Here is a 115343-nt window from a genome sequence, read left to right on the forward strand (position 1 = left end):
CATTCCGAACAGAGAAGTTAAGCCTCGTCACGCCGATGGTACTGCGTAACAGTGGAAGAGTAGGTAGCCGCCGTCTTAGGTGAAAGGAGTCAGTCGAAAGATTGGCTCCTTTTTTTTATATACACCATCCGTTGTAGAGATGTGGCGTGGCCGCATCTAATCCTTTCGAAATGTGCCGGATTTTGGTTAATCCAGCACTAATTTTACGATAGCCCCGTAAGAGGGTACGTTCTTAAAAGCGTCTTGCAAAGGATATTCGCCAGCGTAGACCCGGGCACAAGTCAATACCCCGCCATGCGCGAACAGGCATACCTTTTGCAGCCCGCTTTTGCGAAGCTCATTCAAGAAGTCGCTAACCCGGTCGTATTGATCTTGTAGGGATTCACCATTTGGAGTCGGGTTATTAACCCAATCCTTAAACCAAGCCTCTGAGCGGGGATCGGAGGATAGCTCATTCCATGACTTCATTTCCCACTCCCCGAAATTCACCTCCTTGATACGGTCTTCTCTCTCCGCCTCCGGAAAGCCGCAATAATTAGCTAAGCGCACGCAGCGGGTAAGGGGACTTGTCCAAACCTTATCGAACGTATGATCGCTCAAGCCTTTTTTTACCTCTTCCGCCTCTTCCTCGAAGGTCGGTTTCAATGGAACATCGGTTTGCCCGTAGGCGTAGCCGGCGGGAACATCGACAGAGGTATGTCTGATTAAATAAATCTCCATAATTATATAGTTTGATAGATGATCACGAAACCCATATAGAAGCTTAACTCACAAAGAAGAAAAGTCGCTCCACAGCAGTCTCCCGTATATCCTTGTATCTTTCTCTTCATGAAAGAGGTGAGGAAGTACCAAGTGATAACCGAGAATATACCCGCTAGTAAGTAAACAGGTTGGGGAAGCCATAATAACGGTAAGAAAGCACAAATGATGCTAAATACATATTCTCGAGAGGTCATTCGGCTATATACGGTCTTGTTCTTGGCTTCCTCCTCTTTCCTTGCGTAAGGCAGGCGATTGATGATCATGCTGGAGACACCTTTGCAAAAAGGATCTCCAGCCAGTATGGCACATCCCGCTAGCTCGATCGGGAGACTGCTTACTAGTAGGTAGAACAGTCCGAAGTAGAAAATCAGTCCGATTACCCCATAGCTACCTATATGCGAGTCTTTCATGATCGCCAATATGCGTTCCCGGCTCGTGCCGCCGCCGAAACCGTCGAAGAAATCCGCCAGCCCGTCCTCATGCAGGCAGCCGGTTATCAGCAATCGGGTAATCATGGCGCATAAGATCGCCACGGATGGCGGAAGAATCAAGGAGGTAGCGTACAAGACCAATACCGACAAACCAGCCGTCAGCCAACCGACCAACGCCCAATGGCTCACGATATTCTTGAAACAGGCCGCCGGAACCTCCGCCAACCGCCAGAACGGTAACCGAGTAAAGAATATAAACGCAGCGAGTATCCGCAACATATCAGAAATATTTAGTGATTGCCGCTTGCTTGAAACTATGCATCTCGTTGATCATGCGAACGGCGGAGTCGAGTATCGGGTAAGCGCATACCGAGCCGGAGCCTTCTCCCAGCCGTAGCCCTAGATCGAGCAATGCTTTCGCCCCCAAGAAATCCAGTACCCGTTTATGCCCGGCCTCGTCGCCGCAATGCCCGAATACGCAATACGATTGCATTTCCGGATATAAGCGGGAAGCCACCAATACGCAATTCGTCATGATAAAACCATCCACGAGGATAATCATCTTCAGTTCGGCGGCACGCAACATGCCTCCTACAGCCATAACCATCTCATACCCTCCGAAGTAGCGCATAACATCCAAGGCGCTTCCATCCCCTTTGTAATTCTCCAACGAGCGTTTCAGTACATTGTATTTATGCCGTACGCCTTCGCTGTCCAGTCCGCTACCGGCCCCCACACAGTCGATCAATGGGATTTGTGTGAGGCAAGTCATCCACATGCTGGAAGCCGCCGTATTCCCGATACCCATCTCTCCGAAACTGATCACGTTACAGCCTTCGTTGTAACAATCCGTCACGATATCGGCTCCGTATTGAAGGGCTTTCTCCATTTCCTCCACGGTCATGGCCGCCTCGTGAAGAAAGTTACGGGTTCCTCCCTTGCGCACCTTGCGGTCGATGAGTTGGGGAATAACGGGGAAATCGAAATCCACGCCGCCATCCACGATCTTCAACTCAAAACCATGCTGGCGGGCAAGGTAGCAAACTCCCGCTCCTCCGTTCAAGAAATTATGGATCACTTGGCGAGTTACCTCCTTGGGAGATTTGCTTACACCCTCGTCGGCGATGCCGTGATCCGATGCATAGATTACGTTCACGGGATGACGCAAGACAGGCGATAAGGTTTGCTGGATCAATCCCACTTGCAGGGCGAGCGCCTCGAGCGTTCCCAATGAGCCTTTCGGCTTTGTCAGATTATCGATCTTGTCTTGTAAAGCGGCCTCCAGCCCTTTGTCCGGGGCCTCGATGTGAAATTGTATCATGATAGTAGTATTTTATATAAGTCGTTGTTCCTATTCCTTGATCTTGACGGGGATTCCGCTGACCATCAAGACAACCTCGTCCGCTTTAGAGGCGATATATTGGTTGAGCCAGCCTTGCATATCGGTAAATTTACGTTGCACCTCGTCTATCGGCACGCCTCCCATACCCAGCTCGTTCGTCACGAAGATCAGGTAGGCATCTTGCCGGGAGAGTTTATCGAACTCCGCTTTGAGGAGGGAGAGGGATAATTCCACGTCGCTTTGATTGTCGAAGAAGAAATTTGTCCCCCAAAGGGTTACGCAATCGATCACCACGACACGATCGGTAAGATCGTGGCGGCTCAAGTATTTCTCCTCCTCTATATTGGTCCACTCGGGTCCACGGTCTCGCTGGTGGCGTTCCACCCGCTTCCGGAACTCCTCGTCCCAGATGCGGGAGGTAGCTAGGTAAACCGGGTTGGGCGACAGCGATAAGGCGAGCCTCTGTGCGTATCCGCTCTTGCCGGACCGCTGTCCTCCGGTTACTAAGATCACTTTCTTACTCATCGCCTCCGTGATTCCTGTTTTTCCGGTGGGCGGCACGTTTCGCCTTGTTGATCGGGTTGTTCTTGCTTGTCTTCCGAAGGGCGGCCGATTTCGGGTTGGCGGCGATCCGCTGCGCCACCGCCGATTTGCTCAGTGCCTTTCCGAACTTGGGGCGTAAGGCATCCCGCAATAACTTCTCCTCGTCGGTAAGCTTGGCGGTCTTGGATTTCCAGCCTCCCTCTTTCTGCGCCTTACGGGCGGCAGCGTATTTATTGAACTTTCCGAACTTCTCCATTTTAGCGCCTTCATGGCCTCCCTTGTTCTCGGGTTTCGCTTTCCGGAGCGTGCCGAGTAATTCTTTTTCTTGCTGCATCTCCTTTTTCTCCTCCTCTTGCAGGCGGATATATTTCTCTACGTTCAAGCGTTCACCGTCCACCAATACGACATCCTCCGCCGTGACCTTCTGGCCTACGTGCGGTTGCTTGCCGTTTACGGTTACCCGTTCCATCTCGATGAAATTGTCTGCTTCCCGGCGTGAGCAAACACCGGCTTCGCTTATCAGTTTGTTTAATCTAATTTCCATATTATTAATATTATATTATTAGTAAAATAAGGGTGACGATCACACCCATCAACAGTTCCGTATTACTATTCACTTGAATGGCGATACGCATATCCTCGGTCGTGAAAGGCCTCGCGTTCGTTCCGATATAAGGCTTCTCCACCGGTTTGCCGAAATAATCGTGCGTCCCCCCGAACTGGCAGTCCAAGACCGCCGCCAAGGCCGCTTCTGGATAACCGGAATTAGGGCTTGCGTGTTCAGGGCCGAAACGCCGTACGAAATCCCTTTTCCCCCAATTATTGGAGACCAGCAACATCAAATAGGCCGTGAGGCGGGCCGGGATGTAATTGGCGATATCGTCGATTTGCGCCGCTATCCGTCCGAACTCAAGGTAACGTTCATTCTTATAACCGATCATCGAGTCCAGTGTATTCACCATCTTGTAAGCCATCATCCCCGGCAACCCCAGCAGGGCAAACCAAAACATCGGGGCGATCACGCCGTCGCTTAAGTTCTCGGACAAGGTCTCCAACGCCGCCGCCCGTATCTCTTGCGGCGACAAGTTCGAGGTATCCCTCCCCACGATCCGTGCCACTTGCCGCCGTCCTTCTTCCGTGCTACGGTCCACGGCCTCGAACACCGCCTTCACTTCCTTGATAAGCGTCTTTCCGGATAGGCAATAAAATACGCCGACAGCCGTCAGCAACCCACTGAACTGCGGATGTATGATCCAAGCCCACGACAATATCCACTCGCAGATTAAATACACGCCAAGGATAAGCACGACTGCCAGTATGCCGCCTTTTAGGACCCGCTCGGAGCCTTTATTCAACGCTTTCTCTCCGGCGCTGATCGCTTTGCCAAACCATACGATAGGATGGGGCCAACCTTCCGGGTCTCCCAGCAACCGGTCGGATAACCAACCACCCAAAAAGGGCACGATCTTGAGTAAATTGATAGAATGATGTAACCAATACATATTGAATGTCATTGAAGGAACAAACTTAGACAAAAAAAAGAACATAAGGAAGCGGTAAGCGATTCTTCATCACACATTAGGCGAAAGAAACCTACATTTAAAGGATTTCGAGCGTAGACTTTCATATTCTATCAGCCGTTAAATGATCATCCACCATCTGTTGCATGATCTTCTAACAGTTGGTGGATGATCATACAACGGATGGTAGAAGATGAATAGGTACGGAAAAAACGGCTAAAGAATGCCTTTAGAAGCCTTAAATCTTCGGGAAGGGAGGACTTGATATACAGTGGATTCCTTTCAATTTTGTGTTTATTAACAAAAAAACGTTCTTACGGCCGGTTATTATTACTTTATTTGCTCCCACCGTATCGTGAAAGGAGTTAATCGAGATGACAGATGAAAAATCCATTTTAGAACAATTTGCCGTTGGAAATCATACCGCTTTCCGGGAATTGTTCATGCGTTACCATCTGAAAGTCTATTATTTCGTGCTGGGACTCGTGAAGTCCGAGAGTGATGCCGAGGACTTGACCCAAGAGATTTTCCTAAAGCTTTGGACGCATCGGAGTCGTTTCACGGAAGTGAGGACGTTCGGTTCCTACCTCTATGTGCTGGCGAAGCATACGGCGTTCAATTATATCGAATCCCGCCGGGTGAATCTCGTGAGCTTGGAGAGTGCTTCGGAGGAAGACGAGGAGCGAAGTACGCCTTATGAGGATTTAGTCGCTAAGGATTTGCGATTGTTGGTGGATATGATTGTAGAGACCATGCCGCCACAGCGGAGGATGATCTACCGGATGAGCCGTAATGAGGGATTGTCGAACACAGAGATCGCCGAGAATTTACAACTCTCAAAAAAGACCGTGGAAAAACATTTGAATCTAGCGTTAAGGGAATTGCGGAACGTAGTATTGACTTTCCTTCTTGTTATGATATGTTAATGAATTGAGGGTGAAGTGAGAAAAGTAGGTCCTATAAACAAGATAAAATAGAAAAGCAGGAATGAGTCCTATAAAAAAGATATTAAAATACTTTTTCCATCATTCGTTCTCCGGGGAGATGGTGGATCGGGTACATCAACGATTGGCGGAGCCGGGAGACGAACGGGAAAAGGAAGAGGTTTTACGGGAGATCTGGAATGAGATCGGTTTTCCGGAGGCGGATAAACGAAGCGAGATGGCTTTCGCCCGGTTGGAGAATACATTGGACGTGAGGCCCCGTCCCTGTCTGCGTATCCCGGCATGGGTGCGTATCGCCGCTATCTGGCTGATCCCTTTGTTGTCGTTGGGTGTTTCTTATTATCTATATAGAGACGCACGGGATGTCAGGCAGCTCGCTTTTATGGAGCGGTTCGTACCTTCCGGCAAGCGGGAGCGGATCACCTTGCCCGATGGTAGCGAGGTCTGGTTGAATTCCGGTACCTTGCTGCTTTATCCATCCGACTTTATCGGGGATAAGCGAGAGATCTATCTGGTGGGAGAGGGATATTTCAAGGTGCGAAAACGTCCTGAGCAACCTTTCATTGTGCGGACGAAAGCGATGCGGGTACAAGTGTTGGGTACCGAGTTTAATTTATCCGCTTACTCGGACCAAGAGAAGATAACGACAACCTTGGAGGAAGGTTCCTTGAAGATCCTTCCTGATGATCCCTCGGTGGCTCCATGTATATTGAGTCCTAACGAGCAGCTTGTCTATATCCCTTCCCGGGGAAAGGTGGACGTGCGGCAGGTGGTGGGCTCGGATTACTCGGCATGGAAAGAGGGAGGCTTGTTGTTTAACAACGATTCTTTCGAGGATATTTTAAAAACCTTGGAACGTGTCTATAATGTGAAGGTGCATTTGCGTACCTCCGCTTATCATTCCAACCGGCTTACGATCCATTTCAATAAGAATGAGTCATTGGTGAACATCATGATGCTGCTCAAGGAGATAGTACCTGGTTTAGAGTATCAGATCAAAGAGGATGGAGTCTATATTGATTAAAATGTATATTTCTTAGTCTTCTTTTAAAAGTGAAAGTATATATAGAAACGAGTGTGTTTACCAATTAGAAGTAAAAACTTTATCTCACTGTTTGTTTGTCGAGCTGAACAATAGATACGAGCTTTCGATAAACAGTTTGGTGTTTGTGTCCATTTGAAATTTCTATTACTCAATGTTCTGCGTTTTACATTTGTTAACTTTGTTCTGTTAGGTGTATCCTTCGTATTCCTTGTCCTAATAACGAGTACGTACTATAGAAGGAAATATAAATGTTTAACTAAAAAATCTAATATCGCATGAACAGGAATAAATCTATATGTATCACTATTCTTTGTTTGAGTCTTGCTATGGTTCGGAGTTTGCCTATTGATGCGCAAAAAGTGACATTTCATGACGGTTTTATCTCTTTAAAACAAGCATTTGAGAAACTAGAGTCAGTCTCGACTTATAAGATAGCCTATAATGATAGTCAATTGGATGTGTCGAGAAAGGTCTTGATGGATCAAAAAGAAATGGAAGTCTTGTTGGCCTTATCGCAATTGTTAAAGAATACGGGGTACACATATAAGACAAATGGAAATTACATACTTATTGTACCGGAGAAAGCGGATGATACCACGAAAGACAGAAAAAGAGTATCGGGTGTGATTGTCGATAACCAAGGTATCCCTGTGATTGGTGCAAATGTTGTGGAGAAGGGGACTGCAAACGGAACTATCACTGATATTGATGGAAAATTCACGTTAGAGGTAAGCGGTAATGCTACTCTTCAAGTCTCATATATCGGCTATAATACGCAAGAATTATCGGTCTTAGGAAAGACCGATTTCTCCATTAAACTTGGCGAGGATACGCAAGCTTTAGACGAGGTGGTCGTTGTTGGATATGGAACACAAAAGAAGGTAAATCTGACGGGAGCGGTGCAAAGTATTTCTAGTCAGGATTTAACGAAGCGAAACCTTTCCAGTTCATCTCAAGCCTTACAAGGCTTGATACCGGGTATGGTTGTTACCCAAAGTTCCGGAGCTCCGGGAGCGACGGCCTCCATCCAAATCCGAGGAACGGGATCGATCAATTCGAATAGTGAGCCTTTGGTATTGATAGATGGGGTTGAGGGGGATATGAACTCTGTCGATATGAATGCGATAGAGTCTGTCTCTGTATTGAAAGATGCTGCATCAGCGTCGATCTATGGATCTCGTGCCTCTAATGGTGTCATTTTGGTGACAACCAAAAGGGCTAAAGAAAATAAATTATCGGTCTCTTATAATGGTTATGTAGGATTTCGTACGCCTACCTCGACTCCTAATCCCGTAGATGCGGTCACTTATATGGAGGCTATCAATCAAGCGTGCGTTAATAATAATCAAGCCCCTCAATATTCGGAAGAGGTAATTAATGCCTATAAGACTTCTGGGGCAGATAATATTCATAGGTATGATACGAATTGGAAAGATCTAGTATTTGATGAAATCACGTTAACACACAATCATTCACTTAGTGTTAGTGGTGGTAGTGATGTGTTAAAGACATTTGTCAATGCTTCCTATAATTATGAGGATGGTTTAATACCAAATAATTCGTTCAAACGTACTGCTATTCGTTCAAACACGGACGTTAAGCTAACAGAGTGGCTTAGGGCGGGTTTAAACCTGAATATCCGTAGAAGCATTCAAAAAGACCCGACGAGTGGAACAAATAATATTATAAATAGTACGTTGCGTTTTACACCTCTTTTTGGGGCTGTTAATAATGATGGAACTTGGGGAAATGGCCAAAATGGTATCAATCCGTTAGCGCAAGCGATTGATGGTGGGGTTAAGGTTGTAGATAATAATGATATAGATGTAAAAGGAACTCTCGCTTTGACACCAATCAAAGGTATGGAGATCTTGGCCAGTTATGCCAGCAGGCGGTATGAGAATAAACAAGATAAGTTTCAGAATACCTATGATACTTATGAAGGTGGTAATTTTATCATGACTTATCCTACGACTAAATCTAGGTACGAGGAGTGGTATCAGTTAATTAAGAACCAGTTTAACGCTCAGGTGACTTATGAAAATACTTTCAATGAAAGGCATTATTTTAAGGGCTTTTTGGGATTTCAAACCGATGAGTTCAAAAATAAGTCGTTTGGTGGTTCACGTAATAATTATTACTATGATGGCTACGAGGAAATGAATCATGGGGATGCCTCTTCCTCTATGGTTAATGGTAATAGTTCTAAATTGACTATGATGTCATATTTCGCTCGCTTTAATTATACTTTTGCGGACAAATATTTAATCGAACTTACCGGACGTTACGATGGCTCATCAAGGTTCACTGCTAAAAATCGCTGGGGATTTTTTCCTTCAGTGTCTATTGGATGGCGAATATCAGAGGAACATTTCTTCGATCCATTAAAAGATGCGATTGATAATTTGAAGATCCGTGCTTCGTATGGTTCTTTAGGAAACCAAGACCTCAAGGACTATTATCCATATGCGTCTGTATTAGCCTTGGATGCCTCGTATTGGTTTGGAGATAGTAAAAATTATACTACAGGAATTTATTCCAATGCGTTGTCTAATCCTGAAATCTCTTGGGAGAAATCACAGCAGTTTGATTTTGGATTGGATATTACCGCTTTTAATACCCGTTTGGATGTGACGTTTGATTATTACATCCGTGAAATTAGCGATATGTTGCAACAATTTCCCGTGACTTATGCGGTTGGTTTGACTTCTCCATGGGAGAATGCGGGCAATATGAGAAATAACGGTTGGGATTTAAGCATGATGTGGCATGATCGGATAGGAAAAGTGAAATATAACATTAGGGCTATGTTATCCGATGTAAAAAATGAGGTGACGGATCTGTATGGAAATAAGTATATTAATGATAATAATACGACACAAGAGGGATTCCCTATAAGTTCTTGGTATGGATATGTGGCTGATGGATATTTCCAGTCTAAAGAGGAGATTAATAACTATCCAGTTTATGGGAATAATAAAGATAATGTAAAGCCCGGATATATAAAATATAAGGATATTAGTGGCCCTGAAGGGGTACCTGATGGCCAGATAACAGATGCGGATCGTACGATTATCGGTGATCCACAACCACGTTATTCTTTTAGTCTGAATCTAGGTGCGGAATGGAATAACTTTGACTTTAATGTGTTTTTACAAGGAGTGGGTAAACGGGATATATTCTTTAACGGAGCAGGAGCAAGGCCGTTTTGGATGGGAGGTACTGTTTACGAACATCAGTTGGATTCTTGGTCTGAAGAGAATCGAAATGCAGAATATCCTCTATTATTGATTGATGGTTCAGGCGGAGGAAACATGAATAATATTCCTTCTTCTTTTTGGGTAAAGAGTGGGGCTTATATGCGTTTAAAGAACGTGAGTGTAGGTTATTCATTGCCTAAGAATATATTAGGTAAATCAGGGCTTAGTAATGTGCGATTTTATCTAAGCGGCCAAAATCTACTCACAATAGCAAAAGGATATAAAGGATATGATCCTGAAGGTGATGTATCATCTTATTATCCGGTTACTCAGGTTTATACATTTGGTGTCGATATAAAATTTTAAAGGAAAGGTTATGAAAAGATACAGATTCATTTATACGATTTGCGTGTTACTTGTTTTTATTAATATATCATGCAGTGATTTTTTGGATGTGGAAGATACGAATCCGTCTTACACAAACGAGGGATTTTATACAAATGAGAACGCAATCAGAGAAGGGGCAACTGGTGTATATTCGAACATATATATGCAGGTTGTAGGAGAACTCGCCCATACGACAATCTTTGATTTTTATACAGGGCTAGCTCTGGAAAGAAATGAGAATACGACGATTGGTGCGGGAGGTGGTTTAAATGCGGATAACAGCGATATACTTAAATTCTGGTCCCAACTTTATACGAACGTAGCGAGAGCAAACGCATTTTTAACAGGTGTGAAGCCGAATATGGATGATCTTAGTAAGAAGTCTTTACAGTATGTATCAGAGGTTCGTGTGTTAAGAGCGTATTATTATTATCTGTTAATCGCTTTATGGGGGGATGTGCCTTTTTATACAGAACCTCCCACTTCCGATCAGTATGAGGTGGAAAAAACATCAAGGGTTAAAATATTGGATTTTATTATAAACGAATGTAATGAAGCTACCGAATATCTAGATTGGATCGCAATGGATAGAGGACGTGTTGATAAATCATTTGCGTATGGTCTTATCAATCGTATGGCTTTATTAGGGGGGAGTTTAGATTTCGGAGGAAAAAGTACTGAATATTTTAAAATAGCCGCTGAAGCAGCCTCAAAAGTGATCGGGAAACGTTTGCTAGCATTGAACTACGAGGATTTGTTTGTCGTGGAAGGACAGGCGAAAGCAGATGTCCGAAACGAGATGATTTTGGAGATGATCTATAATGTTGATGGTACGAATGTTCACAGGAATTGGACTGGATTTGGTTTTGTCTCTCGTATGCAAGGACAAACGTCTCGACATCCGAGTATGCTGTTGGCAGATACTTATGAATGTATAGATGGGAAACGTATTGATGAATCTCCACTATATGATGTACATCACCCACAAAAGAACAGGGATCCTCGTTTCAAGGCTACTTTATGGATGCATGGAGATACAGCTACTTGTAATAATGGTTCTTTGAATACCGTTATTATCAATGCCTATGATGACGAGACACAACAATATAATTATACGACCGGTGAATGGGAGGTTAGAAATAATGATGATATAAATAGCGCTGCGGCTTGGGCTAGTTTTACCAATGCCGGGTGTGGTTATATTATAGCTAAATATAGTAAAGAAACATCCCAAAATATTAGCTATACAAGTCAAAATGTACCAATCATGCGGTATGCGGAAATCTTACTTGGTTATGCGGAAGCGAAGATTGAACTAGGGGAGTTGGATCAGAGTGTTTATGACGCTATCAATCAAGTACGGAATCGTGTAGGGATGCCCAATGTATCGGCTGATAGAATCGGAAATATAGAGAAAATGCGTCAATTAGTAAGAAGAGAGCGTAAAGTAGAATTCGCTATTGAAGGATTGCATCTGATCGATATGAGAAGATGGGGTATTGGGGATTTAGAAAATGAGAAACCGATGTATGGCCGTCCTATCGAGGAAATTCGTTATAAAGGTTTGTCCGAGACCGATATTCCTAATTTTAAGAAATCGGATCGTCATGATTTAAATGATATTCCTGATTATGAGTCTTATAAAGAGAAATTGAAAGTAAGGGACGCAAATCGTTATTGGGATTCTAAATTTGAGTTATGGCCTATTCCTCAACAAGAATTGGATCGTAATCCTAAATTAGTTCAAAATAAAGGGTATTAAAATATGAAACGACGAGATTTTTTGACTTATAGTTTATTGACAGGAGGAAGCTCGCTTTTGCTTCCTCTTGTGACAGCTTGCCAAAAAGGGAATAAGATTTCCTCTTCCATGCCGATTGAAGGAGGAGCGAAAGTAGAGGAAATGAAAGCTGATATTGTGGTTGTTGGAGGAGGAATGGGCGGTTGTGCGACTGCGTTAGCCGCTTGTAGAAATGGTATGAATGTAATTCTTACGGAAGAAACGGATTGGATTGGTGGACAGGTTTCCCAGCAAGGTGTACCGCCAGACGAACATAAATGGATTGAGTCTGGTGGAGCTACCGCATCTTATCGAATGTATAGAAATAAAATACGTGATTTTTATCGGTATCATTATCATTTAACAGAGGCGGCTCGTAATAATCCATATCTAAATCCGGGTAATGGTGGTGTATCTAAAATATGCCATGAACCGATGGTTTCTGTGGAGGTCTTGATGGAAATGCTAATGCCTTATGTTAGTGCGGGAAAATTACAAATTTTGTTAAATCATAAGGCTCAAAGTTCCGATGTGCAGGGAGATGAAGTGTTAGCTGTTACTGTACGAGATAGACAAAATGGAGAACTTGTAACCTTGACCGCTCCCTATTTTGTGGATGCGACAGAGTGTGGTGATTTACTACCACTGACGAAGACTGAATATGTAACAGGTTCGGAGTCGCAAGAAGATACAAAAGAGCTGCATGCTGCTAAGCAGTCAAATCCTTTGAATAATCAGGCTTTTACTGTTTGTTTTGCGATGGAATACATACCGGGAGAAGATTGGACAATCGATAAGCCAGATAATTATACGTTTTGGGCTAACTATATACCAAATTTAACTCCTGCATGGCCGGGTAAATTGTTGAGTATGACCTATCCGACACCATCTACATTAAAACCTAATCATGCCGTCTGTATTCCTGATGGAACACCAACGGATGCTTTTAACTTTTGGATGTATCGTAGAATTATAGATCAGCATAATTTTCTTCCAGGTACTTACCAAGGGAGCACGACTCTTGTTAATTGGCCTCAGAATGATTATATGTTAGGGAATATTATAGATGTGCCCGAGAATGAATTTCAGAAGCATGTGGATGCCGCAAAAGCTTTGAATCTTTCATTGTTATATTGGCTACAGACTGAAGCCCCACGACCAGATGGTGGTGTTGGTTGGAAGGGATTAAGGCTCCGTAAAAATTTGCTTGGTACGAAAGATGGAATGGCTAAATATCCTTATATAAGGGAGTCACGCCGCATTAAAGCGGAATTTAGAATTTTAGAGGAGCATGTGGGCGAAGAGAATAGGAAGTTGATATCAGGAGAAACAACTGCTGCTGCATTTTATGATAGTGTTGGTATTGGTTATTATCATATAGATTTGCATCCTTCTTGTGGAGGAGACAATTATATAGATTTCAACTCTCTTCGTTTTCAAATACCGTTAGGTGCTTTATTACCACAGCGGGTAAATAATTTGTTCCCTGCATGTAAAAATATAGGGACGACTCACATAACAAATGGGTGTTATCGTACCCATCCAGTAGAGTGGGGAATAGGAGAAGCTGTAGGTTTATTAATTACCTATGCCAGTAAAAAGCAAATATCCGCTCGTATTATTCGCAGCGATAAGAATATGCTAACGGATTTCCAGCAATGGATTCAAAAAGAAGGAGTCGAGATTGCATGGAAAAAAGAACTTGTGTAAATATTGTGTGTTGGTAAAAATTAGGATTGGAGAACCGTATTAATGGAATCAAGAAATGAATTCTTGTTTTGTTGATACGGTTCTTTTCTTTTTATGTCAAGAAAATGTTTTTACCTTTAGACGGGCAAAAAGAATCCCGAATGAGTGGGTGTGGATTTTTTTTGTATTAAAATAGGTTAAGCGAAAGTTTTTTCTTTTTAATAATATGTATTTGTTTGTCAGTTACGAAATAATCACTACCTTTGCACCGCAAAATTTTTTATTAATCAATATTAAACAGCGTTTTATGAACAATTACGAAACCGTTTTCATTTTGACTCCCGTTTTGTCTGACGCTCAGATGAAGGAAGCGGTAGAGAAATTCACGAACCTTCTGAAAGCTCAAGGAGCTGAGATCGTGAATGAAGAGAACTGGGGCTTGCGCAAGTTAGCTTATCCTATCGACAAGAAGACAACAGGCTTCTACCAGTTGGTTGAATTCAAGGCAGATCCTAGTGTTATCGCTACGTTGGAGTTGAACTTCCGTCGTGACGAGCGTGTGATCCGCTTCTTGACTTTCCGTCAAGACAAGTATGCCGCAGAATATGCAGCTAAGAGAAGAAATCTGAAATCATCTAAAGAAACAGTAAAGGAGAATAATTAATTATGGCAGCAACTCAATCAGAAATCAGATATTTAACTCCGCCTTCAGTAGACGTTAAGAAGAAAAAATATTGCCGTTTCAAAAAGAACGGTATCAAGTATATCGATTATAAGGATCCTGAATTCTTGAAGAAATTCTTGAACGAGCAAGGTAAGATCCTTCCGCGTCGTATCACTGGTACTTCCTTGAAGTTCCAACGTCGTGTAGCTCAGGCTGTAAAGCGTGCTCGTCACTTGGCTTTGCTTCCTTACGTAACCGATTTGATGAAATAATTAATTAAGAGGAGACAGAATATGCAAGTTATTTTGAAAGAAGATGTAGTGAATTTAGGCTACAAAGACGATATCGTAACAGTAAAAGACGGTTACGGACGTAACTTTCTAATCCCCACGGGTAAGGCAGTGATCGCTTCAGAGTCTGCTAAGAAAGTATTGGCTGAGAACTTGAAGCAACGTGCCCACAAATTGGCTAAGATCAAGGAAGACGCTCAGACTTTGGCCGCTAAGTTAGAGGGTGTAGCTTTGACGATTGGCGCTAAGACTAGCTCTACAGGTACGATCTTCGGTTCTGTAACGAATATCCAAGTTGCTGAGGCTTTGGCTAAGGCTGGTTTCGAGAATATCGATCGTAAGATTATCTATATCAAGGAGTCTGTTAAGGAAGTAGGTAGCTATAAGGCTGTTTTGAAACTTCACAAAGAGGTTTCCGTTGAGGTTCCTTTCGAGGTTGTTTCTGAATAATAGATACTTTAATATATCATGAAAGAGGGTAGTTTCGAAACTGCCCTCTTTTTTTGTTTTAATTATAAAAAAAGACATCTGTCAATCAGCAAAAAAGCGCTACATTTGTTCCCGAATTTGCAATAATTTTAGAAAGTGAGCAAAAAGTCTTTTCTATATATTAACTTGCTATTTGCGTTGTTTTTTTTCTTGCCCGGACTTCAGGCGAGAGAGAAGACTTTTACGGTCGTGATCGATGCTGGGCATGGCGGGAAGGATCCGGGCGCTAGAGGGGCGAATATTAATGAGAAGGAGATAAATCTCGCTGTCGCCTTAAAATTGGGTCGATTGATAGAGAATAATGCGGAGGATGTGCGTGTGATCTATACTCGTAAGACGGATCGTTTTATCGAGTTGGACGAACGTGCGAATATAGCGAACCGGAATAAGGCGGATCTTTTCGTGTCTATCCATACGAATGCCGTAAAGCGTGGAAGTACCGTGCAAGGTACGGAGACGTATACGCTGGGTTTGGCCCGTAGCGAAGAGAACTTAGAGGTGGCTATGAGCGAGAACTCAGCGATCTTGTTGGAGGATAATTATCAACAACGGTATGAGGGATTTGACCCGAACTCTTCGGAGTCATATATCATTTTCGAGTTTATGCAGAATAAGCATATGGAGCAAAGTATTAGTCTGGCTTCCGAGATACAGAAATCGTTCGGGGCTTGTAAGCGGGTAGACCGTGGCGTAAGACAGGCTGGTTTTTTGGTGCTTCGCAAAACGAGCATGCCCAGTGTTCTGGTCGAGTTGGGGTATATCTCGAATCGTCAAGAAGAGCAGTTCATGAGAACCGCCGCCGGACAAAATAAATTGGCGGAAGCGTTGTACGATGCTTTTTGCAAATATAAGAAGAATTACGATCGTCGTAAAGGAAATATTTCCGGAGTTGTCGCTGCTCCCGTAGCGAATGAGGAAACTCCGCCTCCGGGGAGCGAGGCTGATATCTTAAATAAAAAACAGCAAGCCACAAGACAGAAAACCTCAGTTTCTTCTACCACTTCCGTGAACAGGAACACGAAAGGAAAGGTTATATATAAGATACAATTCTTGACTTCCAATAAGAAGCTTCCTGCGAACTCCCGGTTATTTAAGGGGTACAAGAACGTGGATTTCTATGTGGAGAAAGGTATCTATAAATACACGTATGGCGAGACTTCGGATTTTAACTCGATCCGGAAGATGCGCCGAACGATCGCTAAGGATTTTAAAGATGCCTTCATCATCGCTTTTAAGGATGGGAAGAAGGTGAAATATTAATGATATAGGAATAAATTATACATTATAAATAAAGGAAATGAAAAGTGTATTCACTAAAGAGGCGAAGATCGGACTTGTGACGATCGTAAGTCTGGCGTTATTGTATTTAGGCATTAATTATCTGAAGGGTATTAACCTGTTTCAACCGGTGAACCATTACTACGTATCATTCAGCAACGTAAAGGGGGTGACGATTTCCAGCCCTGTATTTGTGGATGGTTTTAAGGTGGGATTGGTTCGTGATATTATTTATGACTATGATACGACCGGTAAGATCATCGTTGAGGTTAGTTTGGAAGATAAGATGAGGCTGAATAAGGGAAGTTATATAGCGGTTGTCAATACTTTCTTAAGCGGAGCTGAGTTGCATATTCATTTGAACACTTACGTGGATGACTTTTTGAAGCCGGGTTCTACGCTCGAGGGACGAATGGAAGAGGATATGATGCAATCCGTACAGGAGAAGATCTTGCCAAGCGTTGAGAACCTTTTGCCGAAGATCGACACGATTTTGGGTAGCTTGCAAACCTTGATCGCTCATCCGGCCTTGGCTCAATCCTTGAATCATATCGAAAAAACGACTAGCAACCTAGAGGTGTCTACCCGTCAGTTGAATCAGATGTTGAGTAAGGATGTACCGGGTATCGTGAATAACTTGAAGACGATGACGGATAATTTCTCGGAGGTGAGCGCCAACTTGAAAGAATTGGATTTGGCTACAACGGTCAATTCCATCAATGCGACCTTGGCGAACTTGAAGTTGACTACGGATAAATTGAACTCGACGGATAATAGCATCGGCTTATTGTTGAACGACAAAGGATTGTATGATAATCTGAACAGCACGATGGACAACGCCTCCAAGCTATTGCTAGATTTGAGGGAGAATCCGAAAAGATACGTCCATTTCTCTGTTTTTTGATTATGTTAAAAAATCATAGTATAAAAGACGTTATTTAGAATCATTCTAATTAGACAAAAAGTTAGGGGACTCCTGCTGATTATACGCATAAGGCCTTTAGGTAAAGTGAGATAGATACTTCCTGAGGCCTTATTCCGTCACCGGACGTCAGCGTTTACGCTTTTGTAGAGGTCTCTAAAATAAAGGGTTTTTGAACGTTGGTCGATCTAAATAGCAGTAAATCAGATAGGTATTAGTAACTATCTGAATCTAAAAGGGATATTGAAAATTCATATTTACCAAACAAAATAGCACTTTTTTTTTCGGAATTAATTTCTAAACTTTGTAGTCCGAATGTAAAAAGTATTAGTGGGAGAGAAAGAAAACATGCAGACTGATTATCAAACATTGTGGAATAAGTGCCTTGCGGTCATAAAGGATATTGTGCCTAAGGCAGCTTTTGACACATGGTTCGTACCTATCGTTCCGTTATCATACGAAGACAAGAAGTTTACCATACAGGTGCCTAGTCAATTCTTCTATGAGTATCTGGAAGAGAAGTATGTTAATGTTTTGAAAGTTACATTGTATCGTGTAATCGGTCAAGGAACCATTCTTAACTACCGTATCATGGTGGATAAGACAACTGGTGGTACGGTTGATTATCCGGCGGAGAATGCTTCCACCGCTGTAAAGAAAGTCACTCCCAAGGACGCTAACAAGGCTCCGAATCCATTTATGACGACTGCTCCGCAGGATTTGGACCCTCAGTTGAACCCGAAGTATAATTTTGATAATTATTTCGAGGGTACGAGCAATAAGCTGGTTCGTACGGCGGGTGAGGCTGTTGCCCAGAATCCGGGAAAGACTACGTTTAACCCGTTGTTTATTTTTGGTCCGTCAGGAGTGGGTAAAACTCACTTATGCCATGCGATCGGAACCCGTATCCGGGAGTTGCATCCGGAAAAGAAAGTGTTATATGTATCTTCGCATTTGTTCCGGGTACAGTTTACAGATGCTATCCGTAAGAATACGACTAATGACTTCTTGAATTTCTATCAAAATATCGATGTGCTGCTGTTGGATGATATACAGGAGTTGATCGGTATGGATAAGACTCAAAATACATTCTTCCATATTTTCAACCACCTGCACCAGTTAGGTAAGCAGCTTATCTTGACTTCTGATAAACCTCCTGTGGATTTGCAAGGGATGGAAGAGCGCTTGATCACCCGTTTAAAATGGGGATTGACGGCTGAGTTGAGCCGTCCGGATCTGGATCTACGTAAAAAGATACTGAAGAATAAGATCAACCATGACGGAATCATGATTCCGGATGAGGTCTTTAACTTTATCGCTAATAATGTGACGGAGAATGTCCGTGACTTAGAAGGTATTCTCGTCTCTTTAATGGCTAATGCGGTTATCAATAATCGTGAGATCGATCTGCCGTTGACGAAACGTGTGGTTAGCCAAGCGGTTCGGTTGGAGAAGAAACAGATCTCCGTACAGATGATTCAGGAGATCGTTTGCAAGTATTTCAACTTGGAGCAATCGGTTATCCAGACTAATTCCCGTAAACGTGAGATCGTGCAAGCCCGTCAGATCACGATGTATTTGGCGAAAAAATATACGGACTCCTCTTTTTCCCATATTGGAAAGATCGTAGGAAAGAAAGACCATGCGACGGTCTTGCATGCTTGTAAGACGATCAAAGACCAGATTGAGACTAGTAAGTCTTTCCGGTCTTCCGTAGAGGAAATCGAGGTCTTGCTCAAGAACTAAATTAAGAATCCCTATATAGTAGGATAAGGACGTCTCTTTAAAGAGGCGTCCTTCTTTGTTTTGGAAGATCCGTATAAGTGTTAAGTTTTCTTTTTGGAAAACTATTTGATGCTTAGTTTTGTTTAAGTAGTTGAAAATGTGGGGTTGCGAGTTTGGTTTTGGAAAACTTTTCAATAAGTATTCTTTTTAACGTAGGGTAATTTGGATAACTGGTAAAGTATGCGTAAACTTGCAGTCGCAAAATAAATATAATAATTGTGGATCGTAAAACTTACACTTTTGACGAAGCGTTTAAGGCTTCATTGGATTACTTTACCGGTGACGAGCTCGCCGCTAAAGTATGGGTAAATAAATATGCCTTGAAGGATGCGTTTGGAAATATCTATGAGGAATCTCCGAATGATATGCATCATCGCTTGGCAAGTGAGATTGCCCGTGTGGAAAAAAAGTATCCGAATCCGTTGTCGGAACAAGAACTTTTCGACCTGTTTGATCATTTCCGCTACATCGTTCCGCAAGGAAGTCCGATGACGGGAATTGGCAATGATTATCAAATTGCCTCACTCTCTAATTGTTTTGTTATCGGATTGGACGGGCAAGCGGATTCGTATGGTGCGATTATTCGTATTGACGAAGAACAGGTACAATTAATGAAGCGCCGTGGTGGTGTAGGCCATGATCTTTCGCATATTCGCCCGAAAGGTTCTCCGGTTAAGAATTCTGCGTTGACTTCTACCGGGTTGGTTCCGTTTATGGAACGTTATTCGAATTCCACCCGTGAGGTGGCCCAAGATGGCCGTCGTGGAGCTTTGATGCTGAGCGTTTCTATTAAACATCCGGACTCGGAGGCGTTTATCGACGCTAAGATGACGGAAGGTAAGGTTACAGGTGCAAATGTATCTGTGAAGATTGATGATGATTTCATGAATGCCGCGGTTAATGGCGGTACCTATAAGCAACAATATCCAATTGATTCGGATTCTCCCGTTTATGTGAAGGATATCGATGCTTCTGGCTTATGGAAAAAAATTATTCATAACGCTTGGAAATCCGCTGAACCGGGTGTGCTATTCTGGGACACGATCTTACGTGAGTCTGTACCAGACTGCTATGCGGATCTGGGGTTCCGTACGGTTTCCACGAATCCTTGTGGCGAGATACCTCTTTGTCCGTATGATAGTTGCCGTTTGTTAGCGATCAATTTATATTCATATGTGGTAAATCCGTTCACTCCGGACGCTTATTTCGATTATGATTTGTTCAAGAAGCATGTAGGTTTGGCCCAGCGGATTATGGATGATATTATTGATTTAGAGTCGGAGAAGATCGAGATGATCTTGGCTAAGATCGACTCGGATCCGGAATCCATGGAGGTAAGACAAACAGAGCGTCATTTGTGGGAAAAGATCCAACGAAAGACTTTGCAAGGACGCCGTACAGGTGTGGGCATTACGGCGGAAGGCGATATGATTGCCGCTTTAGGTTTGCGTTATGGAACAGAAGAAGCAACCGATTGTGCGGAACTTATACAAAAGACATTAGCTTTGGCCGCTTATCGTTCATCCGTAATGTTGGCGAAAGAACGTGGTGCCTTTGAGATATTCGATGCGAAGCGTGAGGAAAAAAATCCGTTCATCAACCGTTTGCGTGAGGCTGATCCTGCTTTATATGAGGATATGTTGAAATACGGCCGTCGTAATATCGCTTGCTTAACAATCGCTCCGACGGGAACGACTAGCTTGATGACACAGACCACTTCCGGTATAGAGCCGGTATTCTTGCCGGTATATAAGCGCCGCCGCAAAGTAAACCCGAACGATTCCGAGGCTCGTGTGGATTTCGTGGATGAGACAGGCGACGCTTTCGAGGAGTATATCGTATTCCATCATAAGTTTGTAACGTGGATGCAAGCGAATGGTTATTCGGCAAGTAAGAAATATACACAAGAAGAAGTGGAGGAGCTAGTTGCTAAGTCTCCTTATTATAAAGCGACTTCCAATGATGTCGATTGGTTACAAAAAGTCCGTATGCAAGGACGCATTCAGAAATGGGTGGACCATTCTATCAGCGTAACGATCAATTTGCCGAACGATGTAAGTGAGGAGTTGGTAGACTCTTTGTATGTTGAGGCATGGAGATGCGGATGTAAAGGATGTACTGTTTATCGAGATGGTTCTCGTTCCGGTGTCTTGATTGCGACAGATAAAAAGAAGAAAAAAGAGGATTGCAACTGCATGCAACCACCGGTTATCGTATCTACCCGTCCTCGTGAATTGGATGCGGATGTGGTAAAATTCCAGAATAACCGTGAGAAATGGATCGCTTTCGTCGGCTTGTTGAATGGCCGTCCGTATGAGATCTTTACCGGTTTGGCCGATGATGACGAGGGTATCATGTTACCTAAAAACGTTTCTAAAGGTACGATCATCAAGAGCTATGATGAGGATGGTAATAAGCATTACGACTTCCAGTTCAAGAATAAACGCGGTTATAAAATGACAATCGAAGGCTTGGATGGCAAGTTTAATCCGGAATATTGGAACTACGCTAAATTGATTTCCGGTGTGCTCCGTTACGGAATGCCTATCGATCAGGTTATAAAACTGGTACAGGGTATGGAGTTGAATAGCGAGTCTATCAATACTTGGAAGAATGGCGTGGAACGGGCCTTGAAGAAATATTTACCGAACGGCATGGAAGCGAAAGGGCAGAAATGTCCGAACTGTGGGTTGGAGACCTTGATTTATCAAGAAGGTTGTTTGATCTGCACGAATTGCGGAGCCTCTAAATGCGGTTAAATAATTGACTAAATCTATATACCATGAAAGTCACTTTTAATATAAACTTCCATACCGTTTGGGGACAGAAGTTATGTGTAGTGGGCTCCATACCGGAATTAGGCTCTTGGGAACCTGCTTTGGCTAAGGAGATGAATTACTCTGGGGATGGAAACTGGAAACTGGAACTGGATCTTCCACCCGATATAAAAGATATAGAATATAGATATTTCTTAAGTGTTAATGATAAGCAGATCTTTGAGGAGTGGGAGAAGAATCACCGGATTGTATTGGATGGACAATCTGATTCTTACATCCTTTATGATTATTGGCAAATCCGTCCGGATAATCTAGCCTTTTATTCTTCGGCTTTCACCAAAAGTTTATTCGCTCATCCCTGCAATACACATGAGAGGGTCGTTAGAAGTGGAAGAAAATTGGTGATAAAGATATCCGCTCCCCGGGTGGAAAAGAATCAGTGTGTAGCCATTACTGGAAATCAAGAATGCTTAGGTAACTGGCATCCGGACAAGGCTTTATTGCTGAGTTGCGATACTTTCCCGGAATGGCATATTGATTTAGACGCTGCGGAGATACGGTATCCTTTAGAATATAAATTTTTGGTTTGGGATAATGATTCCCGTCAACCTTTGTATTGGGAGAGTGATGAGAATCGTATTCTAAGTCTTGTTCCCCAGAAACAGGGTGAGACCGTTGTTATATCTGGTCTTTACTTCCGGGATAGCTTACCGTTATGGCGTTGTGCCGGCTCGGTTATCCCCGTCTTTTCCTTGCGCTCGGAAAAGAGCTTTGGAGTAGGTGATTTGGGAGATTTACACATGTTGGTGGATTGGGCTAGAAAGACGCACCAACGTATCATTCAAGTATTACCTATGAATGATACGACGATGACCCATACTTGGGTGGATTCCTATCCGTATAGCGCTATTTCTATTTATGCCCTTCATCCCATGTATGTGGATTTATCGGCTTTGGGGACCTTGCAAGATCCGGAGAGAGCTGCTTTTTATGCAGGGAAGCAAAAAGAATTAAACGCAAAAGATACGGTTGATTACGAGGAAGTACTGAAATATAAATTGGGTTATTGTCAAGAATATTTCGCAGGGGAGGGTAAGGCCGTATTAGATACGCCGGAGTTTAAAGAGTTCTTGGCGCAAAATGAGTCATGGTTGATGCCTTACGCTACTTATTGCTTCTTGCGGGAAAGTTATGGGACATCGGATTTCTCTCAATGGCAAGGTAATTCTACTTACAATAAGACACGTGTTCGCGCCCTATGCCGGGAAGATAGTGACGCATGGCCGGAGATCTCGTTCTCTTATTTCTTGCAATATGTATTGCACAACCAGTTCAAGTCGGTATCGGATTATGCCCGTAAGAATGGAGTTGTATTGAAAGGTGATTTACCCATTGGCGTGAGCCGCACTAGTGTAGAGGCTTGGACGGAACCGAAATATTTTAATATGAATGGTCAAGCGGGTGCTCCCCCCGATGACTTTTCCATGAACGGTCAGAACTGGCTGTTCCCGACTTATAACTGGGATGCGATGGAGAAAGATAATTTCTCTTGGTGGAAAAAACGCTTCGCTAAGTTAAGTGATTATTTCGATTGTTTCCGTATAGATCACATCTTGGGATTTTTCCGAATATGGGAGGTTCCTTGTGAATATGTGCAAGGGCTTTGTGGTCATTTCAATCCAGCGTTGCCGTTCTCGAGAGAAGAGATCGAGCAGTATGGATTGAATTTTAACGAGTCTCGTTTCACGACCCCACATATCAATCGACAATTCTTATCGGAATTGTTTGAGGAAAATACAGAAGAGGTGATAGGTGCTTATTTGGCACAATCCTCCTCCCGGCATTATGTGTTAAAACCGTTCTGTGATACGCAAAGGAAGATTGAGGCGTTGTTTGCGGATAAGGCGGATCCTGTTTCCCTACGGATCAAGAATGGCCTGTTTACGATTGCGAATGAGGTATTATTTCTTCGTGACCCAAGAGAGACCGATAAGTTTCATCCCCGGATCTCGGCGAATCAATCCTATATCTATCGGGAATTGAGTGGTTCCGACCGTTATGCGTTCGATCAGTTATACTGGCATTTCTTCTATCATCGCCATAATGATTTTTGGAAGGCGCAAGCGTTTAAGCGTTTGACACCGTTGGTTGCGTCCACGGAGATGTTGGTTTGTGGAGAGGATCTCGGTATGATCCCCGCCTCTGTTCCCGAGGTTATGAATAAGTTGCAAATACTAAGCTTGGAGATTGAGCGTATGCCGAAGAGCCCACAGCGGGAATTTTCCGATATGTTCAATCTGCCTTATCATTCGGTTTGTACGACTTCTACACATGATATGACTCCTCTTCGTAATTGGTGGAAAGAAGATACGGAGAAGACACAGCGTTATTACAACCATGTATTGCAACGGATCGGTGAGGCCCCGGATGAATGTACGGCTGAAATCGTTGCCCAGATTATTTCTAATCATTTGAAGACTCGTTCCATGCTGACGATTATTCCGTTGCAGGATTGGTTTGCTATGGATGATTCTATCAAGCGGAAGGATATAGAATCCGAGCGTATTAACGTTCCTGCGAATTCAACGCATTATTGGCGCTACCGGATGCATATTACGTTGGAACAGCTTTTACAGGCTGATAACCTGAATAATAAGATAGTCTCGTTGATAAAAGAGGCTGGACGAAAATAAGAAAGACTAAGGGCCGTATCGAAAAGTGCGGCCCTCAGTCTATTTGTCTGCTTTCTTTTTCTCGGAACACATCGAGCAGGCTCCGTTGAACCGTGCGTTTGGTTCGATCTCTAGGGATTGGGTATATATATCTCCCTTGATAATTGCTGTTGATTTTAGAATAAGCTTTGCGCTTACTTTTACGGAGCCATCTACCTCACCGAGAATCTCAGCATTCTCGGATACGATATTGCCTGTTACGCTACCTTTGGGGCCGATAACGATCTTGCCGTTGCAACTGATATCTCCCTCTACTTTTCCATCCAAGCGAAAGTCTGTCTCTGTGATAATATTACCCTTTATCGTTGTCCCCGCAGCCAAGGCGTTGTGTAATCCGCCTGCGGAATTTTCATCTTTTTGTTTTATTCCCATCATAATGTGTTGTTACTTGGTTGACAAATATAAGACTATTTTTTTGCAGGAAGGTTTACTTTCTATACATTTACAGATAAATTAAAAGATTATGACAACAAAGATTGAATTACGAAGGATGACATTCTATGCCTATCATGGCGTGGCACCCCAAGAGACCCGGGTTGGGAATACTTTTATCGTAGATTTGATACTGACAGCTCCGTTGGAGAACGCGGTATGGAGCGACGATTTAAGCGATACGATCAATTACGCCACAGTATATGAAACCGTGAAAGCAGAAATGGCTATCCCCTCGAGACTTCTCGAGCACGCGGCGGGGCGTATCTTGAAGGCTTTGAAAGAGAGATTTCCACAGATCACGGAGGTGGAACTTGTCTTGTCTAAATTAAATCCTCCGTTTGGCGGAGATATTCATAGTGCTTCGATAATTCTTAAAGAAAGCTTTCTTTCTGTTTAGAAACTTTTATTTACCTTCGCGTTTGTAAAGAAGTGATGCGATATACGATATACTAAAAGCACAAATACGATAACATTATGGCATTTACCAACAACGTAATGATTGTTCGTCACGGATTGCTGGCGAAGTTAGTAAAGCTCTGGAAAGAAAACCGTCTTCTAGAAGAAATTGATCGCTTGCCGATCGAGTTGAGTCCCCGAAAATCGAAAGTGAGGGGCCGTTGCTGTGTACATAAGGAACGTGCCGTCTGGAAATACAAAACCTTGCCTTTGCTTGGTTTTGATATGCAGGACGAGGAAGATGAGTTGACACCGCTTTCAGAGTATGCGAAGCGTGCCTTGTTCCGCTCGGAGAATAAGAAGGAAAATATCATGTGTGTAGTGGATGAGGCGTGTTCCTCTTGTGTCTCCGTGAATTATGAGATCACGAATCTTTGCCGGGGTTGCGTGGCTCGTAGTTGTTATATGAACTGCCCGAAGGACGCTATCCGATTCAAGAAAAACGGTCAGGCCGAGATTGATCATGAAACTTGTATCAGCTGTGGTAAATGCCACCAAAGTTGTCCGTACCATGCCATCGTTTATATCCCGATCCCTTGCGAGGAAGTTTGTCCGGTTAAGGCGATCAGCAAGGACGAGTATGGGGTGGAGCATATCGACGAGTCTAAATGTATATATTGCGGTAAATGTGTGAATGCTTGTCCGTTCGGTGCTATCTTCGAGATCTCGCAAGTATTCGATATCTTGCAACGCTTGCGGAATAAGGAACAGATGGTAGCGATTGTCGCTCCGTCTATCTTAGCTCAGTTTAGCGCTCCGAAGGAAAAAGTGTATGGCGCTATCAAGTCCTTGGGATTCGAGGAAGTGGTCGAGGTGGCGCAAGGCGCTATGGAAACCACCCGTCATGAGGCGGAAGAATTGATCGAGAAATTGAAAGAAGGACAACCGTTCATGACCACTAGTTGCTGTCCGTCTTACGTGCAATTGGCCGAGAAACATATCCCGGATTTAAAGAAATACATCTCTTCTACTGGATCTCCGATGTATTATACGGCCCGTATCGTGAAGGAAAAATATCCGGATGCGAAGATCGTGTTTGTTGGCCCGTGCGTGGCGAAACGAAAAGAGGTGAAACTAGATCCGTGCGTGGATTTTACACTTACGTTTGAGGAAGTAGGTTCCGTATTGGAGGGATTGGGTATCAAGATCGAGGAGGCCCAGCCTTTCTCCGTATTATTTAACGCTGTCCGTGAGGCGCATGGCTTCGCCCAAAGTGGTGGTGTGATCAACGCCGTTAAGGTTTATTTGAAGGACGAGAACGTAAATGCCGTGCAGGTAGCCAACCTGACAAAGAAAAATGTGGCATTATTACGCGCTTACGCTAAAACCGGAAAGGCTCCCGCGCAGTTTATAGAAGTGATGGCTTGCGAGGGCGGTTGTGTGACCGGTCCTTGTACGCACGCCGATAAGACTGCCGGACAAAAGCAGCTTATTAAGGAGCTTACTAAATTCTAGACAAAATGATTAAAAAATTGGCTTTATTTGTCTCCTTGACGGGAGTTTTTCTATGTACCGCTTCTTGCGGACATAAAGAATTACCGTCGATGGGAGATTATTCCGTACAGGTATTTAATGATACCCGCATACGTTTCGCTCCGGATGTATATCCCGCCGCTTTTAACGCTCCGGGACCGGACAGTATCTATCATTTGGTGAATGGCCGTATTATCTTGAAGAAGGTAACATTGCCGAAATATAAGCGAAACGTTTCCGTCAAACTCCGGGTTACGGTAGCTTCGAATGGAGATCGCTGGGATAAATCCGGGTCTTGTTTTGTATTGCCAAATGCCTCGGGCATTAATTTGTTGAATATCGCTAAAGGCGAGAAGGAGTTTCCTGCGGTGGATAGCGTGAAACTGGAGAAGATGATCGGTATCATCCCCGGGACGGATTATCAACCTACCGTGGAATTGATGCGTTTCATGACTCCGTTCGGAGTAGGGCATTACAGTAGTCCCGAGGATAGCTTGACGAAACATCGTAAACCGGTGTATGTCGACCATTGGGAAGATAGCGTAAGCTGGGAGCAAGACATAACCGATTTGTATCCTCTTTTGGAAGGTGGTGCTTATGTTGGAATCTTTATCGATACATGGACACCGGAAGGATACGTCGCAAGCATGACGATTGATGTGGATGAGTCCGATCTGACTTGCGACGCTTTGCCGAAGAAACATGTAGAGCCGTTGATGAATACGGTTTATTATATCGGGCAGGAATATCCGGATATATTCGCCCGGAAGGACGTGTCATTGGATTTTGATATTCCTCAAGGCGCACGTGATGTCCGTCTGAAATATATCGTTACGGGACATGGCGGTCATTCCGGCGGGGATGAGTTCGTGGAAAAACAGAATATTGTTTCCGTTGATGGAGTTCCAGTCTTGGATTTTGTTCCTTGGCGTACGGACTGCGCTTCTTTCCGTCGTTTTAATCCGGCTACCGGGGTTTGGTTGAGAAAGCGTCTGGCTTCCTATATCACCGAGAAGGGATATTCGGAGAAAGAAGTAGAGGAACCCTTGGCGTCTTCGGATCTTTCCCGCTCTAATTGGTGTCCCGGATCGGATGTGATACCGGAAGAGGTAGCGTTGAAAGATATCCAACCCGGCCATCATACGCTGACGGTGAGTATTCCGGAAGCGGCAGAAGTGGATGGGAATAAGCTGAATCATTGGTTGGTCTCAGCCTATTTGGTCTGGGATGAGTAAATAATGTGATAATATGTTATGTACCAATGTGCCAATCATTCTCTCTTCAACTAATTGGCATATTGGCACATTAGCCAATTAAAAAATTATTGATATGGAAGACTTGTTACCTTTCGCCCTATTATGTTTCACTTCGTTTTTTACGTTGACCAATCCACTCGGTACGATGCCGGTTTTCTTGACCATGACCAATGGTATGAATGACCATGAACGGAAAGCGATTGTCCGAAGGGCCACGATCGTGTCGTTCATCACCTTGATGGTTTTTACTTTCTCCGGTCAGTTCCTGTTTAAGTTCTTTGGTATCTCCTCAAACGGCTTTCGCATAGCTGGCGGCTTTATTATCTTCAAGATCGGGTTTGATATGCTTCAGGCACGCTATTCCAACGCAAAGTTGAAAGAGGAAGAGGTGAAAACCTATGCGGATGATATATCCATTACTCCTCTGGCGATTCCGATGTTGTGTGGTCCGGGAGCGATCGCCAACGCAATCATGCTTATGGATGACGCTTCGACATTCACCTTAAAGGGTACGTTGATCGGAATAATCGCATTGGTCTATTTTATCACATTCTTGATCTTGCAAGCTTCTACCCGGCTGGTACGTATATTGGGAGAGACTGGAAATAACGTGATGATGCGTTTGATGGGATTGATACTGATGGTGATCGCCGTGGAATGTTTCGTAAGCGGATTGAAGCCTATCTTGATCGATATCTTGCGTGAGGCGATGGGCTAACAAATTACCAGACCAGCTTCTTTCTGCGATGGGCGCTAAATATTGGAATAACCTTTTCTTATCCTCATCGCAATCGGAGATATTTGCTTTCCAGATAAGTCGCTCTGCTTGGAACGGGAGATACGATATGATATCATGGGTGTGTGTTGTCCCGTTTGAGATCGTGATCTTCTTGGATTTAGCATACAGGTTCATATCCTTCATTTTTTGCTGTCCTTCAGGTGTCGTATCATGAACTTCTTGTGTGAAATGAAGTCTGTTTATTTTTAACATGGCTAGGTGATCGATCAATTCTTTGAGATTATCCTTCGAGATGAGAGTGAAAGGTGTGTGTATTGCCACGGTCCGATTGCTGTATCGGGGGCCATCTAGTATGGTCATTCCCGGTACGTTCCATTGAATATTCTCTACCTGAGTTTGGCTGTTTATTGCTGGAGGAAGCAGAAAACGTAAGGTTTGCATTGCGTAAAAGAAACCTTTTTGTCCGGATGCTTTTATTAGAATACAAGAGGGGGCTATATTCAGTTTATAATGTTCGGCCGCTAGTTCTCTGTCTGTGCGGAATATGATATTGGCTCGTTTGTCTTGTATTTTTATTTCCGGGGTGAATCCGGCGGAAAGCGTGAATAGATCGGTCAACTCCCGAGCGATCATAGCCTGTTTTTCATTTTCTACACTGATGAGGGTTGCCTTGTTGAATGTGAAATCACCTTTGTCTGATACACTTTGCAAGGGGAAAGGAATGATCTCCGGTTTTTCGTCCGGAAGGAAACATTTTACAAGTATCATAACCAAAATAATAAAATATATACCCGTTGTACGTAACATAAGAATAATTTTTAATGATATGCTTTTTTGTTTAATTTTTCACTTGCTGCAAATCTATGCTTTAAGGATATTTTCTTGGGTCCAAAATCGTCCGTGAAAATTCAAAAAACGTTTTTTTAGACTCTGCAAGCCTTATATTTCGGACGATTTAGTATTTTTGCCGAACAATGGGTGATATACAACTATGCGAGTATTTTGGAGGTTTTTACAATTATATCTATTGCTGTTTTTTGTGTGTTTAGCGGAGTCTCTTTATGCAGCTCCTAAGTATTATTTTAAACAAATTTCTTTGGAAAACGGATTATCGCAGTCTTCCGTGAAATGTGTACTGGTAGATGAAAGAGGTGTTATGTGGATTGGTACCCGGTTTGGGTTGAATCGTTTCGATAGGGAAAAAATAACCGTTTATCAGGAGGAGAGAGAGAATCCGAATTCTCTTCCTTATAATGATATTGTTTTTTTAGAGGAAGATGCGGAGGGGAATGTTTGGGTAGGAACTAGTCGCGGATTGGCATATTTCGATCGTGGTACTCGAAAATTTGTACGTCAGGAAATAGACGGTCAACCTTTGGTCGCTGCTTGTAGCCTCCTCATGCCGGAAGGAATCTATTTTTTAGGGAAGCAAGGTGTTTTTTGTTATTCCTATGCGGAAAAGAAAATGATCCGGTGTAAGTTCAAGGAAAGTCCGTTTGAATTTTCGCCTAATTATGTTTATTTGTATGACGAAAAAGAGAGGAAGGTCATACTGTCTTTTCTGGAAAAAGGGCTTTGGTGGTATTCGCTAGACACCGGAGATATGGAACGTGTGTCGTTTATCCCCAAAGGGAATATCCCCTCCATGTATATAGATTCATTCAAGAGAATATGGGTGGCTATCTATAATAAAGGTGTTTTTTGTTATGATCGAGAGGGGAGATTGCAGGAGCATTTGGAAACCCCGGAGAGATTGACTCATAATATCGTGCAAGATATGTGCGAGAAAGATGGCGAACTTTGGCTGGCGACGGACGGAGGTGGTATCAATATATATAATTACAAAAATAAGACCGTAAGAGCGATTATGCATCTTCCGGGCGATCGCCATTCGTTGCCGGTAAATTCTTTCGCCTGTCTGTATATCGATGATGAGGATAATGTTTGGGCGGGCAGTATCAGGGGAGGATTGATCGGCATCAAACCTGTTTTTATGACGACTTATCGGGATGCTCCTCCCGGGGCTTCTTACGGTTTGAGTTTTCAGTCGGTCACTTCCATGTATGAAGATCGTGATGGGAAAATCTGGATAGGAACGGATGGGGGAGGTCTTGATTTGTTTGATCCGCAAAAAGAGACTTTCCGGAAATATCCTCAGACTGCGGGGATGAAGGTGGTGTCTATCATGCCGTATAGCGATTCGGAATTGTTGTTATCTTTGTTTGGTGTAGGGCTTTATCATTTTAATAAAAATACAGGAGAATGCCGGGAGTTTTTGTTAAATTGGGGGCATGTGCGAAAGGATTTATTCTTACGAGGTAATTCGATTCGTTTATTTCCTTTAGACGAGGACTGTTTTTGTCTTTTATCCGATAATCATTTGTCTGTGTATAATCGGCGGAAACAACAATTTGAGCCTTTACCGGAAGATCTGTTACCGCAAAGTTTGCTTGCACCCCGTTTCATACAAGGCGATTCTTGTTACATAAGTTCTTCCGCAGCTTTGTATGTGTTGGATATCCCGCATAAGCAACTACGTCCGTTATTTGTGAGGAATGAGGATATCGGTACGATACTTGCGGTAAAACAAGATAAAGATAACCGTTTTTGGTTGGGGACATCTTCCGGTCTATATGTTTATGACCGTCTCTCGGAAAGATTGGACACGGTTGATCAGGATCGTTTTATTGGGGTAACGTCTCTTGCGTTTGATCGTTCTGATCGCCTTTGGATAAGTACTCATGAAGGGTTGTATGCGTATGTACCGGATGAGAAGCGTGTAATCGTTTTTGGGGAATCTGACGGTGTCTTTACACGTGAGTTTCTTCCGGAACCTGCTTTTGAGGCTTCTTCCGGTAATATTTATATTTCTGGGGTGGAAGGGCTGGTTAGGATACGGCCCGACTATGACATTCATGAGGAAGAGGATTTTTCTGTAAGCATGATTAATTTGGCTTTAGATGGGGCTCCGATTCATCCCGATGGTATATCCGGGGAACAGGCTATTTCCATTCCGTGGGATTATGTTTCTTTTGGGTTAAGTGTTATCGTGAAAGAGAAGGATTTGATGCGGAAGAAATTATTCCGTTTTTACATCAAGGGAGACCGTGAGGAGTTGTTGGAGACTTCAAGCCATGCATTTACATTTCCGGCGCTTTCTCCGGGCAACTATGAATTATGGGTTTCCTATAGCAAGAAGAATGGAGACTGGAGTGTTCCTTTGAGATTATTGGCAGTAGATGTGGAGCCTCCTTTGTGGAGATGCGCTTGGTTCCTGATTGCGATGGGGGTGATTGTGTTTGCGGCAATTGGAGGGATGATCTGGTCTGTTATGCGACGCAAAGAACGGAAACTTGCTTGGGCCATGAAAGAACATGAACGAAAGTTTTATGAGGAAAAAGTCCGTTTCATGGTGAACATCAGCCATGAATTACGTACGCCGCTTACTTTGATCTATGCTCCGCTCAAACGTTTGCTGAAATCCGGAAAGGTGACGGATAAAGATGTATCCCGGCAATTGGATGGTTTGTTGTTGCAAACTTGCCGGATGCGGGAGATCGTCGATATGGTGCTCGATGCCCAGAAGTCTGATACGAACGGCGATGTTATGGATATTCGTTTTTACGATCTTAACGATTGGATACGATCGGTAACGGATGATTTTATCATGGAATTCGAAGCCCGTAGGATTTCTGTGCGGTTCCAGTTGGATGCTTCAGTAGAGAAAGTACCCTTTGATACTTCCAAATGCCGTGTCGTTTTATCTAATTTATTGATAAATGCGATGAAATTCAGCGATCCGGATACCTCATTAGTCATTGGTACGGAGCGTATGGATAAGAATGTGCGGGTTTTCCTTGCGGACCAGGGGATCGGATTGAGACATGTGGATATAAACCGTCTTTTTACCTGTTTTTACCAAGGTGAACACGACCGTAAAGGGAGTGGGATCGGGTTGGCTTATGCCCGGAAACTTATAGAGTTGCATGGCGGAAGTATAGGTGCTTACAATAATGAGGATGGAGGTGCCACTTTCTATTTCGACCTTCCTTTCACGCAAGCGTTTGTTGCCGCGGAACCGGATAGGGTTATCGATTTAAGCGTGAAGGGCACTGACATGCCGGAAACAGATGTGTGCGGAGTACAGGTAGATACGGAGCTTGCTAAATATACATTGTTGGTGGTTGAAGATGAGATAGAGCTGCGTAACTACTTACTCGGTGTCTTGCAGGCAGAGTTTAAGGAGGTTTTTGTAGCCGGAGACGGGGAAGAGGCTTGGGAAATCTTGAGGCAATGTCAGCCGGATATTGTAATCAGTGATGTCATGATGCCTCGGACTGATGGTTTTGAGCTGTGTTACCGAATCAAGAACGACGTAGCGGTTAGCCATATTCCTGTGGTTCTATTGACCGCTAGGGTGGATCAAGCAAGTTCGGTAGAGGGGTATAAATCAGGGGCGGATATCTATTTGGCGAAGCCGTTTGATATAGATTCCTTGTTGGTGATTCTACGGAATATATTGAGACAGCGAGACCTACTTCGTGTGCGTTATCGTGAGTCCGGTTGTCTATTCTCTCCAAAAGAGGATGCGACAAGCAATGCGGACGAACAATTCATGTGTAAATTGAATACGTTGCTTCGGGAGAACTTGAGTAATCCGGATTTGAATGTGCCTTTTATCGCCTCTGCGATGGCGATGAGTAGAACGACGCTTTATAGCAAGTTCAGTCATTTGTCGGATGTCTCGGTTGGTGATTATGTGATTCGGTTTCGTATGGTCGAGGCTTCTCGGTTGCTTTCATCTCATAAGGATATCAGTATTCAGGAAGTAGCGGACCGTGTCGGTTTTTCCAGCGCTCGTTATTTTAGTACGGCTTTTAAACAAAGCTATGGGGTCACTCCAACCGAATATCGTCGAAATAATTAAGTGTTAGTTGCAGACTATTCTTTTCATAAATTCAATCTTTTTAGCAAAATCTGATAGATATCTCCTATAAACAACTTTTTGGGTGAGTCATATGTTTTAAATAGCTCCTGAATGAGGACATTATGATAGATTTTCTATGATAATTATTATTGTCTACCTATTGACATTTCGGGTTGGCTAGTGTAAAATTGGCTTAAAAAAGTATGGCTACAATAAAAGTAAAGTTTCGTCCATCGACGGTGAGAGGCAAAGCGGGTGTTGTCTGTTACCAACTTTGTCACAGACAGGAGAATAGGCAAATAACTACCGATATGCGGATATTTCCTCATTGGTGGAATGGGGAGAAACGAGAGTTGGTTGTTACGCCTGACAATGAAAAAACTATTTTTTCTTATCAGAAACGAATAAATGCGGACTTAGCTGCGATCCGGAAAATCATTCGGGAATTAGATGCTGTAGGGAATGAATACACCTTGTCCGATGTGATCGGGAGATTTCGATCTCCAAAAACTGAAACCGGAATGTTGGACTATTTGAGAAAAGAGATTGGACTCCTTCATGATAGCGGTCAATTCAGTACTTCCCGTAATTATTTACGAACATTGAACAGCTTTTCCTCTTTTTTAGAGAATTGTGATATACCTCTCACCGCATTAGACTCCGATACGGCTTGCAAATATGAGAAATGGCTATGGGGAAGGAGAGTGAGTAAGAATAGTAGCTCATTTTATATGAGAATCTTGCGTGCCGCTTATAATAAAGCTGTACAAGAGCAACTTGTGGAGCAAGCTTTTCCTTTTCATGAGGTATATACCGGGATCGCCAAGACATCGAAACGTGCCGTTAGTGAAAAGACCATTTTGAAATTGCAGAGACTTGACCTGTCTTATTCATCGGCTTTGGCTCTCTCCCGGGATTTGTTTGTATTCAGCTATAGTACTCGAGGGATGGCGTTTGTGGATATGGCTTATTTGAAAAAAGAAAATATAGGTAAAGGGGTAATTACTTACTGTCGCCATAAGACCGGTCAAAACCTGACGTTGCGTATTGAACCTTGTATAGAGGCGATCTTGAGACGATATCTATCGGACTCTTCGAAAACTCCCTATGTATTTCCAATCATTACCGATGAAAATCCGGATCGGGCTTATTTGCAATACCAAACGGGATTGAATTACCATAATCAGAAATTAAAGCGATTGGGGAAGTTAATCGGTGAGACATTGCCTCTATCTTCATACACTCCCCGCCATAGTTGGGCTACCGCTGCACGCAATCATAATATCCCTGTTGCGGTTATCAGCGCAGGAATGGGACATACCTCCGAGAAAACAACTCTTATTTATTTGGACTCTTTGGATAACTCGTTGATAGACAATGCGAATAATGGGATTTTAAAAGATCTAAATTCTACTGTCTCTTGGTAAGAAATCTTAGAAATACGTCGCAAATGTAATTATAATCTGCAAAACAAAAAAATAAAGGGGGGATTTTTGGATATAAATTGTATCCTCTGTTGATGTAACTCGTTAACAAATAGCGTATATAAATACGTTAATTGTTTTCTTCTCTATTATTCTTTGTCTGGTCTGGAAAATGAGAGTGTATACTTTTTTCGACAACAACCTTATCTTTTTTCGAGTATCAAATTGAGTAAACCGAGTAAAAAAGTAGTTTATATATATATTATATATTTGATAATAAGATAAATAACTATTTGTACTGTTTCTTACCAAGAAACGGTAGAAATATAGGGTTAGGGTTTCCCATTCACTGTAGTCAGGAATGGTCCTCATTTCGGAATTTTATATAAAAATAGCCGGATTAACCTTGATTGCTGTATATCCTTTAATCAAAAAATAAGGAAATACAGGAATGGAAGGTATATCCTCTTTGTACATGAATAAAAACGGTATAATTCATTGAAAACAATAACACTTGACGGCAACCATTGGTTTGCGCTAAAAGTATTTTATAACAAAGTTTTTGAGATCGAGGAATCCCTCAAGAAGGATGATATCGATTGCTATTTCCCTTGTGAGGATGCGGTGGTCATGCGGAATGGAGTAAGAAAGATCATACGTAAACCAATTATCAGTTCAATCCTGTTCTTTCATTCTACGACATTGCGTGCGATGGAGATACAGAGGCAATTCACGGACAAGGTGATCCTGTATACAAGAGATAAGGAATTGAAAAAGGTGCCACTTATCATTCCGGACCGGGAGATGAATATTTTCATGTTGGTCACGTCATCCGGCGAGAAAGGAATGGAATATTTGGGGGCTGACAGTACCAAGTTTTGTCGGGGAGAACGTGTGAGAGTGATTGACGGGAAATTCAAGGGGGCGGAAGGATATATCTGCCGGATCAAGAAAAACAGCCGTTTGGTTGTCGCCATTCAGGGGGTCTGTGCCGTAGCGACCTCCTATATCCCACAAAGCTTTATTCAAAAAATATGAGAACGATAATAGAGACCGGTCTTTTTTTATCAGGTGGTTTTTTGATATCCATTTTACAGGGATTGATACTTATCCCCAATATCTTGTTGATCTCCTATAAGAAACGATTGTTTGATCAGCCCGACGAGCGTAAGGTGCATTCCATACCTGTTCCCCGCTTGGGAGGTATCTCTTTCTTCCCGGCGATACTCGTGTCGCTCTGTTTGATAATCGGTCTGTTCCATTGCGTTGGGATTCCGATAGCTCGTTTGCTAACCGATCGAAGTTTGTTGGAGTTACTGTTTTGGGTCAGTGGTTGTATGCTACTTTATCTCATTGGTGTGGCAGATGATCTGGTGGGTGTCGGTTATCGTTACAAATTTGTTGTTCAGGTTTTTACGGCGATCCTATTGGTGTTGCCGGGGGCATGGATTAACTCGTTAGGCGGTTTGTTCGGAATTTATATGCTTCCTTCGTGGGTGGGTATTCCTTTGACGGTTTTGATAGTCGTTTATATAACCAACGCTATTAACCTGATTGACGGTATAGACGGCTTGGCTTCCGGCTTGAGTTGTATCGCGCTTACCGTATTGGCGGCTATCTGTATATCTAACGGATCTTATTTTTATGCATTGTTGGCGTTAGCTACGTTAGGTATATTGATACCTTTCTGGTTCTATAACGTTTTTGGCAACGCTCAGCGTGGGCACAAACTTTTCATGGGGGATACAGGAAGCTTGACGATCGGTTATATCCTCAGCTTCTTGGTAATACAACTAAGTGTCGTACATTCAGATGGGGAGGTCCGGACAAACCCTTATATGGTTATAGCATTCTCGACGCTCCTGGTTCCTCTTCTTGATGTCTTCCGTGTGGTGTTGCATCGATTACGTAAAGGCAGGAATCCCTTCTTACCGGATAAGAATCACATCCATCATAAGTTGTTGCGGACTGGTATGCGTGTCCGTACGGTATTGGTGACGGTCCTGTTAATCTCCTTCTTTTTCATAGGGATGAATATCCTGCTGTCCCCGGTTTTAAATCTTACTTGGTTATTGGTACTAAATATGTTGTTGTGGGCATTGATACATCTTATCATCAACCGGTGCATCATCCTTTACAAGGAAAAAAGTAGCATCAATGAAATCAATTAATTTTATATCAATAAGAGTTCTCATTATTCGTAACCGTTATGGCTACAAATATGGCTACCATTACGGCTACGCTGGATATACGAAAGAGGAATAAATAGGATGTGGTTTTTCAAAAAGCAGACCAGTCTTGTGGGAAGCGGTATTTTGGAGGGATTTACTGATTACCATTCACATATATTACCCGGGGTGGATGATGGTATACAGACGTTGGGTGAATCTTTGGATACGTTGGATTGTTTGGAGAAACTAGGAGTTAAATCTATTTGGCTTACTCCCCATGTCATGGAAGACATTCCCAACACGAGCGAGAAATTGAGAGAACGTTTCCAGCTTCTTCTTCAATATTATTCCGGAGGTATAGCTCTCCATTTAGCTGCGGAATACATGTTGGATAACTTATTTGAGGAGCGACTGGCCTCGGAAGACTTGTTGCCGATTGGCAAGGCTCAAAAACATTTGCTAGTGGAGACTTCCTATTTTAATCCTCCGATGGGATTAAATAATATTCTGCTTCGGATCAAGGCAAAAGGCTATATACCTGTACTGGCGCATCCCGAACGATATACCTATATGAATGAGAAAGATTATTGGCGATTGAAAGGTATGAACGTGAGGTTCCAATTGAATCTCCTTTCCTTGATTGGTGCATATGGTCCGGAGGTTCGAGGTAAGGAGGAGTGGCTACTGAAAAACGGCTATTATCAACTCTGTGGAACTGATATTCATAGCCTTAAGCTTTGGAAAGAAAGTGTTATGAAGAAAAGAATATCGGGAAATGTCTCTCGAATGTTGCAAGGCATCATAGCGACACATTTCCCGGGATAGTTAATGGAACAAGTAACGATATTCATCGCACGAGAAGCAGGGACAAGCTTTCTTTACGCCGGGCAAGTCACGATGCCCCACGATAAGCGCATGAGGAAAGAGCGTGTGGAGTTTCCACAGGAGTTCCCTCAATTGCTCCTTCTGTTCCGGGGTACGGGTATCGGCGGTTTTGCCGCTTTCATCCAATCCGCCTTCATAACAAATACCTATGCTGCAACGATTGAGTCCACGGACATGGGCACCTACTTCCAGCAGTCGGCGATGCTGTGTCACGATTCCACTCCTGCGGATATAGAAATGATAGCCGATGGTACGGAATCCCCGTACCTTATGGTCACGGAGAAGCTGTTCCACCGTATAGTCACGGTCACTTTGGGTAGCGGAACAATGTATGACGATGAAGCGGACAGAGTCCGCCCCATTCATCATTAATCCGCTTTCCACTTGCGTCAGCAGGGTACGCTCGTTGAGCGTCTCTTCTCCGCCGACAATCATGGGAAATGTTTCTTGCGTCATTGTCACTAGAATTTAGAAGTGAGAAACACAGGAAGATACACCTAATGCCGTTAAGGCTGCGATAATAGCCTGTACGATAGCTTGGACTATTTTCTTCCAATCGATTTTACTTGATTTGCTCATGTCTGTTCAAATTTTGAGGTAAATAATGTATAGTTTATGAAAATCAGATCTCACCGGGGCTTTCGGAATCCCCTTCCTCGGGAGTTACGATAGGTACCCCACCCTTAAAGTCGATTCTCACCAAATTGGTTTTCTCGGGCAGGAGCGCATAACGGAACGTCCCGTTAAGGATCGTATACTCGGCGTTAAACGCCGGTCGGATACTTTTCACCAGCTTGGCTGTCACCTCCTTGGGTGTGCTTACGCTTTTCTCGGTGAGCAACTCGTTGTAGAAGATGCCCAATCCGTCCAGCTTGATCTTGTAACCAAGCGCCATGTGGGTTTGGCAGAAATAAGCGAGACGTTCGATGACCCCGATCACGTCGGCTGGTGTCAAGGCCGACTCTTGTGCGATCTGGGTAGCCACCTGCTTGGTAGTGATTGTACCATAATAATAAGCTTGAGCACTGTAAACAGTTTCTCCCTTACGAGGGCCAATGTTCAAATCGATTTTTCTAGCATAAAAAGGCTGTGCCATAATGTTAAAATTTTAATAGTGAATACTCTGTTATTTTTATCAATGTCATTGACTGATACAAAAGTAAGGAAGTCGAAAACCTTACTTTCCGATGCTTTCGGTTTCATTCCGGTTGTTTCGTTTAAGGCATTTCCGAAGTGAATAACTAATGGCTTGTCAAGTGAATAACTAACGGCTATACCTAGTGAATAACTAGCGGCTCGGGAAGTGAATAACTAATGGCTTCAGTCCCCGCTTACGGTTCACCGAGATACTGTACGATGATGCCTATTTGCCTAGGTGTAAACGTCTTGTTATAAGTCTTATAGTACGCTCCTTTCAATTCGGCGATCAGGTGGGGGTTATGCTTCATTAAGTTGCGGAGGTTTGCGATGGCAGATTCCTCGTTGACCGTATCCGGAAAATAGAGCCTCGCCAACTCCCTTTTGGAGTACGGGCGGATTCGGAAATTCGTGTTGTTCATATTAAAAAAGAGTTTTAGGTGAAAACTGTTCATTGCTTTTACATCCGGATGATATTGCGAAACTATATAGTTTGTGACAAAGCGTGGAATATCTGCAAAAAATATCTAAACACTTCAAAAACAATCAAGGGGTAATTCTCTCCATATAATATACAATGAATAAAGAAGAATATAAAAAATCACTTCACCGTCATTATCCCGAAGAACCGGACAATGTGTTGGAGTTGGCATGGCATTTCCACGGTATGGAGAAAGCGAAGAAATATATAAAATTGTTGGAGACATGTAATCATAATGCCGATTTAGCGATAAAAGCCATTCGGGCGATGTACGTGTCGTGTGACATAGATGCGGTCAAGGCCGTTAGTGAAAAATTTATTACGGTTTTACTGCCTTTCACTTGTATGGAAAAAACAGCCAAGCCCCATTCCGTGACCTTCCATGTGCGGAAAATGCTGGACGATTGTGATGTAAAGGCTGAGCGTAAAACAGAGGAAGCTCGGTTACGACAAGCCTGTCTTACCCGGCAGCGAGCCAATAGTCCTTCTCGAACTGCGGATGTAACCATACAGATCCGGTTCCAAACAGATAATGAGGATTTGATTCGTCAAATCATGCAGTTGGCTTCGGCAAGTAATGCTGTACTAGTTAAGGTTGAAGAGAGTGATTTGGAAATTGGAGGTAACTATTGCGAATCGACACAGGGTTGGGATGATGCCCAAAATATCTCCATGTCTCTTAATGATTATTATAATGTTTCCCAAGTTTTCGATCCCCCCGGAACTTTAAATTGGTTTCAACTGGAGGGTGCGGCAAAAGATATGCTGGTAACTATCGCCAATCTACGTTCTATCTTTGGAGAAGAAGATCCGGAGGTGGAATACATATCTATATATAAAGGTATAAGAAGTTTGTCACTGAGTCATGCACAAAGATTGGCTGAGTGTGAGATGAGTGGTTGGTAGTCAAATTAGGGCTCAATCATAGTATAATCAGTACAGTGAAGTTACAAGATAAGTAGACTTGGGATTATCTGACGTTTAATTTTTAACATAACACTAGATAGGTACTATAAAAGTGCCTATACATTGGTGTATACTCTAATTTGAGCACTAAACGAAAATGATAAATGTTCTTGTAAATGCCTATGCTGTCAATCCTTATTGGGGCAGCGAACAAGGAATGGGGTGGAATTGGGTTGTCAACATCGCCAGATACTGCAATGTGTATGTGATAACTGAGGGTGAATTTCGGGATAACATAGAGGAGGCTATGATGTCACTTTCTCAAAAGGATCATCTTCATTTTTATTACAATCCACTTCCCACTAAAGTGAGAAAGATGTGTTGGAACCAAGGTGACTGGAGGTTTTACTGGTATTATCGGAACTGGCAAAAACAAACGTTGAAAATAGCGAAACAAATTATAAAAAATAACCGAATAGATATTCTTCATCAACTGAATATGATTGGATTTCGTGAACCAGGTTATTTGTGGAAGATCAAAGAAGTTCCTTTTGTTTGGGGACCCATCGGAGGGATGGAATTGATGCCAATGGAATATCTGCTAGGAGTTCCAATGAAGCAGAGGTTGTTTAATTATCTTAAAAATATAATTAACCAATATCAATACTTATATTCGTCAAGGGTTCATGCAGCCATTCAAAAAGCGGATATATTAATTTCCGCTGTAAAAAGTGTCAGTGATATCCTATCGAATCACTATCAGAAAAACAGTTTACTAATCAATGAAACTGGAATTGACTCCAATTCTACTTTTCGGAGAAAAACAAGTAAATCTGACGAGCCTTTTAAAATTATATGGATAGGAAAATTTGACTTTCGCAAACAACTTCCAATAGCGATTAAATCAATAACAGCCATGAATCAGCGGAATGTGGAACTGCATATTTGTGGTACAGGGAACGATGATGCCGTGAATGAAATGAAACGTATGGCCGAAATTTGTGGAATAGCCTCGAAATGCCACTGGCATGGGAATGTGTCTCATGATAAAATTCTGAAGATGATGGCTTCATCTGATTTGATGTTTTTTACTTCAATCATGGAAGCTACATCCACGGTGGTGCTTGAAGCCATAACGGTAGGATTGCCGATACTGTGTTTTAACACTTGCGGTTTTGGTCCTATAGTAAAAGATTTTGCAGGTATTACAGTTGAATTATCTAATCCTTATAAATCAGTTCAAGATTTTGCTCATGAACTTTCACTATTATATCAAAACCGAGCTGTCTTGAATGACATATCAACCAGAATGTTAGAAAAGAGACAAGAGCTAACATGGGAAGCAAAAGCAAAAAAGTTAGTAAGGCATTATGAGGAAATATTAAAAAAATAATTTCTTCTGACTGATTAAGTTTACTTATTGATTGTACAATAAACCTATTCATTATGTTATTATGAATACATTCTTTAATATCCACTACGAGTTTGACAAACAACGGGTTCATACTTCTATAGCACGGCAGCTGGAAAAATTAGGTTCTGACTATATCTGTGTAGTAGATGGTGTAGTGTTGGGCACAGCGAACAGGAAGTCTGACTATCTGAGAACAGTCAATGGTGGGATGTTCTCCATTTGTGACAGCAGTTACGTCCCGTTGTATATCCATTGGATTTACGGAAAGCGTTATGAGCAATATTGCGGAAGCCAAATCTTTATGGACATCATTCATAGCAGGAAGTACAGGATGATCTTCTTGGGAACATCACGAGCCATATTGAGAGGGTTGCAGAGCAATTTGTCAAAAGAAAACCCGGATGTGGCTGATATGACCTTCTTGGAACTTCCTTATATGTCGGTAGAGGAATTTGATTATGCCAACATAGCCAAAGAAATAGAAACTGACGAGGCTGATATTATTTGGATAGCTTTGGGAGCTCCTAAACAAGAATATTTTATGGATAGATTAAAGCCCCATTTGAAACGAGGGGTCATGATTGCGGTTGGGGCTGTTTTTAAATTCTATAGTGGCGTGGAAGCAAGGCGTGCTCCAAAGTGGATCATCAAATGGCACTTGGAGTTCGTGTACAGAATATTCAGAGAACCCAAGAAGCAATTGAAGCGGTGTGGAATGATTCTATTTACTCTGCCAGAATTGCTACTAAGGGAAATCGAACGAAAACGAAAAACGGGAGTATATAATAACAACTGTTTCTTCAGAGAAAACGATAATGAAACTAACGAAAAGGAATGATAATCCTTAACCCAATTGATTTTATGAAAGTATTTTACCGGAAATTAGACAAGTACCTGCTTGTATTGACATTCTTGTGCTTTTTAGCTTCTTGTTCTTCAAGTAAAAGAATAGCCTATTTTCAAGATTTGAAACCCGGAGAGAGTGAACTTTTCACTTCACTCTCTCCCCACTATATCAAAGTGCTCCCCGGCGATAAGATAACGATTCTGATAAACAGCAGGGAACCTCAGTTGGCTGAATTATTCAATTTGGCAATCACGGCTAAAGCTATTGGCACGACAAGTAATAATTCCGGTATTCTTTCATATACGGTTGATTTGGAGGGGTATATAGAATTTCCGGTATTGGGGGCAATAAATGTAAACGGAAAAACAAGGAAAGAAATCGCCTCATTGATAAAAAAGGAGTTGATTTCCCGCGAATTGTTAAAAGACCCTGTGGTAACAGTCGAGTTCGCCAATCTTTGCATCTCGGTTCTGGGTGAAGTGAAAACGCCGGGGCGCTATAGCATAGACCGGGACAAGGTCACACTGCTTGATGCTATCGGTATGGCCGGAGACTTGACCATCTATGGCAAACGGGACAAAGTATTTGTATTACGAGAGAATGGCGGCACACGGTATTCTTATAGCGTAAATTTATGTTCCGCAGAGGATCTGTTTTCATCCCCAGCTTACTATTTGCAACAGAATGACATTGTTTATGTGGAACCGGGTAATGTCCGTGCCAATCAATCCACGGTCAATGGCAATACGATTCGGAGTACATCTTTCTGGATTTCTGTGACCTCACTTATTGCCTCATTAATATCAATCTTTTTATAATTCGTATTTTATGGAAATTCCTAAAGAAGATAGAATAGACTTTATTAGAATAAAAGATTTTATTTCTCTTTGTATCTTAAATTGGAAATGGTTTGTGGTTTCCATATTGTTGATTACTAGTATGGGAGTAGTATATGTACTAAGATCCCCATCTGTTTTTAGTCGTACCATGACGATACAAATTCAAAGTGACATGCAAGGCAAATCGCTTCCCTCGAATTTCGAATCTTTTGAAGATTTAGGTATCATCCAGCCTAAATCGAATGTCTTGGACGAAATAGTTGCCCTGCAATCTCCTTCCATTATGACCGAAGTTGTGAAGCGGTTGAATCTATACATTCATTATGCCATTCCGGGAAGGTTTCATGGTAAGGAACTATATGGTCCTTTCTTACCCGTCTTGGTATCCATGCCCGATTGGCAGGGTAACGAGTCCGGAGAGTTTACTATGCACCTCCAAGGCAACAAAGTTAAGTTATCAGATTTTATCTGGAAAGGGGATGCGATTTCACTTCCTTCCGACATCAGTGCCACTCTTTCTGATACGATAGCATCTCCATTGGGACGATTGCTCATTGAGCCTACGCCCATATATACGGCCGATAACGAATATGTCCTGCATGTTACGATAGATCCCCTGTTATCTACGATAAGAAATTTCAACAACAAACTTACCGTCACGCAGTACAATGAAAAAAGCTCTATTGTGGAATTGATTTTCAAAGATACCAGCATATCTAGAATAGAAGAAATACTCAACATGTTAGTAGCTGTTTATAACGAGAATTGGATGAAAGACAAAAATCAGATAATGGTGGCCACCTCCATGTTTATCAACGAGCGTATTAATATAATAGAACGTGAGTTGGGAAGCGTGGATGAAAACATATCTTCTTATAAAAGTGAGAACTTGCTTCCGGATGTACAGGCAGCTTCTGACTTATACATATCACAGAACAGTGCTGCTGACGCACAACTCTTATCGTTGAACAACCAATTATATATGACTCGCTATGTTCGGAATTATCTGTTGGACAATGCCAACAAGGAGAAATTGTTACCTGTCAACTCCGGCATTGAGAATATGAGTATCGAAAATCAAATATCGGAATATAATGGGAAATTACTGCAACGTAATGGATTGATGGCCAATAGTAGCACAGTGAATCCGCTGGTTATGGATATGGACGAAGTTCTGGCTGAATTACGTAAAGCCATCATCGCTTCCATAGATAACCAATACCACAAACTTGAGATGCAGATAGGAAGCCTTCAAAAAGACAAAAGTCAGGTTACGGCACATCTTGCGGCAAATCCAAGCCAAGCTAAGTTCCTGCTATCTATTGAACGGCAACAGAAAGTGAAGGAATCTCTCTACCTGTTTTTACTTCAAAAGCGGGAGGAAAACGAACTGGCACAGGCATTCATCACCAACAATACACGTGTCATAACACCTCCTTATGGAAATGATATTCCTGTAGAGCCACAAAAGAGAAAAATTGTTCTGTTCGCATTTGTCCTCTCTTTATTGATACCAGCAACCATTCTTCTCATCAAGAAGAGTTTAGATACGAAAGTACGTGATAAAAAGGATGTGGTGGAACTTTCCTTACCGTTCCTCGGAGAAATTCCGCAGTGGAATTCCAAAAAGAGAAGAAAAAATTACTTTCACGGAAAGAAAACAGATTGGGACTCTCCAGCCATACTTGTTGAGAATGGAAAACGCGACATCATGAATGAGGCTTTCCGTGTATTGCGGACTAATCTGGAATTTATTGTGAATAAGGAACAAAAATCAAGAATAATTATACTGACTTCTTTCGTTCAAGGTTCTGGAAAAACATTTCTTACAATAAATACCGCAATTAGTCTGGCTGTCAAAGGAAGTAAAGTCTTGATTATTGATGGCGATTTGCGTAGGAATGCCATATCCAAGTTTATTCACTTTCACAAAAAAGGGTTGAGTGATTATCTGGCTGGTGAATTCAATGACATCGAGAAACTTTTCATTTCGAAAATAGAACTGGATGCTGACTCAGAATACACTGATGAGAATGGGAAACGGTTTTTGTCCGATAATCTACATGTCCTTCCGGTAGGTACCATTCCGCCGAACCCGACCGAATTACTTCTCAACGCCCGTTTTGGACAACTGCTGGCGGAGGTGCGTACTCGGTACGATTATATTTTCATTGATTGTCCCCCTGTCAACATCATGGCGGATTCTCAGATCATTGGACAATATGCCGACTACACTATTTTTATAGTTCGGGCAGGTTTTCTGGATCGCGCCATGTTGCCGGAACTGGAAAAAATCTATCGTAAAAATACATATAAAAACATGTCGCTTGTTCTTAACGGGACTGACATGGGGGGTGGACACTATGGTTATAAATATGGATATCATTCTTATAATTACTATACAGATGAGAATTGATTATTGCATACCATAGCGCTTTGTAGATGAGGTTCGTTGCAATGACTGGCAATACGATCAGATAAAGGTTTTGAATATATAACAGGAAAGTAATAGATACTATGTCGACAACGGTCGCACGTGTAATTAGGAATACCGGTTATCTGTATGTTAGGATGGGCATCACTATGTTCATCTCTTTGTACACCACCCGTATCATTCTTCAGGCGTTGGGGGCTTCGGATTTTGGCGTATTTAATATCGTTGGGGGCACCATTGCGATGTTGGGATTCCTAAATATATCCATGGCAAGTGCCACACAACGCTTTATGTCCTACACCGAAGGTTCCGGAAACTATGAGAAGAAAACGGTAATATTCAATGTTAGTATCCTGTTACATTTCATTGTGGCAATTGTTGCGGGAATAGCATTGATAATCAATGGATATATTTTTTTTAACGGGATTCTGAACATACCCATGGAAAGAGCTCATGCCGCCCAAATAGTTTATGGGGGATTAGTGGCTAGTACGATGTTTACGGTCATGACTGTTCCATACGATGCGGTACTTAATTCCCGTGAGAATATGCGCTATTATGCTTTTGTAGGTATTCTGGAATCTGTCTTAAAACTGTTTGTGGCATTTGCCTGTGTATATGCATCGCATGACAGGCTGATAGTTTATGGGGTATTGATGGCATGTATTCCGTTTATCACTTTTTCTATCATGCTATTATATTGCCATAAACATTATGCTGAATGTACCTTGTCCATACAACATTATTTCGATCGGGATACGATGAAAGAAATGGCAAGTTTTTTCGGATGGAATCTGTTGAATACAATGATTGTAATCATTAGTATACAGGGACAAAGCGTTCTTTTGAACCACTTTTTTGGAACGCTTCTGAATGCGGCACAGGGTATCACGACTCAACTGAACGGGCAGCTACAAGCTTTATCATCGGGTATGACTAAAGCTTTGAATCCGGTAATTGGAAAGAGTGCAGGTGCCCATGATGGGAATCTGTTTTTGAAATCTGTAATTTATGGATCCAAATTCTCATCTGCACTATTTTCGATAATTGCGATTCCTGTATTTCTGGAGGCACCCTACATCTTAAAAATATGGCTAAAAGAAGTTCCAGAGTGGACTGTGGTGTTTATCCGTTTTCAGTTGTTGAAGACCTTTGTCGACATTTTGTGTGTAACCGTTCCAAGGGCAATAGAAGCCACTGGTCGTATCAGGCGTTTTAAGATATTAAGCAGTTTTACCAATATCATTCAGCTACCTCTTATATATATAGTTTTCCATATGGGTTTTCAACCTTATTTCATGTATATAATCGCATTGCTTTTTGGTGCGATAATGACTTATTCCATAGCTTTGTATTGCGCAAGAACTGATTGTAACATACCGGCTCGCTATTTTATCCTTAAAGCGATACTACCTGTATCCGCATCCGTCCTGCTCACATTGGTCATTGCATATCCGTGTATGATGGCGATTGCTGTAAATTCCATATCTTCCTTGGTCTTCTCGGTGACATTGACCATGTTAATATTTGCAGTCTCATTCTATTGCATCTGCTGCCAAAAGGAAGAAAGGAGAATCTTGTATAGCCTATTTATTTTGATAAAGACAAATAAAAAGGAATCATGAACTATTGGGAGGTATCATTGATGGACTGTCAGATAAAAATAACCGACAATAAAGCAGTTTGGAAAATTCAGGCAGCATTGGCTCTGATTTTTTTGCTTAACCCTTTTTTGGGGGTACTGTCAACATTGTTTTTTGTTTTTGTTTCAAAAGAAAAATCAATGGCATTCTACTTGGTCATTATTCTTACCTTGTTCATGTGGTGTTTGCAGTCTACACGGTCATTCCATTTAGGAGAGCCGAGTGACTGGGCGGGGAACTATTATTATAATTTTCATAATGCGGCAATAACCGACACACTCACTTATCTTTTTTTCACGACAAAGGAATATGTCTGGCAGGCATTTAATCTGATAGGCTATTATCTGTTTGACGGAGATTTCCTTTCTTATGCGAATTTCATTGTTGCTTTGACCTATATGTTCACATTTGCTGCCATTTATAAATTTTGGAACTATATTCAAGCTGACCCCCGTTTCCTTGTTGCTTCTTTGTGCCTATTTGCTTTTGTGACAGAAGTGAATGGCATCTGCAATAATTTGCTGCGCCAGCAGTTCGCCATGTCAATGATGCTGTATGCCATTATTGAAAGATGCACCAACGGACGTATTCTTTATCCTTTGCTGGTTATCTCTTTTTTCACGCATACTATGACAGGTTTTTTTATTCCATTCTTGTTTATTCGTTTAGGAAAGAAAGCTTCTTTTCGCTTTTACATCTACATCGTCTTGGGATTTGGATTACTTTACATCCTGTTTACCAACCTGTCCATATTTTCCTCCAGTAGCTTTTATGCATTCCAGCGGTTAGCTACCGCTTCAAATGCATATGCATTGAAAGATATTATACAGCCTTCGGCGGTATATCCGTTCTTGGCGGTTACGGTTATTCTTTATGTCAAAGCGTTTTTCTTTGATAGCGAACGGCGAAAGTGCGAACTTTATATTAACAACTTGTTCTTGATTTTGATTTCCATGTGCCTGCTCATGACCTCGATGCCGCTCATGCAGACCCGTTATTTCATCATCCGTTTCTTTTTCATGCCGTTAGTGGTTCCCTATTTCTTTACGGCAAAGGGGAGTTTATGTGACTATTATTTGATAACTGTTCCGCTGTGCTTTGCTTTCCGCTTTTTCAGCACACCATCTATTTGGTTGGCTTCTTCTAACGACATCGTGTATAGAAGTATTTTCGATTACCTGTGACAGATAAATAAACTCATGTACTTATATTGCATTTGTTATATTGCATTGGTGATTCTTGCGGGATTAACTGTTTTCAGACATCGGTGGAATGAAACACAGATATTGTTCAGTCCGTTCAATGTAGACCGAACCCTTTCCCTGCGGGGCATATTGGTTTTGTTAATCGTTTTGCATCATTTGTCCGGTGTCACTTCTTTTCCGGGCTTATCGCCGTCTTTTCGTATGCTTGTCAGTCAGTTTACCTTTTTCGGAGGAGGGGCCGTATCCATGTTCTTTTTCATAAGCGGATATGGTTTGATGGCTTCTTTACATAAGAAAGGGAAAATTTACTTGGACTCATTCTATAAAAAAAGGTTTTTGAAACTGTTACCGCCTTTACTCATTGCGACCTGTATTTTTATCTGTATAAGGATGTGTTTTGAACATCTGTCTGCATGGAATATTTGCTACGAAATGACTTTAGGCAACCCTCCTTTGCCCAATTCATGGTATATGTATGCACTTTTCATTTTATACATCTTTTTTCATGCCGTTTTTTCCATATGCGGAGTGCAAGGTAGAAAAGCGTTGAATTGGATGTGGATTGGCTCTTTTGCCTATATCGCTTGCATTTTATTGTTGGGCTGGGGTTATTGGTGGTATACGTCCGTCTTGTCCTTTAATATTGGTATAGAATATGCCTGTATGAGCCAGGGTGTTCAATCGTTTGTGCGGAAAAAACTGATCTCATTTTTTGTTGGATCAATATTGTTTTTGTTGGTTTTTATATTCATTTATCTCAGATTTGTCTCTGATGGAATGAAAATCGCTTCTCTCATCGCATTAAACGTCACATTGCCCATAGTGATGGTATGGGTGATTCAGGTATTAGGAATTGTAAACTTGACTAGTCTTAAATTTTTAGGAGGAATTTCCTATGAATTATATCTTGTACATGGTATTTTTATTTATTTATCGAAAAACTATTATTCTTATGGAGGTACATTGATAATAGTATGTTATACACTATCCATAGTAACGGCATTCATGCTAAATCGCGGATCGAAGTATATTAATAACAAAATTATAAAAGTAATATGATTTCTATTGTCATTCCTTTGTACAACAAAGCGCATACGATTGTGCATACTTTGAATGCGGTTTTCAAACAGGAGTATCAGGATTTTGAAGTCATTATAGTCGATGACGGATCGACTGACAATGGAGTGGGGATAATCCAGCAACATTTTCACGACAACCGGATACGGATATTTCATCAAGAAAATCAAGGCGTAAGTGTCGCTCGGAATAGGGGGGTAGAAGAAGCTCGCTGTGAATATGTAGCCTTGCTTGATGGCGATGACGAATGGCATCCCGATTATCTGAAAATCATGACCAAACATATTCAAAACAACCCCCGATGCGGATTGTTTCTATGTGCATTTATCGCTCAAGGTGCTTCTCGCTCTATTTATTGTATACCAAAAGGATTTGAGAATTATCAAGGAGAAATTAATCTGTTTCATAATGTTTCTCTGTTTGGGCAGACAAGCGGAACTGTCTTAAAGAAAAGCGTATTTAATCGGACGCATAGGTATATTCCACACATGATTTATCACGAAGATTATCTTCTTATACAAGCTGTTGCTTTGATAGCGCCAGTTTTTTATTGTGGTATTCCTTTAAATAAGTATAGGGGGGATGTGCCAGGTCAAACGACTCAAAACCCCAATACGCCTCAAGCTGAAGAATCCAAATTGATGTATTACAATATCGGTATGGAAGATAGCTTGCGGGTAAGTGAAAAAGGGAATGAATCTTTGAATATTTATCTTAGGTATTTTTTGTTTCATGACTTTAAAAGGAGACTTTCTCTTAAAGATAACGAAGCGTTGCTCCGTTTTATACAACGTCTTTCCTTTGATGTCAAAAAGTTGTTTTATCCTTTTGAGCTCAGCTTGATAGCGCATTATCCAAGAGTCGCTATTCTTTACATAAACCTGACGAAAGTTCGCTGGAGGTTAAGAAGGTATCCTACATGGGGTGATAAATGTGATTTGAATAAAATTAATCCACAATATTTAAATTGGTAAACAAATGACGTACATAGAAACAGTGCTATGGAGGAGCTTGCGTAAAATTTATGGCAAGATGACTGGATTTCAGAAATCAGCCGTCATAGTTGAAGAAACCGATCCTCTGAAAGCTTCGGATGCAATCTATACTTTACTTGATTCCAAGAGGCCTTGCATGATTGCACGCTTCGGAGCTACGGAAATGGCTTGCATTCTCAATTACTTAAGCATTCGCCAAGGAAAACCTCTTCTAAAAAAATATCTGAGAGGTGATGTCTCTGATTGGTGGTGGAACAAGAACGTCATGAACCAAATGCAAAATTGGAGTGGATTCTTCCCTCCTGACATTGAGCATCTTTCCCGGTTTTGCGAAATGATGCTTCAAGACGCTTCTTTGCTGGATATATGTGGGTCTTTTGAGACCGTACAGAGAGGATTACATATTCTCCGACCTTATATGTGCAATCCATTATTTATACCCTTATCTTTCTTTGATCCATTCGTAACATCTCGACCTTGGTCAAGAGTATTGAAAGGGAAGAAGGTTGTTGTGATTCATCCGTTTGCCGAACTGATCGAAGCGCAATACGCCCGTCGTTCTGATTTGTTTGACAATAAAGATGTTTTGCCGGACTTTGAGCTAAGGACAGTAAAGGCTGTACAAAGTCTGGGTGGCGACAACCAAGGTTTCAAAGATTGGTTTGACGCACTGGAATGGATGAAGCGGGAAATAGGAAAAGCGGATTTTGATATCTGTCTGATAGGATGCGGAGCTTATGGATTTCCTTTGGCTGCACATGTGAAAAAAATAGGCAAACAAGCCGTTCATTTTGGCGGTGGCTTGCAATTGATGTTTGGTATCAAGGGTATTCGTTGGAAAAATCCACAAATTGCACTTGATGTGGGGCTTCCAGAAGATTGCTATTTGAAATATTTTTCTAATCCTGCATGGGTTAGTCCAGACGCATATCGTACGGTACATAGCGATAAAGTAGAAAACAATTGTTATTGGTGATTTATGTATGCTTTACTTCGATTAATCATGAAGACATACAGAAAATATCATTTTCATGTATGGAAGACATTGGTTGTAAACTTTAAGTTGCTTCCTTTCAAGCAAGCTATTCATTTGCCGATTGTCATTTATGGGAAAACGCAATTAATCATAAGTAATTCTTCGGTAAAGCTTCTCTGTTCTCCTCGTTTTGGAATAGTCAAGTTTGCCAAGAATCATGAATATTTTTATCCAACCCCAGCTCCCTCATTATTGTTTATGATAAATGGTACGATGGTACTAGAAGGTGACGTTCAATTCTCTTCAGGCTGTACTTTGCGCATCAATGATGGAATATTGCAACTGGGAGAAAATGTCTGTTTTTCAGGTGGATGTAAAATCTTATGTAACAATCGGATATTTATTCGAGCGTATAGCCAGTTCGCTTTCGATTGTGTTTGTTGTGATACGAACTTTCATTATATACTTCAGAAAGACGGCTTGGTAAAGGATTGTGTGGGAATTATCGAAGTGGGGAATAGGAACTGGATTGGAAATTCTACTACCCTTATGCGGGGTACTCAACTTCCCGACAATACCATTGTGGCAAGTAGGAGTTTTGTGAATAAGAGTTTTTTAGGTTACCATGATGATGGAATACTTATAGCAGGTAGTCCTGGTAAAGTGGTTCGATTAGGGGATCAGCGTGTTTTTTCCGCACAGAAAGAGATGGAAATCAGAGCTTTCTTCAAAAAAAGTAAGATGACTGAAATGTGGTTAGCTGAATCAGATTTTTTCTTTTATGAATGATGAAATGAAGCTGTAGTATATTTATTGAATAATTGTTGATCCACAAAGTAACTAAAAAGTTGTAATTCTATAAGCGATGAAAATATTGCATGTTTTATACGAATTGAAATTTTCTGGGGCTGAGATCATGTATGTTGATGCAGCCGATGAATTTAGAAGCCTTGGGTGTGAATTGTATGTTATAAATTCGGCAGAAAGGTTGGGTAAATATGCCGACATGTTTAAAGATGCAGGTTACAAAGTATATCATCTACCTTGTCCGAGTGGATTGATTACCAGATGGAGTTATTGCCAACAAATAGTCCGGTTGGTGAAAAAAGAAGGAATAGATGTCATTCATACCCATGCATCGAATATGAAATGGGATATGGCTTTGGTTGCATGTCTGGCGGGAATACGTTCTGTCTACACTTTTCATAGTTGCTTTAAGTCCAGACCTATTTCATACCTTTACCATATATGGTTAAGATGGAGTGCAAAGAATTTGTTGAGTTGTAAATTCCAAACGATATCAGATAGTGTGTACGATAATGAACGTTTATATTATCATAATGACACGATAAAAATCTATAATTGGTTTGGGAATAAACGATTCTTTCCGGCTGATAAGGCAGAGAAGCAAGCTGTTAGAAAAGAACTTGGCATCTCAAAAGATAGTTTTGTTATAATTTCCGTAGGAGGTTGTAGTGTTAATAAACGGCATCATGACATTATCAAAGCACTTCCCGATTTGCTAAAAGAAAAAAATAATCTAATGTATCTTCACCTTGGACAAGGAGATACTACCGAAGAAGAAAAAACTTTGGCAAGAAAACTTGGAGTTGAGAACAAAATTCGTTTTATGGGAAATCAAAAAGAGGTGAGAAAATTCCTTATTGTTTCTGATGTATATCTTATGACTTCACACTATGAAGGCATCTCCTTAACTACTATAGAAGCCTTGGCTTGCAAAATTCCGGCAATATTATATGATGTTCCCGGATTGCGGGATTTCAATAAAGAACAGTTGTGCTCTTTATTGATACCAGAGCAATCGACTGAGATCGTAAAAGCAATCAAAAAGCTAAGGACAAACAGCGGTGAAAAGGAAATGATAATCAAGAACGGATATGAAATGGTTATGAGAAAGTTTTTTCTGCCAACAAACGTAAGGCAAATATTCAAGTTATATCAAGGATCTTAAAATGGAACAGATAGAGGCAAACATAGCCGTATTACTGACAGTTCATGACAGGAAGAATAAAACATTGAGATGTTTGGAAAATCTTTATAAACAAGTATTGCCAAATTATTTGCGCCTCGATATTTATCTAACCGATGACGGTTGTACGGACGGAACACCGGAAGCGATTAAAAGGCAATTCCCGAAAGTTCATATTATCAAAGGTGATGGTAACTTATTTTGGAACAGAGGAATGTATAGGGCATGGGAAGAAGCTGCCAAACAAGATTATAATTTTTATCTATGGTTGAATGATGATAGCTATTTATTTGACGGTGCGTTGTTTACTTTGTTAGATAATTCTGCAAAATGCAATCATCAGGCCGTAATAGTAGCACCAATGAGGTTAAGGGAAAAAGGCGTTACTACGTATAGCGGATATGATGGTTCGCAAAAAATAACTCCTAATGGAAAGTTGCAGGAATGTGAAAAGTTTAATGGAAATTGCGTTTTGATACCACAATGTGTTTTTAAAAAGGTTGGCAATCTTGATTGGACTTATCGTCATGCCATTGGAGATATTGATTATGGATATAGGGTACGGAAAGCCGGCTTTAAGAATTATGTTGCTACTGGATATCTAGGCATTTGCGAGAGCAATCCAAAGTTGCCTGCATGGGCAAGAAAAGAGATCCCGTTCATTAGGCGGATAAAAAATCTTTATTCCCCCTTAGGGTATGCAGAACCGATACCTTTTTTCCTTTTTGAAAAAAGGCACATCGGATTTGTGACAGCCGTCAAGCATTTTATTACAATTCATATAAGAGTTTTATTTCCGCAATTATGGAAACAATAAATAAATCCATGTTTGTTTTTCAAACAGATTCGGATATTGTACGTAATGTGTATGATACCCAACACAACTATCTGATTGAGTATAATGAACAATGTAAGGATAAAACGTATTGTGCTGTCTATTTTTGCAGCAATGATCTATATTATCCAAACGTTGAAGATATTTTCAGGAAAAGGATTGTAGAGAAAAACTTCTTTGAATGGTATAATTTAAGGATAGAAAAAGCGTATAAACATATTTTTGTTCGTGATGTATTCAAGCAGTGGTATTTGTCCGGTATCAACCAAAGCATTGATTCTCCGGAAAGACTAATCGAATTTCTGAAAAATGAAACCGATGGATACCGTACTATCATGTCTGGCAGTTCAGCAGGTGGTTATGCGGCCATTTTGTATGGTTCCATCCTCAAAGTCGAAAGGGTATTTGCTTTCAATCCTCAAGTAGAATTGACATCCCTATTAACAAAGAGTAATGAAAAGACAAATCCGCTAATCTTTAGATTAAAGGATGGTCCTTATAGGAAGTATTTTGATATTGTCCCATTTATTATGCCTATGATGAATATTTATTATTTCTTTTCCAATCAATCCAGATGGGACATCGAGCAGCGGTCATATTTGGGAGACACAAAGGGAATCCATTTACTGCCATTTAGATCAACACATCATGGTATCCCTTTCTTGAAAGTGGCTCTTCCTGTCATATTAAATATGGAAGATATACAATTAAAGAAGTTTGAGAACAAAATTCAGCATCCGCTTATATTCACGATGAGACTTGTGGGATTGAGAAAAACAATCATAGGATTCTTTTCACAGGTATATGCGACATGCAGGAAAAGACGTTAAAAGATAGTTATGAATATAGCAATTGTTGGTACAGGTTATGTCGGATTGGTTTCTGGCACCTGCTTTGCGGAAATGGGTGTTCATGTCACTTGCGTGGACGTGAATCGAGAAAAAATAGAAAACTTACAGAACGGTCGGATTCCTATTTACGAACCCGGATTGGATGAAATGGTGATGCGCAATTTTCGTGAAGGAAGGTTGAGCTTTACGACCCATCTAACGTCTGTCTTGAATGATGTGGACATTGTGTTCTGTGCCGTGGGGACACCTCCCGATGAAGACGGAAGTGCCGATTTACGATATGTATTGGCAGTGGCAAAACAATTTGGTGAGAATATTCAGAAATATACCCTGCTTGTCACCAAATCAACAGTTCCTATAGGGACTGCCCAAAAAGTGAAGGCTGTTATTCAGGCAGAGCTTGATAAACGATGTGTGAATGTTCCCTTTGATGTAGCTTCCAATCCTGAATTTCTAAAAGAAGGAGCAGCCATCAGAGATTTCATGTCGCCAGACAGGGTTGTGGTAGGAGTGGAATCGAAAAGAGCCAAGGAGTTGATGAGTAAACTTTACCGTCCTTTCCTGCTGAACAATTTCCGGGTAATATTTACCGATATACCCAGTGCGGAAATGATAAAATACGCAGCAAACTCTATGCTGGCTACCCGTATCAGCTTCATGAACGATATTGCCAATTTATGCGAATTGGTGGGAGCTGATGTGAATATGGTGCGAAAGGGAATAGGTTCGGACAGCCGTATCGGAAGCAAGTTCCTTTACCCGGGTTGCGGTTATGGCGGTTCGTGTTTCCCGAAGGATGTTAAAGCTTTGATAAAGACCGCAGAGAAGCATGGATATGAAATGAAGGTGCTAAATGCGGTGGAGTCTGTGAATGAAAAGCAAAAGAGTGTACTTTTCAATAAATTGTTCAAGCATTATAAAGGGGCTTTGCAAGGGAAAAAGATTGCTGTTTGGGGACTTGCCTTCAAACCGGAAACAGACGATATGCGTGAGGCGACTTCATTGGTCACTATTGATCGGTTGCTGAGGGAAGGATGCAAAGTACGGGTGTATGATCCTGTGGCAATGGAGGAATGCCGTCGTCGTATGGGCGGGGGTGTGGAATATGCCGCAGACATGTATGATACTGTCTTGGAAGTGGATGCTTTATTGATACAGACTGAGTGGAAACAGTTCCGGCTACCCAATTGGAGCCTATTACTGAAATTGATGAACAATCCGGTCATCATTGATGGGCGGAACATTTATGACGCAGAAGAACTTCAACATTTGGGCTTTGATTATTACTGTATAGGAAGATGAATAAGTTGAAAGCATTAGTCTTTTACCAGTACCTATCTCCATGGAGGATTGATGTGTTTAATGAGATGGGTAAATATTATGACATGACCATCGCATTTACGGATGCTGACAGTGAGGGATTCACCTATAACAGGAAAGAATTGCTGGAAAAACTGGAGAATATTAAGGTCCTTTTCTTGACTAAAGGATTCAGGATTGGAAATAGGCCTGTACGTCTGGGAATTTTCAATTTAATCAAAAAAATAGATCCCGATGTCATTTTCTCCCATGAGTATTCCTATACAAGTATTTTGGTAGCCTTGTATAAGCAAATGGGGCTATTTCACTACAACTATTATCTGACAACATCTGACAACTTGAAAATGGCCGAAATATCTTCCGGATTGAAGGCTAAATCCAGGAGCTATGTATTGACCCACAGCAATGGGATTATAGTCTATGGTGATGCTGTGAAGCAATGGTATCAAAGAAGATTCCCCCGATTGCGGATAGAGGTATGTCCTAATATACAGAATCCTCAAACATTGTTGGCTTATCGCTCACAGTTTCAACCTATCCTTCAAAAATACATTCAACAATATGGTTTGGCAGGGACTTCTGTTATTCTTTACACAGGTAGGTTAGTAAAAGCAAAAGGGTTGGATTTGCTGTTAAATGCGTTTGCAAAAGCACAAATCGTAAATTATAGATTGGTCATTGTAGGTGAGGGGGAACTATCAGAAAGCTTGCAACAACAAGCAAAGCGACTTGGGCTGAAAGACAAAGTGGTTTTTGCCGGATTTCATACCGATGTCGGTTTGTATGCATGGTATGAAATAGCCAATTTTTTTATTCTGCCGAGTAGGTATGAACCCTTTGGCGCTGTTATTAATGAGTCTTTGGTTTACGGATGTCCCGTGGTGGCAAGCAAGTATATCGGTGCCACGGATTTTGTGACCAAAGGCAATGGAATGTTATTTGATCCCATGAATGAAACAGAATTCATTTACATAATAAGGCAAGCCTGTCGGAAATATTCCAATAAGCCTTTATCTAGGGCAAACTTGATGCCATGCTCTTTTGACAATTATATATCTGCTTTTTATAATATTAATCGAAACAAGTGAAAATAGATTATCATAACATGCCGAAAGGGGCAGGTATGACAACGTTTGCCATACGCTACATAATGAACATTGTTCGAACATGGTATTTATTTCATTTGAAATATCCATGGGTGAAATACAATGGTTTCGTGAGAGTTATGGCTCACACTACTTTTGCCAGAGGCATGAAAATAAGTATTGGTCATAACGTCCAGTTTGGAGAATATTGCAATATCGCTTCTGATGTCGTATTTAAAAATAATATCTTGATAGCCGGACGTGTTTGTTTTGTCGGAAGAAATGATCATCAGTTTGATACTGTGGGTGAACTTATCTGGAATAGTTCAAGAGGGTACAATGGCATAACGATTGTTGAAGATGATGTATGGATAGGGCATAGTGCTACAATCGTGGGCGGTATCACTATCGGCAAAGGGGTGGTAATAGCGGCTGGAGCTGTAGTGACACAAGACATTCCGGACTGTGAAATTTGGGGAGGTGTCCCTGCAAAGAAAATAAAGGATCGGTTCTCGACAATTAGTGAGAAAGAACATCATCTACGATATATTAAAAGGATACAAGACAATAAAAGAAAGAATTAATATTACAATGATAATAAGCGGACTGCTTCACATAAACTTTCAGTATAATGGACTATCAAGATCTATGAATATGAAAAGATAAACATGAAAATAAAATGAGAAAAGTAGCATTAATTACTGGTATTACCGGCCAAGACGGTTCCTTCTTGGCCGAATTCCTTTTGGAGAAAGGATATGATGTACATGGCACCATTCGCCGCTCATCTGTTGATTTCAGGGAACGGATCGCGCATTTGGAAGGCCATCCCGCTTTCCATCTTCACTATGCGGATCTAGGGGATTCCACGAGTCTCTCGCAGGTGGTGAAGAGGGTAAAGCCTACGGAGATTTATAACCTCGCTGCGCAGAGCCATGTGCAAGTCTCTTTTGATTCACCGGAGTTCACGGCTGATGTGGATGCTACCGGGGTATTACGTATTCTAGAGGCGGTAAGGCAAAATGATCTTACGGGTACTTGTCGTATTTACCAAGCCTCTACTTCCGAATTATATGGGAAGGTGGAGGAGGTTCCTCAGAATGAGAAAACGCCTTTTCATCCGTATAGCCCCTATGCGGTGGCGAAGCTGTATGGTTATTGGATCGTAAAGGAGTATCGGGAGGCTTATCATATGTTTTGCTGCTCGGGTATCTTGTTTAACCATGAATCGGAACGACGGGGCGAGACTTTCGTGACTCGTAAGATCACGTTGGCTGCCGCACGTATCGCACAAGGGAAACAGGACAGGCTTTTATTGGGTAATTTATCGTCGCTTCGTGATTGGGGGTATGCCAAGGATTATGTGGAATGTATGTGGCTGATCCTTCAAAATGAGAAACCGGAGGACTTCGTGATCGCTACGGGTGAGCAACATTCCGTACGGGAGTTTTGCGAATTGGCTTTCCGTTATGTGGGCTTTGAATTGTACTGGCAAGGTGAGGAAGAAAATGAGAAGGGAATCGACCGCAAGACGGGAAAGGTGCTGGTGGAGGTATCTCCCGATTTCTATCGTCCCACCGATGTGGTTAATCTTTGGGGAGATCCATCGAAAGCGAGACGTGAGCTGGGGTGGAATCCGCGAAAGACTTCTTTTGAGCAACTGGTGAAGATAATGGTGGACGCGGATATGGCGAAGGTGGCCGTGGAACGTGCCTCTGCGCATGTTCGTACTAATTTGGCTGAGTATCTAGAGAAGGGCATCGTGAAATGATGGAGAAGAACGCTAAGATATATGTAGCCGGCCATAGAGGATTGGTCGGCTCTGCCATTTGGGAGAATCTGGAAAGAAAGGGATATGAGAATCTGGTAGGACGTACGCATAAAGAGCTGGACTTATTGGATGGCATCGCTGTCAAGCGCTTTTTTGATGAGGAACAGCCGGAGTACGTGATTCTCGCAGCCGCTCATGTAGGGGGGATTATGGCGAATAGTAAGTATAGGGCTGATTTTATCTACCGGAACTTACAGATTCAGCAGAACGTGATTGGTGAGAGCTTTCGCCATGGGGTCAAGAAATTGTTATTTTTAGGTAGCACTTGTATTTATCCACGTGATGCGGAGCAGCCGATGCGAGAGGACGCTTTGCTGACTTCTCCGCTGGAGTACACGAATGAGCCGTATGCGATCGCCAAGATCGCAGGGTTGAAAATGTGCGAGAGTTTTAATCTGCAATATGGTACGAATTATATCGCTGTGATGCCGACTAATTTATATGGCCCGAATGATAATTTTGATTTGGAACGTAGCCATGTATTGCCAGCTATGATACGGAAGATCCATTTGGGCAAGTGTTTGAATGAGGGAGATTGGCAAGGTGTTTGCCGGGATTTAGATGCCCGTCCAGTGGAGGGTATTGATGGACATTGCTCCCAAGAGGAAATTCTTTTGGTTTTGGCTCGTTATGGGATCTCTTCGGATAAGGTGGAGCTATGGGGAACTGGTAAGCCGCTTCGAGAGTTCTTATGGAGTGAGGAAATGGCAGATGCGAGCGTATATATCATGGAACATGTGGATTTTAAGGATACTTATTCGCAAGGAGATACTGATATCCGTAATTGCCATATTAATATAGGTACCGGGAAGGAGATTTCGATCGCTACTTTGGCAGATTTGATCGTGAGAACAACCGGTTATCGAGGTAAGGTAGAGTTCAATCCCACAAAACCGGATGGAACTATGCGTAAATTGACCGATGTGACCAAACTGCATGAGTTGGGATGGCATCACCGGGTGGATATAGAGGATGGCGTGAGAAAAATGTATTATTGGTATCTAAGCGCTGTTATAAGATAAATGATTGCTTATGGATACGCATGTTGTTATTGCCTGAATACCTTGTATTCGGTTTTTATATGTATCTTTGTGAGAAAACAATAGATATATGATAGCTGAAATTAAATTCAAGAATATGTTCTCATTCAGAGATGAGACAGTTCTTAGCTTTGAGGCAGATAAGAGTAAGGATTTGGAGTCATATCATGTTGTTGAGCTGGCTCCGGATGTAAAATTACTTAAGTTAGCTGTCATTTATGGAGCCAATGCCTCAGGAAAAAGTAATATTATTAAGGTTTGCGATTTTATAAGGTCCTTTATAACTTGCACTCCACTTAATAAAGCGGAGCTAATTAAGATTGTTCCGTTCTTGCTAAATAGAACAAGTAAAGAACAAGCATCAGAGTTTTCTGTTTCATTTTATGCCATGAATGGAGACAAGGCTATCAGATATGTCTATTCCGTATTGTTGGAGACTACGCACATTGTCCGGGAAACCTTGATTTATTATCTCAGTCAACAACCGGCCACTGTTTTTGAACGTAGCATGGAAAACAATGTCTCTTCCATCAAATTTGGTCAAAAAGTTAAAATCAGTACGGCTGCAAAAGAGGAAATAACCTTAAAGTGTTTACCTAATATGTCTGTCTTTGCAGCTTACATGCAGGTAAATACCAATATTGCAGAAATGGAAACAGCCCTTCAGTATTTGACTAAACAAATGATGCCTGCGATAGTACCTACATCATCACTTAGCCGCTATGCAGAAGAGGCAATTAAAAAAGAAACTGCCAAAGAATATATCCTAAGGTATTTGCAGGAAGCAGACTTCAATATTTCGAATATTTCTTCAAAAGAGCAGGAGACTAAAAAGGGAGTAGTAAATTATACCATGTATCAGCACAAGGTCTCTTCCGGGTTGGGGGGGAATGATTACTATGAGTTCCCGGAGTTGTATGAATCAGATGGTACCATACGAACATTCGGCTTGGCATCCCAGATACAAAATAGTATTGGAAGCAATGCATTCCTTGCTGTAGATGAAATAGAATCATCTCTTCATCCTAAGTTGATCGAATATATGATTGAACGTTTCTTGAAGGAGTCAAAGCAAGCTCAGTTACTGCTTACTACTCATTATGACGGTCTGTTGGGGGAAGAGGATCTGCTTAGAAAAGATAATATCTGGTTCGCCGAGAAGAACACAGATGGAGCCAGTGTACTATATCCTCTAACTGATTTCAAAGGCTTGAATAGAATAAGCTCTCTACAAAAGGCGTATAAGTTTGGTAAATTTGGGGCAGTTCCTAATCTATAAATACCGGCCTTATGAGAAACGTTAGAAAGAATATTGCCACTAGACAAGTCATTCATATTGTGGGTGAAGGACTGACTGAATTGTTTTATTTCAGTCATCTTAAAAAGTTTCTAGGCTACAGATACTCTATATCTCCACGTCTGTTTGAGAATAATAGTATCGAGAAGATTGATAAAAAGATAAAGGAGCTTCTAAATGAAGATGTATTTGTAATCTGTGTTTTTGATGCCGATGTTAGCAGACGATCAGATGCTGAAAATAGGAAGATGGCAGCTCTGAAAAAGAAATATGAGAAGAATGGTAATGTTATTCTGTGCGACAGTTTGCAATCAATCGAATATTGGTTCCTTTTGCATTTTGAGGATACTTGCCGTCATTTCCTAGATTCAGCAGCTACAGAAAGGGCTTTGAAGCGCTATCTTCCAACATACGGCAAAACACGTAAATATCTGGAAAAAGATAGCTGGGTAAGGGATATGATTGCAGATGCAAAAATGATTAAAGCTTGTGAACTTGCTGAGAAGTATCAAGGTCGAGATTCATATAGTGAGATTTATAAAGCTATTAAAAAAGTAAAAGAATAGTAATCCATAATCTATTCTCTATCTTATCTCCAAGCTCTCCGGTCTTCTTTTTCTCCTTAGGGGTAGTAAGAAGGCCGGTTTCTTTATCGTCTATCCTTTATCGCATTGAATGTCCTCTTCCCTTTTAGATAAAATGCCAGAATTAAACTGTCCCGCATAAGTTCCGGGATGGTGCTCAGTGTTCTTTTCTCCAGATTCTCTTTACGCTTAGGCGTATATTCCGGTTTGAGTTGGTGATAGGCTTTTCTTGCCTCATAAACAGCTTTGGCGTTCGCGAAATGTCCTTCCAGCAGGAACTTCGCGGCGGCGATATAGTCCAGCCAAAAGCGGACACACATCACATGCTTTAGATCTTCTTCCCGGGAATTCTTGTAAAGCATCAATAAGCTGTTTCGGAAATTCAAGAAAGTCTTGCGGGGACTTTCTGCGTTCAAGGTGGCTCCACCGACATGGTAAACGATGGATTGTGGGACGCATACCAACCGATATCCCCGGGAACGTAAACGCCAACACATATCGACTTCTTCTTGATGTGCGAAAAATCCGGCATCCAATCCCCCGACTTCCTTATACGTAGCCGTACGAACGAATAAGCAGGCTCCTGTCGCCCATAAGATATCGGCGGGAGTGTCGTATTGCCCCTCGTCCTTTTCCACGATATGCAAGATTCTCCCCCGACAAAATGGATAGCCGTATTTATCAATGTATCCTCCGGCCGCACCTGCATACTCGAAGTATTCTTTATTTCGTTGAGCCCGTATTTTGGGTTGGACACAAGCGATTGACGGATCAGAGTCGAGAGTGGCAATCGGGGCATCTAACCAATTGGGAGTAACTTCTACGTCGCTGTTTAATAAAACGCAATATTCATGGTCGAGCCTTTTGAGCGCTTGATTATATCCTTCGGCAAAACCATAATTCTGGTTGAAGGAGATAATGCCGACGGTCGGGAATTTTGCTTTCAACATCTCGATCGAGTCATCGGTAGAACCGTTATCTGCTACGATAACCTCCGCCCATTCCGGAGAGTTGGATACGACGGAAGGAAGGAATTCCTCCATTAGCTTTCTTCCGTTCCAGTTTAAGATGACAATCGCTACTTTTTTCATCCTTGTTGCTCGTGTTTATGTTTCCAACGTTTATGGGTCCACAGCCAGTAAGCCGGGTCACGCAAGATCATTTTCTCTAAAAGTCGTGCGTATCGCTCGGTGATGTAATTCTCCGGAGTCTCTTTTGGATTCTCCGTAATCAGCTTCATGTCTACGGTGTAATATCCTCTTTTTACCTTTTGGGTATCGAGGAAGATCACAGGCAGGTTCAGTTTCCGTGCGATACGCTCCGGACCGGTTAATATGGCCGTATCTTGATGAAGGAACTCGGTCCAATAATGCAGGTTCGCCTTGCTGGGTGTCTGGTCCGCCAAGAAGATGACGACTGAGCGGGTCTTGTCTTGTTTTAACTTGATGATATCCCGTATCGTATCGTTTTTCTTGATGCCGAAAGAACCGAACTGTGTCCTGAGATCGGCGAATAGCTTATCAAAGGCCTTGTTGTTTAACGGACGGTATATCTGATAGATGCGTGAGTCCTCAAAGCGAGTGGTCGAGCCGGAAAACCATTCCCAGTTGCCATAATGCCCCATCGTGAGGATGAAGCAAGTATGGCCTTTCGCCATAAGTTGGTCAACCAATTCCGGGTTCCTCAGATAAGCACGCTGTTGTATCTCATCCAGAGAGATATGGGCTAGTTTAATCGTTTCTACGATATAATCGGCGAAATGATGATAGAACCGACGTTCTAATTGGCGTAATTCTGCCTTGGATTTATCCGGGAAAGAGGCGGTTATATTACGGCGCACTACTTTTACCCGGTATCCGGCTATCTTATAGATAAGGACATATAGGATGTCTGATAACACGTATAAAGCTCGCATGGGAAGTAAGGCGTGTACTTTTACCCAGCTATAAAGAAAGGCATATTGTATTTTATCCCACATCTTAGTTGACGGTTGATGATTGATTGTTGACTATTAATGCGGTGCGATCCTCATTCCAGCCGCCTAGTACGACTTTGCGGGTCTCATTGACCAAAGCGGCATCATAAGGGATTTCTACCTTTATATAGTTCTCGGTGAAACCGTGCATTTTGCCGTCTTTCTTGGTGTGTTCGAATAAGACATTCGCTTCTTGTCCGATATGGGCCTCATAAAAGGCATGAAGTTTCTGGTCTGAGATATCCAAGAGTTGTTGACTGCGTGCGTGTTTGGTCTTTGGGTCTACTACATAATCGATCTTCAACGCTTGGGTACCCGGGCGTTCCGAATAACTGAACACGTGCAGTTGGCTTATATCCAAGCTATCGATGAATTGGCGGGCCTCCTCGAAGTACTCGTCTGTCTCGCCACGGGTTCCAACGATTACGTCTACGCCAATGAAAGCATGCGGCATTACTTCCTTGATCTTTTCGATCTTATGACGGAAAAGAGCGGTGTCGTAACGGCGGCGCATTAATTGCAAGACAGCATCGCTACCGCTTTGCAAAGGAATATGGAAATGAGGAGCGAAACGTTTGCTATGGGCCACGAAATCTATGGCCTCGTCGGTAATCAGATTCGGCTCGATGGAAGAGATACGATAGCGTACGATTCCCTCTACCTCATCCAAAGCCCGGATTAAGTCGATAAAGGTCTCGTCGGTACTTTTGCCGAAATCCCCGATATTTACCCCTGTCAATACGATCTCCTTTCCTCCTTTACGTGCGACTTCCTGCGCCTGTTCCACCATGCTGGCGATCGTCCCGTTCCGGCTTCTTCCGCGGGCGAAGGGTATGGTGCAATAAGAGCAATAATAATCGCATCCGTCTTGTACTTTCAAGAAATGACGGGTACGGTCGTCCGCCGAGCAGGAAGGGGAGAAGGAACGTATATCCTTGCTTTGTGAGGCGATAACAGTTCCTCCGTGTTCTTTCTTCTCTAGGTTCTCCAGATATTGAAGGATCTCTAATTTCTGTTCGGCGCCAAGAACCAAGTCCACGCCTTCTATATGGGAGACTTCCTCCGGCTTCAACTGTGCGTAGCAACCGGTCACCACGATAAAGGCACCGGGGTGTTGCTTGCTGATCCGGCGGATCGCTTGCCGGCATTTCTTGTCGGCTAGTTCCGTTACGGAGCAAGTATTCACCACGCATATATCCGCTTTTTCCCCGGGACGCACCTTGCGTACCCCTTGTTCGGCTAATAGCTTTCCAATGGTAGAGGTCTCCGCGAAATTTAGTTTGCAACCCAGCGTATAATAAGCGGCCTTTTTATTGTTAAATACGGTCTGATCTATCATTTTCGATTTAGTTAGAGTGCAAAGGTACTAATTAAGCCCGGATTAGTAAAGAGTTCGGATTGAGATGGACTTAAAAACTCTTTACTATTGCATAAATAGTTTTCCGGAAGCCTATCTATTCTTCTTTACTATTGGATATATTCTACAAACCACGTCGTGGTCTGTGCGATTCACGTCGTGGTCTGTATAAACCATGACGTGGTCTGTAAAAACCATGCCGTGAACTAAGGAATAGATACAGTCAAGCAACATTATTTATGAAGACTTGTTATCGAATAGTCCTTGCTGCGGCCTTGTTTTGTTTATTGTGCCGATAGAGGAAATACGGTAACTAGGGCTCCACTAAGATTAATACCGGATTGTTATCATTCTCGGGTTGCTCCCAATCGATTAGGTAACGGTTGTCGTTTGAGATGTATTTGGGAGTGAAATAGGCTTCTTCGGGAAGTTCAAATGAGTTTTCCGGGTATATGAATTGTACATAGGCTAATTGCTTCTCCGCTATATCATAATATAATGTATAGGTATCTTTATCGGAGAAGTTATGCATATAGAGCCGGTCTCCGATTTGCCCGGGTATGACAGGGATCGTCTTTGTCCTGAACAGGTCGTTTTTTATATCGTCTATCGTGATATTATAACGGAGTTCCTCGGGCGTTCGGTATTTACCTAGATCGAGGACGGCATAAGGAGTTAGCTTCATGTCGTTGGAAACTTTAAATATCGTATCGCAGAACAACTCCTTAAATGCGGCAATCTTATTTCCGTCGAAAGGACGGAACTCATAGGTAAATGTCATGACGAAAGGAGGTTCTGTATAAGATTTATAGTAAGGTATGCTATCCGATATGACTGTATCTTGGCAAAAATAGAACCGAATGGGTGCGTTGCCAGAGAGGTTGGGTACGTGACCTAGGATAACGTTCGTCTTAGGGAGTGGATAAAATCCCCGGATGTTCTTATCCGGAATTTGAATGGTTTGGTGGAATTTCCCTTGCCAATCGTATACCTTTATTCGGATGGGGCTATCTTTTATATAAATAAGATGATCATGAGGTTCTAGTCCGGATATACGACTAAACTCATCCGGACCTCCTCCTTGTTTGCCGATATCGTATAAATATTTTCCTGCCAAGTCGAAAACAGAAGCTCTGTTATCATGCTGCACCAATAGCTTATCGCCGTGTTTAATAATGCGGGAGATGTATTTGATCAAGATTGAGTCATTCGTTTGCAGAGGGATGAATTGGATGGATTTCGCCCATTTCTTTAAGGCTACTTCTTGAGGTTGATGGTCAAAAACAGTTGCTAGGTCAATTGTTATACATTCCTCTGATTTCTCGCTTGTGCCGGTACAAGCGGTTAGTAATATCGCAAATATAATAAGCCATTTATTCATAAAAATATCTTTGTCCTAAAGTTAATAGGACAAAGATATTTAATTTATTTCGAAATATTCGTAATATTATGAAGATTTTGTACTGTTATTTCCAATCCACTAAGGATGATTTAAAATAGTTCCAATCGGCCTTTTCCCATAAGGGGGCTTGCGCACCAAGTCTTACTTTATATTCGTCCCAATGTGTGTTCTCTACTTTGGACCAACCTTTTTCGGCGACACCAGCCAAACGGGGCATTAACAGGAATTGCAGATCTCTGAAATTGGTGATCGTCTCGCACCAGATAGCGGCTTCTATACCCGCTACATCTTTTTGAGGATTCTCTACAGTTGGGTTGAAGGTCATTGGGTCCCAGTCGTACATTTCTTGGATCGTTTGTTTCTCGTAGGCGGCCATACCCAGACGTTCTTGCTCCGCGTTTTGGGTGGAGTCCGCACTTGGTTCCAGATATTTATGGTCCAGATAAACGTAACCGCTCGGCGAGAGAATCACTTTCGCTTTTTTGGATATACCAAGTCCCGGATCTTTTGGTGCCTCTTTCATGAATTCGGCGAATAAGGCCATGATCTCTTTATATTCGGCAGGTATATTATCTTTTTTCTTAGAAGAGTTCTCGCTTTTTTGCTTCAGATAAATCCAGTGCTGGATGACATCGCCTTCCGAGATATCCGCACGGGCGGTTTCTTGCCAGCCGACCATTTTCTTTCCATTCTTCAGTACGATTTCCCGTGTCTTATTTATAAAACGGACGAACTTATCATGGGGTAAGCCGATCGCCTCGTCGCCTCCGATATGAATGTAGTTTCCGGGTGCTAAAGCGGCTAGCTCCGCGATAACATCCTCCGTAAATTGCATCGCTTTCGGATCGTCTACGTCGAGGGCATTGAAGGCCTGCCCCGGGATGTTAACCTTGGTCTTGAATTTGACAGCGTTCTTGAAGTCCGGATAAGCGGCGAATACGGCAGCTGTATGCCCCGGGATATCTACTTCCGGGATGATCGTGATGAAGCGTTCGTTCGCATAATTCACGAGATCCTTGAATTCCTCTTGCGTATAATAGCCTCCTTTTCTGCCGTTGTTGGGAAGTTGACCTCCTATTTCCGCTAGCTCGGGATATTTCTTGATCTCGATACGCCAACCTTGGTTATCGGAAAGATGCATATGCAGTACGTTCATTTTATATAAGGCGACCATATCGATCACTTGTTTCACTTCCTCGGGATCGAAGAAGCAACGAGATACATCGAAAGAGAGTCCGCGCCAAGCGAAACGAGGTGCGTCCTTCACTTCCAGTAGCGGTAGATAAATCTTCTCGCCTCCGGGCTGTAGGTTACCACCCACGATTTGTTTCAAGGTAGTGATACCTCGATAGATACCTTCTAGGGTAGTGGCCTTGATGTAGATGTTTCTCTTTTGGATGGAGAGGGAGTAAGACTCATCTACGGGGACACTATCTTTCGGACTCAATCCATAAGCTTTTGGCAGGTCGGCGAACTCTTTCGGATCTGTCAACTCGAGGAAGATGATGCAATTCGATTCTTTGTCTGAGGCGGAAGCCAGCTTGATGCCGGACAACTTTTCTATCTCGTTGGATAGCAACTCGCCCATACCCTTTAAGGATTCGTCCGCATAACCGATCTCGATGCCGGGATGGATCGTGAATGTACCTTCGCCTACTGTCATTTGGGCCGGAGCGGGGATAATGCTTACGTTTCTTTCTCCAACATCTGGGGATGAACAGGCGATAAATGTAATAAAACTACAGAGGGTCAATGCCCATGCGAGAGTGATTCTTTTCATTCTTATTTTAAATTTATAGGTTATATCATGGCAAAAGTAAGGATTTGTTTTTACTTTTACGCGAATTTCACAAAAGTGTGCTATGATCAAAGAGAATTTCATTAAGATTTACGAGGAGAGTTTCAAGGAAAACTGGGCCTTGCCGGCATTAACGGATTACGGGAAAAGTAAAACCTTTACTTTCGGTGATGTAGCAACGGAGATCGCACGTATTCATCTTTTATTCCATGAGTGCCAAGTCCGTCGTGGAGACAAGATCGCGTTGATCGGTAAAGACAGCTCCCGTTGGTGCATCGCTTATATGGCGGTTGTTACTTATGGGGCGATTATCGTGCCTATTCTTCAGGACTTTAATCCGAATGATGTACATCATATTATTAACCACTCGGAATCTGTCTTTTTGTTTGTTAGCGACCGGATTTGGGATTCTTTGGAGGAAGATAAGATCGAAGAGGTTCGCGGTGTATTCTCTCTTTCTGATTATCGTTGCTTGCATCAACGGGATGGGGAGAATATCCAGAAGTTGATGAAATCGCTGGATGAGAAGATGACCGAGAAATATCCGGATGGTTTCACCCAAGAGGATATCAAATACGCTGAGCTGGATAATGACAAGGTGGTAGAGATCAACTATACATCGGGTACGACCGGATTTAGCAAAGGGGTTATGTTGACGGGGAATAATTTAGCCGGAAACGTGACGTATGCCCGGACACTGGATCTATTGTTCCGGGGTGAACGTGAGTTATGTTTCCTGCCTCTGGCCCATGCCTATAGTTGCGCTTTCAATTTATTGGTACCCATGGCATTCGGTGTGCATGTCTATTTATTAGGTAAGGTGCCGTCTCCTAAAATCTTATTAAAGGCATTCGAAGAGGTGAAGCCGAACTTGATCTTGATGGTTCCCCTGATTTTGGAGAAGATCTATAAGAAGATGATCCTTCCTCAGTTGAATAAGCGAACCTTGAAGTTGGCCTTGAATATCCCACTGTTGGATTCACGTATCTATGCGCAGATCCGCAAACATTTGGTGGATGCCTTGGGAGGACGTTTCCGTGAAGTGATCGTGGGGGGCGCCGCCATGAATCAAGAAGTAACGGATTTCTTGTATAAGATCAAATTCCCGTTCACGATCGGTTATGGTATGACGGAATGTGGCCCGTTGATCAGTTATGACCATAATAATGAGTATGTGCCCGGTTCTTGCGGACAGATCTTGAAAGGGATCATGAAAGTCCGTATCGATTCGGAAGACCCTTATAATAAGGTAGGCGAGATTCAAGTATCGGGCGAGAACGTAATGAAAGGCTATTATAAGAATGATGAGGCAACCCAAAATGTCTTCACGGAAGATGGCTGGCTAAGGACGGGTGATTTGGGTACGATCGATCATGACAACCGTATTTTTATACGTGGACGTAGCAAGACGATGATCTTGGGCGCTAGCGGACAAAATATTTATCCGGAAGAGATTGAATCCAAATTGAACAATTTGCCATTCGTGATGGAGAGTTTGGTCGTGGAGAAAAACGGGAAATTGATCGGGATGGTGTATCCGGATTACGATACGGTGGATAGTACGGGTATCTCGCATACGGATCTTCCAGTTATCATGGAACAAAATAGGATAGAGTTGAACAAGCTCCTGGCTCCTTACGAAACGATCTCGGAGATACAATTGTATCCGACAGAATTTGAGAAAACACCGAAGAAAAGCATTAAGCGTTACCTATACAGTAATTATTGATAAATAAATAGAAAGCAAACGCAGCTAATATTCAGCATATTGTAAAAGCGGTAGAAAATAATTCAAAAAAAAACGTCTTATGTTGTACAACATATATGATTAATACATACATTTGCATCGTTTTACAACAACAAGATATTATAGACCGTTTAAATTAAGAACAAAATGAAAAAGTTAGTTGCATTTGCTGCTGTTATCGCAGCTGTATCATTCGCATCTTGTGGCAACAAATCTGCTGAAACTACCGAATCTGTTGCTGAAACAGAAGAGGCTACTGTAGTTGAGGAAGCTCCTGTAGTAGAAGAGGATGCTGCCGCTACTGATTCTGTAGCTGTTGAGGTTACTGACTCTGTTGCCGTAGAAGCTGCTCCTGCTGAATAATAATCAGTAAACGAGTTTTGAGGACAGTCTGTATGCGTTGAACATACAGACTTTTTTTGTTTATAAACCATAGATAATGATATGAGACAAATTTTACTTCTTCCATTGGCCGCTCTATTGGCTATGCCGGTATTCTCGCAGACTCCTGCCGATACGACGCTTACGATCCGGAATATAGAGATTCAGGGTACCCGTTTCGCCGGGTTGAGCGAGAGGGGCGGGATGAAAATCTTGCGGGTAGATAATAACTTGAGTAGCGTTACCAATACGGCGGCGGATGCTTTTCGCCAATTGCCTTCTGTCATAACCGATATGGAAGGAGCCGTTACATACAGGGGCTCCGGTAATGTCGGGATGCTTGTCGATGGAGTTCCTTACGGTTTGCTGGAAGAATATAGCGGTGACGTGCTGATCCAACTTCCCGCCCTGTTCTTTAACCAGATCTCATTAGGGGCATTTCCTCCGATTAATGCGGTGCCGGATGGTGATGTGGGCATACTCAATCTGGTGCCTCGTATGTATGGAACGGGAGATTCCCCTCTATATGTTACGCTTGGGGCGGGATGGAATGAGCGATATAACGCAGGAGCGGTATTGAATTTGCATCCCGGAAAATTCCATATCAACGCGAAATACAATTATAGGAGGGAATACCGGGAACGATCTTTCAGCAAATCGACCGCGACCGCTAAAAACCGGACGGAGATGAATAATAATGCCACGGCTCGTCCGGACGTACATGTGGCGGATATGAAAGTAGACTATGATCTTTCCGCGAAAGACCGGATCACCGTGCATGCCCTGTATCATTTGATGGATTATAGCCGGTATGGACGCATTAACAACCGGGTATTCAACCCGAAAGGGGAGCAAATGAAGTACGTGATCCGTAACCGGTATAACGACCAGCGTCAGGAAGCTTATGCCGCCGAAGCGTATTGGAACCATGAGATTTCGGAGAATCAAGGTTTTTATACCGTATTCAACTATAATAATTTCTCGTATGATGAGGATAATGATTTCAAGAATGAGAATCCTCAAAACGGGAATATCGTCTCGGAGGATAACCAATCTATCGACCATACGAAACATAATTATTTCTGGGGATTTGGATATGGGCAGGAGATCGATGGTTGGGATTTCAAGCTTGGTTATATAGGTCGTGCGCGAAACGAGGATTATCTGACGGCTGCTTTTGATAAGGTGGACGGTAGTTTTGAGCTAAGTCCGGCGAAATCGTATAATTACGATTTCAAACGTTATCTGAATTTGATCTATGCGGACGTGGTTAAGAATTGGGGCGCTTTTAACGCGGAGATAGGGATACAGGCGGAATTTAGTCATTTTAAGATGAATGAGTTTAGCCCTTCTTGGATCAACGACCCTTATTGGCAGGGGATAAAAGGCAAAGAGAACAAGAGCTCTCGTTTTCATTTGTATCCTCGTGCCCGTTTTACTTATGAGGTGAATAAGAGCAATCGTTTAAGCTTGAGTTATCAGCAACGGGTGATTCGTCCGAATGGCAGCTATTTGTGCTCTTTCTTGAATAACAGTGATCCTACCCATATCATACAGGGGAATCCGGGCTTGAAGGATGAGTTTATCCATAACGTAGAGCTAGGATATCTGTTTTCGGCTCCCCGTTTTCGTTTGACTCCGGCTATTTATTACCGGAATCGTACGAATCGTATCATGGAAACCGCTAGCCAAGTAAATGACGAGACGGTTTGGAAGAAAGAGAATATCGGACATAGCCAAGCAGTCGGAGCCGACTTGTCCGGTAGCTGGAATCCGGTACGTATCTTGACGGTCGGTTTCTCCGGGGATATCTATCGGGACGAGATCGATGGGCGTACGATAGGCTATGGCGAGAAGAAATCCTTGGTTTGCTGGGATGTGAAGGGGAATGTGAACGTAAGTATTACGCCGACTACGGATTTTCAGGTAGACGGCTTCTACGTTTCCGACCAGCTTACGCCTCAAGGTAAGATCAAAGGCCGTTATAGCGTAAATGCCGGTCTCTCTCAATATTTCCTCAATCGTAAATTATGCGCGAACTTAAGTATCAACAATATATTCGATAGTTTAGAAGAAACAACGATTATTGATGCCCCGAACTTAGAAATGACGCAAAAGCGCAATCGTGATGCCCGGGTAGCTTGGCTTACGTTGACTTATCGTTTATAAAGTAGGTTCCGTGCCCTGTGTTCCATCTTGTTTGTGCTTTTGGATGAACAAGATGAAACGCATGGAACGGTCGTACGTGAAATAATTCCAGATCCAGTCGATCAGTACAATTAGCTTATTCTTGATTCCTAAGATGGAACGTAAATGTACGAGCATCCAAACCAACCATGCCGTAAATCCATGTAATTTCACCTTATTTAAATCGGCAACCGCTTTATTCCTGCCGACAGTAGCTAAAGTTCCCAAATTCTTATAATGGAAAGGTCTCGGTTTTTTTAGAGCCTCGATCCGTTGTAGATTTTCGGCTAATAACTCACCTTGCTGAATCGCTACCTGAGCGACTTGCGGATGTCCGTTTGGGTAATCCGGTTCTGCCATCCAGCAGACATCTCCTATGGCGAATATATTGGATAAGCCTTTTACTTGATTACATTCATTGACGATAATCCGTTCTTCAAAAGAATTAATCTCCCGTTCGCATAATTGGATTTTGTTCCATACCTCGTAACCCGGTTCGATAAGCCGGTAGCTTATATAACTATCCAGTTTCTCCGGAACTACTTGCCAGTAGAAAGAGGGGTAACGGAGCCATTTACCCTTGATACGGGCGACTACGGTTATTTGCAGGCGGTTGCCCACTTCCTGCTCTAAAAGGCTTTCCCATAGGTTTAAAGGGAAAATAGCTTTCTTTCCGAAAGATAATTGTATCTCTTTTGATTCCCCTTTCAAAGTTACTTGCATAGCGTCCGCATCGTTTCTCAATAAGAAGTTGAGAGGGGCGATATTCGTGGGAATCATGATATCCGTATAATCGGGATACATAGGGATTGGGTCTGTGGTATCCTCTATTTGCTTCGGGGTAGGGGCACATCCTGCCAGCAAGCAGATTATCCAGACGAGGTAATAGGTTATGTTCTCTTTCATGATTCTTGCTTCTTTCATGGCTTACTCTCCTTTCCGGGCTCTGTGGTCGCAAAATGATAATAGAACCAATAGGTCTTGCCGTATTTCTCTTTCAAACTCGTGTCCTTTGCCTCATAAAGCCGGGTATAATCGGCGAATTCTTTCGCTATCTCTACCGGGATTTGGTATTTTATAAGCTCTTCCGCACGGATATTACCTTGGCGGGCGAGATGGATCAGCAGGGCCTCGGCGAAAATGGGACTAGAGACCTTACCCGGTACATAATCATCTACAAAAGAACGAAGGTCTTTGGAGAGTAAATGATAGCAGAGTAAGTATTCGTAAGCACGGAGATTGCCGGCGTTCGAGGCGACTAAGTTCTGTAAGGAAGTCACGGCATCGTTACCGGAACGTAGTTGGTCTTGGGTCGGGATGTCTCTGCGTTTCTTCTCCAGCCACTCCTTTACTCGCGGGGTTTGCTGACCGGGTATTCTCTTTTCGGCCCAGCTTTTATGAAGGAGTGTCTTGTCTAATATACGTAGATATTTAAGAGCCGCTTCATCATCCCCATTGACCAGATTGATCTCAGCCAGCCGTTTGATCATACGGCTACCCGAATTGCGAGGAGAGAAGATCATACTTAGCATGGCGCAATGCTCGGCCATAGTCATATCTCCTAACGTGAACCATAACTCGTTGGCGAATAGGATAGAGAGAAAAGAAGCGGATGGGTTCACGGGAAGGATCAACCCATTCGTACCCGGTTGATTCCACGCTAGGAGGTTCCGGGAGAGAGATACGGGTGAGTTGATCTCGGATGGATGCGTGGCATTGTACAGGTTCCGGTAATAGGTCACCCAAAGGATTTGGCGGTCTGTCTCGAGATGTTTCCTCATCTTTTGTATATTTCCGAAATAATGTTCCACATCGAGGCTGAGTACATACTCCCGGTCGAGATCCGGCTTACTCCACCAAGTGGTAGCGGGATATTGGGTCGCTGGAAGAAGCAATATACCAACTGCGAGCAGGGCACTTAGCTTTTGATGGTGCGCTATGATTCCGGCGGCCAGCATAAGGGCCAGACAGAGCCATGCCCCGTACCCGAAGCACCAATAGCAAAGAAGCATGGCGGGAATGCAGGTAAGAAGACGTTGCCCCTCAGTTTGGCTCCGGCTATATAACAGGAAAACACCTTCTGCTCCGATCAAGGAGAGAGTCGCGGATAACGGATAGGCGAGTCCGCAAGACCTTCCGGCCTCCCATAATACAAGTAGTATCATAAGAGGAAGGGCGTATCTCTTGCTGACGAATTGCCGGAATGTCCGATAGGTAAGCAGGGCAAATAAAGTTAAGACAACGCTTAGGATGAACGGGCCTCCCCCGATATAATAAAAGAATTGCGTGAGGAAATCGCCGGTGAGACAAGCCAGCCACGCTTCCTCCTGAAAATATCCACGGAGAAACTCGGCGCTGTACAAGAACAGCATCATTTGCTCTTTGTGGAACAAATGATAGGGGTACATCCAGAAGAAGAAAGCGAAGATCGCTATCGCCAGTACCGCTAGCGTGATCGACAGATCCTGTTTAATGATTCGCTTCATCCAGTTCCTTTCGTTGCTCTTCGGTCAAGGAGGTTTTTATCATCTTATAGAGGAATTTCCCGACCGTTTGGTTGATATGTTCTTTCATGAACGCATAATTAAAAGCTTGCGTCTCTACTCTCAAGGAATCCCATGTCTGCTTGATGCGGATGGAATCTCCCGGCGAGCAGGTCTTAAGCGCTGTCCATAGGGCATAGGATTCGCCATCGGTCTTTTGCTTCCAGTCTTTCCAATGCTGCAAGGCGTCGTTTTGCGGTGTACCGGAGGCCGAGCTGATGGAGTCTATCCGTACCGAGGTCACACCCGGTTCCGTTACGACCAGTAGCTCTTGGAACTTGAGACGCAAGAGGATACGCATACGGAGGACTTTCATCTCTTCTCCCGTTCCTTGGAAAGTAAACCGTGCGTTCTCTATTCTCGTAGAATCGATATTTTCGATCGAGGCGTTTTCCATGGGTGCCAGATAAATCCATTCCCCATCCTGCTGCGCGGTGGGTAGGGTGCCTTCTATGATGTATTTGGAATCGTTAGATTGACAGGCAAATAGGCACAATAAAGTGAATACTCCTATAAATAGATATTTCATCGATCGTGTTCATTAGTAATTAGAGACTCAAAGTTTAAACTGCGTAAAGTTAGTGTTTTTTTCGGAAAAGGGAATGATGTTTTTTTGACAAAGGGTGATACTTAATTTACGTCGCTGTTGGGGAGGAATGAAAAAAGGAGAACGCTGATTAAGACATCCTCCCTTTTTATGAAATAAAGAACAATTAAGCGTTTAGGACTTTCTTAAAGCGACGGATAAATTCCTTGGCCTCATCCATCGTCAAGCAAAGCGGAGGAAGCAGACGGATCGTATGGGTTCCGGCTACGCCCGTGAACACTTTCTCCTCAAAGAGAAGTTTGCTACGTACTTCCTTGATAGATTCCTCGAACTCGATACCGATCATCAAACCACGGCCCCGAATTTCCTTGATACCAGGAAGTTTATGAAGCTCTTCCAATAAATAGGCACCCACTTTCGCCGCGTTATCAATCAAACGCTCGTCTTCCATAATATCGAGAACGGCGATAGCGGCTGCGCAAGCCAAATGGTTACCGCCGAAAGTAGTGCCGAGCATACCATAAACCGGCTTGAATTTCGGGCTGATCAATAACCCACCCATCGGGAAGCCATTGGCGATACCTTTCGCTACTGAGATCAAATCCGGCTTGATACCGGCATATTGATGCGCGAAGAATTTACCGCTTCTTCCATATCCGGATTGAATCTCATCCAAGATCAGACAGGCATCATAAGTCGTACACAGGTTGCGTAACTCACGCATAAAATCATCCGTTGGCAATTGGATGCCACCTACACCTTGGATACCTTCGATGATCACGGACGATACATCCCCCTTCTTCAACTCTTCCTCTACGGCGGAAGCGTCGTTCAATGGAAGATAAGTAACCGCTAGATCCTCATTTACCGGAGCGATGATCTTCGGGTTATCCGTGACACGGACGGCGGCGGAGGTACGCCCATGAAAGGCGTGCTTGAATGCGATCACCCGCTTCTTCCCGTTATGAAAAGAGGCGAGCTTTAATGCGTTCTCGTTCGCCTCCGCTCCGGAGTTGATCAAGAACAACGAATAATCATCGTAGCCGGAAGCCTTCCCTAGCTTATCCGCTAATTTTTGTTGCAAGCTATTGATAACCGAGTTCGAGTAAAAGCCTAATTTATTTACCTGCTCGGTAATCGCCTTTACGTAAGTAGGGTGGCTGTGCCCCACCGAGATCACGGCATGGCCGCCATATAAGTCGAGGTACTCGTTTCCCTCGCTATCCCATACATGACATCCCTTGCCTTGTACGATCTCTATATTAAATAATGGATATACGTCGAATAAATTCATCTTTATAGTATTTTTTAAAATGCGGAGGGTTTTAAGTGTAAACCAACCGTCTCCTCCAACCCGAACAATAGATTCATGTTGTGGACCGCTTGGCCGCTAGCGCCCTTCAATAAGTTATCGATCATAGAGATGATAAGAAGCTTATCATCTATTTTCTGTAAGTGGATCAAGCATTTATTCGTATTTACCACTTGTTTCAAATCCGGGTTCTTATCAGTGATAAACGTGAAGCTGTGATCATCATAGTATTCCTCATAAATACGTCGGATCTCTACCAAGTCGATCTTGCAATCGATGTATGTCGTGGCGAATATACCACGGGAGAAATTACCGCGTACGGGGATGAAGTTGATCCGGCTTGAATAGCTCTTCTGCAACTGGCTCAAGCTTTGGTTGATCTCGGCCAAGTGCTGATGCGTAAAAGGCTTATAGATCGATATGTTGTCGTTGCGCCAGCTAAAGTGAGAGGTGGAAGAAGGCTTCACGCCCGCTCCCGTCGATCCCGTGATGGCATTGACATGCAAGTCGGAATTCAGCATCAAGTGCTTCGCCAACGGCAATACGCCCAATTGGATGCAAGTAGCGAAACAACCGGGGTTCGCTATATGCCGGGCGTTGCAAATCCGGCGGCGGTTCAATTCCGGCAGGCCGTACACGAAATCGTGCTCCGGGCCTTCGATCCGGTAATCCATGCTCAGGTCGATAATCTTCACGTTCTCGGGGACCGTGTGGCTCTCCATGAACTTTTTCGTATCGCCATGAGCGGTACAGAAGAACAGAAGGTCGATGCTATCTAACGGCAACTCGCTGGTGAACACCAAATCCGTCTCGCCATAAAGACCGCCATGCACGTCCGTGATCTTGTTACCGGCGTTACTGCTACTGTTTATAAATGTAAGCTCGGCATCAGGGTGGTTTAGGAGCAGGCGGATCAATTCACCCGCCGTGTAACCCGCTCCGCCTATAATTCCGCATTTAATCATATCTCTTCGTCTTTATGGTTCGTATAATAAACACGCAACGGAGTGGAAAGAACCTTGATGAAGCCTTTAGCGTCCTCGGCGGTCCAGCCTTTCTGCATCTCTCCGTACTCACCGAATTTCGTCTTCACCAAGTCATCCTCAGATTCTACGCCAACGGTAGAGAAGGACAACGGACGAAGCTCCAGAATAGCCGTACCGTTCACGTTACGCTGAGACTCTTGCAACATCGCCTCGATATCGCGCATCACCGGTTCCAGATATTGGCTCTCGTGCAAGAACATGCCGTACCAGTTCGCTACCTGATCCTTCCAGTATTGTTGCCATTTGCTCAACGTATATTTCTCTAGGAAGCGGTGCGCCCCGATAATCAACATAGGAGCGGCAGCTTCGAAACCGACCCGTCCCTTGATGCCGATGATCGTATCGCCCACGTGCATATCACGGCCGATACCGTAAGCGGCCCCGATCTCCTCAATCTTCTGGATAGCGGCGATCTTATCCTCGAACACCTCACCATTCACGGCATGAACCTCACCGTTCTTGAACTCGATGCGCAATTGCTCGCTGCCGGTCTTCTCCACTTGTTTCAGATAAGCGCTCTCGGGCAGTCCTTGCGCGGAATCAAGAATCTCGCCACCGCAGATAGAGGTTCCCCAAAGACCTACGTTATAGGAATATTTCAACTTCGTGAAATCGGCCTCGAAACCGTGCTCCTTCAAGTAGTTGATCTCAAAATCACGGCTCAAGGCCATATCGCGGGTCAACGTGATAATCTCCACGTTCGGAGCCAATACCAAGAAAGTCATATCGAAACGGATCTGGTCGTTACCGGCTCCGGTAGAACCATGGGCGATAGCGTCGGCGCCAATCTCGTTCGCGTAGCGGGCGATCGCCAAGGCTTGGAAGATACGCTCGGAGCTTACGGAGATCGGATACGTACCATTACGCAACACGTTTCCGAAAATCATGTACTTCAAGCTCTTCTCGTAATACTCTTTCGTAACGTCGATCGTCACGTATTTCGTGGCGCCTAGCTTATAGGCGTTCTCCTCGTTTTGTTTCAATTGTTCCTCGCTGAAACCACCTGTGTTAGCGCAAGCGGCGTATACCTCGTATCCTTTTTCTTTAGCCAGATACATGACCGTGAATGAGGTATCCAAACCTCCGCTGAACGCTACTACTACTTTCTTCTTCATCGTTTCTTTATTTTATGTTGTTTTTCTATCGTATTAATTTAGTCCTTTTTAGTCTGATTACGGGCCTCCCGCTCTCGTTGCGCACGATGCGGATCGGCCGGGTCGAACAGCATGGCCGTGCAGATGCAATACTTACGTTCGGTGCGTTCCAAGATATCGTGGTTCACGCAACCGTTGCAACCTCGCCAGAAAGCCTCATCGTCCGTCAAGTCGGAGAACGTAACCGGTACATATCCCAGCTCGGTATTCATCTTCATCACGGCAGCGCCGGAGGTAAGGCTGAATATCTTCGCTTTCGGCCAGCGCATGCGGGCAAGTTGGAAAGTCATGTCTTTGATGCGTTTCGCGATACCCAAGCCCCGGAAATTCGGATGTACGATCAAGCCGGAGGTAGTCACGTACTGCTTGTTTCCCCATGACTCGATATAACTAAACCCGGCGAACTCGTTTCCCGCCAAGGCGATCACCGCTTTGCCCTCTTTCATCTTCTGGGCCACATACTCGTGCGTACGTTTGGCGATACCCGTGCCCCGGACTTTAGCGGCAGACTCGATCGTATCTAGGATCGTATCCACATATACCTCGTGAGAGGCATCAGCGATCATAACATCAATTTCTATTTCTTGTTCCATTTTATTGTTTGTTCTTAGTTTTTTCCTTTTATATAAAATGTGATAAAGCGGCAATCACCTTCTCTTGGCTCACACCGTTGCGGGGGATTACCAAGATCGTATCGTCTCCGGCTATGGTGGCCAGTATCTCGCTGGGGGCATGGGAGTCTATGTCCGAGGCAATTCCCATGGCGTAACCCGGTCGTGTCTTCACCACCGCCAAGTTTCCGGAAAACTCGATATTCGGCTTTTTCTTGCCTTCAGGCTGTGCTTGTTTGCTTATACTCTCTTCGGGAAGGCGATATACATAATCTCCGTTTCCGTCGTGTACCTTGGCCACTTTCAGTTGCTTGATGTCGCGGGAAAGCGTAGCTTGCGTAACCGAGAATCCGCTATCTTCCAGTTCTTTAAGCAGTTCTTCTTGATTACTTATCACTTTCGTCTGTATAATACCGCAAATGGCATCCAATCGTTCCTTCTTTGTACTCATGTTGTATATTTATGCAAAACAGGCTGCAAATATAAAGAGTATTGTTGAATAAATATACAATCAAGGGCTTTTTTTTCTGATATAAGTAGGGGGTAAGGGATTTTCCTGCTTAGCCTAGGTTTAATCACTGTAAGTGTTAGGCATTTCATCTATTTATATTCATCTTCTATCAGCCGTTGGATGATCATGCAACAGCTGTTAGAAGATCATGTACCAATTGGTGGATGATCATGCAACAGATGGTAGATGATGGATGTTGTTGAAAGAAAAGGCTAATACTTCCTATAGAAAGAACGAAAGGGGGTGGTTGTTTTGAACAAAATGGTAGTATCTTTGCGTTATTAAAAAGAGAGTATCAGGTTTAATTTCAAGTAAAAGGATATGAGAAAAATAGCAAGTTTATTCGTGGCCTTGCTTTTATTGGCAGGCTGTTCCAGCGTACCGTTGACAGGACGTAAGCAAGTGCTGTTGGTTTCGGACCAAGAGGTGTTATCGTCCAGCCTTACCCAGTATAACGATTATATAAAGACGGCGAAGAAGTCGACGAACGCGAACAAGAGCGCTATGGTAACCCGGGTCGGAAAGAAGATAGCCGCCGCTACGGAGGACTATTTGCGGGCGAACGGGATGGCGGATGAGGTAAAAAACTTCTCTTGGGAGTTTAATTTGGTGAATGATCCGCAGGTGAACGCCTTCTGTATGCCGGGAGGCAAGATCGTGGTGTACGAGGGATTGCTGCCTTTAGTTTCCTCGGACGATGAATTGGCGGTGGTCATCGGGCATGAGGTCGCCCATGCCGTAGCTAAACACAGCAATGAGCGTATGAGCCAGCAACTAATGGCCCAATATGGGGCGGCTATTTTAGGTGCGGCCGTAAGCAATAAGAGCGCGGCGGTACAGCAAGCGGCCAATACGGTATATGGTGTGGGAGCGCAGTATGGCGTAATGCTTCCTTTCTCCCGTAAGCACGAGTCGGAAGCGGATTATATGGGATTGGTATTCATGACTATGGCGGGATACAATCCGGACGTGGCAGTCAACTTCTGGCAAAAGATGTCCGCCGGAAAGAGTGGCTCTACGCCGGAATTTATGAGTACGCACCCCAGTGATGCCACTCGTATAGCGGAAATCCAAAAAGTCCTACCCGCAATCAAAACCAAATACAAAAAGTAGTTGACAGTTGACAAGTGACAGCTATTTTACCACTTGTCTCAATTTTCAATTCTCAATTTTCAATTAAACAAGATTCCCATCTTGTTCATTAAGAAACAAGCATTCATATTCTGGGCTATCCCTTCTCTTAGTTGATAAGAGAAGGATAGCTCCTCGTCTTTTATATCCGCTTCGAAGCGGTAATTCTTTATTTGTTCCGGGAACTCTTCCTCCAAAGTACCCAACACTAAATCGTGGGTGGCGATGATGCCGCAAGCCTTATAAGCGACCAGCTGTTTCATAAGGGCAAGAGAGCCTTTCTGCTTGTCGATAGAATTTGTTCCCTTCAATATCTCGTCCAAGATGATAAATAGCTTCTCCCCGTTTTGCAGCCTGTCGATAATCATTTTCAGCCGTTTCAACTCCGCGAAGAAATAAGACTCGTTGCTAGCCAAGGAATCCGAGGTACGCAAGCTGGTAACCATGTGGGCGGGATAAACCGTCAAGGAGGCGGCGCAGACCGGAGCGCCTACGCAAGCCAATAAGTAATTGACACCGATCGTCCGGAGGTATGTACTTTTTCCGGCCATATTCGCTCCGGTGATAATCAGGAACCAAGGACTTTTGCGGATATCGATATCGTTCTTTACGCAGACATCCCGGTTCAAAAGAGGATGTCCCAAAGCCTTGCCTTCCATCTGGAAATAAGTGTCGGCGATCTCCGGATAGATGTATTCCGGATGGTTGAAAGCGAAACCACCCAACGAGTTCAGCGCGTCGAAACGAGCCAGCGCGTCGAACCAAAGCGGAAGTTTATCGGAGTAAGTCTGAATCCAGCGTTCCAAAAGGATGGCATGGCGTGTATCCCGCAAGTAGAAGAGATTGAAAATGATACCCGCCAAACTGAATCGTTGGTCTAATCCTCCGATATACGACGACAAGCGTTTGATGGCATGTGAGGCCAATTCCTTCTCATTCGCTAATTGCCCGCTGATCTCTTTCAGCTCTTCCGACTGGAAATTATCTTCTTCCACACATCGCATCAGCTTTGAGTACCGATTGAAAATAGACTCCATCTTATTGACGGTCGCGTAAAGCGCATTGATTTCCTTGGCTCGTCCGTAAGCGATCACTAACGTGATTAAGAAATAAATATTCAATAAACTCCCGCTGATCCAATCCAGCGAGTAAGCGATACCCAATACGATCCACAACACTGGGACCGCCCAGATCAATAGTTTCCACGGTAGGCTATCAACGAATTTATGCTTACGCTGAGTGAGTCGGTCCATAAAGTTGATATCGTTGTCTCTCGTATCTTGCGTGTCCTGCCGGATGATTCCCGTCACATAGAAATGCTGCCGTAAGGCGGATAAAGCCGCTAATTCCTTGACAGCCTCTTGCCGTTTGACGATCTCCTTCTTATCCGTCAAGGGATTCGAGAGCCAACCGGCCAGTCGTTCCCGCCCGAACCCGGTTACGGTACGATTGAGCGATTGAAACAAGGAGCGGTCTCCAAACACATCCAGATCCAAGCAGAAAGAGTGCTCGCCCGAGATCTTATCGGCTGCCCCGTCGAACGCGCTGAAATCATAGTCTAGTCCTTTTAGCTCATCCTCGTTCAGTTTGATCAAGGTCTCGGCGTATACTTTTCGTGCGTACATTTTATTATGGTACCACATCAGGAGCGCAAACGGGATGATATAAGCGAAGGTGATCCCCGTCAGCCATTGCCAACTCTCATCCCTGAATATCCATAAGGAGAGGATCGCTCCCACCACTAAAGCCAACCGGATACTCCCCATCAAATGGATCTTCTTTTTCAAATTACCCAAGCGCCGTGTATAAGCGTCGATATTTTCTTTGTAATAACTATAGATTTCTTCCATAGCCGCGAATATAGGAAAAATGAACTAACCTCTTGAATTTTGGTTTATATATTATATTCATAGGTGAAATGACCATTATTCATGTAATTTGGGCGATAAAGCCAACTGCCGTTTCCCCTATATTTGCGGACATATTTATAATTTAAGATCATTTATGAAAAAAACGATTATATCCTTTCTCTTCCTTCTTGTTTGCGGTATGGCACATTCGCAAGTTTTAGCGAAAGGGCCGGAAGAGAGTTATAATGCGGATAGTATTCGTGCGATTTTGGATAAGTCACCTTATTTTACCTTATTCAAGGACAATTATTTTATTGGCGGTATCCCTATCGGCAACAAGCCTACGGCGAGAAACTCCGACGTTAAATTCCAGTTGAGCATCGCCCAGCGTCTTACGAAAAGTAAACTCCCCTTCGATACCTATCTTTTCTTGCAATACACGCAAAAGGCTTTTTGGAATGTCTTTCAAGAGTCCTTGCCGATGCGCGACTTGAATTTTAATCCGGGTATCGGTTTGGGACACCTTATCGTACATAAGAATAAATATATCGGAAAAGGCTATTTGATGGTCGAGCACGAGTCGAACGGTAAAGATAGCATCTTCTCCCGAAGTTGGAACAAGATCACCCTAGCGGCGGCTGTCCTGTTGAATAAGAACTGGGAAGTTCAATTCAAGGGCTGGATACCGATCGTGGATGGTGGGGAAAATAAAGACATCCTTAAATATAATGGTATATTCCAAGTAGCCGCCAATTACCGGACAGACAACAGGCGCTTTAACTGCGGGGTTATCTTGACCAAACGAAAGACTTGGTTCAGCTTTAACACTCAGATCGAGTTGAGCTATAAGTTTAATAATAACGAGAACCAATATTTCTTCCTGCAATATTATAATGGTTACGGTGAGAACCTTTTGGAATACAATCAATACAAAAGCATGCTGCGGATCGGTTTCGTGATCAAGCCGCAAGATTTCAGTATTTACTAAAAAATATCCTTCTTGATAGATCTCATTGATCGGGCGATAGATGTAATATATGATACATTTCGTTTCTTTAGGAAACAATACATTTACAGACTTTGTTTTCTAATATATTGAACGTTTCCCGGATAATTAAAGAGATACGCCATGAAGGAAAAAATTGAACAATTAAAAGCTCTCAACCACAAAGCTGAGTTAGGGGGCGGAGAAGACCGCATCGCGAAGCAACATGCGGCAGGTAAACTAACCGCTAGAGAAAGAATCGAACTACTATTGGAAAAAGGTAGTTTCGTGGAAATCGACAAGTTCGTGACACATACGTGCCATGAGTTCGGTTTAGAAAAACAGCGTCCATTAGGGGATGGCGTGGTCACCGGTTACGGAATGATCGGGCAACGCACGGTATTTGTTTTCGCTCAGGACTTCACGGTATTCGGTGGAGCCTTGTCCGAGACGTATGCCCGTAAGATCTGTAAGATCATGGACATGGCAACGGAACTAGGCGCTCCGGTGATCGGGTTGAACGATTCGGGAGGCGCACGTATTCAAGAAGGAGTTCGTTCCTTGGCGGGATACGCCGAGATATTCCTCCGGAACTCGTTGGCTTCGGGCGTGATCCCGCAGATTAGCGCCATTATGGGCCCGTGTGCGGGTGGAGCGGTTTACTCGCCGGCGTTGACGGACTTTATCTTTATGGTAAAACAAACGAGCTATATGTTTATCACCGGCCCGGAGGTCGTGAAAAGCGTGACGCAAGAAGAGGTTACGATGGAGAATCTGGGAGGCTCGGAAGTGCATAGCACCCGTTCCGGAGTGGCTCATTGCACGGCGGATAACGATATGGATTGTATCTTGAAGATACGTGAGTTGATGTCGTTCTTGCCGAATAATAATATGGAAGAGCCGCCATTCGTTCCTACTACCGATAGCCCGAACCGCATCGATCCGCAATTGGATCTGCTGGTTCCTACTAATCCCAACCAGCCGTACGACATGAAGGAACTGATCCTTTCCGTGGCTGATGATCAAAACTTCTTCGAGATACAAGAGGAATATGCCAAGAACATCATTATCGGTTATATTCGTTTGAATGGAAAGACGATCGGTGTCGTGGCGAATCAACCTGCCGCGTTGGCCGGTACGCTGGATATCAACGCGTCCGTAAAGGCCGCCCGTTTCGTCCGTTTCTGCGATGCGTTTAATATACCGTTGTTGACGCTGGTGGATGTACCGGGTTTCTTGCCGGGCGTGAACCAAGAGTACGAGGGAATTATCCGTCATGGCGCTAAGTTATTGTATGCGTATTGCGAGGCTACCGTGCCGAAAGTGACCGTCATTACCCGAAAGGCTTATGGCGGCGCTTACGACGTGATGAGCTCCAAGCATATCCGGGGCGATATCAACTTCGCTTATCCAACCGCCGAGATCGCTGTCATGGGACCGGATGGTGCCGTGAATATCTTGTTCCGTAAGGATTTGAAGACCGCGGAAGATCCCGAAGGCAAACGGAAGGAATTGCAAGCCGATTACCGGGAGAAGTTCGCTAACCCGTACCGGGCCGCTGAGTTAGGCTATGTAGACGAGATCATCGAGCCGTCTATCACACGCAGCCGCTTGATCCGTAGTTTTGAGTTGCTGGCCAACAAACGGCAATCCAATCCTCCGAAGAAGCATTCCAATATTCCTCTTTAAAAACGAATCCTTATGATAAAGAAAGTATTAGTAGCCAATCGTGGCGAGATAGCGATGCGGATATTCCGCACCTGCCGGGTGATGAACATCCCGACCGTAGCGATCTATACGCATGTGGATCGCGGAGCATTACATGTACGTTATGCGGAGGAAGCCTACTGCATCTCGGAAGATGAAGCGGATACCTCTTACTTGAAGCCGGACTTGATCCTTGAGATCGCCAAGAAGACAGGAGCCGCCATTCATCCGGGTTACGGCTTTTTGTCGGAGAACGCCGACTTCGCTCGTCGTTGCGAGGAGGAGGGCGTGATCTTTATCGGCCCGAGCGCCGACGTGATTGCGAAGATGGGTATCAAGACCGAGGCCCGTAAGATCATGAAAGAAGCCGGTGTGCCGGTTGTACCCGGAACGGAAAAGCCGGTGACGGACATAGAGGATGCCAAGAAAGTAGCCGCCGAGGTGGGTTATCCGATTATGCTAAAGGCGCTTGCCGGAGGCGGTGGAAAGGGTATGCGTTTGGTACATAGCGAGGATGAGATGGAAGCGGCTTTCCGTATGTCTCGTTCCGAGGCTGCCAACTCATTCGGAAACGACGCCATCTATATCGAGAAGTATATCGAGAACCCCCATCATATCGAGGTGCAGGTACTCGGGGATAAATATGGGAACGTGATCCATCTGTATGAGCGTGAGTGCTCTATCCAGCGCCGTAACCAGAAAGTGATCGAGGAAGCGCCCTCTCCATTCGTGAAGGAGGCCGCTCGCCAGAAGATGTTGGCCGTAGCGGTGGAGGCTTGCAAGAAAATCGGTTACTACAGTGCCGGGACGTTGGAGTTCATGATGGATAAGGACCAGAACTTCTATTTCCTCGAGATGAATACCCGCCTTCAAGTGGAGCATCTGGTGACGGAGGAGACAACGGGCGTGGACTTGGTGCGCGATATGATCTTGGTGGCCGCAGGAAATCGTCTGCCTTATAAGCAGGAAGATGTGGCTTGCCGGGGGCATGCCTTGGAATGCCGTATCTACGCGGAGGACCCGGAAAATAACTTTATGCCCTCTCCGGGCGTGATCAAGGTGCGTGAGGCTCCCGAGGGACGTAACGTACGTCTGGATAGCGCCGCTTACGCCGGTTTCGAGGTGTCCTTGCATTACGATCCGATGATCGCCAAGCTTTGCACATGGGGCCGGACCCGTGAGTCCGCCATCTCGAATATGATACGTGCCTTGCGGGAATACAAGATCTTGGGAATCAAGACAACGATTCCGTTCCACCTGCGTGTGTTGCATAACGCGACCTTCTTGAAGGGGAATTACGATACGACCTTTATCGACACCAAGTTCGATAAGGAAGACTTGAAGCGTCGCCAGAACAGCGACCCGACCGTCGCCGTGATCGCCGCCGCCTTGAAGCATTACGAGGAGGAGAAAGAGGCGGCCGCCCGTGCGACGACCGTTCCGCTGGTAGGGGAGTCCCTGTGGAAGCACTACGGGAAGTTACAAATGTTGGCCAATAACTTTTAATGAGAGGAGGAATGATTATGTCAAAGGCTTTAGCGACTTATTTTGCCACGGTTAACGATATTCCCGACACAGAGTTCAAGGTAGAGATTCTGGAAGACGGGCCTATCAAGAAAGTATCTGTAAACGGTACCGTTTATGATGTAGATTACAATCTGGGCGGAGATACGATCCACTCGATCATCATGAACCATAAATCTCATGGCGTACAAATATCCAGTGTTGGAGATTCCACCTATGAGGTAAAGAATAAAGGTGATTATTTCCAAGTACAGGTGATTGACGAGTTGAAGAAATTACGCCTGTCGAGAACCAGTTCCAAGACGGTCGGCCGTCAGGTCATACAGGCCCAGATGCCGGGCGTGATCCAGAAGGTATATGTCAAGGTAGGCGATGAGGTCAAGGCGGGAGACCCGCTTTGCGTATTGGTTGCCATGAAGATGGAGAACGAGATTCGTACGCCGATCGATGGGGTGGTGAAAGAGGTGTATGTCAATGAGACGGACAAGGTCTCCGTGGGTGATAAGATGTTGGTTGTAGAGTGAGTTGTCTCGGGGTTATAGTTTTCCCTCGAGAGAATAGGAAAGGAATCGGAGTAGTCCGGTTCCTTTCGCATGTTTGGTAAAATTATCTTAAAAAACATTCTGTTTTTCTATCGTGTTACAGAGTTATTATTTCTACATTTGTAGCGTTTAAACCTAAATCATGAAGTTATGTTGACAGCAATGGTCATTGTGTTCCTTGTCGGTTATTTGATGATCGCATTGGAACATCCTCTAAAGATAAACAAGGCGGGAACGGCTTTGCTTATCGGTACGGTCTTATGGGTTATGTACACGTACGCGGCCCCGTTTTTCATCCCGAGGGCCTCGGCAGAGGAATTCAGCTTGTTCTTGGAATCGTTCCCCTCTTTGGGTTCTTTAACGTTTAAGGAACAATGTACCCGGTTCGTCGTGGAGCATCAGGTTCTGGATAGTATCGGAGAGATCGCCGAGACGCTTATATTCCTGATCGGGGCGATGATAACCGTGGAGCTGATCGATGCCCATGGCGGTTTCATGTTTATCACGAATCATATTACCACGAAGAAAAAGAAGAAACTGCTGGCGTTGATCGCCGTGATCACGTTCTTTATGTCGGCCGTATTGGACAACCTTACGACCTCGATCGTCATGATCATGCTGATCCGTAAGTTGCTCGGGAATTATAAAGAGCGGTGGGTGTTCGGCAGTATCATTATTATAGCGGCGAATAGCGGTGGCGCTTGGTCACCGATCGGCGACGTGACTACGATCATGCTTTGGGTAAGAGGAAATATCTCCACCTCATCCACGATCCCCCATTTGATCCTGCCGAGTATCGTATCGGCGTTGATCCCGGTCTTGATCGCCATGCGTTTCTTGCATGGCAACGTGACGCCCCCTAACGCGTTCTCGCAAATGGAGGCGGACAATGAGTTGCTGAAGAAATTGAAGGATAAGGAGAAGTTATCGATCTTGATCATCGGTGTGTTGTGTTTATTGTTCGTGCCTGTATTCAAGACGGTTACTCATCTTCCCCCGTTTATGGGTATCTTGATGGGAGTGGGTATTCTTTGGTTCTATACGGAGATGCTATACGCCCGTAAACCGATCGACGAGGACTTGAAATTGCGTTTGTCCAAGGTGGTTCACCGTATAGACGGGGCGACCTTGTTATTCTTCCTCGGAATCCTTTTGGCGGTGGATGCCTTGCGTTGCAGCGGCGTATTGTCGGATTTCGCTTTCTGGCTGGACGATACGGTAGGCAATGTGTATGCGGTGAACCTGATTATCGGCGCCTTATCGTCTATCGTGGATAATGTTCCGTTGGTAGCGGGTGCTATCGGTATGTACCCGGTGGCTACGGACGCTATGGTGGCTGCGGCGACTGATCCGGCTTATCTGGCGAACTTCATGCAAGACGGCGTGTTCTGGCAGTTCTTGGCTTATTGCGCAGGAGTAGGTGGAAGTATGTTGATCATCGGTTCCGCCGCCGGAGTCGTCGTGATGGGCCTGGAGCGGATCAATTTCATTTGGTACTTGAAGAATATCTCGCTGCTGGCCTTGGCGGGATATTTGTCTGGTGCGGTGGTATATATTCTCCAGAATTTGATATTATAATAAGTGTATGATATTAATTGCGGATAGCGGATCTACAAAGACGGAGTGGTGCCTGGCGGATCAAGGCAGACCGGTGCGTACGGTCGTGACGGCGGGTATCAATCCCTTCTTCCAGACACGGGAGGAGATCGCCGGAGAAATCCGGGATGCCTTATTGCCCGCCTTGAAGGGTGAGCGGATCGATGCCATTTACTTCTATGGCGCCGGTTGCGCCTTCCCGGAGAAGAACCGGATCGTGGAAGAGGCGATTACGCCTTATATCCCGGCTCCCATAGAGGTGTATAGTGACTTGATGGCGGCTGCTCGTGCCTTATGCGGGAGCCGTCCGGGAATCGCCTGTATATTGGGGACGGGATCGAATTCTTGTCTGTATGACGGGACGGAGATAACGGAGCATATCTCTCCCTTGGGATTCATTCTGGGGGATGAGGGTAGTGGCGCCGTGCTCGGGAAGTTATTGGTAGGGGATTGCTTGAAGCGTCAGTTGCCGGCGCCTTTGGTTCGGAAGTTTATGGATCAATATGAGTTGACGCCCGCCTTATTGTTGGAGCGGGTATATAAACAACCTTTCCCGAATCGTTTCTTGGCTACCTTATCCCGTTTCTTGTTGGAGAATATCACCGAGCAACCGATTTATAATTTGGTCTATACGAGTTTCCGTAGCTTTTTCCTCCGTAACGTGGCGTTATATCCGGGAGCTGATACGTACCCGATTCATTTCGTAGGCTCTATCGCCTATTATTATCAGGAGGTATTGAAAGCTGCGGCCTTATCCTTAGACTTGAAGGTCGGTACGGTCGTACAGGCTCCCATGAACGGATTGATCCGGTATCATTTTACGAACGAAGAAAAAAATGAATGAGTTATGGCATTTCAAAAGATAACCGAGTCGGAATCGTTGTACGATAATCTGGATCAGATGTCTGTCCGGGAGTTGCTGGAAGGCATCAATAACGAGGACCGGAAAGTGGCGATCGCCGTTGGCCGGGAGATCCCGAAGATCGAGAAGCTGGTAACCCGTATCGTAGAGCGGATGCGGAGAGGCGGCAGGCTCTTCTATATCGGGGCGGGTACGAGTGGTCGCTTGGGTGTCTTGGACGCCTCCGAGATCCCTCCCACGTACGGTATGCCGAATACCTTGGTGATCGGTTTGATCGCCGGCGGCGACCGGGCGCTCCGGAATCCCGTGGAGTCGGCGGAAGACGATCTGGATAAGGCTTGGGAGGAACTTCAACAATATCATATCAATACGAATGACACCTTGGTGGGGATAGCCGCCTCGGGTACGACTCCCTACGTGATCGGCGCCCTGCGTAAGGCACGCTCCGGGGGAATCCTGACGGCCTCTATCTCCTGCAACCCGGACTCCCCGATGGCGGCGGAGGCGGAGATCGCCATCGAGCCGGTAGTAGGTCCGGAGTTCGTCACCGGAAGTACGCGGATGAAGAGCGGTACGGCCCAGAAGATGGTGCTGAATATGATCACGACCTCCACGATGATCAAGCTTGGCCGGGTGAAGGGGAACCGGATGGTGAACATGCAACTGACCAACCAAAAATTGGTGGATCGTGGCACCCGTATGATCATGGAAGAGCTTCGTCTGGATTACGAGCAGAGCAAGAATCTCCTGCTCCTACATGGCTCCGTCCGGGAGGCGATCGATTCTTATCACCGTGAATGGCGGCTGAATCAATAAATAATTCCTATCTTTCGGGGTAAAACCTAAAAGATCGTTGATTATGATGTGGGATTTCATACTAAGACTTTTCGTGGCAGGTATTCTGGGCGCCGTTGTCGGGCTAGACCGTGAGTACCGTGCGAAGGAGGCGGGTTACCGGACTCACTTCCTTGTTTCGTTGGGTAGCGCGTTGATCATGGTTGTCTCCCAATATGGCTTCCAAGATGTCATCCTAGAGAATAGCGTAAGTCTCGATCCGAGCCGTGTGGCCGCCCAAGTGGTGAGTGGCATCGGTTTCATCGGGGCGGGTACGATCATCATCCAGAAACAATTCGTGCGGGGATTGACTACCGCCGCCGGTATCTGGGCGACCGCCGGTATCGGTCTGGCCGTCGGCTCAGGCATGTACGGGCTCGGTATCGCCGCCACTTTGTTGACGCTCGCCGGGCTGGAGCTGTTGAGCGTTATTTTTAAAAGCATTGGGATGCGAAGTTCCTTGGTGGTATTCTCTACCTCCGACAAGGAGGCGATCAACCGGATCGCCCGTGTTATCTACGAGAAAGGTTTCCTGCTGGTAAGCTATGACATGAAAAGACTGGGGCATCAGGAGAAGGACGAGTACGTCGTCAGCATCGTGTTGAAGGCCCGTAAAAACACGGAGGAAAGTCCACTGTTGCTATTGATGGAGCAATTTCCGGAGGTTACGGTGGAGAGAATTGAATAGTTATTCTGCATTGGCGGTAAGTTTTCGTATATTTGCGGCTCGAAACTATTTAATAATCGTACGATGAATTTTATTTCTAAGCTATTCAAGAAGAACGTATCTGAGGCGGAAGAGGCCGGCAAAGGTTCCGTGGAGGAGTTCGTATCTTTAATCCGTGTATATTATCAAGCCGTTATGGCTGTGAACTTGGGTATCACCAACTTGAACATGCTCGCCGATATGGCTTTGTTCAAACGCATGTTGAAGATACCGACCCAGAATAACAAATTGGGTGTCGCCGAGAAATCCCGTGTGCGCAAGGTGTTGATGGAGGATTACGGCCTAAGCGAGGCTTTCTTCAAGGAGATCGACAGCTCGGTGAAGAAGAACTGCAAGAACCAGAACGATATCAAGACGTATTTCTTCATGTTCCAAGGTTTCTGCAATGACTTGTTCAACTTGCTTGGTAATCTGATGCAGTGGAAGTTCCGCTTCTCCATGCTGGTGAAGAAGTTGCTGTATAATATGACGACGAAGACGGTTCACGAAATCTTGACCAAGTCCGAGTGGAAGGATATCAGCGTGCAGAAGGCCGCGTGGAGCGTGCGTAAGTATGCCGAGAAACTAGGCTACTCCGAGCAATGGATCACGGACTTCGTGTATAACGTCGTGCTTCTGGCGAAAGAGGACCAGAAGAAGGAACTCAAAAAGAACAAGGAAGCATGACCACCGAGCTGCATCCGCTAGGTTTCTTCCTCCCGGAGAATACGAGATTGCTGATGCTGGGAAGTTTCCCGCCTCCAAAAGCTCGTTGGAGCATGGATTTTTATTACCCGAATATCCAGAATGATATGTGGCGCATCCTTGGCTTGATTTTCTATGGGAACAAGGATGCGTTCCTGCGAGACAAGAAGGCGTTCAGCGAGGAGAAGGCGAAGGCTTTCTGCCGGGAGAAGGGGATCGGGATCGGTGATACCGCCATGGAGGTGATCCGCTTGAAAGCGAACGCCTCCGATAAGTTCCTTGAGGTGGTACGGCCGATCGATCCGGAAAAGGTCTTGTCCCAGATACCGGAATGCGTGGCGATCGTGGTAACCGGGCAGAAAGCGATGGATACTCTCCTCTCCGTATTGCCCGGCACGGAGGAGCCGAAAGTGGGCTTCTCGTCGGAATTTTCTTGTATGGGAAGGACGATGAGGCTGTTCCGTATGCCTTCATCCTCTAGAGCTTATCCGAGGCCGTTGGAGGAGAAGGCCGCCGTTTACCGGGGGATGTTTGAGACGTTGGGGATGGTGTGAGGCAAGTCTGCCATACAGCATTCCTCGTTTACGCCCCACCTCTTCAAGGAGTGCGGTAAGCTCGGAAACGTCCTATCTGAATGATGTCCAATTATCTCTTTCGTGTATATACATATTTTAAGTACTTGATGCGACATTAGAACAGGAGAAACGCTGCGATATTTGCGACGTTATTCAGTTTAAAACGTCCGATTATGGAGTTTAATGCACGAACTTATTTTCAGTAAGGTACAGTTGTAGCATCTTATCGCCGTAAGATGTATGATCTTACCGTTGTAAGATGTATCATCTTTCACGGATACTTGACATCTCCTTGTCTGGCATCTTTTAGCAAAGTGACAGTTTGTAAATTTAAGTCCCGGAGAATCGATTCTTTCGGGCAAAGGTGCGGTATGCTCCCGAAAACGAAAGAAAAAAGCGACAATCGATTGGTTGATAGGGCAATGCTGGAAAACGGCCTTTTATTCTAGCGGGATTTATTCATCGTATTTCATGTTTTGGGGGCAGGAAGGGAAGAAAAACGGTGCTACAATAGGGTTATAACAGGGTAAGAATGCCCATTTGCGACGACTCATAACCCTATTCTTGACTACTTACGATGCCCAACGGCAGTATTGGCGTAGCCTAACACGACCAGTTGCGTAGGCTTCCGCCACCTATCGTGTGTGAAAAACGCTCTATTTTAACAAAAAGGGGCACTTCTTGCTACCTCTTTCTCGCTAGTTTGCTAGGTTTGGAAAATAGGTGTGTCAAGGTAAATGCTCTATGGAAATCAAAAAGATGGCGAGAGACCGGTTGGGTTGACGGAAGGATATTTGCTGGAGAGTGGACATGATATAAAAAGAGGCGGATACCTTATGTATGGCCCGCCTCCTTTTTATTTTATGCATGAATAACTAGGGAATAGGGGGATCCTTATTCCCTAAATTATTAGTTTATTCCTTCGCCTTGAAGGCCCAGAAAGTAGCCTCACCCCATTGTGCCGTACCGGAGGCGGCGTAGGTTAAAACAAGGTTCTTGTCGTTCAGAAGCATGATATCGAACTCTGTCGGTTTATAACCGTTTCCATTGATCATGTAAGGGAATAAGATTGCTCCCTCGGATGTGTATAGCTTGCCGATTTCCCAAGAATCACTGGCCGTCATATCAAAGGAGAAAGTTCCTTCGTTGATCGTTTGGGATCCCGTGTTCTTCACGATTTTCTTGCCGCTCAGGATGAAGGTCATGTAAGCGTCCGGAGTTTCCTCGCCTGTAGCTGGAACTTTTAGACCCTCTAATTGTCCGGTAAGATCTGCGGGTGCGCAAGTCCACCAGATGCCGTTCTTGTTCGTAATGAAGTCTTCTGCGTTAGAAGCGGCTTTATAACCAAGGTTACCCCAACAGCCTCCTAAAACCTCGGAATCGTATGTCCAAACCTTCTCTCCATCTCCACAGAGATATGCCCATGCCGGGTCTACATCTACGTAAGTCGTGATGCTGAAAGTCTTTTGAAAAGAGGTGATGCTGCCATCTTGATTTATGGTACGAATCGTGAACGTTTGAGACTCCTCTCCACCGGGAGTTAAGTCAAACGATCCACTTGTTCCAGTGGTCAGGATATTTCCTGAGGGATCAAGTATCTGTACGGTCGTGGATGGATTTGTAGCGTATGTAAATTTGTTTTGACCTTCTACCGTTTGCATTAGGGTAGCGGCCTGTTCCAATTGCGCTTCAGTCATACTCGCTGCTATGGAGCCTTCTTCCTCTACCGTAGGATCGCAGGCGGTGAGGAGCATCGCGAAAAGTGAGATAACTATACTATATTTCTTCATGATTTTCTAATTAAAAGTTTGACCTTATTGAAATCGTTTTTACCATCGGTTATATTGGCTGTCTGAACCTTCCCAACCGGCGTTCTGGGTGATGCTGCCGTTCGACATATCCACCTCGCTCTCCGGTATCTTGAAGAATCCGGCGGTAGCGTTATATCGTGTGGCGTAGCCACCTCCGTGGGCTTTGTTAGAGTCCTCTTGGCCATTGGTGTATATCTTCACGTTGGTCTGCTTTTCCAATGCGGCGGCGGCTATGTGCCAGCGACGGATATCATTCCAGCGGATACTCTCAAAAGCGAGTTCCCAACGACGTTCGTTTTGCAGGGCTTGGAGTGAGTAAGACGAGATGGGGCTCAAGCCTGCTCTCTCTCGAACCCGGTTGATTCCGTCCGTGTTCTCTTTCAGCTCGGATTGCATTAGTAATACATCGGCGAAACGGATAAGCACAAGGTCGTGGATATTGTTCAGCTGTAAATTCTCGGAACCCTGTGCCCAGCCGTCAGTCCCGTACATTAGGTTCTCGAAGCATACGGAGTACGTGTCTCCATTTTTAGCGGCAACAGGGAGCCACTTCTTGGAGAGGTATCCGGTCTCTTGGATAAACTCACCACCGCCGCCGAATGCCCATCCTTGCTCGGTCCAAGCGGCGCAATCCGAAATGGAGGCGTCACGGCGTTTGTCGTTAGGCTCGGAACTTTTCCAATCGCTTACGAGGTTCGGGGCGGCGGGTCCTGCTCCCCAGCCTTGCCCGAAGGGGAAGGACTCGGCCACGCCTGCCATGCCGCGTACGCCGAAGTGTAGGGCGAAGTTATTCGCGTAACCAATGCTTGTGCTCCAGTCGGCTAATTTGTTGTATTTGATAGCGAACAAAGTCTCCGGATTCACGGCGTTGTCATCTTCCACCCATTTCAGGCCCTGTCCGGTGGTATAGTCGTAATCTTCTACCGTAAACCGGTTTGTATAGGCCCAAAGGTTGCGGAAGTCCGACGTGACCAGCGAGTAACCAGAATTGTTCACGCAATCGTCGATGTAGCCGATCACTTGGTCTTTCGTCAGTGTGGAACCGTCGGGCAAAGCCACGGAAGTCAACGGTGAGTAAGTGGTGCTGGTAAGCGCAGCCAAATCCTCGCCATTGCAATACATGCCTGTATAGAATAACCAAGCACGGCCCAACATGGCTTCGGCGGTGTATTTATCGACATGTCCGTCCGTCTTGCGAGTGGCGGGCATAATTTCCGCTGCATCACGCAGGTCTTGTAGGATTTGTCCCCATAGCTCAGCGGCGGTCGGTTGGCTTGGCTCAACGGATTGTGAGGTGATAGTGAGAGGAACACGACCGTACATGGAGGCCAGCTCGTAATAATAGAAAGCGCGTAGGAATTTCGCTTCTCCCTCTATCTGGTTCTTGTCGGATTCTGCCAGTTGGATATTTTCAATACCATCCAGCAAGGAGTTCGCACGGTTAATACCTTGGTAACGGTCTTTCCAGAATTGTTGGGTCATGTCTTGCTTGGAGTTCAGCAACATATCCAGAGATTGCATATGCAAGTCGTTTGGACCTCCGCCCCCTAGGCAATCGTCGCTGGCCAGCATGGCGGCGTAAAGGAAAGAGCACTCAGGTGTGGCGGACACTTGGTTCAAGTTCTGATAGATACCGGCTAACGCTTGTGTGGCATCCTCGGTCGTAGCGGGAAAGTTCTCGCTACTTTTTGTTACGTAATCCTCGGCATCCAGCGTACAAGAGGTGATTCCCCCCATGATCGAGGCTGCGATACCGATTAAATATATTGTTTTTTTCATCTTGATAATCAATTATTAGAATTTGACATTAACTCCTACCATATAGGTTCTCGCTTGGGGGTAGTTACCTACATCCACGCCCGTTACCCAGCTCTCTTTATCGTTGAGAGCGGTTCCGCACTCTGGATCCATTCCTTTATAACCTGTGAAGGTAAAGAGGTTTTGGGCGGAGACATACAAGCGAAGCTGCTGGAATTTGCAACTTTTCCATAGACGTTTGATGTCGTAGCCTAGGGTTACGTTTTGGATACGGAAATAGTCTGCGTCGTCCACGTAAATATCGGAAATGTTGATATGGTTCACGGTGTTACCGGGCAACAGGATCGGGTATCGGTTGGATGTTCCCTCGCCATGCCAGTAATTGTAGACGTTGCTGCTATAGTTATCGAACTGTCCGTTACCAAACTTACGATACGTGTGGGCAACCTGCATGCCGAACGCTCCGTAAGTGGAGATGTTCAAGTCAAAGCCTTTCCAGCTAAAATCTAGATTCAAGCCCATCGTAAGGTCTGGATGAGGATTACCGATCTCCGTCTTATCGCTGTCGTTGATCACGCCATCGCCATTGACATCGACAAATTTCAAGTCACCCGGGGCTATCGAGGTGCCTTGCAGGGAGTTAGAGGCATCCCCACCGCAATTCTGGTCAAGATAGGTCTGTATATCCGCTTGATTTTGCATCACGCCATCGGTCTTATAGCCCCAGAAGTAACCGATAGGATGTCCTTCTTCCATACGGGCCATATAGGTGGTTCCCTCGGACAGAAGAGCGTTACCTCCATTTACGTAATGAGTACCGTTATTAACTTCTGTTACCTCATTCTTGTTATGCGCGAGGTTCAAGCCGATGCCATAGCTAAAGTCTGAGCCTACCTCATCCCTCCAATTTAAGGCAAGCTCGATACCCGTGTTCTTAACTGTACCGGCATTTGCGACCATGGAAGAGAAACCGTTGATTGAAGATACGGGTACGTCGATCAGCAAATCTTTTGTTTTCTTACTATACCAATCGAAGTTTGCGTTTAACCGGCCGTTTAAGAAGCGTGCGTCTAAACCTACGTTCGTCTGCTCCGATGTTTCCCATGTAATCTCGTTATTGGGTAACAAAGAGGGGTAAGCGCCTTGGGTTCCTCCGTTTTTATTATTATTGAAGGAATAAAGTCCTAAATCACCGAACGCGTATGTGGAGGCGTATTTGTACGCTCCAATATTCTCGTTACCATTTTGTCCCCAACTGGCGCGAACCTTCAAGAAATCCATCCAGTTTTTCGTGTTTTCCATCCAGCTCTCGTTACTCATCACCCAACCTGCGGAGAATGAGGGGAAGTAACCCCAGCGATGACCGCTGGAGAAATTGGAGGAACCATCGGCACGGACAATCGCGCTAAACATATAAGTTTCCTTGAGGTCGTAGTTGATACGGCCGAAATAGGATAGGATGGAGTGATCATCCACGGGATATCCTCCCACTATACCAGCGGTACGACCGGAGAAGTTGTTGAAGTAAGCATGCGAGAAATCTCCGAAGATGCTGGTCGTGGCGTGTCCTTCGATGGTTTCCGACATATTATTACCTTCTCTGGAATACTCTGTACCGACCAATACGTCGAAATGATTCTCCTTTACGTCGAAAGCATAGCTCAATGTATGTGTCATACCCCAATTCCAACCGATGGTCATATTCTCGTCCAGATAATCATCCGTATTCTGGTCGTTGTTATTATTTTTATAGATGCCGTTGTATGCTTTGTAGAGGCTGGAGTTCTGTTTGTAGTAGACTTGGCCTTTATACTTCAAATCCTTTAACGGCTGTATCTCTATATAACCGATGGCGCTAAGATTGTGGTTCCGGCTTTTATTATTGCCACTGGTGGTATTTAACAAGGTGTTCATCGGGTTATTGATGTATTGGTTGAGCCCGAGTAAACCCATTGATCCGGATCCTTGCGCGATCAAGTCGTCGTAGTCGAATAACTCTCCTTGGCTATTGTATAATGGAACCAATGGATTGGCTCCCATCATGCTATAGATGCTGTTGGAGTATTGGTTACCGATTTGGATACCTTGGTTGGATGTGTGTTGGTAATATACGTTCTCACCGAATTTTATGATATCCATATCCTTGTTTTTCCAAAGGATATGCTCGGAATTTAAACGAATGGTGAAGCGGCTGTAGTCGGATTTAACCGGACCACCGAAAATACCGTCTTGATACTGATAACCTACGCCAGTAGAGAACTTGGAGAGCTCTGAACCTCCGGTCACGTTCACGGAGTGAGATGTGGTTATTGCGTTCTTGTTGCGAAGTAACTCCAGCCAGTTCGTACCCGGGTTGGAACCGTTTTGATAGGATTCCAGTAAATCTGCGTCTAGGTATTGTGACCAATTGAAGGGCGATACGCCGGCGTTGAAGTTGATCTGGTCTTGAACGGCCATGTATTCTTTGGCGGTAAGCATATCCGGCATCTTTACTACATTCTGCCAACCGATGTTGCCGTCATAGGATACTTGCACTTTTCCTTCTTTACCTTGTTTTGTGGTAACCAAGATAACACCATTCGCCGCGCGGGCACCATAGATGGCGGAGGAAGCGGCATCCTTTAATACGTCGATACGCTCGATATCGGCAGGGTTCAAGGAATTGATATCGCCACCGGCCACACCATCAATAACATAGATAGGAGCCGTATCTCCATTCGTACCGGCACCACGGATGTTTACTTTAAATCCGTCACCCGGCTGACCGGAAGAAGCCACGATATTGACACCCGGGCTTTGATTCTGTAATGCGCTTAGTGGGCTGATCGTATTACGTTTAGCGACTTCATCGCCTTTTACCTCTACGGTCGCACCTGTCACCAACTTTTTCTTTTGTACACCATAACCTACTACCACTACCTCGTCCAAACTCTGTGAGTCCTCTTTCAAGGTGATCTGTAAGTCGGATGTTTGGGCGGTTACGGGAATCTCTTGGGTCATATAACCGATGTAGGAGATCTCTATGATAGAGCCGGGGGCGGCCTCTAAGCTGAACTTACCATCCAAATCGGTTATCACTCCGTTTGTCGTTCCCTTTACGATAACATTGGCACCGATGACTTCCATTCCTGTTGCGTCTTTCACGGTACCAGTGATTCTTTTTGTTTGTTGCATGACTTCCATCGAAGTACTAGGGGCGGCTAACATTTGTGGTATGCCACCTAGCTGGAAGGCCATACATGCGCCTAAAAACAGCGTCGTTTTCTTAATTGTTGAATTCATTATTTTTTACATTAAATCATATAAGGCTAAACTAAAATTCATTTACTCAATAGGGTCATTAGCGGTTAACTGCTAAAAACATTAGATTTTCGGTCCTTCCTCATAGGCAATTGTTTTTTGTTGTTAATATGTATTGTTAATTTCTGTCGCAAAATTACGTCGGATCCCAAGTGCGTTCAAATACTATTTTATCCAAGAATAATACTTTTTTGCCGGAGTGTATTTTTAACACATCGATGGGGTAGCCGTAGGCATGAAAGCCTTTGTGACTGGTCGCAAAGATAGATGTGTGAAGGAAAAGAGAAGGGGGGATTTTGTATAGAAATAGGGGGGGATATGTATTTATCCCTGTTAAAAAGGTCTCTTATACAATGATTTTTGTCTTTTTGTAGTTATCCCGGAACTCTTTGGGAGAGCAGTTTTTCTTTTTCTTAAAGATACGGTTGAAGTTCGAGAGGTTATTGAAGCCGCAGTCATAACAAATCTCCGCGATGGATCGTTGCGTGTCCACCAGCATGCGGGCGGCGTAACCGATACGGATATCGGTGATATAGTCGGAGAGGGTCTTCCCTGTCCTTAACTTGAAGAAACGGCTGAAAGCGGAAGGGGCCATACCTACGAGTTCAGCCAGTAGGTTCAGGCGGATATCCTGTTGGTATCGCTCGTTGATGTAATTTTGTACTTTTTGGATACGACGACTCTCGGAATGTATATCTGTTATTTTAGCGAACGAGGAACTAGCCAATACTTTGTAGTCCTCCTCGATGGAAAGCTCATACAAGATGGTCAAGAAGTTGATGACCGCATAAAAACTTTGCTCCTCGGAAACCAGTTTTTCCAGTAAATGGTAAACCTTCAAGATGGAAGACATCGGGAAACTGATGCCGCGTTGAGCTTTCTCCAACATTTTCCGGATACTGTTGAATTGGTTTTTCTCCAATATATTATTCCCGAAGAGATTGGGAGAGAACTGGATCGTGATCTCATGGATCAGAGGCGATTTACATGCGTTCTGCTCCCAGACATGTTCCAGTTCTTTCCCGGTTATCAATACTAACTCGTATTCTCCGATCACTTCCGCGGAATCACCGACCACACGCCTTACCCCCGGAGCGTGCTCAATGAAATTGAGCTCGTACTCCAAGTGGCAATGGATCGGATAGGTAAATTCTGTCTTACGTCGGTCTACGATGTAGAAGCAATCCTTTTCCGATAGTGGGGTTATTTCGTGGATAATGTCCATGTTTAGCTGACTGTTGATAGTTGACAATTGACAGTTAATGAACCTCGGTCAGCTCTATGACCTTGCTACGGGCATGAGCCGTAGAGAACACGTTCATTCCTATTTTCATCAAGAAATCTCCGCTGAAGGTACCTCCGTCGGTAACCAAGGTCGATTTCTGGCCCGGCATGAGGTTTATCTCTTGTACCTTATATTTCTTATTCGGGTCCAATCCTTGTAGCTTTACGGGGAAAGTCTTTTCTCCGAAGCGAGGGTGGATATCATAAGCGAATAGGACGGATTTGCTTTTAGCCTTATCCACGTACATCACGGATGAATGGTTGGTCTCGTAGGGGGAAACAAGACGGTAAAGATCGCCGTCGAGGATCGTGCCCTTTAGACGTTTGTAGTTGGCAACTGCTTCTTGGCAGTATTTCATCTCGTCGTCGTTCATTTCCTTCAAGCTGATATCGAAGCCCATCTTACACATCATGGCCACGTCGGTACGGAACTTGACGGAGGTATTCTTGTTCCAGCTAGTCACGTGGGCGCACATTGCCTTTGCCGGGAAGAACTGGGAGAATCCCCATTGGATATACAAACGCTCGATCGGATCGGTGTTGTCGCTGCACCAGAATTCCGTGAAGTATTTCAATGCCTCGTAATCACAGCGGGCTCCACCTCCGGAACAAAGCATGATTGGTAGGTGAGGGTATTTTTCGGCTACCCGTTTGAATACGTTATAGACTCCTCGTACATGATCAATATATAATTGATTCTGTTTCTCCTTGAGGTAAGGAGAATAGACATTGGTAATCGGGCTGTTGCAATCCCATTTGAAGAAAGCCAGATCCGGATTCTCGATCATGATATTATCCACTACGCTGAATACGTAATCCTGTACTTTCGGGTTACTTAAGTCCAAGACAAGTTGATTGCGGTAGTAATAAGTCTCACGATTCGGTAGATGGATCGCCCAATCCGGGTGTTTCTCGAAAAGTTCGCTCTTGGGGTTTACCATCTCCGGCTCGATCCAGATACCGAATTTCACGCCGGCATCTTTAGCGGTCTGCACCAGATGAGGAATGCCGTTCGGCAACTTATCATGGGTAACCTCCCAATCTCCCAATCCGGCCTTATCGTTTTGACGAGGGTATTTATTAGCGAACCAACCATCATCCAGCAAAAACATATCTACACCTAGATGCTTGGCTTCTTTCATTAGTTCCTCCAATTTCTTCTCGTTGAAATTGAAACCGGTCGATTCCCAGTTGTTCAGTAGGGTAAGGCGATCGCCTTTACCATCCTTGATCTGGTAATTACGTGCCCAATCATGGATATCACGACTGGCTTTTCCGGTTCCTTGGTTACTCAACGTAAAGATAAACTCAGGGGTGACGAACCATTCGTTCGGCTTCAATTCATAGGCGGACGCATAGGGATTGATGCCGGAGATGACACGAAGGTTACCGGCGTTGTCCACCTCGAACGTAAAGCGGTAGTTTCCAGTCCAACCGATCGTTCCCATTAAAACATCTCCTGTATTCTCGCTGGCCGGGGCACCTAACCCAATCTCAAAAAACGGGTAAGCGTGCATGGCGGCACGGGAGCCTAGTTTCGTATCGATAATCTTTTTCCCGAATTTCAAGTCTTGGCTGCTCATCTGTACTTCCTTGGCCCAGTCACCGCTAAACTCGGTCAATACATAGCGAGGACTCTCGAAATAAAGCATATTGGAAGCGTATTGGGTAATCGTGACCGGTTTTTTCTCCATATGACGAATCTCGGTCCAAGCCTTGATGACGTTTTCTTTAGCGAAAGTTACATAATGCAATTTAGCCTCCACTGGGTATACGTCATCTTTCAGGGAGATGATTGTCTCCGTAACGTTATTGTCTAGTTTCTTGGATTCGCTGGAAACATACTTGAATATACTGGTCATGTTCCCGTCGTTGTGCTGGATGGCGAAAGCCGGTTCGAAATAATCCTCCGCTCCTGAACAAGGATACACTTCCCATCCACGGGTTGATACGCTGCCATCCGTTCCGGCTTGGATATTCCATGAGAGGTTCTCAAATTCGGATTCGTTTACTAATTTATTTCCCAGATAAGTTTGGTAGAGCCGTCCGTTGGGGGCTACTTGTAAAATCAAGTCCGTCTCGTTGGTCGAGATTAAGATCATCTTTTGATCGGCGGCTTTTACGAATGGCAAACAAAAACACAAAAGGATAACTGTAAGTAATAGATTTTTCATGGTAAATTATTTGAATGTGTAAATAGTAGAGACGTAGCGTGCCACGCCTCTACTAGAATACATATTGTAATTAATTCTGCTCTTTCAGGATCACGTCGTGAGCGCCACCCTCAACGATACTTGTAGAGGAGACAAGCGTGATCTTGGCATGCTGCTGCAACTCTTGGATAGAGATGGAACCGCAGCTACACATCGTAGCGATCATCTTACCCAATGTTACGTTTAAATTATCTTTCAATTTTCCGGCATACGGTACATAGCTGTCCACGCCTTCCTCGAATTTCAAGGACTCGTTTCCACCCATGTCATAGCGCTGCCAGTTCTTCGCACGGTTAGATCCCTCACCCCAATACTCCTTCACGAAGTTGTTTCCGATTTTCATCTTCTTCGTAGGAGACTCGTCGAAGCGGGCGAAATAACGGCCCATCATCAGGAAGTCGGCACCCATAGCCAACGCTAATACCATATGGTAATCGTGTACCAAGCCACCATCGCTACAGATAGGGATATAAACGCCGTGTCTCTTGAAATACTCGTCACGAGCTTTCGCTACGTCGATCAAGGCGGTAGCCTGTCCGCGACCGATACCTTTCTGCTCACGGGTGATACAGATGGAACCACCACCGATACCTACCTTGATGAAATCCGCTCCGGCGTCAGCCAAGTAGTTGAAACCATCTTGGTCAACCACGTTTCCGGCACCAACCAGTACCTTGTCTCCGTAGGTATCCTTGATCCAGTGCAAGGTCTCGTACTGCCATTCGGAATAGCCGTCGGAAGAGTCGATACACAATACGTCAACGCCAGCCTCTACCAATGCCGGAACACGTTCCTTATAGTCGCGGGTGTTGATACCGGCACCTACTAATAATTTCTTATCTCCGCCGGATAACTCTTTCGGATTCTCACGGTGGCTATCGTAGTCCTTGCGGAATACGAAGTATTGAAGCTTCTGATCCTTGTCGATGATTGGCAATGTATTCAACTTATGATCCCAGATAATCTGGTTCGCCTCTTTCAAGGTCATGCCTAGCTCGCCAACGATTAGTTTAGCGAACGGGGTCATGAAATCTTTCACCTTCATGTCGATCGGGTCTTTGCCTTCACGGTAATCGCGACTGGTTACCATACCTAGCAATTTGCCGTTAGGCGTACCGTCATCTGTTACACCAATCGTAGAATGTTCTGTCCGGCGGACTAGCTCAAGCACGTCGGCCAAGGTATTCTCGGGCGTAAGGTTAGAGTCGCTGATAACGAATCCGGCCTTGAATTTCTTTACTTTGCGAACCATATCCGCTTGGCTCTCGATCGGTTGCGAGCCGAAGATGAAGGAAAGTCCTCCGTTGCGAGCCAACTCGATTGCCAGTTTAGGGCCGGAAACCGATTGCATGATCGCGGAAACGAAAGGAATATTTAATTCAATAGCGGATTTCTCGCCAGACTTGAATTTCACAAGCGGCGTTTTCAATGAAACGTTTGCGGGAATACATTCTTTGGTGGTTAAACCGGGAATAAGTAAATACTCACCAAATGTTCTCGATACATCGTTTAAGTAGATTGCCATAAGATTTTATATTTACAGGATGAGTTTTTTTAATTGCGCAAAAGTAGCGATTTCTGTTCATATATGAATCACATGTTTACATGAAATGTTCGAAATATGCGTCACGCAACATTTATAGTTATGGATTTGTTATTAATGTAGATTTAAAAAGGAGGAAAATATGAGAGTTGTAGTTGATAAGGCTCAATCCAGAGGGTATGCGAATCACGGTTGGTTGAAAACACATCACACGTTTAGTTTTGCTAATTATTACAATCCGGAAAGGGTTCATTTCGGGATGCTACGTGTATTGAATGATGATTCCGTGGCGCCGGGTGAGGGATTCGATATGCATCCACATAAGAATATGGAGGTTATCTCCATCCCGTTAAAGGGATATTTACGCCATGGGGATAGCATAAAGAATAGCGAGGTGATTACGCCGGGAGATATTCAGGTGATGAGCGCCGGTACCGGTATCGTGCATAGTGAGTTCAACGACAGCGGTAATGAACAATTGGAGTTCTTGCAAATATGGGTATTTCCCCGTGAGGAGAATACCAAGCCTCATTATGCCAGTTATGACGTGCGTCCGGTTACTTCGGAAAAGAATAAGTTGTCCTTGATCATCGCTCCGGATGGTAGCGCTCCTGCGTCGATCAACCAAGACGCTTGGTTCTCTTTAGGAAACCTAGATGCCGGTCAAGTAAAGGAGTATAAGCTACATAGTGAAAATAATGGGGTTTATTTATTCGTGATCGACGGAGAGGTGGAGGTAAGTAATACGATCCTGTCTAAGCGTGACGGGGCCGGATTCTGGGAAACCAATAGCATTACGATAGAAGTCTTGAAGCACGCTAAAGTTCTTTTGATAGAAGTTCCGATGATGAAATAAATGTTGATAGGTTAGTGCTGGCGGGTATCTTAATAGTTGATGTAACAAAGCTATTAGGGTACCCGCTCTTTCCTTTTAATGTTTTATCGGTTTATCCGTGAAGTAATCGATCATCTGTAAGATCGCCCGGCTACAAGCTGGACAGAATGGAGCGTAATCACGCATCATACAGTGATCCATCGGGCGATAAATGCCTTTAGCGATGTAACCGCCTCCCTCGAATACGCCTGCCTTATCCTTATGGGCGTCATCTAATGGGGTAGGTATCGGTGTATTAGTCGGTAGAAGATCTTTCCATTTAGCATCGAAGTTAACCAAGGTCGTGATGTTCGGTTCCCAAGGCTCGTACTTCAAATTATAAAAATCTTGATAAGCGACCTCGGAACTGAAGTATTCATCGGCTAGGCCGGCGAAACTATGTCCGAACTCGTGAACGAATACGACTGGGGTACGTGGGTTATCGGCGGTTCCCATGGCATAAAAATTATACATACCGCCACCACCGTAAGCGTCCGTGTTTACCAAGATGAAGATTGCGTCGCAAGGAGCGTTCCATACGGCGTCACGTATAGACTTCATATCCGGGGTGGTTAAATAGCGATCTACCCCAAACGTATAATAACCGGAATTCAATGCGGTATTCTTGAATATACCTTTACCGGATACATCTGTTCCCGATTCTTCCGAAACGGCATCTACCGCCCAGACATTGAAATCTTCCCGGCGAGTGTCATAAGGCGGGGTCTTAAACAATGCCTCCGTAAAACGTTTGGCATCAGCTACAAATTTCTCTTGCTCGTCCGCCGTATAACCTTCCGCTAAGAATACGAGGTCTACTTTCCCGGAGGAATCCCCGTTATATTGGATTTTTGTGATCCGGTTTTCCTTGAGTTTCCCCCGGTCAATAAAAATACTGGCCGGATCAATCTCTTGTTTCAATAAAGGATGGAACTGCATGTCGGCCTTGTCTCTTGCCGTAATCTCAATGATGACAGGAGCTTTCGGATAGGGGATAGAGATGCTATTTGTCCAAGATTGTGTCTCGGTCTTCGCTTGCTCCGTACTTCTCCATTCTTCGAATAACGTATTGAATCCTCGTGAGTAGATCAACTCTTTACCGGCTTTATCATATACATTAATATAATACCCTCCATAACCAAACGGATCGATCAAGTTTTTGACCGGCCCCGCCCAGACAGGTTCTTCCCGGAGTTGTTGTATAGCGGCGGCTTGGAAATCCCAATTTCCACTCAATGCGAAATCAATCCGGAGACTTTTCTTCGTGAAGTGTTTTTCAAAATTAGTTTGTGCCAGACAAGTGAAACTGTAAAGAATGGCGAATAATAATAAGGTTATTCTTGCTCTCATAGATCTATAATATTTATCATGTGTCAACTTTATGACGCAAATGTATATTATTTTTTTTTAGATTTGCCACGATTAGTGTATTATACTCGTTTATAAATAAATTAGACCTATGTTTAGAGAGATCAGACGAAAAGACCGGATTTTGGATAATGAGTTGGCAATTCGTTTATTGGAGGAGGCGGAATATGGTTTTTTGGCCATGTCGGGGATAAATGGGTATGGGTATGGAATCCCGATCAATTATGTAAAGGAAGGGGATTCTATTTATTTCCATTGCGCTCCGGAAGGGTATAAGCTGGAATGTCTACGAGAAAACCCGAAAGTGAGTTTCACGGTAGTTGGCGCTACACAAATCGTTCCGGGAAAATTCACGACAGGTTACGAGAGCACTATCGCTTTTGGAGAGATGCATTTGGATTTGCCGGAAGAAGAGCGTCGGTATGCCTTGCGGCTACTCGTGAATAAATATTCATCGGCGTTTAAGGAGATCGGCGAAAAGTATATTGAGAAATCTTTTTACCGGACTAATATCTTACGTCTAGATATCTCGCATATCTCGGGAAAGTGTAAACGATTGTCTCAATTAGTATAAAAAAAGGGGGCCTAACCCCCTTTCCTGCAATATATCAATGATGGCTTAAATAATTAGAGACTCCTGCGTTTGTCGCTTTCATGGCGTCTTTTCCTTTGGACCAATTTGCCGGGCAAACCTCGCCATATTCTTCGAAGTGCTGTAAGGCGTCGACCATACGGAGAGCCTCGTCTACGTTACGGCCTAATGGTAAATCGTTGATTACATAATGACGGATCAAGCCCTCTTTGTCAATCAGGAACAGACCCCGGTAAGCGACCGGATTTCCTCTGGAGATAAGTTCTCCACTTTCGTTCGTAATATAATCAGCGGCCAATACGCCAAAGTTTTCAGAGATGGTTTTGGAAAAATCGGATACGAGTGGATAAGTCACCCCATGGATACCTCCTTTATTCTTATCTTGGTTTAACCATGCGAAATGAGAAAATTGAGAATCGACGGAGCAACCAACCACCGCTACGTTACGTCTTTCGAATTCCTGTAACTTTTGTTGGAAGGCATGTAATTCTGTCGGGCAAACGAATGTAAAGTCCATCGGATAGAAAAACATGACTACATACTTCTTGCCTACATATTGTTCCAAAGAGAAATCCTCGATGATCTCATTGCCATTCACTACTGCCGGAGCGTGGAATTCCGGTGCCTTTTTACCTATTAATGCTTTCATATTATAATTAATTTGTTTGTTAAGTAACAAGCGTAAGTGAAGGTTTGTTGTTGCTTTTTAGTAAAGAGACTGATTTTCTTGTGAAATAGACCTAAAGTTTATGCTTTAAAATTTCTCTGATTTTCAAAGATTTTATTTCTTTGTAACTTATTGATGTTAATAAAGAAAGTATATGGAGGTTTCCGAGGTAAAACAGCGTTTGCTGACAGATTTTTTTACATATTATCCCATGGGAGGTGCTCTGTATGATAAAAACGGTGCGCTAATTGATATAAATAAGTCCTTAAACGAGAAATTTCCTTTTACGAATGAAGCGGACTTCTTATTAAATAATCTTTTTCGTACAGATTTGTTGACCGATCTTCAAAAACAATATCTGCGTGGGGGAAGCGTGGTTTCCGGTTCTTTGCCTGTACCGTATTCTATCATCCCCTCAATGAATGAGAATAGAGAGATTCTTGGATATACCTTATTATTAACGGGTAATCCGGCGGTCGGGCAGGAGGCAGCCGGTTATGACCGGGAATTGAAGGAATTGACGGACATGTCGCAAAAGATGGCGGAAGCGGTTCCTGATACGATCCTTTTGGTAAACAAGCAATTGATCGTAGAGCGGATTATCGCTTATGCTGTGGAGACTTGTATAACGCCGGAGTCGATCAATCGGCGTATCGATGATCTTCCGGGTTTCATTTATCCGGATGAGACTAAGCGTCGTGTGGCCACGATCGTGCAAAGTTGCTTGAATAAGTCGGAGATCATGAATTTAGATTTATCGATTCCGGGACATAACGCTCCGGTCGTTTATTTTAAACTACGGTTGGTACCTGCACATGACCGGTATGTGATTATTTATATACGGAATGTATCGGAGCTCGTTGAGCAGGAGAAAGCGAATGAGGCGTTAAGCAGTAAGTTGTCCGAAAGTCGGATGATGATGGAGCTTGCTTTGCAGAATAGCAAGATTACGACTTATTCTTTTAATTTCAGCCGATTTAAGTCTTGCGATAAAGTACATTGTAACCGTTGTTTCCAGTTTTATGGCACGACCAATAGTTTATTGAAACGTAATCAGTTCATCTGTCAGGCTTTGCCGCAACTTCGTCACCCGGACGATTCTGGCGACTTTTTCTATCTATTCAATACGATCCGTACGAATAAATTGGATGAATATAAAATAGATTTTCGTCTAAAGAACGATGATAACACCTATCGGATCTATGAGGTGATCGGTAAGACGCATGAAAAGGATGAAAATGGTTTCCCGAATTTGATTGTTGGCTGTATGATCGATGATCAAGAACGATTGGAGTTTGAGGAAGACTTGATCTTAGCCAAGGAAAAAGCGGAGGAGGCGGATATGCTTAAGTCGACTTTCTTAGCGAATATGACCCATGAGATCCGTACACCGTTGAACGCTATTGTCGGTTTCTCTGATTTGTTAGGAGTGGAGGAGGATTCGGAATTGCGCCAAAATTATATTAGTTTAATCAAGATGAACAATGATTTACTTTTAAGTATAGTAAATGATGTTTTGGATATTTCCAGAATCGAGTCTGATATGATGACGTTTACTTATATGGATGTTTATTTACCTTCCTTTATGAAAGATCTATATAACTCCATACAATTACGTAGACCGGAAGGGGTGGAAATGACCTTGGATGCATGTCCCGATATCATATTTAATATAGATCGAAATCGATTATGGCAAATCTGCATGAATTTATTGACGAATGCGGTTAAGCATACTAAAAAAGGTCGTATTTGGTTTGGGTATACGCTTGAGGCTGAGGAGAAAATGATTAAGTTTTATGTTTCGGATACAGGTTGTGGCATTCCCAAGGATGAATTGGATAATATCTTTGCTCGGTTCGTGCAATTAAGCGATTTTGAGCAAGGAGTCGGATTGGGATTAGCAATTTGTAAAGGTCTGGTATTAAAAATGGGCGGTAATATTTCAGTGATGTCCGAAGAAGGATTTGGTTCTACATTTATTTTCACTTTACCTATGAAAAGACCCAATAGTTGGAAAAACTAGTGAACAATACTCTTTGAAATTCGGTTGTCTATATAAGAGATGATTTAGGTTGTAGTCAATTTCCATAATAAGCATTAACTTATATATGCTTTTGGTTTATGTTTTGCCATAAGAAATTCTGGACTTATGGCCTAATCTTTTTGTATCATACCAGTAATCAAAGATTTTATATGACGAAAATAGAAATAAAGAATTTATCTATTCTTTTCGGCCCGGAGAAAATGCGTGCGAAAAGAATGCTAGTAGCGGGAAAAAGTAAACAAAACATTTTGAAAGAAACGGGTTGCACGGTAGCTGTACGTAATGCGAACCTAAAGATTGAGGAAGGGGAGTTATTTGTGATAATGGGACTTTCCGGAAGTGGAAAATCTACGCTGTTACGTTGTATTAACCGATTGAACGAGCCCTCTTTGGGAGAAGTCTTTATCAACGGAAAAAACATAACGACTTCCTCGGATAAAGAATTATTGGATATACGGCGTAAGGAAATGGCTATGGTTTTCCAGCATTTTGGATTGCTGCCCCATCGCACGGTATTGAGTAATATCGCTTTTGGCTTGGAGTTACAAGGGGTTCCTAAAAAAGAAAGAGACCAGAAAGCTGTGGAAAGTGTAGCCCTAGTAGGGTTAAAAGGATACGAGAACCAGAAGGTTAGCGAGTTGTCTGGAGGTATGCAGCAACGTGTCGGATTGGCCCGTGCGATCGCAAATGATCCCGAGGTGCTCTTGATGGATGAGGCTTTTTCTGCCTTAGACCCATTGATCCGTGTACAGATGCAGGATGAGCTATTGAAACTACAAGAGAAGATGCAAAAAACGATCATCTTTATTACGCATGATCTTGACGAGGCGATTAAGTTGGGGGATCGTATCGCCATTATGAAAGACGGGGAGGTCGTGCAAGTAGGTACCCCTGAGGAGATCTTGACAGATCCGGCCAATCATTATGTCTCTAGATTTACGGAAAATGTAGATCGTGGACGTATCGTTACAGCCTCATCGATAATGATAACCCAGCCGGTTGTCGCTCGTATCCGTAAAGATGGCCCGGAGACCGTGTTGAGGAAAATGAAAGAGAAAAACTTATATGTATTGCCGGTTGTGGATGGAAATAGGCAATTTCTGGGCGAGGTTCGTTTGAAAGATGTCTTGGCTCTTCGGAAAGCGGGGAATCATGATCTCTCGTCGATTGTGATGAAAGAGGTTCCTTCGGTTCTGGAAAACACGACGGTTGAGGATATGCTTCCTTTGTTACCGGAGATCCGGCAGGCCTTACCGGTCGTTAATGAGGCCAACCAATTGGCTGGCTTGGTTTCTACTTCATCGATTATAATCGAGATGACGGGGAAGGATAAAGAGGAAATAGATCAAATTGTTCAAAATGCGATAGAATTATGATAAATATAGGAAAATATATAGAGATTGCCATTAATTGGCTGACTGAGCATTTCGCTCGTTTTTTTGATGTGATAAATGATGGGGTCGGAGGATTTATCGATGCTTTTCAAGATGGGCTGACTTGGATTCCGTTTTATGTGATGATTTTGGGCTTGGCATTGTTGGCTTGGTTCAAGGCAGGAAAAGGAGTCGGCGTGTTCACGGCATTGGGTCTATTGTTAATTTACGGAATGGGTTTCTGGGTGGAAACGATGCAGACTTTGGCCTTGGTACTGTCTTCTACCATCATCGCCTTGATGATCGGAGTTCCGTTAGGAATTTGGACCGCACGCAGTGATCGGGCGGATAAGATCATCCATCCGGTCTTGGATTTGATGCAAACGATGCCGGCTTTCGTCTACTTGATACCAGCCGTTTTGTTTTTTGGTTTGGGACCGGTACCCGGCGCTTTCGCAACGGTGATTTTCGCCATGCCTCCGGTTGTACGGCTGACCGATCTGGGAATCCGTCAAGTCCCGGCCGATATTGTGGAGGCTACCCGCTCATTTGGCGCTACTTCCTCTCAGTTGCTTTATAAGGTGCAATTGCCATTGGCTTTACCTACGATCATGACGGGAGTGAATCAAACGATCATGCTTTCACTTTCTATGGTAGTTATAGCGGCCATGATCTCGGCAGGAGGATTGGGTGAGATTGTCTTGCGAGGAATTACCCAAATGAAAATAGGTTTAGGTTTCGAAGGAGGTATAGCGGTCGTTATCTTGGCTATTATCTTGGACCGTATTACGCAGGGCTGGGCGAAAGGTAAAGTGAATAAACAAAAGAAATAAGAAACATAGAAAAGAAAGAAATAGATATATGAGACGATTTACGATTATTATTGGATGCTGTATGCTTTTGGTGACCTTACAATTTATTTTCAGTTGTGTGGATAGCAAGGATCGAAAGAAAATATCGATAGCGTACGCTAATTGGGCGGAGGGCATTGCTATGACCAACTTAGCCAAAGTGATATTAGAGGATCAAGGATATCGGGTAACATTAAAAAATGCGGATATCGCCCCGATCTTTACTTCTGTCGCTTCGGGAAAAGCGGATGTGTTCATGGATGCATGGTTACCGGTGACCCATGCGGATTATATGGAACAATACGGGGACCGGCTTGAGACACTCGGAACGGTTTATGAGCATGCGAAATTGGGCTTGGTAGTTCCGGAGTACGTTACCATTCGTTCCATCGAGGATTTGAATGCCCATAAAGATCAATTTAAAGGTGAGATTATAGGGATCGATGCCGGCGCCGGTTTGATGAACTCGGCGGATAAGGCGGTTCAAGATTATTCTTTGGATTTTGATTTGAAATCTTCCAGTGGGGCTACGATGGTTGCTTTCTTGAAGAAATCGATTGATGCGAACGAATGGATCGTGGTTACCGGATGGACCCCTCATTGGATGTTCTCACGTTATCCGTTAAAATTCTTGGAAGACCCGAAAGAGGAATTTGGAGACTCGGAGCATATCGAGGTTATCGCTACGAAAGGATTCTCTGAGAAAGATCCATATGCAGCCTCTTTTTTCAAGAACTTTAAGTTAACCGATGAACAACTGAGCGAATTGATGTATTATATGGAAGACGGGACACGTACGGAATCGCGATCAGCCCGTGCTTGGCTTGAAAAACATCCCGAGATAATCAAATTATTCTTACCTTCGCAGGAGAATCAATTGAATGGGAGCCATGAGACAAATTAAGGGAGTCATATGTATTTTAATAAGTATCGTTATGTGTTGG

General features: G+C 43.8%; 96 protein-coding genes and 2 pseudogenes (1 of these 98 running past the window's edge). 64 read left to right on the forward strand and 34 right to left on the reverse strand.

Features of this window, described 5'->3' with window-relative positions:
• Positions 1 to 186: 186 nt before the first annotated feature.
• Genes cobC through cbiB form a run of 6 tightly spaced genes read right to left on the reverse strand, consistent with a single transcriptional unit; the run spans position 187 to position 4592 of the window.
• Positions 187 to 720, reverse strand: a complete 534-nt coding sequence (cobC, locus tag ACESPU_RS18750) for an alpha-ribazole phosphatase (RefSeq protein ID WP_005855050.1) — start codon at positions 718 to 720, stop codon at positions 187 to 189.
• A 2-nt stretch (positions 721 to 722) separates the two neighbouring features.
• Positions 723 to 1472, reverse strand: coding sequence for an adenosylcobinamide-GDP ribazoletransferase (locus tag ACESPU_RS18755; protein ID WP_158532751.1), 750 nt, complete (start codon positions 1470 to 1472; stop codon positions 723 to 725).
• A 1-nt stretch (position 1473) separates the two neighbouring features.
• A complete protein-coding gene (gene cobT / locus ACESPU_RS18760) occupies positions 1474 to 2514 on the reverse strand; it encodes a nicotinate-nucleotide--dimethylbenzimidazole phosphoribosyltransferase (protein WP_005865457.1) in 1041 nt (346 codons plus the stop codon).
• A gap of 30 nt (positions 2515 to 2544) precedes the next feature.
• Positions 2545 to 3060, reverse strand: a complete 516-nt coding sequence (locus ACESPU_RS18765) for a bifunctional adenosylcobinamide kinase/adenosylcobinamide-phosphate guanylyltransferase (RefSeq protein ID WP_008774497.1) — start codon at positions 3058 to 3060, stop codon at positions 2545 to 2547.
• Positions 3053 to 3622, reverse strand: coding sequence for a S4 domain-containing protein (locus tag ACESPU_RS18770; RefSeq protein ID WP_005855059.1), 570 nt, complete (start codon positions 3620 to 3622; stop codon positions 3053 to 3055). Before ACESPU_RS18770 ends, ACESPU_RS18765 begins: the two co-directional genes overlap by 8 nt.
• Positions 3623 to 3632: 10 nt before the next feature.
• Positions 3633 to 4592, reverse strand: a complete 960-nt coding sequence (gene cbiB, locus ACESPU_RS18775; RefSeq protein ID WP_057329256.1) for an adenosylcobinamide-phosphate synthase CbiB — start codon at positions 4590 to 4592, stop codon at positions 3633 to 3635.
• A gap of 380 nt (positions 4593 to 4972) precedes the next feature.
• Between cbiB and ACESPU_RS18780 the strand changes: the two genes are divergently transcribed.
• From ACESPU_RS18780 to ACESPU_RS18840, 13 genes are all read left to right on the forward strand, one after another.
• Positions 4973 to 5524: an RNA polymerase sigma-70 factor gene (locus ACESPU_RS18780; RefSeq protein WP_009018594.1), complete on the forward strand. Its 552-nt coding sequence runs from the start codon at positions 4973 to 4975 to the stop codon at positions 5522 to 5524.
• A 61-nt stretch (positions 5525 to 5585) separates the two neighbouring features.
• A complete protein-coding gene (locus tag ACESPU_RS18785) occupies positions 5586 to 6566 on the forward strand; it encodes a FecR family protein (RefSeq protein ID WP_009018595.1) in 981 nt (326 codons plus the stop codon).
• A gap of 296 nt (positions 6567 to 6862) precedes the next feature.
• The gene (locus tag ACESPU_RS18790; protein ID WP_158532752.1) at positions 6863 to 10153 is read left to right on the forward strand and encodes a TonB-dependent receptor; all 3291 of its coding nucleotides are present in this window, start codon (positions 6863 to 6865) and stop codon (positions 10151 to 10153) included.
• Positions 10154 to 10163: 10 nt separating this feature from the next.
• Positions 10164 to 11936, forward strand: a complete 1773-nt coding sequence (locus ACESPU_RS18795; protein ID WP_373133590.1) for a RagB/SusD family nutrient uptake outer membrane protein — start codon at positions 10164 to 10166, stop codon at positions 11934 to 11936.
• A gap of 3 nt (positions 11937 to 11939) precedes the next feature.
• Entirely contained in the window at positions 11940 to 13664 is a 1725-nt protein-coding gene (locus ACESPU_RS18800) for an FAD-dependent oxidoreductase (protein WP_048928350.1), read from the forward strand.
• A gap of 286 nt (positions 13665 to 13950) precedes the next feature.
• Positions 13951 to 14307, forward strand: a complete 357-nt coding sequence (rpsF, locus tag ACESPU_RS18805; protein WP_005865478.1) for a 30S ribosomal protein S6 — start codon at positions 13951 to 13953, stop codon at positions 14305 to 14307.
• Positions 14308 to 14309: 2 nt separating this feature from the next.
• Complete coding sequence (gene rpsR / locus ACESPU_RS18810) at positions 14310 to 14579, forward strand: 30S ribosomal protein S18 (protein WP_005637107.1); 270 nt, start codon at positions 14310 to 14312, stop codon at positions 14577 to 14579.
• Between the two features lie 21 nt (positions 14580 to 14600).
• On the forward strand, positions 14601 to 15047 hold the full coding sequence (gene rplI / locus ACESPU_RS18815; protein ID WP_005855078.1) for a 50S ribosomal protein L9: 447 nt from the start codon (positions 14601 to 14603) through the stop codon (positions 15045 to 15047).
• 135 nt (positions 15048 to 15182) lie between these two features.
• Positions 15183 to 16346, forward strand: a complete 1164-nt coding sequence (locus ACESPU_RS18820; RefSeq protein ID WP_048928349.1) for an N-acetylmuramoyl-L-alanine amidase — start codon at positions 15183 to 15185, stop codon at positions 16344 to 16346.
• 37 nt (positions 16347 to 16383) lie between these two features.
• The gene (locus ACESPU_RS18825; RefSeq protein ID WP_005855082.1) at positions 16384 to 17268 is read left to right on the forward strand and encodes an MlaD family protein; all 885 of its coding nucleotides are present in this window, start codon (positions 16384 to 16386) and stop codon (positions 17266 to 17268) included.
• A 366-nt stretch (positions 17269 to 17634) separates the two neighbouring features.
• Complete coding sequence (gene dnaA, locus ACESPU_RS18830) at positions 17635 to 19032, forward strand: chromosomal replication initiator protein DnaA (protein ID WP_008774487.1); 1398 nt, start codon at positions 17635 to 17637, stop codon at positions 19030 to 19032.
• 257 nt (positions 19033 to 19289) lie between these two features.
• On the forward strand, positions 19290 to 21830 hold the full coding sequence (locus ACESPU_RS18835) for an adenosylcobalamin-dependent ribonucleoside-diphosphate reductase (RefSeq protein ID WP_005855085.1): 2541 nt from the start codon (positions 19290 to 19292) through the stop codon (positions 21828 to 21830).
• 23 nt (positions 21831 to 21853) lie between these two features.
• Positions 21854 to 24541 carry a 4-alpha-glucanotransferase gene (locus ACESPU_RS18840; RefSeq protein WP_158532754.1) on the forward strand — a complete coding sequence of 896 codons (2688 nt, stop codon included), beginning with the start codon at positions 21854 to 21856 and terminating at the stop codon, positions 24539 to 24541.
• 39 nt (positions 24542 to 24580) lie between these two features.
• Here ACESPU_RS18840 and ACESPU_RS18845 read toward each other — a convergent pair whose 3' ends face one another.
• The gene (locus ACESPU_RS18845) at positions 24581 to 24952 is read right to left on the reverse strand and encodes a polymer-forming cytoskeletal protein (protein ID WP_005855088.1); all 372 of its coding nucleotides are present in this window, start codon (positions 24950 to 24952) and stop codon (positions 24581 to 24583) included.
• Between the two features lie 91 nt (positions 24953 to 25043).
• Here ACESPU_RS18845 and folB point away from each other — a divergent pair, with 91 nt between their 5' ends.
• The 4 genes from folB (at position 25044) to ACESPU_RS18865 (ending at position 28918) form a co-directional block, all read left to right on the forward strand.
• Positions 25044 to 25412: a dihydroneopterin aldolase gene (folB, locus tag ACESPU_RS18850; RefSeq protein ID WP_005855090.1), complete on the forward strand. Its 369-nt coding sequence runs from the start codon at positions 25044 to 25046 to the stop codon at positions 25410 to 25412.
• 77 nt (positions 25413 to 25489) lie between these two features.
• Positions 25490 to 26926: a monomeric [FeFe] hydrogenase gene (locus tag ACESPU_RS18855; RefSeq protein WP_005855092.1), complete on the forward strand. Its 1437-nt coding sequence runs from the start codon at positions 25490 to 25492 to the stop codon at positions 26924 to 26926.
• Positions 26927 to 26931: 5 nt separating this feature from the next.
• Complete coding sequence (locus ACESPU_RS18860; protein ID WP_048928347.1) at positions 26932 to 28179, forward strand: PNGase F N-terminal domain-containing protein; 1248 nt, start codon at positions 26932 to 26934, stop codon at positions 28177 to 28179.
• Between the two features lie 94 nt (positions 28180 to 28273).
• Positions 28274 to 28918 (forward strand): MarC family protein, encoded by a 645-nt coding sequence (locus ACESPU_RS18865; RefSeq protein WP_005865493.1) that lies wholly within the window; start codon positions 28274 to 28276, stop codon positions 28916 to 28918.
• A gap of 426 nt (positions 28919 to 29344) precedes the next feature.
• On the opposite strand, the pseudogene ACESPU_RS18870 reads toward ACESPU_RS18865, so the two are convergent.
• Positions 29345 to 29746, reverse strand: a pseudogene (locus ACESPU_RS18870) (glycoside hydrolase family 20 zincin-like fold domain-containing protein); the annotation flags it as partial.
• A gap of 184 nt (positions 29747 to 29930) precedes the next feature.
• Between ACESPU_RS18870 and ACESPU_RS18875 the strand changes: the two are divergent.
• The 5 genes from ACESPU_RS18875 (at position 29931) to ACESPU_RS18895 (ending at position 38286) form a co-directional block, all read left to right on the forward strand.
• Positions 29931 to 33866, forward strand: coding sequence for a two-component regulator propeller domain-containing protein (locus ACESPU_RS18875; RefSeq protein WP_057326795.1), 3936 nt, complete (start codon positions 29931 to 29933; stop codon positions 33864 to 33866).
• A 203-nt stretch (positions 33867 to 34069) separates the two neighbouring features.
• Complete coding sequence (locus ACESPU_RS18880) at positions 34070 to 35293, forward strand: site-specific integrase (RefSeq protein WP_005865498.1); 1224 nt, start codon at positions 34070 to 34072, stop codon at positions 35291 to 35293.
• A 495-nt stretch (positions 35294 to 35788) separates the two neighbouring features.
• A complete protein-coding gene (locus tag ACESPU_RS18885) occupies positions 35789 to 36328 on the forward strand; it encodes a UpxY family transcription antiterminator (protein ID WP_005855111.1) in 540 nt (179 codons plus the stop codon).
• The gene (locus ACESPU_RS18890) at positions 36325 to 37461 is read left to right on the forward strand and encodes an MraY family glycosyltransferase (protein ID WP_005865505.1); all 1137 of its coding nucleotides are present in this window, start codon (positions 36325 to 36327) and stop codon (positions 37459 to 37461) included. The genes ACESPU_RS18885 and ACESPU_RS18890 overlap by 4 nt, the downstream gene beginning before the upstream one ends.
• A gap of 99 nt (positions 37462 to 37560) precedes the next feature.
• Entirely contained in the window at positions 37561 to 38286 is a 726-nt protein-coding gene (locus ACESPU_RS18895; RefSeq protein WP_005865508.1) for a tyrosine-protein phosphatase, read from the forward strand.
• Here ACESPU_RS18895 and ACESPU_RS18900 read toward each other — a convergent pair whose 3' ends face one another.
• The 4 genes from ACESPU_RS18900 to ACESPU_RS18915 form a co-directional block, all read right to left on the reverse strand.
• Positions 38287 to 38802 carry an N-acetylmuramoyl-L-alanine amidase gene (locus tag ACESPU_RS18900; protein ID WP_005865510.1) on the reverse strand — a complete coding sequence of 172 codons (516 nt, stop codon included), beginning with the start codon at positions 38800 to 38802 and terminating at the stop codon, positions 38287 to 38289. It lies immediately after the preceding gene.
• A gap of 12 nt (positions 38803 to 38814) precedes the next feature.
• Entirely contained in the window at positions 38815 to 38925 is a 111-nt protein-coding gene (locus ACESPU_RS18905; protein ID WP_005865512.1) for a smalltalk protein, read from the reverse strand.
• Between the two features lie 43 nt (positions 38926 to 38968).
• Entirely contained in the window at positions 38969 to 39442 is a 474-nt protein-coding gene (locus ACESPU_RS18910; RefSeq protein ID WP_005865514.1) for an HU family DNA-binding protein, read from the reverse strand.
• A 235-nt stretch (positions 39443 to 39677) separates the two neighbouring features.
• Positions 39678 to 39938 carry a DUF4248 domain-containing protein gene (locus tag ACESPU_RS18915; RefSeq protein ID WP_009018605.1) on the reverse strand — a complete coding sequence of 87 codons (261 nt, stop codon included), beginning with the start codon at positions 39936 to 39938 and terminating at the stop codon, positions 39678 to 39680.
• 122 nt (positions 39939 to 40060) lie between these two features.
• Between ACESPU_RS18915 and ACESPU_RS18920 the strand changes: the two genes are divergently transcribed.
• From ACESPU_RS18920 to ACESPU_RS19020, 21 genes are all read left to right on the forward strand, one after another.
• Positions 40061 to 40870, forward strand: a complete 810-nt coding sequence (locus ACESPU_RS18920) for a hypothetical protein (protein WP_005865518.1) — start codon at positions 40061 to 40063, stop codon at positions 40868 to 40870.
• A gap of 157 nt (positions 40871 to 41027) precedes the next feature.
• A complete protein-coding gene (locus ACESPU_RS18925) occupies positions 41028 to 42263 on the forward strand; it encodes a glycosyltransferase family 4 protein (RefSeq protein ID WP_005865520.1) in 1236 nt (411 codons plus the stop codon).
• A 61-nt stretch (positions 42264 to 42324) separates the two neighbouring features.
• On the forward strand, positions 42325 to 43122 hold the full coding sequence (locus ACESPU_RS18930) for a WecB/TagA/CpsF family glycosyltransferase (protein ID WP_005865522.1): 798 nt from the start codon (positions 42325 to 42327) through the stop codon (positions 43120 to 43122).
• Between the two features lie 23 nt (positions 43123 to 43145).
• Positions 43146 to 43949: a polysaccharide biosynthesis/export family protein gene (locus ACESPU_RS18935; protein WP_195284099.1), complete on the forward strand. Its 804-nt coding sequence runs from the start codon at positions 43146 to 43148 to the stop codon at positions 43947 to 43949.
• 10 nt (positions 43950 to 43959) lie between these two features.
• Positions 43960 to 46386: a tyrosine-protein kinase family protein gene (locus tag ACESPU_RS18940; RefSeq protein ID WP_009018606.1), complete on the forward strand. Its 2427-nt coding sequence runs from the start codon at positions 43960 to 43962 to the stop codon at positions 46384 to 46386.
• Positions 46387 to 46541: 155 nt separating this feature from the next.
• Positions 46542 to 48029: an MATE family efflux transporter gene (locus ACESPU_RS18945; RefSeq protein WP_229036870.1), complete on the forward strand. Its 1488-nt coding sequence runs from the start codon at positions 46542 to 46544 to the stop codon at positions 48027 to 48029.
• Complete coding sequence (locus ACESPU_RS18950; protein WP_048928345.1) at positions 48026 to 49231, forward strand: EpsG family protein; 1206 nt, start codon at positions 48026 to 48028, stop codon at positions 49229 to 49231. The genes ACESPU_RS18945 and ACESPU_RS18950 overlap by 4 nt, the downstream gene beginning before the upstream one ends.
• A 15-nt stretch (positions 49232 to 49246) precedes the next feature.
• Positions 49247 to 50311: an acyltransferase gene (locus tag ACESPU_RS18955; RefSeq protein ID WP_057326796.1), complete on the forward strand. Its 1065-nt coding sequence runs from the start codon at positions 49247 to 49249 to the stop codon at positions 50309 to 50311.
• A complete protein-coding gene (locus ACESPU_RS18960) occupies positions 50308 to 51303 on the forward strand; it encodes a glycosyltransferase family 2 protein (RefSeq protein ID WP_005865534.1) in 996 nt (331 codons plus the stop codon). Before ACESPU_RS18955 ends, ACESPU_RS18960 begins: the two co-directional genes overlap by 4 nt.
• A gap of 58 nt (positions 51304 to 51361) precedes the next feature.
• Entirely contained in the window at positions 51362 to 52300 is a 939-nt protein-coding gene (locus ACESPU_RS18965; protein ID WP_227154285.1) for a hypothetical protein, read from the forward strand.
• Between the two features lie 27 nt (positions 52301 to 52327).
• Positions 52328 to 53089, forward strand: coding sequence for a hypothetical protein (locus ACESPU_RS18970; protein WP_227154287.1), 762 nt, complete (start codon positions 52328 to 52330; stop codon positions 53087 to 53089).
• A 76-nt stretch (positions 53090 to 53165) separates the two neighbouring features.
• Positions 53166 to 54272, forward strand: a complete 1107-nt coding sequence (locus ACESPU_RS18975; RefSeq protein WP_005865540.1) for a glycosyltransferase family 4 protein — start codon at positions 53166 to 53168, stop codon at positions 54270 to 54272.
• Between the two features lies 1 nt (position 54273).
• Complete coding sequence (locus tag ACESPU_RS18980) at positions 54274 to 55107, forward strand: glycosyltransferase family 2 protein (protein WP_005865542.1); 834 nt, start codon at positions 54274 to 54276, stop codon at positions 55105 to 55107.
• Complete coding sequence (locus tag ACESPU_RS18985) at positions 55095 to 55955, forward strand: hypothetical protein (RefSeq protein ID WP_227154289.1); 861 nt, start codon at positions 55095 to 55097, stop codon at positions 55953 to 55955. Before ACESPU_RS18980 ends, ACESPU_RS18985 begins: the two co-directional genes overlap by 13 nt.
• Positions 55956 to 55964: 9 nt before the next feature.
• Positions 55965 to 57278, forward strand: a complete 1314-nt coding sequence (locus tag ACESPU_RS18990; protein ID WP_195284096.1) for a UDP-glucose/GDP-mannose dehydrogenase family protein — start codon at positions 55965 to 55967, stop codon at positions 57276 to 57278.
• A complete protein-coding gene (locus ACESPU_RS18995; RefSeq protein ID WP_227154292.1) occupies positions 57275 to 58384 on the forward strand; it encodes a glycosyltransferase in 1110 nt (369 codons plus the stop codon). The genes ACESPU_RS18990 and ACESPU_RS18995 overlap by 4 nt, the downstream gene beginning before the upstream one ends.
• The gene (locus ACESPU_RS19000; protein ID WP_009018610.1) at positions 58381 to 58965 is read left to right on the forward strand and encodes a DapH/DapD/GlmU-related protein; all 585 of its coding nucleotides are present in this window, start codon (positions 58381 to 58383) and stop codon (positions 58963 to 58965) included. Before ACESPU_RS18995 ends, ACESPU_RS19000 begins: the two co-directional genes overlap by 4 nt.
• Positions 58966 to 59060: 95 nt before the next feature.
• Complete coding sequence (gene gmd, locus ACESPU_RS19005; RefSeq protein ID WP_005865553.1) at positions 59061 to 60152, forward strand: GDP-mannose 4,6-dehydratase; 1092 nt, start codon at positions 59061 to 59063, stop codon at positions 60150 to 60152.
• Positions 60152 to 61234 carry a GDP-L-fucose synthase gene (locus ACESPU_RS19010; protein WP_008778095.1) on the forward strand — a complete coding sequence of 361 codons (1083 nt, stop codon included), beginning with the start codon at positions 60152 to 60154 and terminating at the stop codon, positions 61232 to 61234. The genes gmd and ACESPU_RS19010 overlap by 1 nt, the downstream gene beginning before the upstream one ends.
• Positions 61235 to 61322: 88 nt before the next feature.
• Positions 61323 to 62531, forward strand: coding sequence for an ATP/GTP-binding protein (locus ACESPU_RS19015; RefSeq protein WP_005865557.1), 1209 nt, complete (start codon positions 61323 to 61325; stop codon positions 62529 to 62531).
• 11 nt (positions 62532 to 62542) lie between these two features.
• The gene (locus ACESPU_RS19020) at positions 62543 to 63115 is read left to right on the forward strand and encodes an RloB family protein (RefSeq protein WP_122382840.1); all 573 of its coding nucleotides are present in this window, start codon (positions 62543 to 62545) and stop codon (positions 63113 to 63115) included.
• An 83-nt stretch (positions 63116 to 63198) separates the two neighbouring features.
• On the opposite strand, the gene ACESPU_RS19025 is transcribed toward ACESPU_RS19020, so the two are convergent.
• The 5 genes from ACESPU_RS19025 to ACESPU_RS19045 all read right to left on the reverse strand — a co-directional run bounded on the left by ACESPU_RS19025 (position 63199) and on the right by ACESPU_RS19045 (position 69647).
• Positions 63199 to 64224 (reverse strand): glycosyltransferase family 2 protein, encoded by a 1026-nt coding sequence (locus ACESPU_RS19025; protein ID WP_158532758.1) that lies wholly within the window; start codon positions 64222 to 64224, stop codon positions 63199 to 63201.
• A complete protein-coding gene (locus ACESPU_RS19030) occupies positions 64221 to 65111 on the reverse strand; it encodes a lysophospholipid acyltransferase family protein (protein ID WP_158532759.1) in 891 nt (296 codons plus the stop codon). The genes ACESPU_RS19025 and ACESPU_RS19030 overlap by 4 nt, the downstream gene beginning before the upstream one ends.
• A gap of 1 nt (position 65112) precedes the next feature.
• Entirely contained in the window at positions 65113 to 66447 is a 1335-nt protein-coding gene (mtaB, locus tag ACESPU_RS19035) for a tRNA (N(6)-L-threonylcarbamoyladenosine(37)-C(2))-methylthiotransferase MtaB (protein WP_005865565.1), read from the reverse strand.
• A gap of 331 nt (positions 66448 to 66778) precedes the next feature.
• Positions 66779 to 67846: a 6-bladed beta-propeller gene (locus ACESPU_RS19040; RefSeq protein WP_005865567.1), complete on the reverse strand. Its 1068-nt coding sequence runs from the start codon at positions 67844 to 67846 to the stop codon at positions 66779 to 66781.
• An 85-nt stretch (positions 67847 to 67931) separates the two neighbouring features.
• Positions 67932 to 69647 (reverse strand): family 20 glycosylhydrolase, encoded by a 1716-nt coding sequence (locus ACESPU_RS19045; protein ID WP_009018614.1) that lies wholly within the window; start codon positions 69645 to 69647, stop codon positions 67932 to 67934.
• 82 nt (positions 69648 to 69729) lie between these two features.
• Here ACESPU_RS19045 and ACESPU_RS19050 point away from each other — a divergent pair, with 82 nt between their 5' ends.
• The 3 genes from ACESPU_RS19050 (at position 69730) to ACESPU_RS19060 (ending at position 73962) form a co-directional block, all read left to right on the forward strand.
• Complete coding sequence (locus tag ACESPU_RS19050) at positions 69730 to 71394, forward strand: AMP-binding protein (RefSeq protein WP_005855185.1); 1665 nt, start codon at positions 69730 to 69732, stop codon at positions 71392 to 71394.
• Positions 71395 to 71559: 165 nt separating this feature from the next.
• Entirely contained in the window at positions 71560 to 71775 is a 216-nt protein-coding gene (locus ACESPU_RS19055) for a hypothetical protein (protein ID WP_057319968.1), read from the forward strand.
• Between the two features lie 81 nt (positions 71776 to 71856).
• Positions 71857 to 73962, forward strand: a complete 2106-nt coding sequence (locus tag ACESPU_RS19060) for a TonB-dependent receptor domain-containing protein (RefSeq protein WP_373133591.1) — start codon at positions 71857 to 71859, stop codon at positions 73960 to 73962.
• A 27-nt stretch (positions 73963 to 73989) separates the two neighbouring features.
• Here the strand turns inward: ACESPU_RS19060 and ACESPU_RS19065 are convergent.
• From ACESPU_RS19065 to ACESPU_RS19100, 8 genes and pseudogenes are all read right to left on the reverse strand, one after another.
• Positions 73990 to 74904: pseudogene (locus ACESPU_RS19065) on the reverse strand (NAD(P)/FAD-dependent oxidoreductase); the annotation flags it as partial.
• Positions 74901 to 76466 (reverse strand): DUF6057 family protein, encoded by a 1566-nt coding sequence (locus ACESPU_RS19070; protein WP_373133592.1) that lies wholly within the window; start codon positions 76464 to 76466, stop codon positions 74901 to 74903. The gene ACESPU_RS19070 and the pseudogene ACESPU_RS19065, both read right to left, overlap by 4 nt.
• The gene (locus ACESPU_RS19075; protein ID WP_057329243.1) at positions 76450 to 77052 is read right to left on the reverse strand and encodes a DUF4369 domain-containing protein; all 603 of its coding nucleotides are present in this window, start codon (positions 77050 to 77052) and stop codon (positions 76450 to 76452) included. Before ACESPU_RS19075 ends, ACESPU_RS19070 begins: the two co-directional genes overlap by 17 nt.
• Positions 77053 to 77236: 184 nt before the next feature.
• Positions 77237 to 78364, reverse strand: a complete 1128-nt coding sequence (locus tag ACESPU_RS19080; protein ID WP_005855219.1) for an aspartate aminotransferase family protein — start codon at positions 78362 to 78364, stop codon at positions 77237 to 77239.
• Positions 78365 to 78378: 14 nt separating this feature from the next.
• Complete coding sequence (gene argC, locus ACESPU_RS19085) at positions 78379 to 79347, reverse strand: N-acetyl-gamma-glutamyl-phosphate reductase (protein ID WP_005855221.1); 969 nt, start codon at positions 79345 to 79347, stop codon at positions 78379 to 78381.
• On the reverse strand, positions 79344 to 80543 hold the full coding sequence (locus ACESPU_RS19090) for an argininosuccinate synthase (RefSeq protein ID WP_005865601.1): 1200 nt from the start codon (positions 80541 to 80543) through the stop codon (positions 79344 to 79346). The genes argC and ACESPU_RS19090 overlap by 4 nt, the downstream gene beginning before the upstream one ends.
• 38 nt (positions 80544 to 80581) lie before the next feature.
• A complete protein-coding gene (locus ACESPU_RS19095) occupies positions 80582 to 81175 on the reverse strand; it encodes a GNAT family N-acetyltransferase (protein ID WP_005865603.1) in 594 nt (197 codons plus the stop codon).
• 28 nt (positions 81176 to 81203) lie between these two features.
• Positions 81204 to 81644, reverse strand: a complete 441-nt coding sequence (locus ACESPU_RS19100; protein WP_005855227.1) for an arginine repressor — start codon at positions 81642 to 81644, stop codon at positions 81204 to 81206.
• A 381-nt stretch (positions 81645 to 82025) separates the two neighbouring features.
• On the opposite strand from ACESPU_RS19100, the gene ACESPU_RS19105 reads away from it, so the two are divergent.
• Positions 82026 to 82817 (forward strand): M48 family metallopeptidase, encoded by a 792-nt coding sequence (locus ACESPU_RS19105; RefSeq protein WP_005855229.1) that lies wholly within the window; start codon positions 82026 to 82028, stop codon positions 82815 to 82817.
• A gap of 59 nt (positions 82818 to 82876) precedes the next feature.
• On the opposite strand, the gene ACESPU_RS19110 is transcribed toward ACESPU_RS19105, so the two are convergent.
• Entirely contained in the window at positions 82877 to 84685 is a 1809-nt protein-coding gene (locus tag ACESPU_RS19110) for a DNA mismatch repair protein MutS (protein WP_373133594.1), read from the reverse strand.
• Positions 84686 to 84839: 154 nt separating this feature from the next.
• Here ACESPU_RS19110 and ACESPU_RS19115 point away from each other — a divergent pair, with 154 nt between their 5' ends.
• The 10 genes from ACESPU_RS19115 (at position 84840) to ACESPU_RS19160 (ending at position 94700) form a co-directional block, all read left to right on the forward strand.
• Positions 84840 to 85673, forward strand: a complete 834-nt coding sequence (locus tag ACESPU_RS19115) for a phospholipase A (RefSeq protein ID WP_022192059.1) — start codon at positions 84840 to 84842, stop codon at positions 85671 to 85673.
• A gap of 141 nt (positions 85674 to 85814) precedes the next feature.
• Positions 85815 to 87359, forward strand: coding sequence for an acyl-CoA carboxylase subunit beta (locus ACESPU_RS19120; RefSeq protein WP_005855235.1), 1545 nt, complete (start codon positions 85815 to 85817; stop codon positions 87357 to 87359).
• 12 nt (positions 87360 to 87371) lie between these two features.
• Positions 87372 to 88883 (forward strand): acetyl-CoA carboxylase biotin carboxylase subunit, encoded by a 1512-nt coding sequence (accC, locus tag ACESPU_RS19125; RefSeq protein WP_008774450.1) that lies wholly within the window; start codon positions 87372 to 87374, stop codon positions 88881 to 88883.
• A gap of 17 nt (positions 88884 to 88900) precedes the next feature.
• The gene (locus ACESPU_RS19130; protein WP_029257277.1) at positions 88901 to 89425 is read left to right on the forward strand and encodes a biotin/lipoyl-containing protein; all 525 of its coding nucleotides are present in this window, start codon (positions 88901 to 88903) and stop codon (positions 89423 to 89425) included.
• Positions 89426 to 89593: 168 nt separating this feature from the next.
• Entirely contained in the window at positions 89594 to 91021 is a 1428-nt protein-coding gene (nhaD, locus tag ACESPU_RS19135; protein WP_005855241.1) for a sodium:proton antiporter NhaD, read from the forward strand.
• 7 nt (positions 91022 to 91028) lie between these two features.
• Entirely contained in the window at positions 91029 to 91883 is an 855-nt protein-coding gene (locus ACESPU_RS19140; RefSeq protein WP_057316655.1) for an ATPase, read from the forward strand.
• 3 nt (positions 91884 to 91886) lie between these two features.
• Positions 91887 to 92717, forward strand: coding sequence for an N-acetylmuramic acid 6-phosphate etherase (gene murQ, locus ACESPU_RS19145; RefSeq protein WP_373133596.1), 831 nt, complete (start codon positions 91887 to 91889; stop codon positions 92715 to 92717).
• 43 nt (positions 92718 to 92760) lie between these two features.
• Positions 92761 to 93423, forward strand: a complete 663-nt coding sequence (locus tag ACESPU_RS19150) for an MgtC/SapB family protein (RefSeq protein ID WP_005855247.1) — start codon at positions 92761 to 92763, stop codon at positions 93421 to 93423.
• A 63-nt stretch (positions 93424 to 93486) separates the two neighbouring features.
• Positions 93487 to 94128, forward strand: a complete 642-nt coding sequence (locus ACESPU_RS19155) for a hypothetical protein (RefSeq protein ID WP_005865620.1) — start codon at positions 93487 to 93489, stop codon at positions 94126 to 94128.
• Positions 94125 to 94700, forward strand: a complete 576-nt coding sequence (locus ACESPU_RS19160; protein ID WP_005855251.1) for a uracil-DNA glycosylase family protein — start codon at positions 94125 to 94127, stop codon at positions 94698 to 94700. The genes ACESPU_RS19155 and ACESPU_RS19160 overlap by 4 nt, the downstream gene beginning before the upstream one ends.
• Before the next feature lie 935 nt (positions 94701 to 95635).
• Here ACESPU_RS19160 and ACESPU_RS19165 read toward each other — a convergent pair.
• The 6 genes from ACESPU_RS19165 to ACESPU_RS19190 form a co-directional block, all read right to left on the reverse strand.
• Positions 95636 to 96511: a hypothetical protein gene (locus tag ACESPU_RS19165; protein WP_005865624.1), complete on the reverse strand. Its 876-nt coding sequence runs from the start codon at positions 96509 to 96511 to the stop codon at positions 95636 to 95638.
• A gap of 39 nt (positions 96512 to 96550) precedes the next feature.
• Positions 96551 to 98311 (reverse strand): RagB/SusD family nutrient uptake outer membrane protein, encoded by a 1761-nt coding sequence (locus tag ACESPU_RS19170; protein WP_005865626.1) that lies wholly within the window; start codon positions 98309 to 98311, stop codon positions 96551 to 96553.
• Between the two features lie 15 nt (positions 98312 to 98326).
• Positions 98327 to 101572 (reverse strand): SusC/RagA family TonB-linked outer membrane protein, encoded by a 3246-nt coding sequence (locus ACESPU_RS19175; protein ID WP_373133598.1) that lies wholly within the window; start codon positions 101570 to 101572, stop codon positions 98327 to 98329.
• A 364-nt stretch (positions 101573 to 101936) separates the two neighbouring features.
• Entirely contained in the window at positions 101937 to 102815 is an 879-nt protein-coding gene (locus tag ACESPU_RS19180) for an AraC family transcriptional regulator (RefSeq protein ID WP_005865630.1), read from the reverse strand.
• A 34-nt stretch (positions 102816 to 102849) separates the two neighbouring features.
• Positions 102850 to 105048: an alpha-galactosidase gene (locus ACESPU_RS19185; protein WP_195205494.1), complete on the reverse strand. Its 2199-nt coding sequence runs from the start codon at positions 105046 to 105048 to the stop codon at positions 102850 to 102852.
• A 70-nt stretch (positions 105049 to 105118) separates the two neighbouring features.
• Positions 105119 to 106612: an IMP dehydrogenase gene (locus ACESPU_RS19190; protein ID WP_005855263.1), complete on the reverse strand. Its 1494-nt coding sequence runs from the start codon at positions 106610 to 106612 to the stop codon at positions 105119 to 105121.
• Between the two features lie 160 nt (positions 106613 to 106772).
• On the opposite strand from ACESPU_RS19190, the gene ACESPU_RS19195 reads away from it, so the two are divergent.
• Positions 106773 to 107486: a pirin family protein gene (locus ACESPU_RS19195; RefSeq protein WP_122370075.1), complete on the forward strand. Its 714-nt coding sequence runs from the start codon at positions 106773 to 106775 to the stop codon at positions 107484 to 107486.
• A 75-nt stretch (positions 107487 to 107561) separates the two neighbouring features.
• Here the strand turns inward: ACESPU_RS19195 and ACESPU_RS19200 are convergent, their stop codons facing one another.
• The gene (locus ACESPU_RS19200) at positions 107562 to 108854 is read right to left on the reverse strand and encodes a M64 family metallopeptidase (RefSeq protein WP_005865635.1); all 1293 of its coding nucleotides are present in this window, start codon (positions 108852 to 108854) and stop codon (positions 107562 to 107564) included.
• 109 nt (positions 108855 to 108963) lie between these two features.
• On the opposite strand from ACESPU_RS19200, the gene ACESPU_RS19205 reads away from it, so the two are divergent.
• Positions 108964 to 109446 carry a pyridoxamine 5'-phosphate oxidase family protein gene (locus tag ACESPU_RS19205; protein ID WP_005865637.1) on the forward strand — a complete coding sequence of 161 codons (483 nt, stop codon included), beginning with the start codon at positions 108964 to 108966 and terminating at the stop codon, positions 109444 to 109446.
• Between the two features lie 34 nt (positions 109447 to 109480).
• Here the strand turns inward: ACESPU_RS19205 and ACESPU_RS19210 are convergent, their stop codons facing one another.
• A complete protein-coding gene (locus tag ACESPU_RS19210; RefSeq protein ID WP_008774437.1) occupies positions 109481 to 110113 on the reverse strand; it encodes a peroxiredoxin in 633 nt (210 codons plus the stop codon).
• A gap of 172 nt (positions 110114 to 110285) precedes the next feature.
• Between ACESPU_RS19210 and ACESPU_RS19215 the strand changes: the two genes are divergently transcribed.
• From ACESPU_RS19215 to ACESPU_RS19235, 5 genes are all read left to right on the forward strand, one after another.
• Positions 110286 to 112154, forward strand: a complete 1869-nt coding sequence (locus tag ACESPU_RS19215) for a HAMP domain-containing sensor histidine kinase (RefSeq protein ID WP_122370076.1) — start codon at positions 110286 to 110288, stop codon at positions 112152 to 112154.
• 170 nt (positions 112155 to 112324) lie between these two features.
• A complete protein-coding gene (locus ACESPU_RS19220) occupies positions 112325 to 113551 on the forward strand; it encodes a glycine betaine/L-proline ABC transporter ATP-binding protein (protein ID WP_008781005.1) in 1227 nt (408 codons plus the stop codon).
• On the forward strand, positions 113548 to 114381 hold the full coding sequence (locus ACESPU_RS19225; RefSeq protein ID WP_005865644.1) for a proline/glycine betaine ABC transporter permease: 834 nt from the start codon (positions 113548 to 113550) through the stop codon (positions 114379 to 114381). The genes ACESPU_RS19220 and ACESPU_RS19225 overlap by 4 nt, the downstream gene beginning before the upstream one ends.
• A gap of 28 nt (positions 114382 to 114409) precedes the next feature.
• Positions 114410 to 115303 carry a glycine betaine ABC transporter substrate-binding protein gene (locus ACESPU_RS19230; RefSeq protein ID WP_005855279.1) on the forward strand — a complete coding sequence of 298 codons (894 nt, stop codon included), beginning with the start codon at positions 114410 to 114412 and terminating at the stop codon, positions 115301 to 115303.
• Positions 115290 to 115343: the 5' end (the start) of a GDSL-type esterase/lipase family protein gene (locus ACESPU_RS19235; protein WP_121962498.1), read on the forward strand. It continues 726 nt past the right edge of the window; 54 of the gene's 780 nt are visible here — the first part of the coding sequence; the start codon lies at positions 115290 to 115292; its stop codon lies off the right edge, out of view. Before ACESPU_RS19230 ends, ACESPU_RS19235 begins: the two co-directional genes overlap by 14 nt.

It is taken from the genome of Parabacteroides sp. 20_3, from assembly GCF_964238835.1.
In the GTDB taxonomy this organism is placed as follows: domain Bacteria; phylum Bacteroidota; class Bacteroidia; order Bacteroidales; family Tannerellaceae; genus Parabacteroides; species Parabacteroides distasonis.

What these genes read in the sequence shown, in the direction of transcription:
- ACESPU_RS19095 (WP_005865603.1), bottom strand. Translation starts at nt 81,175, where the DNA reads ATGGAACAAGAAATAGAAATTGATGTTATGATCGCTGATGCCTCTCAC.
- cobC (WP_005855050.1), bottom strand. Translation starts at nt 720, where the DNA reads ATGGAGATTTATTTAATCAGACATACCTCTGTCGATGTTCCCGCCGGC.
- ACESPU_RS19210 (WP_008774437.1), bottom strand. Translation starts at nt 110,113, where the DNA reads ATGAAAGCATTAATAGGTAAAAAGGCACCGGAATTCCACGCTCCGGCA.
- ACESPU_RS18980 (WP_005865542.1), top strand. Translation starts at nt 54,274, where the DNA reads ATGGAACAGATAGAGGCAAACATAGCCGTATTACTGACAGTTCATGAC.
- ACESPU_RS18890 (WP_005865505.1), top strand. Translation starts at nt 36,325, where the DNA reads ATGAGAACGATAATAGAGACCGGTCTTTTTTTATCAGGTGGTTTTTTG.
- ACESPU_RS19075 (WP_057329243.1), bottom strand. Translation starts at nt 77,052, where the DNA reads ATGAAATATCTATTTATAGGAGTATTCACTTTATTGTGCCTATTTGCC.
- ACESPU_RS18970 (WP_227154287.1), top strand. Translation starts at nt 52,328, where the DNA reads ATGAAGACATACAGAAAATATCATTTTCATGTATGGAAGACATTGGTT.
- ACESPU_RS19160 (WP_005855251.1), top strand. Translation starts at nt 94,125, where the DNA reads ATGACCACCGAGCTGCATCCGCTAGGTTTCTTCCTCCCGGAGAATACG.
- ACESPU_RS18845 (WP_005855088.1), bottom strand. Translation starts at nt 24,952, where the DNA reads ATGGGAATAAAACAAAAAGATGAAAATTCCGCAGGCGGATTACACAAC.
- ACESPU_RS18965 (WP_227154285.1), top strand. Translation starts at nt 51,362, where the DNA reads ATGACTGGATTTCAGAAATCAGCCGTCATAGTTGAAGAAACCGATCCT.
- folB (WP_005855090.1), top strand. Translation starts at nt 25,044, where the DNA reads ATGACAACAAAGATTGAATTACGAAGGATGACATTCTATGCCTATCAT.
- ACESPU_RS19230 (WP_005855279.1), top strand. Translation starts at nt 114,410, where the DNA reads ATGAGACGATTTACGATTATTATTGGATGCTGTATGCTTTTGGTGACC.
- ACESPU_RS19115 (WP_022192059.1), top strand. Translation starts at nt 84,840, where the DNA reads ATGAAAAAAACGATTATATCCTTTCTCTTCCTTCTTGTTTGCGGTATG.
- ACESPU_RS19090 (WP_005865601.1), bottom strand. Translation starts at nt 80,543, where the DNA reads ATGAAGAAGAAAGTAGTAGTAGCGTTCAGCGGAGGTTTGGATACCTCA.
- ACESPU_RS19110 (WP_373133594.1), bottom strand. Translation starts at nt 84,685, where the DNA reads ATGGAAGAAATCTATAGTTATTACAAAGAAAATATCGACGCTTATACA.
- cobT (WP_005865457.1), bottom strand. Translation starts at nt 2,514, where the DNA reads ATGATACAATTTCACATCGAGGCCCCGGACAAAGGGCTGGAGGCCGCT.
- ACESPU_RS19120 (WP_005855235.1), top strand. Translation starts at nt 85,815, where the DNA reads ATGAAGGAAAAAATTGAACAATTAAAAGCTCTCAACCACAAAGCTGAG.
- ACESPU_RS19100 (WP_005855227.1), bottom strand. Translation starts at nt 81,644, where the DNA reads ATGAGTACAAAGAAGGAACGATTGGATGCCATTTGCGGTATTATACAG.
- ACESPU_RS19195 (WP_122370075.1), top strand. Translation starts at nt 106,773, where the DNA reads ATGAGAGTTGTAGTTGATAAGGCTCAATCCAGAGGGTATGCGAATCAC.
- ACESPU_RS18825 (WP_005855082.1), top strand. Translation starts at nt 16,384, where the DNA reads ATGAAAAGTGTATTCACTAAAGAGGCGAAGATCGGACTTGTGACGATC.
- ACESPU_RS19165 (WP_005865624.1), bottom strand. Translation starts at nt 96,511, where the DNA reads ATGAAGAAATATAGTATAGTTATCTCACTTTTCGCGATGCTCCTCACC.
- ACESPU_RS19130 (WP_029257277.1), top strand. Translation starts at nt 88,901, where the DNA reads ATGTCAAAGGCTTTAGCGACTTATTTTGCCACGGTTAACGATATTCCC.
- ACESPU_RS19225 (WP_005865644.1), top strand. Translation starts at nt 113,548, where the DNA reads ATGATAAATATAGGAAAATATATAGAGATTGCCATTAATTGGCTGACT.
- ACESPU_RS18915 (WP_009018605.1), bottom strand. Translation starts at nt 39,938, where the DNA reads ATGAACAGTTTTCACCTAAAACTCTTTTTTAATATGAACAACACGAAT.
- accC (WP_008774450.1), top strand. Translation starts at nt 87,372, where the DNA reads ATGATAAAGAAAGTATTAGTAGCCAATCGTGGCGAGATAGCGATGCGG.
- ACESPU_RS19070 (WP_373133592.1), bottom strand. Translation starts at nt 76,466, where the DNA reads ATGAAGCGAATCATTAAACAGGATCTGTCGATCACGCTAGCGGTACTG.
- murQ (WP_373133596.1), top strand. Translation starts at nt 91,887, where the DNA reads ATGGCATTTCAAAAGATAACCGAGTCGGAATCGTTGTACGATAATCTG.
- gmd (WP_005865553.1), top strand. Translation starts at nt 59,061, where the DNA reads ATGAGAAAAGTAGCATTAATTACTGGTATTACCGGCCAAGACGGTTCC.
- ACESPU_RS19150 (WP_005855247.1), top strand. Translation starts at nt 92,761, where the DNA reads ATGATGTGGGATTTCATACTAAGACTTTTCGTGGCAGGTATTCTGGGC.
- ACESPU_RS19220 (WP_008781005.1), top strand. Translation starts at nt 112,325, where the DNA reads ATGACGAAAATAGAAATAAAGAATTTATCTATTCTTTTCGGCCCGGAG.
- ACESPU_RS18865 (WP_005865493.1), top strand. Translation starts at nt 28,274, where the DNA reads ATGGAAGACTTGTTACCTTTCGCCCTATTATGTTTCACTTCGTTTTTT.
- ACESPU_RS18940 (WP_009018606.1), top strand. Translation starts at nt 43,960, where the DNA reads ATGGAAATTCCTAAAGAAGATAGAATAGACTTTATTAGAATAAAAGAT.
- ACESPU_RS19055 (WP_057319968.1), top strand. Translation starts at nt 71,560, where the DNA reads ATGAAAAAGTTAGTTGCATTTGCTGCTGTTATCGCAGCTGTATCATTC.
- ACESPU_RS18925 (WP_005865520.1), top strand. Translation starts at nt 41,028, where the DNA reads ATGATAAATGTTCTTGTAAATGCCTATGCTGTCAATCCTTATTGGGGC.
- ACESPU_RS18780 (WP_009018594.1), top strand. Translation starts at nt 4,973, where the DNA reads ATGACAGATGAAAAATCCATTTTAGAACAATTTGCCGTTGGAAATCAT.
- ACESPU_RS19215 (WP_122370076.1), top strand. Translation starts at nt 110,286, where the DNA reads ATGGAGGTTTCCGAGGTAAAACAGCGTTTGCTGACAGATTTTTTTACA.
- ACESPU_RS18935 (WP_195284099.1), top strand. Translation starts at nt 43,146, where the DNA reads ATGAAAGTATTTTACCGGAAATTAGACAAGTACCTGCTTGTATTGACA.
- ACESPU_RS19030 (WP_158532759.1), bottom strand. Translation starts at nt 65,111, where the DNA reads ATGTGGGATAAAATACAATATGCCTTTCTTTATAGCTGGGTAAAAGTA.
- ACESPU_RS19025 (WP_158532758.1), bottom strand. Translation starts at nt 64,224, where the DNA reads ATGAAAAAAGTAGCGATTGTCATCTTAAACTGGAACGGAAGAAAGCTA.
- ACESPU_RS18895 (WP_005865508.1), top strand. Translation starts at nt 37,561, where the DNA reads ATGTGGTTTTTCAAAAAGCAGACCAGTCTTGTGGGAAGCGGTATTTTG.
- ACESPU_RS19050 (WP_005855185.1), top strand. Translation starts at nt 69,730, where the DNA reads ATGATCAAAGAGAATTTCATTAAGATTTACGAGGAGAGTTTCAAGGAA.
- ACESPU_RS19040 (WP_005865567.1), bottom strand. Translation starts at nt 67,846, where the DNA reads ATGAATAAATGGCTTATTATATTTGCGATATTACTAACCGCTTGTACC.
- ACESPU_RS18880 (WP_005865498.1), top strand. Translation starts at nt 34,070, where the DNA reads ATGGCTACAATAAAAGTAAAGTTTCGTCCATCGACGGTGAGAGGCAAA.
- ACESPU_RS18755 (WP_158532751.1), bottom strand. Translation starts at nt 1,472, where the DNA reads ATGTTGCGGATACTCGCTGCGTTTATATTCTTTACTCGGTTACCGTTC.
- ACESPU_RS18955 (WP_057326796.1), top strand. Translation starts at nt 49,247, where the DNA reads ATGTACTTATATTGCATTTGTTATATTGCATTGGTGATTCTTGCGGGA.
- ACESPU_RS19060 (WP_373133591.1), top strand. Translation starts at nt 71,857, where the DNA reads ATGAGACAAATTTTACTTCTTCCATTGGCCGCTCTATTGGCTATGCCG.
- ACESPU_RS18770 (WP_005855059.1), bottom strand. Translation starts at nt 3,622, where the DNA reads ATGGAAATTAGATTAAACAAACTGATAAGCGAAGCCGGTGTTTGCTCA.
- ACESPU_RS18920 (WP_005865518.1), top strand. Translation starts at nt 40,061, where the DNA reads ATGAATAAAGAAGAATATAAAAAATCACTTCACCGTCATTATCCCGAA.
- ACESPU_RS18905 (WP_005865512.1), bottom strand. Translation starts at nt 38,925, where the DNA reads ATGAGCAAATCAAGTAAAATCGATTGGAAGAAAATAGTCCAAGCTATC.
- ACESPU_RS19140 (WP_057316655.1), top strand. Translation starts at nt 91,029, where the DNA reads ATGATATTAATTGCGGATAGCGGATCTACAAAGACGGAGTGGTGCCTG.
- mtaB (WP_005865565.1), bottom strand. Translation starts at nt 66,447, where the DNA reads ATGATAGATCAGACCGTATTTAACAATAAAAAGGCCGCTTATTATACG.
- ACESPU_RS18975 (WP_005865540.1), top strand. Translation starts at nt 53,166, where the DNA reads ATGAAAATATTGCATGTTTTATACGAATTGAAATTTTCTGGGGCTGAG.
- rplI (WP_005855078.1), top strand. Translation starts at nt 14,601, where the DNA reads ATGCAAGTTATTTTGAAAGAAGATGTAGTGAATTTAGGCTACAAAGAC.
- ACESPU_RS18945 (WP_229036870.1), top strand. Translation starts at nt 46,542, where the DNA reads ATGGGCATCACTATGTTCATCTCTTTGTACACCACCCGTATCATTCTT.
- ACESPU_RS19200 (WP_005865635.1), bottom strand. Translation starts at nt 108,854, where the DNA reads ATGAGAGCAAGAATAACCTTATTATTATTCGCCATTCTTTACAGTTTC.
- rpsF (WP_005865478.1), top strand. Translation starts at nt 13,951, where the DNA reads ATGAACAATTACGAAACCGTTTTCATTTTGACTCCCGTTTTGTCTGAC.
- ACESPU_RS19205 (WP_005865637.1), top strand. Translation starts at nt 108,964, where the DNA reads ATGTTTAGAGAGATCAGACGAAAAGACCGGATTTTGGATAATGAGTTG.
- ACESPU_RS18910 (WP_005865514.1), bottom strand. Translation starts at nt 39,442, where the DNA reads ATGGCACAGCCTTTTTATGCTAGAAAAATCGATTTGAACATTGGCCCT.
- ACESPU_RS18790 (WP_158532752.1), top strand. Translation starts at nt 6,863, where the DNA reads ATGAACAGGAATAAATCTATATGTATCACTATTCTTTGTTTGAGTCTT.
- ACESPU_RS19015 (WP_005865557.1), top strand. Translation starts at nt 61,323, where the DNA reads ATGATAGCTGAAATTAAATTCAAGAATATGTTCTCATTCAGAGATGAG.
- ACESPU_RS19180 (WP_005865630.1), bottom strand. Translation starts at nt 102,815, where the DNA reads ATGGACATTATCCACGAAATAACCCCACTATCGGAAAAGGATTGCTTC.
- ACESPU_RS18990 (WP_195284096.1), top strand. Translation starts at nt 55,965, where the DNA reads ATGAATATAGCAATTGTTGGTACAGGTTATGTCGGATTGGTTTCTGGC.
- ACESPU_RS18875 (WP_057326795.1), top strand. Translation starts at nt 29,931, where the DNA reads ATGCGAGTATTTTGGAGGTTTTTACAATTATATCTATTGCTGTTTTTT.
- ACESPU_RS18785 (WP_009018595.1), top strand. Translation starts at nt 5,586, where the DNA reads ATGAGTCCTATAAAAAAGATATTAAAATACTTTTTCCATCATTCGTTC.
- ACESPU_RS18840 (WP_158532754.1), top strand. Translation starts at nt 21,854, where the DNA reads ATGAAAGTCACTTTTAATATAAACTTCCATACCGTTTGGGGACAGAAG.
- ACESPU_RS19010 (WP_008778095.1), top strand. Translation starts at nt 60,152, where the DNA reads ATGGAGAAGAACGCTAAGATATATGTAGCCGGCCATAGAGGATTGGTC.
- ACESPU_RS18930 (WP_005865522.1), top strand. Translation starts at nt 42,325, where the DNA reads ATGAATACATTCTTTAATATCCACTACGAGTTTGACAAACAACGGGTT.
- ACESPU_RS18960 (WP_005865534.1), top strand. Translation starts at nt 50,308, where the DNA reads ATGATTTCTATTGTCATTCCTTTGTACAACAAAGCGCATACGATTGTG.
- ACESPU_RS18985 (WP_227154289.1), top strand. Translation starts at nt 55,095, where the DNA reads ATGGAAACAATAAATAAATCCATGTTTGTTTTTCAAACAGATTCGGAT.
- ACESPU_RS19020 (WP_122382840.1), top strand. Translation starts at nt 62,543, where the DNA reads ATGAGAAACGTTAGAAAGAATATTGCCACTAGACAAGTCATTCATATT.
- ACESPU_RS18860 (WP_048928347.1), top strand. Translation starts at nt 26,932, where the DNA reads ATGATTAAAAAATTGGCTTTATTTGTCTCCTTGACGGGAGTTTTTCTA.
- ACESPU_RS18800 (WP_048928350.1), top strand. Translation starts at nt 11,940, where the DNA reads ATGAAACGACGAGATTTTTTGACTTATAGTTTATTGACAGGAGGAAGC.
- ACESPU_RS19080 (WP_005855219.1), bottom strand. Translation starts at nt 78,364, where the DNA reads ATGAATTTATTCGACGTATATCCATTATTTAATATAGAGATCGTACAA.
- ACESPU_RS19190 (WP_005855263.1), bottom strand. Translation starts at nt 106,612, where the DNA reads ATGGCAATCTACTTAAACGATGTATCGAGAACATTTGGTGAGTATTTA.
- ACESPU_RS19045 (WP_009018614.1), bottom strand. Translation starts at nt 69,647, where the DNA reads ATGAAAAGAATCACTCTCGCATGGGCATTGACCCTCTGTAGTTTTATT.
- ACESPU_RS19155 (WP_005865620.1), top strand. Translation starts at nt 93,487, where the DNA reads ATGAATTTTATTTCTAAGCTATTCAAGAAGAACGTATCTGAGGCGGAA.
- ACESPU_RS18855 (WP_005855092.1), top strand. Translation starts at nt 25,490, where the DNA reads ATGGCATTTACCAACAACGTAATGATTGTTCGTCACGGATTGCTGGCG.
- cbiB (WP_057329256.1), bottom strand. Translation starts at nt 4,592, where the DNA reads ATGACATTCAATATGTATTGGTTACATCATTCTATCAATTTACTCAAG.
- ACESPU_RS18900 (WP_005865510.1), bottom strand. Translation starts at nt 38,802, where the DNA reads ATGACGCAAGAAACATTTCCCATGATTGTCGGCGGAGAAGAGACGCTC.
- ACESPU_RS19105 (WP_005855229.1), top strand. Translation starts at nt 82,026, where the DNA reads ATGAGAAAAATAGCAAGTTTATTCGTGGCCTTGCTTTTATTGGCAGGC.
- dnaA (WP_008774487.1), top strand. Translation starts at nt 17,635, where the DNA reads ATGCAGACTGATTATCAAACATTGTGGAATAAGTGCCTTGCGGTCATA.
- ACESPU_RS18995 (WP_227154292.1), top strand. Translation starts at nt 57,275, where the DNA reads ATGAATAAGTTGAAAGCATTAGTCTTTTACCAGTACCTATCTCCATGG.
- nhaD (WP_005855241.1), top strand. Translation starts at nt 89,594, where the DNA reads ATGTTGACAGCAATGGTCATTGTGTTCCTTGTCGGTTATTTGATGATC.
- ACESPU_RS18795 (WP_373133590.1), top strand. Translation starts at nt 10,164, where the DNA reads ATGAAAAGATACAGATTCATTTATACGATTTGCGTGTTACTTGTTTTT.
- ACESPU_RS18950 (WP_048928345.1), top strand. Translation starts at nt 48,026, where the DNA reads ATGAACTATTGGGAGGTATCATTGATGGACTGTCAGATAAAAATAACC.
- ACESPU_RS19185 (WP_195205494.1), bottom strand. Translation starts at nt 105,048, where the DNA reads ATGAAAAATCTATTACTTACAGTTATCCTTTTGTGTTTTTGTTTGCCA.
- ACESPU_RS19170 (WP_005865626.1), bottom strand. Translation starts at nt 98,311, where the DNA reads ATGAAAAAAACAATATATTTAATCGGTATCGCAGCCTCGATCATGGGG.
- ACESPU_RS19175 (WP_373133598.1), bottom strand. Translation starts at nt 101,572, where the DNA reads ATGAATTCAACAATTAAGAAAACGACGCTGTTTTTAGGCGCATGTATG.
- argC (WP_005855221.1), bottom strand. Translation starts at nt 79,347, where the DNA reads ATGATTAAATGCGGAATTATAGGCGGAGCGGGTTACACGGCGGGTGAA.
- rpsR (WP_005637107.1), top strand. Translation starts at nt 14,310, where the DNA reads ATGGCAGCAACTCAATCAGAAATCAGATATTTAACTCCGCCTTCAGTA.
- ACESPU_RS18765 (WP_008774497.1), bottom strand. Translation starts at nt 3,060, where the DNA reads ATGAGTAAGAAAGTGATCTTAGTAACCGGAGGACAGCGGTCCGGCAAG.